Raw genomic sequence first — 115,343 nt, forward strand, 5'->3', positions numbered from 1 at the left:
TCCATCATGTCTTCCCTATCGCCATACCGTTGTAAAGCGGGTGCAAAGATAACGCATACTTTCCCAGATTTCCAAATCAAAACCTCAGGTTTTTTACAACAAACCACCTAACACCCTCATAACCCGATGGAAATTTTTAAAAAAAAATAAGGCTGAAACTTTTGAGATGGTTCCAACCTTAGCTTTCGTTTCTAACCGATTTTTTAACTACTTAAAATATGTCAATTCAAAAGTAGTATTCAATTTGGTTAAGCTCTTAAAACATTTGTTAAGGAATATTAAAAAAGCCCTCTCTTGCGAAAAGGCTTGCTGTATTTATAAGTCTTTCATTGATTTTTTTCTATCTCTTTCAACTTGCCATGGAAAATTATTTCCATGTGGAGCACCAAATTCCTTCGCAGTTAGTTCTTCCGGTTTTAACCTGTAAACTTCAACATTTTTCACTGCCGGGGAATTATAGGTAAATTTACGATCGGTATACTGTGCCATAAGTATATTTAGTGCATCAACTTTTTTATCGTAATCGGTAATGAACTCAATTTTACCTCGAGCAACAACACTTTTTCCTTTCATTCTATAACTACATGCAACATGAGCATCTTGTGCAGCAAGTTCTACCGGTGTGCAAAAAGTAACACAAACTTGTGGGTTTGCTTTCATTGCATCTATTAACTTACCAAAATCGGCGCCATGCATATAAATATAACCATCATGGTATCCAAAATTCATTGGTACAACATATGGCCTGTTTTCATTATCAATAACTCCAAGATTACAGATTTCACATGAACGAATAATTTCATCAATCTGTGTTTTGTCTTCTATAAATATTGTTCTCATCCTTTTATTATCAAGTATACTGTAAGCAGCACGGAAACCAATTACAGTTTGGTTAGTATTAGGTTTATAGTATTGTTCGATTTCCTAATTCTTTTGAAATAGCATTTTTTATCTGATCGAGTACCATTTTTTGTTGCATCAATTCCATCATTCGGTCAGCATTACCCGTTTGCTGGGCTTTTTGCATCTCATCCAGAACCTCCTTCATTAGGATTCTCACTTTTTTGCCCTTGTATTCGTTCACCATTTTAGGAACCAAATCCTTTAATTTTTCAACTATAGACTCTACAAAACTTCCATTCTTGGTCCAGATTTTACTTTCCTCGTAAGGTTCACTTAAAATATCGGCGGCAAGCTGACTAACTTTTTCATTGGTATGATCGCGAAAAAAAGTTTTTGCATTAAAATCTGCATGATTCATATTCGAACCATATTGATCAAATACCAACTGATATAATGGATTAATCGATTCCAGTTCATCCTTTTGAAGTTCAGATATAATAAATGTACCAACCAGAGTAATTACCTCTTCACCATTTTCGTTTTTATCTCGGAATAATACCTCGGTGCCAAAGTTCAGTAAAAAGCGAACCAATGCTCGCTCTTCCAAGTCACATTCGTTACCCGATCTTAAAAATCCTGAATTTTCAGCCATTTTCCTAGCTGGTTCTGGTTCATTAAAATCCGAACGTTGATTTTTTTTCCAGGCTTCCTCCTTACGCTTGTGAATGATTTTATTAATCTCTGTATATAAAACTCGTTCATCCACATTCAAAATGCCACTACATTCTCTCACGTAAACCGAACGCACAATGGCATCGGGAATAATGGCAATGGAACGAACAATATCTATAATCAGGTTTGCACGTTTTACCGGATCATCCTGAGCATCTTTTAAAAGAAGGTTCGTTTTAAAAACGATAAAGTCTGTTTCGTTTTGTTCGATATAGTTGGTAAGCTCAGTCGCTCCCATGGTTTTTGAGAAGGAATCCGGATCTTCACCTTCCGGCAGCAATAAAACTTTGGCATTTACCTCTTGTTCCAAAACCAAATCAATTCCTCGCAATGATGCCTTAATACCAGCAGGGTCGCCATCATATATAATGGTAACATTGTTTGAGAATCGTTTTATCAAACGAATTTGATCTGGAGTAAGTGCAGTACCAGAAGATGCAACAACATTTTCAATTCCCGCCTGATGAAAAGAAATTACATCGGTATATCCTTCTACCAAAAAGCACTTGTCGTTCTGAACAATTGATTTCTTTGCCTGAAAAATACCATACAGTACTCTACTTTTGTGATATACTTCGGATTCAGGAGAGTTCAGATACTTGGCAGTTTTCTTGTCATTTCGAAGTGTACGTCCTCCAAAGGCTAATACTCTTCCAGCAATACCATGAATTGGAAAAATCACTCTTCCTTTAAATCTATCAATTAAGCGATTCTCCTTATCAATACTTAAACCTGTTTTTACAAGATATTCCTTCTTGTATCCACTATCTATTGCTTGTTTCGAGAATGCTTCCCACTCTTCAAGGCAAAATCCTATCTGAAACTTTTTAATGATGTCGTCACGGAAACCACGTTCTCTTAAATAACTCATTCCAACAGCCATTCCCTGCGGATGCTGGTGCAAGTTGTGAGTAAAAGCTTTTTGAGCAAAAGAATTTACGATCATCATACTTTCCCTGTCGTTCTTTTGCTTCTCTTGTTCTGGCGATAATTCCTGTTCGATTACATCAATATTGTATTTTTTTGCCAGATATTTTAATGCACCCACATAATCAAGGTGCTCATGCTCCATGATAAAGTTTACTGAGTTTCCCCCTTTACCACATCCAAAACATTTATATATACCTTTTGCTGGAGATACTGTAAATGAGGGAGTTTTCTCATTATGAAAGGGACATAAACCCAAATAGTTTACACCTCTTCTTTTAAGAGTAACAAAATCCGAAACCACTTCAGATATCTCTGCAACATCAAAAATTCTTGATATAGTAGACTGATCAATCATACGAACAAAAATAGAAAACAAGATTGATAATCGCTCACCGTTTGAAAACTTTTAAATTTGAATAAAACAAACATACTATAATAAAGGATGCTAAGTTTTATAATCATATACTTTAGCATTCCTATTTTTTTTGATCGTACATTATAATACGTAACTTGAATTTTTAACAAATCGAAATAATGAAACAACTATTACTTACCACAATTTTAATCTGTCTTATAAGCTTTATTGGTAAATCACAGGAACATCTGCCTACTGCAAATGATTATTCTGCATTTGTAAAAACCAAAACACTAATTGTTTTAGATGATAATCCAATGAGTGAGTACAACTTTAGGATAAAAGATGTTATCAAAAATAATTGGACCATTACTGAATATGGATTCATTTCGAACAAAGAGTTTGAGAAAAAACGTTTCAACCCTAAGTATTCATTTATTATTAATAGCATCGTTACTTTTAATAAGGATAAAACCAAAGCCAGATACAACTTTCTAAGTCTGGTAATGGGCGGTAAGGAAAAAAGAATTGCCAACATGCCTGATTTATGCTCAGTTCCCTTATCGTACAAACATGTACACGAAGATGTTTATTCGTACAAACTGCCTTGTTTTATCAGGTTCATGCAAAATCATGTGAAATTGGTCAGTAAAAATCCTGAAATTATATCGGCCAACGTATTAAAATACTATAATAAAAATGCCTCCTTGCTTCAGGGCAAAACTCTTTATCTTATTAAAGTGGAATTACAAAAAGAGGTAAATAGTTTGGCAAAAATCCGTAAGGTTTATCCAGGCAAGGTGAAAATTGTAACTAAAGAAGAGGTTGAAAAGGCAATTAATTGTAAAAAAGAGAACATAGTGTTCCTGCACAAGGTGGGACCTGAAAGCTCAAAAACAAAAGCAAGATGTTTTAAGATTTTGGTTGGTGCCAGTGATTCAGATTTTTATTATTTTGACTATCACATGATTAAAAAGAAACAAAGCGATTCATTTTTAGAAAAAGATTTTAAACGAATAGCCCGATAAATCAATACTCATGAAAAAACTAGTTGTATTAAGCGGTGCAGGAATGAGTGCCGAAAGTGGCATCCGAACTTTTCGCGATATGGGAGGCTTGTGGAAAGAATACGATGTAATGGAAGTTGCCAGTCCTACCGCATGGAATAACAATCCCAATTTGGTTCATCAGTTTTACAATGAAAGAAGAAAGCAATTGTTTGAATGTGCCCCAAACCAAGGCCATCATCTCATAAAAAAGCTGGAAGAACATTTCGATGTTCACATTGTAACTCAAAATGTAGATGACCTGCATGAAAGAGCTGGTAGTTCAAAAATTTTGCATCTGCATGGCGAATTGAAAAAAGCTCGCAGTACAGTAGATTCGAGTCTGGTTTATGAACTTGACAATTGGGAACTTGGATTAGAGGATAAATGTGAGAAAGGATCACCACTTCGTCCGCACATTGTGTGGTTTGGCGAAAGTGTTCCAGCCATTTCTGAAGCTGCAGAAATAGTTTCCCAAGCTGATATCTTATTAATAATAGGAACTTCCTTAAATGTTTACCCTGCAGCTGGCTTAATTGATTATGCACCTGACAATACTCCAGTTTATATTATCGATCCAAATCAACCTGCCGTTCACACCAATCACAACATTACATTTATAACAGAAGCAGCGAGTGTAGGAATGAAAAAACTTTTCGAAACTCTCGAACTCAAGTAAGCTGAACACCTTCCTTATATAAAAACAAAAGCCGGAATATTGAATTCCGGCTTTCTTATATTATTAATGATTTAGATTAGTCATCTATAGAGTCTTCTTCAATCATTGAATCAACTTCTTCTCCATTAAAACCAGAGAAGTCTCTTGAAGCTTTCAGTAGATTTCCAGCATGTAAAGTAAGGTTCTTGGTTTCATTCAGGATCCCCAGGTAAAGAACTGAATTTCTAGTACCAACTTTTTCAGCTTTAATTCTCTTGATTTGCTCTTTTCTAAATTTGCGAATTGATTTCAGCAAATCTTTTTGCTTTTCAAGAGCTTTTTCAATTTCAGCAGCTTCGTAATTACTGTCTTTCAACAAACGGTTAATTGTTCTGAAGAAATCATCAAGTTTAGTTTGAATGATATTTAATTCATTCACCTGTTCCTTAATCAAAGTCTTGTGATTGTTATCAACGTAATCGAAAGCTGGACCAGCAATAAAGCTCATTGAATGTGCAATCTCACGCAAGTAATCAATCAACTGAACGTAAAAAGGACCTGTTGCGATACTATCTTCACTCAATTTCTTCATCATGGCAGGAACCTGATCTTTCATCTGTTTCGCTTCCTTATCCAACTTGCCTGCTTTCTTATTGCATTCTTTTAATTTAGAACGCTCTTCGAAAGCCAACCCGTTAATGATTTTGCCATATAGATTAGGAATCTTAACTGTGATACCTGAAACTGCGAAAGTCAACTGTTCAAAGATTCCACCTTTTATAATAATTGTATCATCTTCTTCTGTTGGTTGCTCTTTAGCCTGTGATTTCTTCTTGTGGAAGATATGAGATCGAACCACAAAAATTACAGCAAGAGTCAACAATCCAAAAATAGCAAATCCACCTAGCCAGTTGATTAAATTAGCAAAGATAAAGGCTGCGGTAAATGCACTAAATGCTGTAAAGAACCATCCACCAATTACTGTAAGTACACCAGTAATACGATATACTGCTGAATCTCTTCCCCAAGCTCTATCAGCTAATGAAGTACCCATTGCAACCATAAATGTCACATAAGTTGTAGACAATGGTAACTTTAGGGATGTACCTATCGAAATTAGAATACTTGCAACAGTAAGGTTTACCGATGCACGAATCATATCAAATGCTGGCTTATCCTTTGGATCTACTCCAGGAATAACTACTTCCTCAGGTTTATTAAATCTATTGGCAATACCTTGCTGAACAGTTGCAGGCATCATGCGCTTAAAGTTGCTATTCGCTGATAATGAACGACGAACCAATAAACGTGCAAAGAACGATGATCCAAACTTTTCGTCTCCCTCATTTTGGCTACTTAAGCCAATCTCCGTCTCGGTAACTGTTCTTGCTTTTTTAGATAACCATAGTGTTACGGTCATAATAATACCAGCAATTATCAACAGGTATGTTTCTGTCTGAACCTTCTGACTCAAAATACCCATTGTCATTCCATAAGGATCAGTACCTGGATTAGCTGCAAAAGCCTGGAAAGATTTGAAACCAGCCAATGGCACCCCAATAAAGTTTACAAGGTCGTTACCAGCAAAAGCCATTGCCAATGCAAATGTACCCACCAAAACAATCACCTTAAGAATGTTTAAACGAACAAACCAAACCAAAGCTTGTAATAATATAGTCCAACCAACAAATGAAACCGCTATAATGGTTAAGGTGTTAGACTTAATCCAAGCCAAAGTATCTTTGGTAATAAAAGAGGATCCTTTAGCACCTTTAATCAGGATAAAGTAAGTAATTGCAGTAATTGCAATACCCCCAAAAATGGCACCAAAATACTTGAATGTTTTCTCGTATCTATACGTGAAAACCAATCGTGTTACCCATTGTACCAATGAACCGGATAAAAAGGCAATAACAACACTCAACAAAATACCGGTTATAATGGCCAGTGCTTTGGCTGAATTAATGTAAGTTCCTAAATCAAGCAGAGTTTGATCGGCAGAGTTCATGATTTTAACTATGGCCACAGCAACAGCAGCTCCAAGCAACTCAAATACAATCGATACTGTAGTTGAAGTTGGAAGACCTACGGTATTGTAAAAATCCAACAGAATAATATCTGTTAGCATAACCGCAATAAAAATGATCATGATTTCTGCAAAGTAGAATTGGTCGGGGTGAAAAATCCCCTTACGAGCTACCTCCATCATACCACTCGAGAAAGTTGCTCCAACCAAAATCCCAAGGCTGGCAATAATCATGATGGCCCAACGTGGGGCAGCCTTAGAACCAAATGCAGAGTTTAGGAAATTAACGGCGTCATTACTCACGCCCACGATTAGATCGCTAATGGCAAGTGCAAATAGCACAACCACAATTAGTAAATAAAAGTTCTCCATGTTATTAAGTTCGTAAATTCGAAGCAAACATACTAACACATGGAGACTATTTTATTTCTATTTTGTTACGTTTGTGTTAATTTAACGTTAACACTTCTGCTGTTCAGACTTGTTTAATTTAACCAAAAAATCTGCTGTAGCAACATTCAAAGCCATTGGTACATTATTAATTACACAAGTTCTAATTAACGTTTGAATATCATGTTCGTGACCATGAGGTGTTTCGGCATCAATTAAAAATATTACTTCATCAACCTTTCCTTCAAGAATTTGAGCTGCCAATAAAATATCTCCTCCGTTTGGTCCGTGTCCAAAAGCTTCAACCTCAAGGTCAAGTACTGAGTTTAATATTTCAGAAGTATTAGTGGTCCCTATTAGCTTGTGCTTTTTCAATTCATCAAGGTGTCTTTTTACCCATGCAAGCATTACACTCTTCTTCTCGTTATGCGCTACTAAGGCAATTGTTTTTTTACTTTCCATCTCTAATCTCTTATAAATTTTGATCTTCTATTTTAAATATTCTATGTAATACAAGCGTATGTAATCAAAAAAAAACGTATTTGTTAAAAGAACTCTACCTATTCCATTAAGTTTTTTGTATTTTTCTGATTAGTACAACACCGATTTGTTTTTGATTGATACCATATCTTCTTAAATTTGATATGGCATATCAGTTATCGATCGGCATTATAATATAAATATTGAATTTTTAAACATTATAACAAATAAACAAAGTATTCTTCAAATCAGTAATAAAATTGTAAATTTGTTAATATTATATTAATGCTAGCAATATGAACTACCTATCTAAAATACTGTTATTGTCCGTTCTAATATGTGGAATTGGCTTAAGTTCTTGTAAGGAAGAGGCGAAAGAACCAGTAAAAAAAGAAACAACTAAAAAAGTTGCCAAAAAGAAAGAGGTTAAAAAACCTACACCAAAACCTGTTGAAAAGAAAAAATTGGAACCTGTTGTAGAAAAAGTTCCGAACAAATACTTTTTAATTGTTGCAAGTTTTGAAAACAAAACAAATGCCGAAAAACTTCAATCTCGTTTAAAGAAGGATGGTTATGTATCTAACATTCACAATGCAAAAAATGGATTTTTCAGAGTTTCATACAAAGCTTTTTCGGATAGAAAATTAGCATTTCAAGAATTGGCATCGGTTCGAGCAACAGAAGAACATAAAGACACCTGGCTATATATCAAACGATAATTTTTAGGACATGGCAAAACTAAGCTATCTATTCATTCCTCTTTTTCTTTTACTGGTATCCTGTAAAGATGAGAAAAAGGTTACTACTGTTAGTAAGGACAATGTTGTTGAACAAACAGCAAAAAGACAGGTTCCAGAGCTAACTCCACCACCTGAAAAGCCAGAACCTAAATTAAGTAGTGCTGAAATTGCCAAAAATAGAGAAATTTTCGACTATCATATTGTTGCAGCCAGCTACAATTATCAGAAACAGGCCGATGCTTTTAAAGACAGATTGTATCAAAAAGGTTATCCTTCCATTGTGTTAGAGAATAATGGAAAATTTAGGGTAGTTCTTCAATCATTTAATAACAAAGAATCGGCAATAAAAGAATTGAAACGCTTGAGAAAGCTGAATAAAAAACCTGATTTATGGCTGCTTCGTCAATAAAGCTGAAGAAGCATTACTGTTGAAAAGATAACAACAAAACCTAATATAAAACCTGCATATACCTGTAAAGGAGTGTGCAGGTTTAATTTTAATCGGGAGTATCCTAACAATCCTGCCAATAAAATCCCAGCAATAAAATATACTCTTAAGGAACCAGCATAAAGAATGGTAAAACTTAATACCATTCCAATAAATCCACCAATACCAGCCATATGAATGCTAATTTTCCACTTGGTAGAAATTAAAGCAATTACACCTATAGAAACAATTGCAGCCAATTGCAGGTGAGCAATAATTCTCGTAATTGGGAATTTCATTAAAAGATAAAATCCCAGTGCATAAAAAATAATAGTAAAGGCCAATGGCACCAATCTCTCTCTTCTTTCATTTAAACCATAATCCGAAACAAATTTTTGAGCCTTTAAAAGTGGAAGCACACTTATTGGAAGAAGTATGGTTGAAATTCCCACAATTAGATAAATAACACGAATTAATTGAGGTGGAGTAAAATCAAGAAAAGTACCTGAGTGAAATATTACAAAAATGGAGTACAAAGGCATTAACATCGGATGCGCTACTCTTGAAATTATTCTTGAAAGATTCATATTCTGTTCGGATTATACTATTTATTATCAGTCTTTAACCAACTAATCTTTTAACAAAAGAAAGGTGCAAAGATAATTGTCTTTGCACCAATTCGAATTATAATTAATTCTTTTTTACAATTCCTTTCTTAATCGAGCAACCGGAATATTCAATTGCTCACGATATTTCGCCACTGTTCTACGTGCAATCTTGTAGGACTTCTCCTTTAAAATGGCCGCCAACTTATCGTCGGTTAATGGCTTTTTCTTATCCTCATTGTCTACACATTCCTGAAGAATCTTCTTGATTTCACGAGTAGAAACTTCCTCTCCGGTATCGGTTTGCAAACCTTCGGAGAAGAAATATTTCAATGAGAAAATACCAAAATGCGTTTGAATGTATTTCGAATTCGACACACGAGAAATGGTTGAGATATCCAATCCTGTGATATCAGCAATGTCTTTCAGAATCATTGGTTTCAACTTTCTCTCATCTCCTTCCATGAAATACTCTCGCTGAAACTCAATAATTGCATTCATAGTTACCAACAGTGTATTCTGACGTTGCTTAATGGCATCGATAAACCATTTTGCAGAATCGAGCTTTTGTTTTACAAACATCACAGCATCTTTCTGCTCTTTGCTTTGATTCTTTTTATTGCCAGCATAATCCTGAATCATTTCAGAATAGGTACGACTAACATGCAACTCCGGAACATTTCGTGCATTTAGGCTTAATCGCAAATCACCATCTTCCTCTTCCAAAATAAAATCGGGAATAATGGTTGGCGATGCTTTCACCATTGGATTATTGAAAGCTCCTCCTGGTTTCGGATTCAATTTCAAAATCTCATCAATTGCACATTTAAAATCTTCATCGTTGGCACCAACGCGCTTCTGAATTTTATCGTAATGCTTCTTGGTAAATTCCTCGAAATGCTTTTTAAGAATAAGATAAGCCAACTTTACATCAGGGTTGTGTTTTCCCTTTCGGGATATTTGAAGCAATAAACACTCTTGCAAATCGCGAGCTCCAACTCCTGCAGGGTCGAAATCCTGAATAACACGCAGCAGCTCTACCAACTCTTCGAACGAAGTTTCGATTCCTGTTGAGAAAGCCAAGTCATCAACAATACTATCAATATCTCTTCTCAAGTAACCGTCTTCATCGATATTCCCAATCAGATATTCGGTTAACGCAGCTTTTTCAGGTTCCAATATTCTTAATCCCAACTGAGAAATCAACAATTCATGAAAAGTAGTTCCCCCCGAAAACGGAATTTCCTCATGCTTATCGTCTTTAGAATAATTTTGTGCCGATAATTTATAGGATGGAATATCCTCGTCGTTCATGTAATCCTCTAAAGTAAATTCTTCTTTATCGGTATCACGATCGTTTGTATCTTCTGTTTGGGCTGATTCTTGAAACTCTTCTACTTTTTCGCCTTCTTCAAGAACCGGATTTTCTTCCAATTCTTTCTTAATTCTCTCCTCAAGCTGCAAAGTTGGAAGTTCCAACAGCTTTATCACCTGTATTTGCTGTGGCGATAACTTTTGTAATAATTTTTGCTGTAAACTTTGCTTTAGCATTCTGTTTCGTGTTCTGGTTTAGTCGAAGCAAGATACATAATCTGCGCTGAACACACAAATATCAAGCCAAAACGAAAAAGTTAAAAAAGATTAAAGGGAAATAACAATCAGCTGTCGGTTGTCAGCATTTTGTATTATGATTAAGATGATCGTATATCATTTTAATGATGTATTAAAGTTTTGTATACATTATATATAGGCATACCATTTTTCGTCGCTGGAAACCAAAACTCTTATCTCTACTATGTTGTTGCGACAATTATTATTCTTGTATTTTTTCCCAGCTCTTCGTTCGCTTCTCTTACTATGGACTGGGCTACAAAGATGACGCACCGCTGGTGCTTGATTCATAAAACAAGACAATATCGTAATTGCTAATTCGTAATTATAAAAAAACCGCATCACAAAAGTGACACGGCTTGATATATTCTCTATCTCTTTATTGATACTCTCACATAGAGTGAGAACATCAAATTATTCGATATTTCTACTAAAATTCTGCATTCTTTGGAGTTCTTGGGAAAGGAATTACGTCGCGGATGTTACCCATACCAGTAACAAACAACATCATTCTTTCGAAACCAAGGCCGAAACCAGCATGAGTTGCAGATCCAAAACGACGAGTATCCAGGTACCAATCCATTTCTTCAGCAGGAACATTCATTTCCTTCATTCTGGTTGTTAATTTCTCAAGATCTTCCTCACGTTGCGATCCTCCAACAATTTCACCAATACCTGGGAATAAGATATCCATTGCAGCAACAGTTTTTCCATCGTCGTTCTGCTTCATGTAGAATGCCTTGATATCCTTAGGATAATCGATCAAGATAACTGGTTTCTGGAATTTCTTCTCAACCAAATATCTTTCGTGCTCCGATTGTAAATCAGCTCCCCAACCTTCAATCAAGTACTGGAATTTCTTCTTCTTGTTTGGTTTCGAGTTACGAAGAATATCGATAGCTTCGGTATAAGTCAAACGAACAAAGTCGTTCTCCAATACAAACTTCAATTTCTCGATCAACTCCATCTGACGATCTTCTGCTTTCAAACCTTTTTCTTCCTCTTGCAAGCGCTTGCTCAAGAACTGAAGGTCTTCCATACAGTTGTCCAAAGCATATTTAATCATATACTTCAAGAATTCTTCAGCCAAATCCATGTTATCAACGATATCATAGAATGCCATTTCAGGCTCAATCATCCAGAACTCAGCCAAGTGACGAGTTGTGTTTGAGTTTTCGGCGCGGAAAGTAGGACCAAAAGTGTAAATCTCACCCAAAGCCATAGCTCCCAACTCACCTTCCAGCTGACCAGAAACAGTAAGGTTGGTTTCTTTTCCGAAGAAATCTTCTTTATAGTTAATTGTTCCATCCTCGTTTAAAGGTGGATTTTTAGGATCTAAAGTTGATACTCTAAACATTTCACCAGCACCTTCGGCATCCGAACCTGTAATCAATGGTGTGTGCATGTAATAGAATCCTTTCTTGTTAAAGAACTCGTGAACAGCAAAAGCCATTGCGTGACGAATACGGAATACTGCACTAAATGTATTGGTACGGAAACGCAAGTGCGCCTTTTCTCTTAAGAACTCTAAAGAGTGTTTTTTAGGTTGTAGTGGATACTTTTCAGGATCGGCAACACCTAATACTTCGATATTTTTAGCAGCAATCTCAACAGATTGTCCACTACCTTGCGATTCAATAATTTCTCCATCAACCGAAATGGCTGCACCAGTTGTGATCTTTTTCAACAAATCCTCATTAAAATTAGGAACATCAACAACTACCTGAAGATTTTGAATAGTAGAACCATCATTTAAAGCCACGAAATTAATTTGCTTATTACCGCGCTTTGTTCTTACCCATCCTTTCACATTCACCGTACTGCCTGCTTCTGCAGAAGCCAACAGATCTTTGATCTTAATTCTTTTCTGTTCCATTTTAATTAATCCTTAATGAGATGAATACAGCTACAAGCCTCAAGCCTTAAGCTGCAAGTAATTCTCAAATTCAATTGAGAACAACCTAGTTAAATCATTCTATTTGTGAACGATAATGCATCAAAAAATCACTTTGCGCAAAATCGAACTACAAAAATATAAAAATTGATTGCAATACGGTTTACTATGTGCTAATTAATTGAAAAAAAGAGGAAATAGATTTATTATCTACCTCACAAACTCCACATGATAATATCTTCTAATATAAATTCAGAAACAAGAATTATGAATCAGGAAACATATAATTTCCATACCTACTATAAAGGGTTTGTTTGCATGAAATACCTTTCTTTTAAATAAAATAAGCCTACAAATGAAATAAAACTTATTTAGATTTTATAATTATGACCATGGTCATAATATGTTTTTACCATGATTATTATAATTTTTTACCATGGTGAAAATTTAATAACTTAAGGTAGTTTTAATTGAAACCTAAGTTCATTTTAAAATAAAGGTACTGTATGAGTGTTGAATACAAAGTTGTAAAGATAGTTCCTCCTGGTAAAAAGGAAGAAGATTGTAAACCTTATTATCCAAGAATTACCAAAAGAGTAAAAAGGGATTTAAGAGATTTGGCCGAGGACATTTCCCAAATATCAACCTTTAGTACCATAGATGTAATTGGAGTTTTGGAAGCATTTACGAGCTTAATACCAAATTACTTAAAAGATAATTGTTCTGTTGAATTAGGTGATTTGGGTACATTCTCATTGCATATTAATGCCGAAGGATCAGAATCTCCTGAGAAAGTTAGCCGCCATAATGTTAAAAGGGTAAAGATGGCATTCCGACCAAGTCCAAGAGTAAAGAAAGATTTGCAAACTACTACTTTCAAGAAGTTACCTACGAAAAAATAGCATATATCAACACATATATAATAAACCGTTTAGGAATCAAATAAATATTTTTTTCAAGATTTCTCAACACTTCGTAAATGATTGATTTTCTGAAACCTTAGCATTAGAATGATAAAATAAGATATTTGGGGTTTATGATTTTTTATCAAGATTATTAACTTTAGCGCTTGCATCAATCAAAGTAAATCAATGATTCAAAATAAGTTAGTCAATTCCATTCAGGAAACGATTCAGAAAAACTGGGAACATCCAGCTTTTACAAACTACCAAAAAGACACGATTACATTTCAGGAAGTAGCCCAGCGAATTCAATGGATGCACTTTCTGTTTAAAGAATTAGGAATAAAAAAAGGTGATAAAGTTGCAGTTATTGGTCGCAACCTAAACAACTGGGCAGTTACCTATTTGGGTGCCATTACTTATGGTGCGGTAATCGTTCCTATTCTACCTGATTTTAATTCAAGTGATATACACCATATTGTTACTCATTCAGAGTCGAAATTGCTTTTTGCCACCGAAAACATTTTCAATAAAATTGATGATGACAAAATGAAAAAGTTGATGGGGATCATTTCTCTTGGAGAATTTGAACCACTTTGCTCTTCATGCGATAAACTAAATAAGGCAGTAGAAAAGGCAAATAAAAAATCGAAGGAAATCGCGCTAAGCAAAGATCATTTGAACTTTGCTGATCCGAAAGAAGATGACATTGCCGTTCTTTCCTATACTTCAGGAACTTCTGGATTCTCGAAAGGTGTAATGTTGCCATTTAAAAGTTTATACTCAAACGTAAAAATTGGCTTTGATTATATTGATTTAAGACCACAAGATAAGGTAGTTTCATTTTTACCATTGGCTCATGTATTTGGTTGTTTATTCGAATTCTTAACCGAGTTCTGCTGTGGATGTCATGTGGTATTTTTATCGCGTGTTCCAACTCCACAGATCATTACCAAAGCTTTTCAGGATATACAGCCAAAGCTGATTTGTTTGGTTCCCCTGATTATGGAGAAAATCTACAAGAAAAGAATTCTGCCAGTATTGGAAAGCCGCAGGGTAAAGCTGATGCTTAAAATTCCATTGCTGGAAAAGAAAATCTATAAGAAAATAAGAAGCTCGTTGATTGAAACCTTTGGAGGTAAATTTATTGAGGTAATTATTGGCGGTGCTGCTTTAAATAAAGAAGTTGAAGATTTTTTGAAGAAAATAGAATTTCCATTTACCGTTGGATATGGAATGACAGAATGTGGTCCGCTAATTAGTTACAGTCCTACACAAAAGTTCCGATCTCATTCATGTGGTGAGGTGGTGGATCGCATGCAGGTGCGCATCGATTCGGAAGATCCGTATAAGGTGGTTGGCGAAATTCAGGTGAAAGGTGATAATGTAATGAAAGGTTATTACAAAAATCCTGAAGCTACTGCCGAAGCCATGACCGAAGATGGTTGGTTACGCACCGGTGATTTGGGCGTTGTGGATGCCGACGATACAATATATATACGTGGTAGAAGTAAAAACATGCTTTTAGGACCATCGGGCCAGAACATTTACCCTGAAGAAATTGAAGCGGCTTTAAATAATATGCCATTTGTTCAGGAATCGATAGTTACCGATGATAAAGATCACAAATTAATAGCTTTAATCTATCCGGATTACGAAGCTTGTGATGCCGAAGGATTAAATAAAGATGAAATTCAACAAGCTTTAGATAAAGACAGGCAGATTATTAACAAGTCTTTACCTGCTTACATGAAGGTTTCGAGAATCATCCTGTTCCCTGAAGAATTTAAGAAAACTCCTAAGCGAAATATTAAACGATATTTGTATACAAATTTGTATCGCGAATAATAAAGAAAGCCGGTCTGTTTAGATCGGCTTATTTTTTGAACAATCCTCTTTGTAATTTTGTGCGATGATTTAATTTGAATACCAAATCAACTACAGGCATTAAGAACAATTGTGTTTTTGTGTCATTATTTAAATAGTAAGTTTTGTATCCTGCCGATACAGAAAATCTACTGTCCCTATGCCAATGTATTTTCCCTTGACTCTCTATTGCATATTCTCCTCCAAAATCGATATTATAATAGTCGGCCGAAATTGAAAAGTTAAAATTCCTGTAAACATTTCCCACCAACTCTAATCCTGCAAAATATACTTTCTGATCATCGTAGTAAGAGCCCGATCGTTGATACAAGAAATAGTAATCCAACTTTGGAAAATTATCATCGCCAGCCTTCAATGAAAAATCGAAACCAACACGAGCTGTCAGTACCAAATCGGGTATGCGAATAAAACAATCTTCAGGTTGCGGGTTGAGTATTCGGCTCAATATCAATTCATTTCTAAATGTGAATATATGCGGAACATCGGCATTTTTTGGAATCTGATCCTTAAATCCTGAATTTTTTGCCCATTTTATTCCCAAAGTTGGATAATATAAGGTATGCTGACTCGATAAAATGGTATTCTTTCCCAGCCATTGGTGTTTGAATCCAATATTGGGTACCAATGGAAAAATTAACAATTCTGAATTCAATTCAGTCTTGGGATAATTACCATACCTGCTTTTTGCCAAAGCACTTAAATGTATTTCACCCATGGGAACAACCTTCGCACCTCTATCGGTCCATGCGCTATAATAATCAACTCTTTTTCCAGAAACGGGTGATTGAGCTTTTGATACAAATACGCAGCAAAAACATATTACTGACAAACAAATTAACTTTCTCATTGATTATAGCTTTAAATAGTAAGCGTAAAATTCTGCATTTTATTATAAAAAGAGAGTGAATTTTAGACAAATGTTAAAACCGTATCAAAAATACCATTTACCGATAAAAATGAAATGGTTACCTAATTATGGCTTCATATGCATTTTTCTTAGTCTATTTTTAGCTTACCAAATTAATCCGAAGTATTGAAATGCTGAATGTTAACAAAATTTAATAGTAACCACAGGAAACTTTAAGAACATTTTAAGTTTCCATAGTGTTATGTGATTATCTTTGTAAGATGAAAAACCAGAGAACAGATATAATAGAAGTTTGTTGGGAGTTGTTCTTTCAATTTGGAATTAAAAGTGTAAGCATGGATGATATTGCCAGTAAACTTGGCATCTCGAAAAAAACCATTTACCAGCACTTTAAAAACAAATCGGATTTGGTTGAGCAAGCTTTGGAATGGCAAATTAACCATCCGCGTTTTTCATTCCAATCTGAGGAAGTTAGTCATCTTAATGCCATAGATCAATATATCGCATTTTACAAGTTCGTGATTTCACAAATAGAGAATTCTTGTGATTCAATGAGGTACGATTTGCGTAAATACTATCCAAAATTGTGGCATAAATTTCATCGTACCAATCTAAGTAGATTTCAGACCGAATTGGCACAAAATTTAGAACAAGGGATTAAAGAAGACTTATTCAGGCCTGAAATTAATATTGAATGGATTAGCAAAACCATGGCTCGATTTTATTTAAACATGGCCGAAACAGATAATGTGATATTGGAAAAAGAAGATATATCCAATATAGAATTCCACAAAGAATTGGGTATTTACCATTTACATGGCGTTTGCACAAACAAAGGAATAGAATACTTTAAAAATAACTTTAAATAGATCAGAAATAATGAAAAACATCCTACTATCATTTGTAGTGATTTTTCTTGTGTTCAGTTATCCCACACAAGCTCAAACTGAAGACAAAATTAATTTCACTCTTGCCGAGGCACAGGAATATGCTTTGGAAAACTCATATTCGGTAAAGGGGACCGATTATGACCTACAGGTAGCCAGAAAAAAGGTATGGGAAACCATTGCCGATGGATTGCCACAAGTTGACTTTTCTATTGATTACAACAACAATTTGAAAATACCTAAATTTTTCCTGGAGCAAGAAGGAGAAAGTGTAGCTATTTCAATGGGATCTAAATATTCAAGTACAGCTGCAATTAGTGTAAACCAAAAGATTTTTGATGGGTCGTATATAATAGGTACAATGGCTGCTAGTGTTTACGTTCAACTTTCAAAAGACCAGAAGGAAAAAACTGAAATTGAAATTAAAGATGCAGTTGCACAAGCTTATTATACTGTTTTAGTTGCAGAAGACAATTACAAAACCGTAAAAGAGAATCTGTCCATAAATGAAAACTTACTGAATGAAACCAAAGCTTATTGGGAAAATGGTTTTCGCGAAGAACTGGATGTAGATCAGATCAAATTGAATCTGAATCGAAACAAAACTCAATTGTCAGATGCAAAAAGAGCAATTTCTACTTCATTAACTGTACTTAAATTTACTATGGGAATGGATATTGAAAAGAATATTGAGCTAAGCAATAGTCTTGAAAAGCTGGTGGATCCAATTCGATCAACAACCCCTGAAGTAAGCAGTTATGATTTTGCATCTCATATTGATTACAGAATTTTAGAGACTCAATTAAAATCTCAAAAATTATTGATCAGAAATGAACAAGCTCAGTACTTACCAACCATCTCTGCTTTTTACAATTATGGTAAGAATACCAGCACCGAATTCAGTAATGTGTTTAAATCAGAAGTTCCATGGTTTAAATCTTCGGTAATTGGATTAAAATTAAATATGCCAATTTTCTCTGCTGGTAAGCGAAGATCAAAAGTAAAACAGCAAAGAATCGAATACATGAAAATTGAAAATAATATGGCTGAAGCCGAGCAAAATCTAAAAAAAGATTTGAGCTTATCATTTTCGAATTTACTTAATGCACAGGAAACCTATGAAAATAACCTGGAAGCTGTAAACATCGCAAAAAGAATATACGACAAAACCATAATCAAATTTAACGAAGGGATTTCCACTAGTACGGAATTATCGGAAAATGAAAAGCAATACCTGGATGCACATTCGAATTACATTAATTCAACACTTGCATTGCTGAATACAAAAATTGCTTTTGATAAGGCTCTCGGAAAATTATAATTAAAAAACATCCTACAAAAACCATAAACAGATGAAAAAAATATTAATTGTTGCAATTATTCCTCTACTATTTGCTTGTTCTGCCAAGGATGCAGACAAGGAGTTGAGCAAGGAAGATCAATTGAAAAAATACAAATCGGAATTTGCTACTTTAAAAAAGAAAATCTCTGCTCTAGAAAAAGAAATTAGGAGCGAAAGCAATACCGATGAAGCAATAAGTGTAGCTGTTACAGAAATCACAAATTCTAAATTTGAACATTTTATCCAGGTAACCGGTAATGTTGAAGCTGACAAGAATATCACAATTACTCCTGAGGCCAATGGTAACATCATTTCTATTAATGTTGTTGAAGGACAAAAAGTAAGAAAGGGTGATGTAATTGGAAAATTAAATACTGCTCAAATTCAAAGAAGCATCGATGAAGTAAAAACAAATCTTGAACTTTCAAATATTCTTTTTGAAAGACAACAAAGACTTTGGAATCAGAAAATTGGATCGGAAGTTGAATACCTGCAGGCAAAAGCCAATAAAGAGGCTTTAGAAAGTAAACTTGAAGCATTGGTGGCTCAAAAAGACATGGCAATCATTACTGCTCCATTTAATGGTATTATCGATGAAATTCACCAAAAGAAAGGTGAGTTGGCAGGGCCAAGCATTCCTTTTGCACAATTGGTAAATATTGATCAGGTATACGTTGAAGCTGATATTGCTGAAACTTACCTGAACTACATTAAAGCTGGCGAGAAGGCCGAATTAGAATTTCCTGCTATCGACTTTCGCACCAGTGCATCGATTTATCGTACTTCAAATATTATTGATCCTGGAAACAGAAGTTTTAAAGTTCGTGTTAACCTGAACAATCCGGGTCATAAAATTAAGCCAAATCTAATTTCAGTTCTTAAAATTAAAGATTACGAAATTGACAATGCCATTGTAGTTCCATCAATAATTGTAAAGAAAGATTTTGAAGGCAGCTATTTGTACGTGGCTAAAAAAGAGGGTAAGAAATTGGTTGCTAACAAAACTTACATCAAAATCTCGAAAACCTACAACAACCTTTCTTTAATTGAATCAGGAGTTCAACTAGGTGATAAAATTATTACTGAAGGATATTCGCAAGTTGTAAACGGAACACTAATTAGCACTAAGTAATTCGCAAAAAATGGACAATATAAAAGATAATGCTTCTGCCGAACAAGTTCAGCGGGAGTTTAAACCCACATTTGGTGCGTTAAAGAATAAAAACTCCATTTTTATTCTGACTTTCATTCTGATTGCTTTTGGATGGTTCTCGTACCAAAGTATGCCAAGAGAGTATTTCCCTGAAGTTGTGATACCCAATATCATGATTTCAACTCCCTATCCGGGAAACTCTCCTATCGATATTGAAAATCTGGTAACCAGACCTATCGAGAAGGAATTAAAATCATTAAAGGGAGTTAAGAAATTAAGCTCGGCTTCCTACGAAGACATGAGTTTAATTGTGGTAGAGTTTAATACTGATATTCCGGTAAAACAAGCTCTCCAAGACACAAAAGACAAGGTTGACAAATCATTAAGTGAATTGCCTGATGATTTGGATACAGATCCAATTGTTGAAGATGTGGATTTTGCAGATTTTCCAATCCTAAATGTAAACCTTTCGGGTGATTTTGGCTTGGAAGATTTAAAAGAGTATGCAGAAGAGTTACAAGATAAATTTGAAGCGCTTCCTGAAGTTTCAGAGGCAGATATCAAAGGTATCGACGAAAGAGAAATTAAAATTAATGCCGATTTGCACAAAATGGAAGCAAACGGTGTTACTTTCCACGATATCGAATTGGCCATAGGAGATGAAAACGTAACGGTTAGTGCTGGTACATTAATTACTGATAATACAAGAAGAAGTATACGTACAAGTGCCGACTATACCAGCATGAAACAAATAGAAAACACAATTGTTAAAGTTTCTAATGGTAGAGTAGTTTATCTGAAAGATGTTGCTGAAGTTGAAGATGGTTATGAAGAACTTTCTTCCATTTCGAGACTAAATAACCAACCTGTAGTTTCTTTATCGATTACTAAAAAGTCTGGTGAAAACTTATTGGCTGCAACCGATGCCATTTACAAAATTATTGGCGAGGAAAAAGAAAATGGTTCACTTCCGAGGGGATTAATCGTAACCGTAACCGATGATACCTCTGAAGATGTTCGTGGTCAGGTTGCCGATTTGGAGAACTCTATCATTATGGGGATGCTGCTGGTAATAATCGTTCTTTATCTTTTCATGGGATTAAGAAATGCATTGTTCTCGGGTTTGGCAATTCCAATGTCAATGTTAATTTCCTTCATCATCCTAAACCAAATTGGTTACACGGTAAATCAAATGGTATTGTTCTCTTTGATTTTGGCATTGGGTATGCTTGTTGATAATGCCATTGTGGTAGTCGAAAATGTATACCGACTACACGAAGAAGGTTTATCGAAATTGGAAGCAACCAAAAAAGGTGTGAGTGAAATTGCTGGTCCTATTATTTCATCAACGGCAACCACTTTGGCAGCATTCTTCCCATTGCTTTTATGGGGTGGAATCATGGGTGAGTTTATGAAATACCTTCCAATTACATTGATTATTGTATTGGCCTCTTCATTGTTTGTTGCATTGATACTTAATCCAGTATTTACAGCAACTTTCGTAAAGATTGATGATGTGAACAAAAAAATGAATAAAAAGAAATTCATTCTTATTGGAAGTTCATTTCTTGTTGTATCTCTGCCTTTCTATATCATGAAGATATTTGGTGTATTGGAAAGCTTCCTAATTGCCAATCTCTTAATGCTTATTGGTATTATAGTCCTTTTCAACCTGCTTGCTTTAAAGCCATTTGCCCGCTGGTTTCAAACCAAATTACTTGTAATGCTTGAAAATAGATACGAAAAGACCTTACGATTTGCATTAAAAGGAATCAAACCACTTTTGTTCTTTGTAGGTACATTTATTCTGATGATCGCTTCTATTGCTTTCTATTTTAGCACGAAACCTTTATTTGTTTTCTTCCCGGATAATGATCCAAAATCTATTTATATAACTATGGAATTACCATTGGGAACAGATATTCACAAAACAAATGAGCTTACCAAACGTGTTGAGGTAATTGTGAATAAAACCATGGAACCATATGAGGATATTATCCGATCAAAATCAACCAATGTTGGTTCTGGTAAAGGTGGAATGTTTGAATCAAGTCGTGCAGCCAACAAATCATTAACAACAATTTCATTTGTTGAATTTAAAGATCGTGCTGGCATTAGCACTTCTGAAGTTATGAAAGAACTGACTGCAAATTTTGAAGGTTTTGTGGGTGCTAAAATTTTCGTTGAAAAAGATGATCAGGGACCTCCTGTTGGTTACCCAATAAATATTGAGGTTTCAGGAGATGACTTTGAAAATTTATTAATTCAGGCAAATCGCGTTAAACACTTGATTGATGATGATAGAATTCCAGGTGTTGAAGAGTTGAAGTTAGATTTAGATCAGGGTAAACCTGAAATGCTAATTAATATAGACCGAGATAAAGTTCGTCGTTTTGGTTTGTCAACAAATCAAGTTGCTCGGGCATTGCGTAATTCTCTTTACGGATTAGAGGTTTCTAAATTTAAAGATGGTGAAGATGAATATGATATAATGCTTCGATTAAATGACAAATACCGATATGATGTACCTTCATTAATGAATCAAAAAATTAGTGTAATGAGTCCTATCAGTAATAAAATGGTTCAGGTTCCTATTTCGGCCATAGCAGATTACTCTTACGGATCAACCTACGAAAGAATTAATCGGATTGAAAATACGCGTGTTGTTACCATTTACTCGAACGTAAAAGAAGGATTTAATGCTAATATCATTAATACAAGAGTAAGAGAATTGTTGGCTGATTTCGAAATGCCAAAAGGTTATTCTTATAAACTTACCGGAGAACAAGAAGAGCAAGAGGAAACTCAGGCATTCCTAACCCAGGCATTAATGATTGCTTTGGCCTTAATTACTTTAATTTTGGTTTCTCAGTTCAATTCTGCCATTAAGCCACTTATTATCATGATTACAGTACTATTTAGTACAATTGGTGTTTTCTTAGGATTGGGTATTTTCCAAATGCCATTTGTTATTTTGATGACAGGAATTGGTATCATTTCACTTGCGGGAATCGTTGTTAACAATGGTATTGTTCTGGTGGATTATATTGATTTACTAAGAAAGAGAAAGATTCTGGAATCCGATATGGCCGATAGAAAATATCTAAGTTCAGCCGAAGAGGTTGATTGTATTGCTCAAGCGGGTAAAACTCGTTTACGTCCAGTATTACTAACAGCCATTACTACTGTACTTGGTTTATTTCCACTTGCCGTTGGTATGAACTTCGATTTTTTCTCTCTATTGAGTGAATTCAATCCACATCTTTCATTTGGTAGTGATAGTACTGCCTTTTGGGGGCCAATGTCGTGGACGGTTATATTTGGATTAACCGTTGCAACTTTCCTAACGCTGATAATTGCACCTGTGATGTTTAGACTTTCTACACAAATTGAGCATCGCTTTTATAATTTTTTCTCAAAGAAATAAACATATACAACAATAATAGAAAAGCCGACAATTAGTCGGCTTTTTTATTATCCTAATGATCATGGTGTTTCTAAATGTATTTCATGTAAACAATATATGTTTGTTGAAAAAATATTTGTTTTATTTCATCTGCATTTACTATCTTCATGTATCTTAAATTATAATTGATAACATACTGATTTAGCTAATTTTATCCAATTATTTATTAAAAATTAAAATGATTTTTTCATCATTAAATATGACTTGTTTATCCACAAAAATCGATGGTAAATAAAATGAACCAAACTGATTTTGGGCAAAAACATAATAATTCGTAAATTTTTAAAAATGAGTTTGTTATTTCCAATCAACCAAATTAATCATATTCACTAAACCTTTAAACATGGAAATCATCTCGGTAATACTGCAAATCTTAATCTTAGCTGCCCTTGCTTTCATCATTTCCTTTTTAATTCAAGAAAAAAGAAATGCTGCTGCAAATTCAACTATTGAAGAAGCTGAATCAGAAGTGAAAGAATCAACCACAAACTCACTTCCTGCTTCTGATGAGAAGAGAGAAGAGTTTCTTCGAATCAATGCTTTTTTTATGAAGATTTTATGCGAAAAAAAGAGCAAGAGTAACTTTAAAAGGCTTCAGAAAGAATTTTTGGAGCTTGGAACGAGACTGTACTATTTAGCTTCGGAACTAACCATTCGGAAGTTTTTAGAATTTAAATCTCTAAGTTCTTTTGTTGAAGGAACAGTGCACGAACACAAGATTGCTTTGCTATGGTTTGCCGAGTTTAATGTTTTGCTCCGAAAAGATTTGGGATTGGAAACCTCTCCGGAACAGATAAAGGATTATCTAAACATCATTCTTACCTACTGGGACGAAGATGAATTGGAAAAACAAGAGTTGGATGATTTAAAAGATCAACTGGCTGATTCCATAGACAATTACTTTAGTGTGTTCAATGTAGGAACATCCTTAAACTAAAAAAAGTGCCTTTCGGCACTTTTTTTTATTGTATTTATTTTCTTTGATAACATCTTATCCAGTCAATCTCCATTTCTGCATTCAAATCATTTCTTGCTTCTTTTACTGCAAGACTAAAATTCAGATACATTGGATCTTGAGGAATTCCTGTTGTTTGAGTTTTTACAGGAACATCATTTATTTTCCACACCAATTCGTTTGCACTCCAATCAAGTGTATAAATAAAATATCCTTTATTCAAATCAATTCCCTTCACTTTGAATTCACTCTTCTGAGGAGAATTTTCACTTCCCCAAAAATTGGCATTCATAATTTTTCCTCCATTAAAGGTCTTAAAAATGTCAATATGTGGTAAGCTTTTGTCTGCAACCATCCAGAATGAATTCTGAACCTGACTAGGGTTTTTCACTTTAATCTTAGCTTCGAATCTTCCGAACTTTTGACGGAAAGAGTTACCCGTATTAATAATAGCTGAAGTATAGTCGAATTTTTTAGGAACAAATCCTAAATTAGGATTCCAAACCAATCCTTCTTTGGTTTCTTTTTTTGCCAATAGGAAAGCAGACGATCCTGAAATATTAACATTTTCACCATCAGTAAATGTATGCAAGTCCGAATCTAATGAATATCCTTTATCCATTAATTTGTCTCCCCAATAATAACGGGTAATCCACTTATTGGAATCTAAATTTCCAGCATCGAATTCTTCCGAGAAAGTTAATTCCCATTTCTTAATTTCTTCAAATGGATTTTTAGCTTTTAACTTGAAATGCTTTACAAATTTCTCTGATGATTTTAAGTTATTGTACTCTTGGAGTTTCTTATAATCCTCTGTTTTTTCGAATCGTTTTTTGTCCAAAAGAAATGCTTTCTCTTCTTTAAAATCTTCCGAACTTATTCTTTCCTCAAGCTGATAATATTTCTGCAAATCAGATGATTTATCCACCTCATTGTAGATTTTTAATGCTTTGGACCTTTTAAACTTAAAATACTCTTTTAATCTAGCTGAGCTTTTTAGTCTTTTGTATTCCGAAATTTCTTCAGCATTTTCCTTTTTATTCAGTTTTGATGATTTCATAAGCGCTTCCAATTCCTTAAAACGCGCCAAATCTTTTGATTCTGCAACCAAATTAAAAGTAGATAATTCCGAAGAATCTTTTAATCGAAAATAAGTTTTAAACTTTTTTGATCGCTGATACTTTTTAAAAGCTCTCTCATCCTGATACAGCTCACTCCTTTTAAAGGATTTGCTTTCTATCATTTTCTTATTTCTCTTGAATTCATCAGATAATACCAATAATTCAAGTTCATTAAACTGCTTTAATTCATCCGATTTTGAGAACTGTTCAAATTCTTCAAAATCACTTCTAAGCTCATCTCTTTTTTTCTCGATAGCAACAGTATTTGATGCCTTACGAAGTTTTGATGCTAAAAAAAAGCCCATATTTTTTTAATTCTTTAGGATAAAAACGAATGCCAATTTAAATAATATCGGTAAATAATCATAATCCGAATTAGTGTGAATAGAAGAATACCTTGTTTTTTACTGCTTTACAAAGTTGTAGGTAATTGTTCCAATTTGAGTTTGTGGACTTGTATTGCTCACATTGAATCTTGATCGATTGGTTGCATCCAAAGCAGCCTCAAACAAACAATCGTCTTGAACACTGCATTGATCTTTTACTATTTTAGATTCAACAACTCTTCCACTACGGCTAACACCGATTTTTACAACAATTTTACCTTCGCCCTCGCACTTAAAAACCGGAATGGGTAAATAAATCTTATGACGTCCCTCAAGACTATAATAAACACTACTTGGACCACTATACTCTATACTTTGTAGTGAATCCAAAACACGTTGTTTTTCTCTCTCTTCGGCTATGCTTAAACTATCTTTTTTAAATTCATTTAAACCATCATCGCCGCCCGACGTATCATCTGACCCATATTCATCCAAATTCTTCTTAATCTCATCAATCATATCCTCCACCTTTTGTTTAGGATCGGAATTTGATTTTTTAACGTCTTGGTTTACGGCAATTGATCGTAGAAGTTTGTCTACACTTTCGTTTATTTCAGAATTTTTTTCTTCGATCTCTTTTTTAATCTCTTCTTCTTTCTCTTCCAGAATTTGTTCAGCTATTTCTTGTGGTATATCAATCAAAATTTCAGCTTCAAGAAACTCTCTCTTAGTGTGAAGTTTAAAGGAAAACAGAAGTATTAAAAGAATCATGTGAAAGGCTAAAGTCCCCATCACACCATATTTATTTCTCTTTAAGAATCCCTGAAATTCAGATATCACATAAGGAACAAATTCTTTGATTTGCTCAACTAACATTTTACCTATTTCGGAGAATGACTTCATACTTTTAACTCAAAATTCTTAATGGTTCTGCAATATTAACGAATCTTATTCAAAATTATTAAGAATTATATCTGGTATCAAGTAGAATTAAACAGGAATGAACAAAAAAAAGCCGCCTAATAAAATTAAGCGACTTTCTAAAGAACTTTTATTATCTGAATTTACTAAAACTTCCGTTCTTTAATTAAATTGCCTTCAGCATTCCAGATGGACCATGTTCCGACTTTCTTTCCTTCGTAATACTCCATTTCATAGCGTTTTACGCCATTGTCGTCCCAAATGTACCACTTGCCGTGCTTTTTATTCTTTTTGTAGTTTGCTTCGGCAATTTTAACTGATTTATCATTCCAGGTAATCCAGATTCCATCCATTAAACCTTTTACGTAGGATCTGACTTCCTGAATTTTTTCGTTTTCGAAGTAAAGAGTAATTTTTCCATTTCTCTTTCCTTCTTCAATATTCATTTCGATTCTTTTTACACCACTCTCATAAAACTCTGTATATGTCCCGGTGTATAAATCTCCTTTTGTAGTGTAGTACAATCCCTCTATCTCTTCAATACTTTGAGAAAAAGAGAGATTCGCAATCAAGCAAAATAGTACGCCTAAGATTACTCCAAGTCTTTTTATCATTTACTCTTAATTAGTCCTTTTTAAGTACAAGGCGGATAACATTGTTTTTACCGCTTACGTTTACTTCTTTCATTTTATTATCTGTATATGAAATGTAGCTCGACAAAACATTATATTTTCCAGGAACTACATTATCAATTTTAAAGTTACCGTCAAAATCGGTGTACACAGTTTCTTTCGATCCTTCAAAACGGATAGCTACTCCAACCAATGCTTCACCAGTTTCGTTATCCAAAACTATACCTGAAAGACTAGTTATTTCAATCGCTGCCAATTCTACTGCTTCTATTTCTTTGTCACCATTAGGTGTAACTACGTTGATTGCCTGACTTTCTAGTCCAACAACAAGTAATGCGATAAAAAGGAAAACAAGTTTTTTCATTGTTTCTAATTTTTTGTTTTAGTGATAAATCCTCTAATTATTATTTAAATTTCTTTCTCAATAATGAACTTAATTTGTTTATCTTTAATTGAAATCGAATTTGATTTTTGATTCAATGATTAATTCACATTGAATAACACTACAAAAATAAACTGGCATTTTTTAGTCTTGATTATAAGAAGCTTATCAAAACCTTAAGTGTTAGTTAACTTTTTATTGAGATAATATTACAAAAGGATGATTTCTCAGTTAAATCGCAGGATATCTGGAGTATGGGATGATTTTATCAATCTGTTTTATCCCAATATTTGTCAGTCGTGTGGTAATGTTTTATTTAAAAATGAGCATGCCATTTGTAGTCGTTGCTTGTATCAAATTCCTAAAACGAATTTTCACCTACAGAAAAATAATCCTGTTTCAATTCTTTTCTGGGGAAGAGTAAAAATAGAATATGCAAGCTCTTACTTTACATTTGCCAAAGGAAGCAAGTTTCAAAAACTAATTCACAAACTGAAATATCATCACAGAACTGATATTGGTATTGAACTTGGAAAACAGCTTGCCCACCAATTAAAAGGTTCAAAGTTTTTTGATGACGTTGATCTGATTGTACCAGTTCCATTACATCCAAAAAAACAGAAAATTCGTGGATACAATCAAGCAGAGGTAATTGCCAATGGAATGAATGAAATTATGAAACTAGAAGTAAATGGTACGAACCTTTACCGTTCAGTTCATACCCAATCGCAAACCAGAAAATCCAAATTGGAGCGTTGGGAAAATGTTGATAATATATTTAAGCTTCATGAAACCACCCTGTTTGAGTACAAACATATTTTATTGATTGATGATGTAGTAACAACTGGTTCAACCCTGGAAGCCTGTGCACATGCAATTTTAGAAGCAAAAGGTAGCAAGGTAAGTATTGCTACCCTGGCATATGCTTAATACCGATTATCATTGAAATAACCATTTAATGCACTTTGTTTCTAAATGATTTGAATTTATATCAGCATTAATTCTTGATCTAAGGAATAGCTTAAATGGATTAATTTGCTGCGTCAACAAATTTATAACCAACTCCTTTTACCGTTTGAATGTAATCATCACCAATTTTCTCACGAAGTTTTCTAATGTGAACATCAATTGTTCTATCTCCAACAATAATTTTTTCGCCCCAAATTGATGAATAAATTTCATCTCTAGTGAAAACCTTTTGTGGACGAGATACCAACAAAATCAACAATTCAAATTCTTTACGTGGTAATGAGAATTCTTTTCCATTCTGGATAATTAAATATCTCTCACGATCGATAGAAATATTTCCAATCGTAATTAATCCATTACTTGCATTTCCTCCTTCATCGGAAACTCTTCCCGATCTTTTTAGTAATGCTTTTACTCGGCTGATAAAAACTTTTGGCTTTATTGGTTTGTTAATATAGTCATCAGCTCCAGCTTCGAATCCTGCAATTTGAGAATAATCTTCTCCTCTTGCTGTTAGGAAAGAAATCAATACATCGGAAAACTCTGGAAGCGACCTTATTTTTTCACATGTTTCTATTCCATCCATTTCTGGCATCATCACATCCAAAATAATTAAATGTGGATGCAGTTTTTTTGCTTTTTCAATTGCCTCTCTACCATCTCCGGCAGTTGATACTTGAAATCCTTCTTTTTTAAGATTATAACTTAAGAATTCCAGAATATCCGACTCATCGTCTACCAATAAAATTTTGTAGTTACTACTTTCCATTCGGTATTGGTTGTTTAGTTCTTATTATTTTGATTTATCAAGTGAAAAAGTAAAACTAGTACCTTCGCCATAAGTACTACTTACATTTATACTTTGATTGTGAGCATCAATAATATGCTTAACTATTGCTAGGCCTAGGCCCGATCCTCCCATATTTCGTGCTCTACTTTTATCTACTCGATAAAATCGTTCGAAAATACGAGGTAAATTATCCGATTCAATCCCGATACCATTGTCTCTTACTTCAATGAGCGCTTTATTATCCATACTCATCACTTCTATTGTAGTGGTACCTTTATCTTTTCCGTATTTTATCGAATTTACCATTAAATTGTTTAAAACCTGAAAGATTTCTTTCTTATCGGCGTAAACAAAATTTGGAGCATCAATACGATGCTTAAACTGTAACTTTATTCCATTTTTCTTGGCTCGCATCTCCTGCATCTCCAGCACTTCATTTATTAGGTCACTAATATTAAATCTTTCGTAAACAAGTTTAAGTTCTCCCGATTCCAATTTTGAGATGACCTCCAAATCTTTTACAATGGTGATCATCCTATTGATACTTTTTTCTGTTCTTTCGAGGTAATTCCTGTTAATGGATTTGTCTTCAAGCCCACCATCAAGTAATGTTAGTATATAACCTTGAATATTAAAAATTGGAGTTTTCAACTCGTGAGAAACATTGCCAATAAATTCTTTTCTAAATTTCTCTTGTTTCTTAAGCTGAGCTACCAATGATCCTCTTTGTTCACTCCATTCTCTAACTTCTTTTTCAGCTTCAGCAAGTACATCCGTACTCTTCACTTTATCACTTAAATCTTTATCAATTATTTGAGTATCATGAATGGTTTTATACAACATTCGAACTTTAGAATACAAAAATCGATTTACCAACATCTTACTTAGGTTGTAAATAATCCCTCCTGATATAATGGCAAATAATATGATATAAGCCGGTTCAATTGGTAACCACAAGCCAATAGCACAAAAAATAAGCACAAGAGCTCCGGCCAAAAGACTTACAAATACACTAACCTTTGTTGATGATATAATTTTCATCTGTTTATAATTTTCTTTCCGTTATCAGATGGAAGCCACAAAATCAAAATAATCATTGTCCTTTGTGTTTAATAATTATTTCAATCATGCTCGTTTCATTTCTTTTCTAAACTTACATGAAAATACAGATTTCCAAGTAATTTATTGTTATCAATTAAGCGTATAAATCACACTTTTTAATACGTAGCAAATATTTAAATAAAAGTAGGATATTTTCTGAAATAGAAGTTAACTTTACGTTAATCTTATTGTATCTCAGAAGCTTGATTCTTAATTTTATCTTAACATTTCTTCAATAATTCTGTCATAACAATTCAACAAATAGAGAATAGAAAAAATCTCAAAACACAATCCAATTTTTCACTAGGAATTATAAAATTGCCTTTGTGTAATATTTCCGTAACCTTTCCTTTACATGTTTGTAATTTACATCACTTTATAATTGACTTTCAGCTTATTTAAAAGGTAATTAAATAGAATAGTACGTCCGTTTTAACTTTCTTTTCACACTCTATTTACATTTGACAAATGTCTTTAACCTCCTATTAACAAAGCGAGCTTCTTTGATAATTTTTATTTAAAACCAGCTTATTATTCTGCTCATATATCATTCCTAACATCGCAATGTGATTTGAAAGTAAAAATCGTATTGACTTATTAAGGAAAAAATGACAAAACAAGTATTATTAGTTTTATTACTAACTCTTTCTTCATTTGGTTTATATGCGCAAAAGGGAAGCATTACAGGAAATGTGAAGGATGGAAAAACCGGTGAAGCATTAATTGGAGCTTCGGTTTTCGTTGATGGAACTACATTAGGAACAGTAACCGATTTTGATGGTAATTATACCATTCCTAATGTTCCTGTTGGAACAGTAACAGTAAAATGTTCTTTTATTTCTTACGAAACCTCTTCAAAAGAAAATATCACCGTAAGCGAGGGAAATTCGCAAAGTGTTGATTTTGTTTTGGGAGAATCAACCATTGCTCTTGAAGATGTAAAAGTAGTTGCCAAAGCAAACCGAGAATCGGAAGTAGTTCTTTTATTGGATCAGAAAAAATCTATCGGCATCAAACAATCAATCGGTGCTCAAGAATTGGCTGCGCAAGGAGTATCCGATGCAGCAGCTGCAGCCTCAAAAATTTCAGGTGTTACCAAAAACGAAGGAACTGGAGATGTATATGTAAGAGGATTGGGTGACAGATATCTTTCAACAACCATGAATGGATTACCAATTCCATCGGATGATGTTGACAAAAAGAATATCGATTTGAATTTATTCTCAACTGATATCATCAAAAATATCACAATCAACAAAACTGCTTCTGCAGACAAATATGCAGATCTGACTTCAGGTAATGTTGATATTGTATCGAAAACTTTAAGCGAAAAAATTAGCATTGGTCTATCGGCTAAAACAAACACCAATGTTTTAAAAAGTGGCGTTTTTGATAATTTCAGAGCAACTCAAAATAACAATGATGTTACTCTGGGTTTTTATGATCGTGCGTTTAATACGGTTGACGCAATTAGAAACCAAAGTTGGAACACCACCAAAAGAGATTTCCCACTTGGCTACGAGTTTTCTGTTTTAGCAGGAAAGAAAGTAAAGTTGTTCCAAAAAGATTTATCAATATTCGCTACTCTTTCTCATGAGAACGAATCAAAATACTCTGATGGTATCTTTAAAAAATATCGTTCGAATGTATTGGATGAATCATTTAACGATACAGAAGAATTCACTACTGAATACAGTTCAACGGGTTTATTAAACCTTGCCTATGATTTAAATGAAAATCATAACATCAATTTTAACTCCGTTTGGGTAAAAAAGACAAATGATGAGTTGTATGAGTCGGGACGTAATGGCGAAGGATATGTATTTGACCAGGATCCACAGGAAGATGGAGCTTTTGTAAGAGATCAGAATTTAAAAGAAACCACTTTATGGGTTAATCAATTGCTTGGCTCTCATAAATTGACTGAAAAAAATAAATTACAATGGGCTGCAGCTTACAATACAGTAAAGGCTGAGGAACCAAACAGAATTCGTAACGAGGTAAACATTTTGGATGAAAATACGGTACAGTTTGCTCACGTAGGTGATTTCCAACAAAGAAAATCTCAACAAAATATTGATGATAAAGAGATCAATGGATATGTAAAAAACGAGTACCAATTCCTTAATCAGGATGATCAAAAATTGAAACTTACCCTAGGTGGTGATTTTAGAAATAAAGAAAGAGATTTTAACTCTTTATCTATTGGAGTAAGGGCAAAAGGTGTTCAAGTAACTTCAATTGATAATTTGAATGAAGCATTGGTAAATGGAAATCTATATGCTGTTAATAGACTAATTATTAGAAATAGAAAACCTGACTTGTATAATGCAACACTTAATGTGTATGCAGGATATTTAAATACAGGATTCCAATACAAAAAATTATCGGGTAATGTTGGTGTACGTTACGAGCAAGATAAAATTGAAGTAGATTGGGATGTTGCCAATTACATAGATCGTGAAACAGGAATACCAAGAATTGGAAGTCTATCAAACGACTACAATTACGTTCTACCTTCGTTTAATTTAAAATATCAATTAACCGATAAGAGTGCATTGCGTTTGGCTGCAAGTAAAACCATTACACTTCCGGAATTTAAAGAGTTGGCTCCTTTCGAATATGTAACTCCAACCGGTAGAGTGATAGCAGGTAATCCTGATTTAAAGAATTCTGAAAACTACAATGTAGACTTAAAATGGGAAATGTTCCCAACTGCAAAACAATTGATATCAGCTTCTGCTTTTTACAAGCAAATCAATGATCCAATTAACCTTGCACAAACAAGAGGATCATCAGGAAACTTTAAATATGATAATACAGGTAAACAGGCCGACGTTTATGGTATCGAATTGGAAACCAGATTTGCTTTAATTAAAGCTGAAACTACCGAAATGCCAGAATTAAATGTGATTCTGAACGCTACAAAAATGTGGTTCGAACAAGATCTTTTGGAAGATTTCCAATACAATAACAAAACCAAAACCGATCTACAGGGAGCTTCGGACCTTATCTTAAACGGTACTTTAAGTTTCTCAAACAAAAAAGAAAAGGAATTTAAAGCCGCACTTACAGGAAACTATTCATCAGATAAGATTTATGCACTAGGTGCACCAGAAGACAAACAAAATTCTGCAACACTTTTCAACGAAGCAATCATTGAAAAAGGATTTATCACGGTTGACATGGTAGTAAGTAAAAAATTATCTGACCGATTCTCTCTTAAACTAACCGGTAAAAACCTGTTGAATCCGAAAATTGAACAATCGCAAGAAATTAAAAAGTTGGGATCCGGAGAGATTACCGACGAGATTGTAAAATCTTATAAAAAAGGCATAAGCATAAGCTTAGGTCTGAAAATTAACTTGAATAAGTAATTACTAAATAACTTTTTATATCCAAAATTGAAACAAAATGAAAAAGTTGACTATTAAAATCTTAGGTCTATTAATCTTGGCAATGCCAATTTTATCAAGTTGTTCTGACAGTGATGATCCGATTATTCCTGTTGATCCAGTATTGGAAGCATTGGCAAACGGTGAATTAGCAGGTAAACTACCAGAAAGTGTAACTTTAACTGCTGCTAGATATAACTTAACTGGTGCTTTCACTGTTCCTGAAGGAGTAACTTTAACTATCCCGGCAGGAACTCAAATTATTGCTGACGCTGCTGGTACCGAAGTGTTTATTGGAGTATTAATGGGTGGTAAAATTAATATCAACGGTACTTCTTCTAACCCTGTTATAATGTCATCTGAAAATGGTAACCCAGGTGATTGGGGTGGATTAACCATTTGTGGTAAAGCTACTACTACTGCAGGTGCTAACGCTGAAGCAGAAGTTGGTGGATTTATTTATGGTGGAAATAATGACGCTGATAATTCAGGTTCTATCAACTATTTAGTAATTAAAGGAACTGGTGCACAAATCAATCCTGAGTCGCAATACAATGGTGTTTCCTTCTATGCTGTTGGTTCTGCTACTACTGTAAAAAATGTTGCAGTAATTAATGGTTCTGATGATGGTGTTGAGTTCTTTGGTGGAACTGTTTCTGTTGAGAACTTGTTCTTGCAAAACAACGAAGATGATGCTATCGACTGGACTGAAGGTTGGAATGGAACCGTTAAGAATGCATACGTTGAGCATACTATCGAAGGTTTCTCAACAGTGGTTGAAGCTGACAAAGACAATAAAAATCCTAAAATTGAAAACTTAACTGCGGTTTCTACAGTTGGTGGTACTGCTTTACAGTTTAAAAAACAATCAGGTGCAACCATTACAGGTTTATCTTTAACTGGTTATACTACTATTCTTGATATGAAAGATGATGGTCCTCTTTCAAATGTAATTATTGAAGGTGTTGAAGCTGACGGACTAAAAAGTTATGCAGGTGCTGCTACTGTTGATGTTAGTGGATGGGATTGGACAGATGCTACTCCTGTTGATGGTGTAAATGCATTGGTAGATGGTGGTACTTTAAATGGTCTACTTTCATCTTCAGCTACACTTAATGCAGATACTGAATACAAACTTACAGGATCTTTCATTATTGGTGATGGTGCTACTTTAACCATTCCGGCAGGTACTAAAATTATTGCTGATGCGGCAGGAACAGAAGTTTATATTGCTGTTTTGATGGGTGGTAAAATCAACATTAACGGTACTACTGATAATCCAGTTGTGATTTCATCTGCTGATGCAAATCCTGGTGATTGGGGTGGATTAACCATTTGTGGTAAAGCTACTACAACTGCTGGCGAAAATGCTGAAGCAGAAGTTGGTGGTTTCATTTACGGTGGTACTACTGATAACGATAACTCAGGTACTATCAACTACCTTGTAATTAAAGGAACTGGTGCTCAAATTAACTCTGAGTCGCAATACAATGGTGTCTCTTTATACGCAGTAGGTTCTGAAACTACTATCGAAAATGTAGCTGTAATTAATGGTGCCGATGATGGTATCGAGTTCTTTGGCGGAACTGTTTCGGCTAGCAACCTTTACCTGGAAAACAACGAAGATGATTCAGTAGACTGGACTGAAGGATGGAACGGAAAAGTAACTAACGCTTACATTTCTCATACCATTGAAGGATTTTCAACTGTATTCGAAGGTGATAAAGTAAACAACAATCCACAATTCGAAAACATTACTGCTATCTCTACAGTTGGTGGTACAGCTCTTCAATTCAAAAAGCAATCAGGTGGATCAATCACAGGATTATACCTTGAAGGTTATGATGTTGATTTGGATATGAAAGATGAAGCTTCTGAAAACGAAAATGTAAACAATGTTCAAATTAACGGAGCTAATCCTGATGTAACATTGGTTTCAGGTTCTACTGAAAGAAAGTACACTTTAAATGCAGGTAAAGATGCTGCGAAAGTAGATATTTCCGCTTGGACTTGGAGAGAAGCTGGTTTGTAATCAGAATTCACAATAATATAAATGAAGCAGACTCAAATGGGTCTGCTTTTTTGATACAAAAAAATTGACTCAGTATAATTTAGTAGTAGGTAGTACTCAAAATTATGGTTAGTCAGTAATGAAAAGTATTTGTAATCTACTTGGTTTGTGCGGAATTTGTGGGCATTGGAAGGACAAGCTTCTTATCCGCAGAAAACATTTAGAGAGACGGGGAAGCTTCGAAGAATTGAGAAGATCACCCCGCCGAAGTTAATATTTTCAAGTAGAAGCAGTTTGGGCTTACACGCCCTAGATTTTTTGCTTACTTTTTGATCGATGCAAAAAGTAAGAGCCATGCGGCTTGAGCAAAGTTAAACGATAGAATTATTAATAATTTAGTAATTGACTTAATCACCCATTTATCCCAAATAAAATCTATTTATTTAACCATCTATTATTACACAAATTCCCCATTTTACTAATGCTCTAGCTCACAAATAGGGGGTTCGGACGAAATTCCGAGGGGTATATGTGTAACACATATAAGGCTCGGACGAAAATACACGCCCATTTTATAATTATAAAATCAGCTCGGATGAAAATCCGAAGGGGGTATGTGCAACACAAAGGGGCTTGGATGAAAATACACGCCCATTTTATAATTTTAAAATCGCCTCGGATAAAAATCCAAAGGGGGTATGTGTAACACACAGGGGGTGCGGACGAAAATACATGCCCATTTCATACTCTGAAAATGTGCTCGGACGAAAATCCAAAGGCATTGTTGAATCACAAAATATACATGGATAAAAATCCGAATACTATTTCACAATTTCCAGTTTTAGTTCTTTCCAATAATCCAATCCATCCTCCAAAGAACAAACCTTAATCTTAAATTTTTCAAATAGCATTTTGCCTGCAGCTATACTTCTCTCACCATATTTGCAGTAAAGTAAATAGGTCTTCCTCTCTCCCAACGAATCGATAATATGATACAATTTGTCTGATGATTCAGCTAATATGGCACCATCAATATGTCCCTTTTTAAAATCTTTTTTTAATCGAACATCAATTACTACGGCTTGCGGATTTAACTTGGCAACCCTTAAAAATTGCTTTGGACTTAATACCTGAACCGTATCAACTTGTGCAAATGCATTCTGATTTACAATTAGTGCAAAAAATACGATCAGTGCTATCTTCAAATATTTCATTTACTTGTTCGTTAATCTTCTTCTATATAAAAAAAATCCGACATGATATCATTGGAAATAAACACACCTTCGTCGCTTAATATTAAAGCATTATTCTCCTTACGAATGTGTTTTGATTGGATATATTTAGCTGCTTTTTTTTCACAATGTCGATACAAATCATCTCCAAATTGCTCTTTCACCAAACTCAAATCCAATCCCCAATAGGTTCGAAGCGAGGTAAGAATTAAATCATTAAATCGATCAAAGAAATTTAAATCTTCCTTCTCCGAAAATTCTCCTCCTTCTTGAACGGCTTTCATGTACTTATAATTGTGTGCAATGTTCCATTCTCTTTCGTTTAAGTTGTAAGAATGTGCCGAAGGTCCTATTCCAAGATATTGCTTTTGTTTCCAATAACTCGAATTGTGTTTTGATATGTATCCATCTCTACAAAAATTAGAGATCTCATAATGAGTAAAACCATTTTGGCGAGCCGAATCAATCAAATATTTAAACTGATTAAAACTCTCCTCTTCTTCTAATTCAACCAACTGACCTTTCTCCAATTTTTTTGAAAAAACCGTATTCGGATCAAACATTAAATGATAAGAAGAGATGTGCTGGATATCTAAATCATAAACCAAATCAAGATTCTCAACCCATTTCTCCATACTTAAGCCAGGTACTCCATAAATCTGGTCTACCGAGATATTATCAAAACCATAATCCTGTGCCCTTTTTATGGTATCGTAAGCTTCCTTGCCCGTATGTCGGCGGTTCATTAATATTAAATCTTCATCGTGGAATGATTGTATTCCAACACTTAATCGATTCACCGAAGATTTGCCAAGTTGCTCAAGGTATTTCTTTTTTAAATCATCAGGATTGGCTTCGAGAGTAATTTCAGCATCCGCATCAATGTTCCAGTATTTCGAACACTCATCAATTAGCATTTGTATTTGATCTGGTTGATATACCGAAGGTGTTCCCCCACCAAAATATATGGTTGAAACAGATTTTTGATCCAGATAATCCTTTCTTAATTCCAACTCCTTTTTAAAGCATTCCAGCATATCATTAGTAGATTGCAACGAAATACTTTTGTGAAAAGCACAATAGTGACAAAGCTGTTTGCAAAAAGGGATATGAAAATAAATTCCTGACATATTGAATTAAATTTCTTGCAAGGTAGAAGCAATTCTTTTATTTTCCATGTCTGATTTTAATTTATACCATTTAAATATCAAAGTGAGTTTTAAGTGAAATTTTAAATTGAAATGCCGATATATAATTAGTGAGGCATTTGGAGTAAAACGAACAAATGGCGCATACTAATTAATAATTGGTATAGACGAACTTCTGTGTATAATATCATATCTTAATGACACGAATTTTATTTTTATGCAACACTTTGTAATACTCTAACGTCTTTAATACAGAGAACAAAAAACATAAACCTATTGAGCTATGAAAGGATATAAAAAAATAATTTCACCGATTTTAATTTTATTAATTAGTGTTGCCACTGCTTTACCAACTTTTGCCGATGGTATTAGAGGAAATGGCAATGTAAAATCGGAACAAAGAGAAGTTGGCAATTTTGAAACCATTAAGGTGAACGGAGCTTTCACAATTTACTTATCGCAAGATGATGATTACAGCTTAAAAGTTGTTGCCGACGAAAATTTATTGGATGTTATTACCAGTAAAATGAAAGGTGATGTTTTGTACATTACTACTGAAAAGAGCATTTACAAATCAACAGAATTAAAACTTTATATTGGTTTTAAACATTTAAGCGAAATAAAAGCCAACGGTGCAATTTCTCTAAAATCCGATCAGGTTTTGAGATTCGACGAATTGGAAATTGAAATTAATGGAGCATCATCTGCCGATTTAGAATTAACTGCAAACTGTTTAAGTATCGACAATAGTGGTGCATCAACCATAAAACTTGCTGGTAAATCAGAAGAAATTGACATTGATATTTCTGGAGCTGGTAGTGTGAATGCAATTAATATGAAAGCACTAAAAGGAACCATTGATATTAGCGGTGTTGGTAGCGGAAAAGTTCATGTATTGGAAGAATTGAGAGTAAGTATCTCGGGAATTGGTTCAGTAAAATACAAAGGAGATCCTAAAGTTACCAGCGATATTTCATTCCTTGGAAGCTTGAAGAAATATTAGATCTAAGTATGATATCTATATAAATAAAAAAGCTCTGCATGTTTGCAGAGCTTTTTTATTTATTTGCATTGCAGAGGCGGCATTTAGCCGTCTTTACTTTAAAATTATCTTTTTTTATAACCGATAACAGCATTCGAAACCGAACGAGGTTCAGGTGGTAATGAAAAAATATTTCGTTCGTAATTCGAATTGTATGGCGATATATTTAAAGTTTCTCCATTTACAACCAATGTTGAACTTCCGCCTGGATCGAATCCCATGGCTTTAACAATATTGTACTTCTCCAAAATTTCAGCCATATCGAAATGTGTAGCTCCCACCGATTCTCGAATTCTACCATTAATGGTTAGTACATATAAATTACCTGTCTTATCAATTCCCACAGCAATTTTTGGACCTCTCATATCTGTAAAGTCCAATCGGGCGGCTTGTGTTTTTATAGAATTCTGTGTCTTCCATCCTTCCACTTTCATATCGATACATTGCTTTCCTTTATTTAGTAACATCGGACCTGCTTCAACAGCATGCAAAACATTCTCTAAACCGTTCAGCGTAATTTCAAGTTTGTCACCAACATTTGCAATTGCCGATTTCATCACCGATAATGGAATGCATAAAGTTAATCCAACAGGAATTTGTTTTACTTCCTTGGAATCGTAAATGATTTCTTTTACTGTATTTCCTGCCAATCGATATACAATACAATCTTTCGCTGGAATCATTTCTTCTTCGTACATTAAATCGAAGAAAGCGCATTTGTCTTCTTTAAATTCATTGTAATTTTTGGCATCAAATTGTAATTCGACATCATTTGTTTTTATTCTAATGCCCCTTTTACAATTTACTCTTTCAATATCTAGCTTACCAGATTTGTAGATTAACAATGCAGGCTTATTAAAGAGAGGCCCACTTAAGCACTTTCCGTTTGAGATTAATAATCCTAAAGGAGAACCAATATAGGATTCTGGTAAGCCCAATTTACCAACCAACTCTGGATTTAATATATAACCACCATTCCATGCAATTTTTGCTTGACACTTGTTAATTTCTTCAAACTCTTCTACAAAATTTGTTACCGTTTTTGTCTGCAATGAACTAACTGTGGTAAACTCCCAATTTTCATTATCATCTTGCACATTTGCCTTCGCTAAAATTCCATTCCATGGATATCCATCATCATAAATTCCTGTTACATTCGAGTATTCTACATCTGCTTTTTCCTGATCGGATTTTGATATATTTTCCAATATCAATTTTAATGGAGAACCCTTGGTTTGGGCATCTTTTTGTATCAATTGTAGCAATTCTTGCTCGCCTAACTTTTCACTTAATTCTTTAAATAAGTCTGAATGCAATAGTTCCGAAAAATCCTTAGCCGTTTGCACGGGAGTTGGGTAAGCTAAGGTTGAACGAACTCCTGCAGGAACAAATTGAATGTATCCTGTATTGTTAGGAATTCCCATAATATTTGCTGCCAATTCGGTTGTTACTTTACCAATATGAAATCTGTCCAGATTCAATATGTCTGTCATAAAAGCAGCATTTCTTCTGTTCGATATTAAGTAACCATTCTTATCCATTACTTTTCGTAATGTCAATAAAGCCTTCTCTCCCATTTGTGGAATATGAATTCCTACAGTTAAAGAATCAATCGACACTACTTGTAGAATTTTTTTATCGTACAAAAGTTTTAATTCCTGGTCGGAACCACACTCAATAAATTCACGAATATCGCTCGCGGTTGTCCAATTGGTTAAAGCTTCTTCTGGAGCAAATACATATACCTTTTCAATGTTTTTACCCTTTAACTTTTCCTTGCAAATCGGATCATGCATATCCATTCCCAATCGACTTTTAATGGAATTCAGAACAAAATATTCAAGCTCATATTTCACATACTTCCCGGGAAAATATGCCAATGGAATATTCTGTTTCATCTTCTTGAAAAGGAAACTTCTGTCATCAATAGAAATCATCGAAGAAGAGGTTAATTGAGAAAGAGCTAAATTTTTATCTATAAAAAACCTTGACGAACCACTCACCTTTCTTCCAATACCAGGAGGCAAATGTTTCGATTTAAGAAGATTTACCATACCCGATAATTCCTGATGTGTAAAATCATGAAACAGATAATAGTTTTTATTTCGATGTCGATAGGTAAAAGAATGGTCGTGTCTTATTGAAATCTCACCATTGCGAACAGCAAAAAGATTATCAATGGAGTTGTAAAAATTATGCACCTGTTCCAAACCTAAATTATCTGAATCCGGATGGTCTTCAATCTGTCGCTTTGCAAAATAAAAAGTGCCTCCCCTAATTTCTTGCTCTTCCATTCTAAACGAACTTGGATCAATTAACGACTTTAAATAAAGCATAAAACCTAATCTTCCATAGCCTGGTAAATAGTGTCTGTTTTCAGTATTAACAAGAGCTTTAACATCATCATTGGTAAACCTTACTTTTGATTTGTAAAACTTGTAAAGCTCTCCAACTTCGTTTAAGTTTTTCTGATTAGACTGTAATTGTAAATAAAGTTTTTTTACGATTTCTTCTATACCCGAATTTAAAGAATTGATGCTATATCTATTATCAATTACTTTTTTATTGTGACTCACACTTCGGTGATGAATGTGTGGAAAAAACACCTTCTCTATGGTTTCATTCACATGCGAATCAAGTATGCTTCTGCCAGTAAACTCAATAACTTTTAATCTTTCCTTCTCAGGCAGATGTTCACCAATAACTTCTGCATAAACATTTTCTGGTTGGTATCTTCTGCAGAATATAGGTACACCAGCTGCAGCAGCTTCTAAAATAGGTAAACCTCTCCCCTCTGTTTTCGATGGCAATAATATCAAAGAAGAAATACTGTATAATTCAGGAATACCAATAGGATGTTCAAAATGATTCTTAAATCTTTTTTTATCCATCTCACTAAACAAAAATCCCAAGTATACTCTTTTTCTAAATTCCGGATCAATACGTTCTAAAAGTTCTTGAAATCGTGTTAACAATTTTTGAAAATAAGGATATTGCCCTAAAGGAATTGGTCCGGTAATTAATATGGTAATTTTTAAATCTTCCGATTCTCTGATTTTTTCTTTTAAACTCTCAACTTGTAACATTTTACCAACAAGATCGAATCCCAATTCAATCCTTTTTCTTGAAATCACCCTGGTTGGTTGCAAAAAAATAATATTCTCAGACAAGAATTTATGCATCGCCTTTGTTTTGTATCCAATGTAAATGGGTTCGGGATTTTTCTTGCTCACCAATTTGTATTCCAATACATCTTTTACCGAATAGCTAACCAATGCTTTTTTGTGATACCGGCTTAGCATCTTCTCCATCTGGAAAAGAGATTCTATTCTTCTTCTCTTATCAATATTGTTGTATTCAGTAGAATCAACAGCCGTTCCAATTTCAGTAACATTTGCAGGATTGTGTCCTTTATAATGTATCAGGTATTCACTTTGCTTTTTGTTAATATTTACATTCATCCACGAACGCGATTCCCATGGATACAACACCTCCAGTTGTGAAAAAAATTCACCAAGATGTGAGTTCAGGAAGAAGAAATCACGAGGCCCTTTTTTCAATCCTTTTACCTCTTTGTTAATTTCAGAATTCCCTCCTTCCCAATAAAAATCATGATTATTATTAATTACAGGAATACCCATGTATTCAGAAACCAAAACTGTAGCCAAAGCAGCGGCTACATTTCCCGGATTTGAACACAAGTTTATAAGATATAACAAGCCAATATTATTATTATCTATATACGTAGCTAGCTTTTCACAAATGGAAAGAGTTTGATCCCAAAACTTTACAATCAAAGCATTGTATTCCTTACTTCCACGTTCCAATTTGGTAAAGTAGAAATCTTTGTATAGTGTCCAATCATCAAATCCCTGCATTTCTTCAATGGCAAAGGTTTTGGTTCTTGAATCCATAATCTTAGAAGCCTCTGGATAAAATTTACCAGCGATATAATGTATTTTAATATCATCGCCAAAATTGTACCGGAATGTTTTTGCATATTTCTCTACCTCTATACTAACACCATCAATAGAATAATAAAAGGTAGAAAAAGCAATCCCTTTTTTATTAATATTAGATTTAAACCTTTCAAAACTTTGATTAAACTCAACTACCGGAATTGATTTGTTTTCCTTAAAACGATCAATAAACAATCCTAAATCAAACCATGTTTTAATTTTTTCAGAACACAACATCTCCATCAATTCAGTAGCTTTCATAGTCATAATAGGCAGAATTCAGTTTAACAAAATTTCAAATAATATTCAAATTACGAAATTCTGGTAAATTGGTCAATAGCATATTGATTCAAACATATTTATACTATGAACTTGATAACTTAAAATAGCTTGCTAACTTTGAGCAACTATTATCGATATACATTAATTTATGAAGAGAAAATTGTTCTGGCGAAATATTATTTGGGCAATAATTATATTTATTTTGTGCTCTATTCCAGGCAACGATTTACCAAAAACATCTGCCATTCACATTCCACATTTCGACAAGATTGTTCACTTTGGAATGTTCTTTATTATGGGAATTTTTTTAATGGCTGAGCTAAGTTTTCAAACCAAGTTAAAAAAATCTCAAATAATTCTGATAACAGTATTTTTAGTTGCTGCTTATGGTGGTGCAATAGAATATTTACAGCAAAATTATTTTACAAATCGTAGTGGTGATTATATTGATTTAGCAGCAGATATTTTGGGAGGAATTGTTGCAATTTTACTTTATCCATGGATTAAAAAACAAAAGGACTTGCTGTTAAATCGCAAGCCCTTTAGTGAAATATCTTTTCTAAAGAAAATCTTATAGAGTTATATACTCATTCGTATTTTCCATTTCGGTAATTAATTGACCAATAGTTTTTCCTTTAAACAGATCATATATCTGTTTTCTGATGTGTCCAAACTGATTATGAACAGGACAAGCTGCTTGTGCTTTATCATCAGATTTACATGGACGAATTCCAATTAAACAATTTTCAAACATATCCAATCCATCAACAATCTCAACAATATTCATCAGGGTAATTTCACTTGGATCTTTACCCATTCCAAATCCACCGTGAGGTCCTTTTGTTGATGTTAGTAACTTTTGTCTTGCAAGACTTTGCAAAATTTTACCCAAAAATGGTGTTGGAATTTCCAGCTCCTCTGATATCTTCTTTATTCCTATTTTTTTGCCTTCTTTTGCATTTATCGACAAATAAATTACTGAGCGAATTGCATATTTACAAGTATTCGATAACATCTTTAATTTTTATTTTTACTCCACATTTATCTAACAATCAGGTCAAAGATAACAATAATTACAACTAATTAAGCATCTTTAATTCTTTAATTCCTTATTTATTATGATTCTTTTTATTATAAAAGCCCCATTTTACAAAGGAATCTTATCAATTCGCTTCTGGTGTCTGCCACCTTCAAATTCAGTATTTAGAAAGATTGTTGCAATTTCTTTTACCTCTTCAAATGAAATAAATCTAGCAGGAATACCACATATATTTGCATCATTATGCAATCTTGCTAAACCAGCAATTTCCGCAGTCCAACACAAAGCTGCACGAACTTTTTGGTGTTTGTTAGCTGTCATGGTAATACCATTTCCACTTCCACATAGAGTAAAGCCAAAATCAAACTCTCCTGCTTCAACTGCTGCAGCTAATGGATGAGCTGTGTCAGGATAATCCATACTTTCTTCAGAGTTAGTACCGAAATCTTTTACTTCATATCCCTCTGCTTTCAAAATTTCAGACAAATCATTTTTAAACTGAAATCCTGCATGATCAGCAGCCAATGCAATTCTTAGTTTTTTCATCTTATTAAAATTATTAAAGACAGTGTTGCCTTTATGTGGTTTTTGTTCAAGTTAATTTTGGAGTACAAAACTAAGTAAATTATATGAGTTGTTTTTAAAAAGACCAATTTTCCAATCCTAAAATCAGGCATTTTGTCTAAAACTGCATATTAAATGAATTGTTGAAACGCATCAATCTGAAATAAAACAGTTTAGCCAGACGCTTTCCACTTATGAACAGATTTGTTCACATTCAGTTAACATACTGTTGATTTTTCCTTATTAAAAATCCCAAAGTATTTTTTGGAACTAACAAAATTGAAATTGTATAGAAAAATATTTCCCAGGTACCAATTTTATTTTTTACCAGTGTTATCAAAGCTTTCAACCAGTTATCAACACTCTGTTAATATCTGCAGATAACTAAATTATCAAAAATCAGAGTTATCAACAAGAAGTTAATAAAGTATACATTTCACTATATTTCAGACTCTCTATATTAACAATTGGTGTTGATATCCTGTTATTAGACTATTTTCTAGCAGAAAAACAATAAAATTCATGCTCTCTTACCAACACTATTAACAGGATATAATAATCATCTTATTTTTTAGAAATTTTAAAAAAATTAATATTAATAATATGAGTGTTGATAATTGCGATAAGGGATAAAATCAAGATTGAAATTCAACAGTGAATTGTTGGGTGTGTTTACTTAATTATTTCAATGATTTTGTTATCTTGCAATCTATAGAAAATCCACACTGAAGAGAATGAGTTGGGAAGCTAAAAATTATTCGATACTTCTTGTTGAAGACAACAAATTGAATCAAACGGTAGTTAAATTTACTTTAAAGCGATATGGTTATTTAATCGATGTCGCTAATAATGGTTTGGAAGCTGTCGATATGTATAAAGAGGGAAATTATGATTTTATTCTAATGGATGTAATGATGCCAGAAATGGACGGATTAGAAGCTACAAAAATCATAAGAGAAATTGAAAATGGGCAGGAGCGCATTCCAATTATTGCTCTCACAGCCGATATAATGGTCGCTAACGAAGAAAAATGTATCGAGAATGGTATGGATGCACACTTGTCGAAACCCTTCGATGTGGACCATCTATTTAAGGTTTTAACAAATCTAGGTTTGTAATTCTCTATTCATGGTATCTTTCACAAATTTTTAACAAGCATTGTTTACTTTTGATTAAGGATTTCTACTGGAATTAAAGATTTTAAGATTATTTTTGTCGCATGGATGATAACCTGGACATACGAAGCCATAACTTTTCGGATAAAGAAAAAGAATTAGATAATAAACTAAGACCACTTCAGTTTTCAGATTTCCGTGGACAAAAGAAAATTGTTGAGAATCTAAATGTATTTGTTGCAGCTGCAAAAATGCGCGAGGAAGCATTAGATCATGTTTTACTTCATGGACCTCCCGGACTTGGAAAAACTACTTTATCAAATATTCTTGCCAACGAATTAGGAGTTGGATTAAAAGTTACTTCAGGACCAGTTCTTGATAAACCTGGTGATCTTGCAGGTTTGTTAACCAATTTGGAACCAAATGATGTTCTTTTTATCGATGAAATTCATAGATTAAGTCCTATTGTAGAGGAGTATTTATACTCTGCAATGGAGGATTTTAAAATTGATATCATGATTGATAAGGGGCCTGCAGCAAGATCAATTCAATTGGAGTTAAATCCTTTTACTTTAATTGGAGCAACAACTCGTTCTGGGTTGTTAACCTCACCTTTAAGAGCGCGATTTGGTATAAATTGTCATCTCGAATATTACGACCTGCCAATACTATCTAAAATAGTAGAACGTAGTGCAAGTATTCTTGATGTTGAAATTACTCATGAAGCAGCTGGAGAAATTGCATCAAGAAGTAGAGGAACACCTCGTATTGTAAATGCTCTTTTGCGTAGAGTAAGAGATTTTGCTCAAGTAAAAGGAAACGGATCCATTGATATAGAAATTACCAAATTTTCTCTTGAAGCTTTAAATATCGATAAGCATGGTTTGGATGAGATGGACAACAGGATTTTAAACACGCTAATTGATAAATTTAGTGGAGGACCAGTTGGAATATCTACCATTGCAACTGCAGTAGGCGAGGATAGTGGCACAATTGAGGAGGTATATGAACCATTTTTGATTAAAGAAGGATTCATTAAACGTACTCCGCGAGGAAGAGAAGTTACTCCTTTAGCTTATTCGCATCTTGGAAAAAACAATTTCAATGATCCAGAATTACTTTTCTAGAAATACTTTAATATGAAACGATTACTATCAATTCTTTATACGCTTGCAACGGTGTTAATTATTGTAGGCGCACTTTTTATTTTACAAGCTGAATCGTATGGAGTAGCCATTTTGGCTTCGGGTGTGGGCCTAAATATAGTTTACAGAATATTTAATTTGAATACTGAAAGAATAAGTCAATTAAAATTTTCTGAACTTTTAAAAGTATTAGGAATTATTTTAATGCTTGTAGCATGTATACTGATTTTTACAGATTATGATCAGAAGTATAACATGATGATTTTTGCAGTAGTACTCGATGTTATTATCAATTACAAAGAAATAACTCTTAAAACAAAATAGAAAAAGGAGCTTGTGACCAGCAAGCTCCTTTTAACATCCCTAGTAATTTTCCTAAATAGCAATATTCTTTCGAGTATTAGACGAAGAATATATTTCGTTAATATTTTGTTTCAATATAGCTTCAATTTTTTCTTTGAGTACAAGATTTGATTCTGAGAATTTAAATGGAATGGTAAAGTAGAATATTGAACCATTTCCCAAGTTTGAATCGATGTATAACTTGCCTCCAAGAAATTCAACCAATTCTTTGCTGATACTTAAGCCCAAACCAGCACCTGAATGTTCTCTGGTATATGAATTATCAACTTGGGTAAATTTCTTAAATATTTTTGCTTGTTGCTGATCACTTATTCCAGGTCCAGTATCTTTCACATAGAAAAGAATATTGTGTCTGTCCTGAATTGCACAACCAAAATCAATTTCTCCTGAGCTTGTAAATTTCAATGCATTATCAAGGAGATAACATAGTACTTTGGTTAGTTTTTTCTGATCAGTGAATATTTTATTATCACGTAAATCTTCGGTATAATTTAAAACCAAATTTTTACCGCTCATATTAATCTTTTGCCCGTAGGCCGAGTACAATGTAACCAGTAAATCATGTACTTCAATTTCTGATTCGTTGTATTCTAATGAACCGCTTTCTAATTGCGATAGTTCTAGGATTCTATTGAATAGATCCAGTAATTCTTTACTGCTCGATGACAGTATTTTTGTAAATTCATTTCGATCCTCTTTTGATAAAGTATCATCACGAAGAAGTTCTGATGCTCCTACAATCGCATTCATCGGCGTTCGAATTTCATGCGACATATTGGCTAAAAATGCATCCTTCAGCTTCTCGGTCTTTTCGAGCTGAGCTTGCGCTTCTGCTAATTGTCGTTGCAATTCTTTATATGTAGGACGTTTCTCCATTTAAATGAATTTGTCTTTAATTTCTTTACATTTCTTGATTATAGCCTACACTACAAGGCTCAACCAAATACATCTTTTAAAGATGCAATCATGAAAATATGGTATGGGAATTTTGTTAGACTAGAATGTCTTCATTTATCGACTTATCTTGGTAACCACCAAGTGTATTGTCTTGCTCCTGAATTGTTAATTCTTCAAAGGTATTCATATTGAATAAGATAAAAGAGTAGTAAATATAAAAAATACGATCTACTTATTCAAATTTTTCTTATACCAGGATATCTTCGTTAATACATTTGTCTTGGTATCCACCTTTAATGTTTTTTAAATCTTCAGTGTTTAATACTTCAAAATTTTTCATTGCTATTTTTATTTGGTCGTTAATAACTAGGAAAATACTTTTTGGAAAATTTGGATTACTATGGGTCGAGGTTGATTAAACAAGAATGTCTTCGTTAATACATTTGTCTTGGTAACCACCTTTAATGTTTTTTAGATCTTCGGTGTTTAATACTTCAAAATTTTTCATTGCTATTTTTATTTGGTCGTTAATAACTAGGAAAATACTTTTTTGGAAAATTTGGATTACTATGGGTCGAGGTTGATTAAACAAGAATGTCTTCGTTAATACATTTGTCTTGGTAACCACCTTTAATGTTTTTTAGATCTTCGGTGTTTAATACTTCAAAATTTTTCATTGCTATTTTTATTTGGTCGTTAATAACTAGGAAAATACTTTTTTGGAAAATTTGGATTACTATGGGTCGAGGTTGATTAAACAAGAATGTCTTCGTTAATACATTTGTCTTGGTAACCACCTTTAATGTTTTTTAAATCTTCAGTGTTTAATACTTCAAAATTTTTCATTGCTACGGGTTCTTTTTTTTAGTTTTTTAGGAAACATTTACACCCCTTTATTCCGGTTTTTTGAAAAAGGTAACCCTGAGATTGAAAGTTTTTTTAAAAAAAAGTGAAAAAAACTGTATATATTTAAATCCTTTTAGGAAAGATTGCGTACATAAGACATTGTTTCTAAGAAGATTAAGAAAAAACACTTGAGCGTGAAAAAAAATTTAAAAAAAATTCTACTTTTTTCTCTTTTACTTGTTTTGCTGGCAGGCGAAAACAAGAATTTAGCATTTACATCAATTTTTTCTGATGATCAGAAAACTGAAAATTTATCTCCAGATTCTGTTCTTGTTAGGCAGGTTAATCGGGCACTAGAATTTTACAAATCTCGAGAATATAATTATGCCGTACAGTCTTTTGAAAATGCTGTACAAACAATAGATAATGGGGGTGTTATCGATAAAAATATAGTTTATCGTACTTATGTCAATTTTGGTGTTATTAAAGGAAGGCTAGGAAAGAGAAGTGATGCATTAAAATATTATAGCTTAGCTGAAAAATTTATTGTCGATAATTATGGATATGAAGATTCTAAGCTTGTTCCAATCTATGTAAATACAGGAAATATATATAATGATTTACATGATTTATATAAAGCTCAAAGTTATTATGAAAAAGCACTATCAATCATAGGTGATAATAAGTCACGTTATCTTTCACAAATTAACAATAATCTTGGGAATAACTATTATAATAGGCATGAGTATAATAAGGCATTAGATTTTTTTAAAAAATCATTATTGATAAAAAAGGATATTAATGATAAAAATATATCATCTACTCTAAATGGGATTGCTAATTGTTATAAACAACTGAAAAAATATAAGGAAGCTGACTTATACTATCTGCAAAGTATTGATAATATTAAAAGTTTTGGTGATGAAAATCATTACAGATTAGGTACTCTATATCTAAATTACGGAATTCTTCAAAATGAAATTAAAAATAAGAATAGTGTTTTAAAATATTTTGATTTAGCCTATAATGTTTACTTGAGTAACTACGGAGCTAAACATCCAGATGTTGCCAATTGCTTAATGAATATGGGAGACTTTTATGGAGAACAAAAGCAAAATATTACTTCTCTAAAGTATTACCAAAAAGCCATTATTTCTGAATTGGATAACTTTTCGGATAGTACAATTTATGCTAATCCCGATCTAAACGAAATTGAACCGCAAATATTAATACTTAGTATTTTAAAAGGTAAGGCGAAGGGATTTTCAAATTTATACAAGGAAAATGAGAAAGTTAGTGACCTTGATTTTAGCTTGGATACCTATGATTTATGCCTAAATATTATTGATAAGATTAGAATTGGTTACCAGGATGAGCAAAGTAAGTTTGCTTTATCGCAGAACGAAAAAGATACCTATACCTTAGCAATTGAAATTGCGGTGCAATTGTATGAACTTACAAAGGATAAAAGCTATAAGGAGAGAGCTTTTAAATATGCAGAGCGATCGAAAGCAGCAAGTTTGATGTCTTCTTTGAATGATGTAAATGCCAAAAATGTAGGTGGAATTCCTGTTGAATTGCAGGAGGAGGAGCAACAATTGAGAAAAGATATTGCAAGCTATCGCGAAAAAATATACGAAGAACGTAAAAGGTTGAATTCAGATCGAAAAAAGATTTCGGAATGGCAAGGGAAATTGTTCGAATTGAATGAGAGTTATAATCAAATGGTACTTCGTTTCGAAAAAGATTATCCTAAGTACTACGATTTGAAATATAGGAATAATACTATTGAGATGTCGGAGCTTCAGTCCAGACTATCTTCCGATGAAATACTAATTGAATACTCTATTTCCGACTCCTCACTTTTTACTTTTATTGTCACTTCAGATTCATTTGAAATAACAAAACAAGAAATCAATTCAGATAGTTTAAATCACCATATCGAGGAGGTTAGGAATGCTTTAAAAACGAATGATTTTGCAGAAAATAGTTCCGAATTTTATCAGCGCTATACAAAATCAGCTTTTAATTTATACCAAACTTTTATTGGTCCGCATAGTAATGTAATTCAAAATAAGAAACTTGTTATTATACCAGATGGCAAGATGGCTTATGTGCCTTTTGGGGTTTTAATTAAGCAAGAAGCTAATCCTGATCGTATGAATTATCGGGACTTAGATTATCTAATTAAATCAAATACAATAACATACCAGAATTCTGCAACAATTGGTTTTTCAATTGAACCTGCCGGATTTAGTTTTACAACCAGTAAATCGGTATTGGCGTTTGCACCATCATACAATGGAATTGATGATTCAATTTTATATACCGAACGAGCATATAGAGATAAGTTGTATCCTTTGCCATATACCAAAGAGGAGGTTAATAATATTTCGCACGTAATGGAAGGTGATTTGTACTTGGATGATTTTGCCACCGAACAAAATTTTAAAGATCATGCAAGTGATTATGATGTTCTTCACCTGGCCATGCATACAATTATTGATGATGAGAACCCTATGTATTCTAAACTGGTTTTTACTCAAACAAGTGATACGGTTCAGGACGGATTATTGAATACGCACGAAATTTATAACATGAATTTTAACGCCAGAATGGTAGTTTTAAGTGCTTGTAATACAGGAGATGGTAAGCTTTTAAAGGGTGAAGGTGTTATGAGTTTGGCCAGAGGATTCTTTTATGCTGGTTGTCCTAGTATTATTATGACCTTATGGACGGTTGAAGATCAAACCGGATCTAATTTAATGACCAACTTTTATGGCTATCTTTCGCAAGGATTCGAGAAGGATGAAGCTCTTCGCCAGGCTAAGTTAAAATATCTGGAAACTGCGGATCCTCTCAAGTCACATCCTTATTTTTGGTCAGGATATGTTACCATGGGTGATGTTGAACCATTATATGATTTCGATATAATGAATAACTTGGTTTATTTTGGATTTGGTGGTGCTGTTTTGTTGTTACTAATCGTTTTTAGGAGAAGAATTAGAAGAAGAGTAGCATAAGAATTAAAAGGTATAATTTGAAAGCCTGAAACATTGTTTCAGGCTTTTTTACTTTTTGGGTAGCAAAGAGGTTTAAACTTGCTAAAATCTGTTATAATGATTTGTAATCTTTGTATCAAAGTTGATTGGTATTAAAAATGGTTTCTACATTTTACAGAGATAATTCTGTAAATAAAAGATGTTTGTACTCTATTAAGTAGTAAGAGTCTTTTAGTTGAGATGAAATATATAAGATTTATACCACTAGAATTTAATAATTTCTCTTTTAAAATTATAGGGTAAAAAATAATTCTATAAGTAGATCATGTATTATTTTCATAGAGTAGATATGTAGAAAAAAGGAAAGCCGCTCAATCTAATTGAACGGCTTTATATATGTGTTAATGAATGAGTGTAATCTATTCCAGCTTACTAAGAATTTCCTGAGCTTTTGCTTTATAGAAACTATTTCCTCGAGCAATTGTATTAAACTGCTTAATGGCTTTATCTCTTTCATTAGTCATTAAGTAGCAAAAACCTATGTACCATTCGGATTGTTCTATAAACAAGTTGTTTTTATGCTTTATTACTCTAGTAAAATTCTTATTTGCTTTATGATATTCATTAATTTCTAAATTAGAAATACCTGAATAAAAGTTACTCGTAATATTTGTACTATCCTTGTCTAATATTTGCCTAAATAGGGTTAAAGCCGTGTGATAATCCCTAGCTTCGTAACTCTTTAATGCTGTAACAAGCATATTATCTATATTAGCATCCGCCGAACGAGTATTTACTATCGCATATGGTTTGTAGTAATTACTGTATACTTTTTCATTGGAATAGGAGTTCTTGTTATTTACAAGAAACATTAAACTACCTAAACCAATAAACAATGCTAATGAAGCGGCAACAATATTCCATTTGGTTAGATATTTAAATTTGCGCTTCTCTTGTTCTTTAGGAGGTATTTCTATTGCATCTAGCTTGCTTCTTAGATCCATAATGTCATTTTCCATTATAGCCTCGTCAACCTCTTGGTGTAAATCCAGCTCCATTTGTAAGTCTGGATCATCCAGAAGGTCCTTTTCAAATTCCTTTAGCTGGTCGTCAGATAAACCACCATCTAGGAAATCTTCAATACGGTCAAAATTCATATCACTCATCATATACTTCTTTAAATTCATTATCACTTTTAATACTCTCTATCAGCATTTGTTTACACTGATGTTTCCTTTTCTTTGCATACTTCTCACTCTTATAGCCCATTATATCGGCAATTTCTTTTAGTGAGATTTTGTCTAAAGCAAGTTGAAGAACTTTCTTACAATCCGGGCCAAGTTTTTGAAAGTGTTTCTGATATAGTCGGTACCTCTCAGTTTGGTCATAAGTCTCAGAAGCTTCGTCTAATCGATTATCCAGAACTCCTTCCGAATTGATTTCATTGCTGTTCTTTTTCTTTTCAAGTTGCTTTAACCACAAAAGTCTGCAAATGGAATAGATGTATGTTTTAAAGTTACAACTAAGAACCAACGGTTCTTTTTTCATTTTACGATAGATTACAATAATAGCTTCTTGGAAAAGATCGCGTGCATCCTCCTCGTTCCCATTATTGTTCTCGATAAAATTGCGAATACTCGGAAAGAACTTTTTGTAGATGTAATTTAATACATCATTATTGCTCATACTTATTCCCTCAAGTATCGCTTCAGTAGTGTAATCCATATTTTCTATCCCTTTATTCCTTTTATGGCAAAAAGGTAACCCTCAAAAAGTGAAAAAAATTTAAAAAAATATCAACCTTACACGTAAGTAATTGAAAATCAAATGAGTGATAAATAAAAAAAACTGTTTTTTTTTCGTCTTTTTTTTATTTATTATCATAAACCAAAGCAATATACTACTTATATTCAAATTTGGTTACTGCTAAAGCTTATTTTTTTATGATGAAATTATAAAAAAGTGGTGTAAGCGTACTAAAAAAGGAAGTGAATGCCTCATTGTAAAAGTCTAGTAAAGCAATTATGCTTTAAATTTTATATCAAAATTAAAATATGCAGATTGTATTTGAGGAATCGGTTTTAATAATTCTGATTTTTGAGAATTGAAAAAGTAATCTATCCAACTAAAAAAATAAATGCAAAATTGAAAAAAGGTATATAACAAAAAAATCGGCTTTCATATGAAAACCGATTTTTGTGGGCGATATAAGATTCGAACTTATGACCCCTTGGGTGTAAACCAAGTGCTCTGAACCAACTGAGCTAATCGCCCCTGTTATTGGGAAATTTTGCTTTTTTGTGGGCGATATAGGATTCGAACCTATGACCCCTTGGGTGTAAACCAAGTGCTCTGAACCAACTGAGCTAATCGCCCTTGCCCTTAAAAGCGATGCAAATATAAGATGGAATATTTTTATCTGCAAGAATAATTTTCAAAAAAATGAAAAAAATATTTCTGAATGACCCTAATATTCGAGGAAAGCTTTAATTTTATCACTCGTAAAAAATTGATACTATGGATAATAATTTAGAGAAAGACTGGAATAGTTTGTTATATAAAATTTCTGAAGAATTTAATGTTGCTGCTGATTTAAATGGAACTTTGCTTTTAATTGGCATACAAGAACGAGGTTTAGGGTTTAAGGAAACTTATTCAAAAGAGGAAAAGTGGGATCACATCGATTTAGCAACATGTACACTGCTTATGAAATGGAATTACTATTCTATCAAAGGATATGATGAAGACAATTGGCCTATATTTGTAAAGAACAAACTGGTTCCACCCTTTTCAAAGGACAAAGAAAATCAATTGTTAAAATCATCGATTGTAGAATATTTTAAAGACAATGGATATTTGAACGATTAAATAACAAACCTATACACATTAAAATGAAGAAACTACTTTACCTGGCCTTAATACTTTCAATGGTATCTTGCCAACAAAAATTAGAATTAGGAAAGAGTAACAGAATTGTAGAAATTGAAACTGAGTATGGTGATATCAAAATTAAGCTATATGACGAAACACCACTGCATCGTGATAATTTCGTAAAACTTGCCCATGCAGATTATTTCGATGGTACATTGTTTCATAGAGTAATTGATGGATTCATGATACAAGGGGGAGATCCTGATTCAAAAGCAGCCAAACCTGGTGTTAGATTAGGAGAAGGCGGTCCGGGATATCAAATAGATGCTGAGTTCAATCCTGCTTTATTTCACAAGAGAGGAGTAATTGCAGCAGCTAGAGAGGGTGATGCAGTTAATCCACAGAAGAAATCATCTGGATCTCAATTTTATTTGGCACAAGGTAGAGTATATACTCAAGGAGGATTGGATACCTTGTTAATGAAATTGAATGATAGAGTTAAAAATCAAATCTTTGAAAAGGCTCAAAAAGATAAGGCTACTGAGATTATGAAATATCAATCGGAAGGTGACATGGATAAGGTTTCAGAATTGATTGATAAGATTCAAGTTGAAGTTGACTCTATTTTTGTGACTCAGCAAATTAAGTTTACGCAGGCTCAGATTGATGCTTATACAACAGTAGGCGGAATTCCTCACTTGGATGGTAATTATACTGTTTTTGGTGAAGTAATTGAAGGAATCGAGTTTATTGATAGTATTGCTAAAGTGAAAAAGGATCAATTTGATCGCCCATTAAAGGACGTATCTATGAAAATAAAAATCGTTCAATAAAAGAATAGAATGAATATGAGAGCTCCGAAATTATTTTCGGAGCTTTTTTTGTGATGAATTTTAATGATATCTATCTTAGTTCAGTTTTTTAAAAAGAATAACAATGAGAAAATTAACCATACTTCTGATTTTATTTTTATTTCAATTTTCTGCGAAGAATACTTTTGCCCAAGGAACCAATTCAATAATTCTAATTGAGACCAATTTGGGTAATATGAAGGTCATGCTTTACAAGGAAACACCCAAGCACAGACAAAATTTCTTACAATTGGTGGAGAATGATCATTTCGATGGCACTCTTTTTTATCGAGTAATAAAGGGATTTGTTGCTCAAGGAGGATCTCAGGATTCAAGAAATGCACCAGCAGGTAAAGCCATTGGATACGGAGATGCAAATAGAACCATACAATCTGAATTCATTGAACAGTTTTTTCATAAAAAAGGAGCGCTTGCTTCGCCACGACAGCCAGATAAGGTGAATATTTTTAAAGAATCGGATGTATCGCAGTTCTATATTGCACATGGAAGGGTATTTACCAATGAAGAATTGGATGTCATGGAAAAGGAGGTTAATGTTCCTCTAAGGAAAAGAATTGTGAAGAGATATTTGACTCCGAAAAAAAGAGAGATTTTGGATTCCTTAAAAAAGGCCAAAAAGGTAACAGAGTTTCGTGCAATTGCAAAAAAAATAAAAGAATCAATTGAGTTTGATTACGATGCATCAGCTGAAAAATTGGAGTTCACACCTGAACAAAGAAAAGCATATACCACAGTTGGTGGAGTACCACATTTAGACAATAATTATACAGTTTTTGGTGAGGTAATTAGTGGAATAGAGGTTTTGGATAAAATTGTAAAGCTTCAAACAGATTCCAACGATCGACCTTATACCGATGTAAAGATGAAAGTAAAAATCTTAAAGTATTAACCTGAGTTCGATTTAAAATATCAGACACAGAAAAGCATATTTATTAAAGTAAAGATTGGATGAAGATGATTTTTTCAAAGAATTTGCCTGCTTTTGGCATAAATTTCCTCAAATTATCTTGAAATATCCCGATATTCCTTCGAAAATTTGAGAAAATTTCTACTCAAAACCAGTGTAAACTGTGACAATATTTTAAATTGAACTCAGGTTATTAAATGCTTTTGGTATTTAGCCATTTGCTTTTAGCCAATGAGAAAAAAGTTTTTGTAACTTTGCCGACTGTTGCAATAAATAAAGAAGTTATATCATGCTTGACAAAATAAAAAACCTGCTTGATGAGTTGAATGGATTTTCAGCTACAACACTGGAAGAGGTAGAACAGTTCAGAATTAAACACCTTAGTAAAAAAGGTAGCATTGCTTCGTTGTTTGCCGATTTTAAAACTGTTCCAAACGAGGATAAAAAAGCTGTTGGACAAGCTCTAAACGAGCTTAAAACAGTAGCTATGGATAAAGTAAATGCTTTAAAGGAAAGTTTTACCGGTGCTGAATTTGGCAAGTCTGGTTTAGATTTGACTTTGTCTGGTGATCCTGTAAAGTTAGGTTCTCGACACCCACTTTCGTTGGTAAGAAATGAGATTACAGAAATCTTCGCTCGTTTAGGATTTACCATTTCTGAAGGTCCTGAAATTGAAGATGACTGGCACAACTTCTCGGCATTGAACTTCCCGGAAGAGCATCCAGCACGCGATATGCAGGACACTTTCTTTATCGAGAAAAGTCCGGATGTAATTTTAAGAACTCATACATCATCGGTACAGGTTCATGATTTGCAAGAAATGGAATTGCCAATTCGTTGTTTAACTCCAGGTAGAGTATTTCGTAACGAAGCAATTTCGGCTCGTGCACACTGTATTTTCCACCAAATTGAGGCTTTATATGTAGATGAGAAAGTTTCTTTTGCTGATTTGAAGCAAACACTTACTTATTTTGCAAAAGAGTTCTTCGGTGAGAAAACTGAAATTAGATTGCGTCCATCATATTTTCCATTTACTGAGCCATCAGCAGAGGTAGATGTTACTTGTTCGCTTTGTGGCGGAAAAGGATGTAATGTATGTAAAGGAACTGGTTGGCTTGAAATTTTAGGTTGCGGTATGGTTGATCCTAATGTATTGGAATTAAATGGTATCGATAGCAAGAAGTATTCAGGTTTTGCATTGGGAATGGGAATCGAGCGTATTACCATGTTGAAATATGGTATTAAAGATCTTCGCTTGTTCTTCGAGAACGATATCCGTTTCCTTGAGCAATTTACTGCAGCAGGATTCTAAGAAAATCACAATAGATTTAAAATATAAATGCCTTCCATTATGGAAGGCATTTTTTTATGAAGAGACGCACGGCCGTGCGTCTGTACATGTTTTATTCCTCGTGGTAAATAATCTCCGATGTAACAGGAATTACTTTTTTGTACAAAGCGCTAACACCACAATATTCTTCTTCTGATAGTTTTACAGCTCGCTCAACTTTAGCATGAGGAATATCCTTGCCGAAGAATTCATAAACGATATGCATGTTTTTGTAATAACTTGGTTGTTCTTCGGTCAATTCGCCTTCAACCGAAACTTTTATATCGCGAACTTCAACACGCATTTTTTTAAGAATCATGGCGATATCGATACCTGTACAACCCGCTAGTGCTGTTAACATTAATTTTTTAGGACTAACACCTGAGCCATCGCCACCTACTTGTTTGCTGGCATCTGTTATAAGTTCGTGTCCATCCATATCGGCTTTATAGGCAAGTCTACCTTGCCAACTCATTTCTACTTTGTGTTTCATTGTTTTTAAAATTACAAGCAATAAGTTTCAAGTAATAAACCTGCACTTATTTAACTCAGTGTATTTGATATTTTCTCCTACTAAAATTAGTAAGAATTTAATTCATATAAGTCTCGAATTGACTATTGGAGAAGTAAAACTTAAATTACTATATTTAAACCTGATTCTAACATTGGTGAAATTAGAATTACGAAATGATTAAAACATCAGTAAAAACTACTATTTGGTTATGTTTTTAAGATGTATGATAAAGCTATTTTATAACAAGTTTATTCAGTAAGCGTTGAAATGAAGCAAAATATTAATCTTCCAAACTGCAATCAGTTGGCTGAGAAGTTCAGTGTTAAGTTTCCTGATCTGGGTGTTGACGATCAAAATCTTTTATTTTGGGATGAAGATGTACAATTCTTTAAACGTGGAAGTGTAATCTATAAAGAAGGAGATTTTGCCAAAGGTTGCTTTTTTCTTTTTTCGGGTATTTTAAAAGTATTTAAGACCGGAATTGAAGGAAAAGAACAAATCATACGATTTGCAAAAGAAGGCGATTTAATTGGATTTAGATCGGTATTAAGTCACGAACGTTTTTGCACTTCCGCAAAGGTTATCGAAGATGCCGTTGTGTGTTTTATCCCATCAAATGTTCTTACCAAACTGATACAAGAGAACTCAAATTTTGCCTTGCAGTTAATGAAAGTTACCTGTGCCGAGTTGGGGGAGGCAAATAGTTATATTACCGATATCGCCCAGAAAACGGTTCGAGAGCGTTTAGCAGAGGTTTTGGCACAATTAGAAGATACCTTTGGATTAAATGAAGAAGGTACCTTAAAAATATCGCTTACGCGCGAGGAGTTGGCCAATATGGTTGGAACAGCTACCGAATCGGTAATTCGATTGTTGTCGGAGTTTAAATCGGATAAACTGATAGAACTAAACGGTAGAAAAATAAAGATATTAAATAGCGAATCGCTGCGAAAAACCGGCGGTTTGATTTAGAAAATATTATAAAATATGAGGAGCCCGTTCAATAATTTGAGCGGGTTTTTTGTTTCTGAAAGTTTCGAAAAGTGCAAGAGTTAAACAGTCGAATGGACAATTGTAGAATCCAGTTAATATGTTATTTCATCTTAAAAGTGCTTAGTACTTTTCCCACAGGTGCTTTACCGTTTCGCAAAATAATACAATAAAAACTATCGCGCATATTGCGAATGCTATATAACCATCGGTTTCGGGTATTCGGAATGATACAAACAGTGCCAAAATAAGACAAAGGATGGTTGCTGATAATAATAAGTAAGTTTTCATAAAAATAAATTCTTCTGGATAGCCCGTAAAAGTTAGGTGTTTCGATTATTGATAACAATATTTCAAATTAAGATTAACAAAATTTAACACTTGATTTTTGGTGTGGCTTGTAAAATAAATTAACTTAATTCTCGTTTTTAAAAGAATATTATAATAAAGCTAACCATTTTATTAACCCAAAAACCCCTTTAAAAATGACAAACAAAGAGTGTTACGATTCCCTATTGGAAATGTATGTTGCAATTCACAAGGATGCAATAAAATCACCTAATCTTCCTATTCAAACAGCCATAAGTGAAGCTCTAAAATTGCAAGAGAATGCCCTGCAGGACAAAGATCAATTGATTACTACCGATCTTGATGCTACACTTATTGATGATCTTGCACCACGTGCCTATGCATGTAAGCATGCACAAATAATGTGGGAAAAAGTATTTAAAGCAAAATCGGATGCTGAAGATTTGTGGAGAGAGAAGGCTCCTAAAGCTTACGATTTAAGAGATACGTTATTGCACTATTGTCGATATGTATACAGAAATGATAAGGATTTAAAAGATCGAATCGATCGTATTGCGGATGGCAGTGGTCATGATGATTTGGTGATGGATTTGGCCAATCTGGCCAACCTTGGCAAAGAAAATCCGGAACCTTTAACGGCCAATTCTATCGATCTTACTTTATTCGATCAGGCTGAAACCATGTCGAATGAATGTGGTGATCTGCTTGCAAAAGTTCATGGTGCCAGAACTGCTAGTGATGCCGATGCAAAAGAGATGAGAGATAGAGCTTATACCTACCTAAAACAAGCTGTGGATGCAGTTAGGGCAGCAGGTCGATTTGTATTCTGGAGAAACGAGAAGAGAATTGATTTGTATGGTAGCGAATATTTCCGTGAGCTACGTGAAAATAGCAGAAAGGAAAAGGAGGAAGAATTGGAGGCATAAGCTTCTGAAACCCTCGCGAAGAGCGGTCCCAGTAGGCTATGGATGGGTAATTTAGGCTATGGAGAGCATGAATTAGGCTATGATTTGCAAAAAGTAGGCTATGGACGAATAAAACTCCCGCAGGAAACCATCATTTAGGCTATGGAGCATCTGATTTGGGCTATGGGCGCTTAAATATCGCGCAGGACGACCTAATATTTGCGATGAACAGCCAAAAATATACAATATCCTTGTAGAGCCGTAGCATGCTACGGCTCTGCTAATTAAAACCCAAAACAATGAAAAAATTACTACTACCCATTTGTGTGTTATGCTGTTTTACGCTGCTATCGTGCAACACAAAAAAAACAAACCCTACAATTGAAACTAAATCAACTCCAGATACCTTACAATTGTCAGTTACCATGAATACTGATGATGTATGCAATTTTAATTTTGTTGGTGATTTTTATTTCGACCATCATATTCCTGTGGAGAGTGACTCTATTCTTCCAAGCGTTTGCAAAATTCACTATCCTTTAAAGTATAAAACTCAAATATTTGAATATTCGTGGATGCAGTTAAAACCTTTTCAATTTGAGAATCATTATTTTTTGGTAGATGATAAAGCCAATAAATTGGAGTTTACATTTAATGGTGGAAGTTTGAACTGGCCGAAGGAATCGGGAATGGTTGTTTTGGATGATATCTATGAAAGTTATTTGCCGATAAAAAAACAGTTGAATCTTGGGTCCTATTCGAGTAAACAATCTCTAATTAGGCAAATTGATAGTATCTACACTTCGAATAAGAACAAGTTTAAGGATGAGCATATCAAACTGCAGGTAAATCATATACATTATATCGACAAACTACAAAAGATAGATTCTTATAGTCCTATTGTAATTGATTTTATAGTGAATATGAAAGATGAACCTATTGCCTGTAAAATAACTGCAGATATTTTTAAAACCTACATCAAGTACCATATTGATAATATCAATTACCAGGAATTAGAAAGCAGATATTCACCGGTTTTTATTGACTTGTTTACCAAGGCTATGTATCATTATTTGCGCGATACTGAGAATAAAGGAGATAGTCAGAATGTTAAAGGATTAAATTGGTACAAACAAACTGCCTACTATCAAAATCACAGGGAAAAATTTGAGCCGGAAATTACACCTATTGATGTTACTGAATTTAAGAACAAGATCAAAAAAGTAAGTTTATTGGATGTAAACCAGAACAGCCTGATGTTGGAAGACATTGTAAAAAATAATCCGGCTGATTTTTATTTAATTGATTTTTGGGCTACCTGGTGTGGACCTTGCAAGTCTGGAATAAAAAAAATTGAAACACTGCCAATTCCGAATAATGTTAAGGTTATCAACTTGAGTTTGGATAAGGTTCAAAACATTGAAAAATGGAAAAGATTTGTAAGAGAAAACGGTCAAAAATTAAGTTATCTAATCAACAAAAAAGATCTAAACAATAAAGACTTTATCAAATACATTCGTGTAAAATCCATACCTCGTTATTTAATCATCGATAAACATATGAACTTGGTTGATGAAGAATTTTACCGACCACACGAGCCTAAGTTTATTTCTGATTTAATGAAGATAAGTGCTGGTGATAATCAGATGGTTAACCAATAAATTGTGCTGCAATCTAATGAAGCATTTAGTATTGATCTTATTGTGTTTGTTAGGCAATTACAGTTTGCATAGCCAAGTTTATAGCAAAAAAATCATCTATAAATACCAGATTGAAAATTCTTCGACTGAAGGAATAAAGAAGAAGCAAATCATGTATTTGGTATGTAATGGTAAAGCTTGGGTTTTCGATCCTCAAAAGCAATTTTCAGTTGGTTGGGTTGATGAAGAGAAGGATATATCCTCACCTAATAGTAGTACAGGAGTTATTGATAATGGAGACACCGTTTGGCTGCATCCGCCAAGGCATGATATCTATTTTGTACATGAATTTACTCCTTTTCCAGAGGTAAGACTTCCTTTAGAAGTAGGTAAACAGTGGACAACGGATTTTGGCTATGTTTGGTCTAGTAAAGAATTGAATATACCGGCAGGAGTTAAAGTAAAACCGCACTATACTGTAGAAGCAAAGTTTGAGGATTATTCTGATATTTTGTATCGAACTATTAACTGTTACAAAGTTATGGGAGAGATAAATAATCAATTTATAAATTCAAAGTGGATAGGAATTTTTAATGATGAGTTGGGATTTATAAGAATGGAATTTATCAACACCAACAAATCAATTACTAAAATGAACTTATTGGATTCTTTTGACTGGGATCAATGCAAGGAGAGATTTGGATTGTTTAGTTTATAGCAAGGTATTCATACATTTTTTTGTTTAGTGGTTTCCAACAATTTTCCTTATTTTTAGGCTTGATACTAAATCTAACTCCTACTTAGCTTGAAAAAACGATTTCCACACTTTCGACAGTTGGATGCCATGGATTGTGGCCCAACCTGTTTGCGCATGATTGCCAAGCACTATGGCAAAAATTACACTTTACAATCATTACGCGATAAATCGCACATTACCCGCGAAGGCGTTTCGATGTTGGGTATTGCCGATGCAGCTGAAAGTATTGGAATGCGTAGTATGGGCGTTCGTATTTCTTTCGATCAGTTGGCGAAGGAAGCTCCACTACCTGCAGTTTGTCACTGGGGACAAAACCACTTTGTGGTGGTGCATAAGGTTGAGGAGAAGCGCAACAAAACCATTGTGCATGTTGCTGATCCTGGTTCGGGCTTGCTAAAATTTACCAAAGAGGAGTTCATTAAACAATGGGCAAGTACGCAAAGCCAAGGAGAGCTGAAAGGTTTGTGCTTGTTGCTGGAACCAACACCTGATTTTTACAGCAAGAATGGCGAGGAAGTTTCTCAGAAGAAAAGCATAGGTTTTCTGCTAAAATACCTAAAACCTTATCGCAAATTCATGATTCAGCTGGTATTGGGGATGCTATTTGGCTCTTTACTACAGCTGATTTTTCCATTTCTTACCCAATCCATTGTCGATATTGGGATCAATACCCAAAACCTGAGTTTTATTTACCTGGTGTTGATAGCTCAGTTGGTATTGTTCATATCCAGAATGTCGGTGGAGTTTATTCGTTCCTGGATTTTACTGCACATTTCAACTCGAATAAATATTTCTTTGATATCCGATTTCCTAATCAAGTTGATGAAGTTGCCTATAGGCTTTTTCGATATTAAAATGATTGGGGATTTGTTGCAAAGAATTCAAGATCATACCCGAATTGAGAACTTCCTTACATCATCAACATTAAACGTGTTGTTCTCTATGGTGAACCTCTTGATTTTTGGTGTTGTATTGGCAGTTTATGATATGCAAATTTTCCTGGTTTTTGTTTTAGGGTCAGGACTGTATATCCTTTGGATAAACTTGTTTTTGAGGAAACGAAGAGAATTAGATGGAAAACGATTTGCTCAAATGTCCAACAATCAGAATTCATTGGTACAGTTAATTACTGGTATGCAAGAGATTAAGCTGAACAATTGTGAAAAGCAAAAACGTTGGGAGTGGGAACAAATTCAGGCTGAATTGTTCCAGGTTCGAACCAAAGGTTTGGCTTTAAATCAGTATCAGGTTACAGGATCGATATTCTTTAACGAAACCAAAAATATCGTTATTACCTTCTTGGCTGCAAAAGCTGTATTAGATGGAGGAATGACACTGGGTATGATGTTGGCGGTTCAATACATAATAGGTCAGCTGAATTCTCCAATAGATAATTTGGTTGAGGTTATTCATTCATGGCAGGATGCAAAAATCTCTTTAGAGCGTTTGGGTGAAATTCACCAAATGAAAGAGGAGGAGAGTGTAGATGAACAAACGCTTACCGAGATACCTGATGAGAAAATCATTGATATTGAAAATGTTTGTTTTCAGTATGAAGGTCCGCATTCAGAAATGGTTTTGAATGATGTAAACCTAAAAGTAGAAGAGGGAAAAACTACGGCAATTGTTGGAGCATCGGGTAGTGGAAAAACTACCTTAATTAAACTGATGTTGGGATTTTATCCAACTACTAAAGGAAGAATTTCGCTTGGAGGAACCACGTTGGAAAATTATAGCTCTGCGATGTGGCGCCAAAACTGTGGTGTAGTAATGCAAGATGGATTTATTTTCTCGGATACCATTGCCAAGAACATCGCGGTAGGCGTTGAGCATATCGATAAAAAGAGATTGTTGTATGCGGTTCAGGTGGCTTGTATCGACCAATTTATTGAAAATTTACCTTTGCGTTATAATACCAATATTGGAGCCAATGGGCATGGATTAAGCCAGGGACAAAAGCAAAGAATATTGATTGCAAGAGCGGTTTATAAAAACCCTGAATTTTTGTTCTTCGATGAAGCAACCAATGCATTGGATGCAAACAATGAGTTGGCCATTATGGATAATCTTGATGAATTTAATAAAGGCAGAACCGTTGTTGTTGTCGCGCATAGATTGAGTACGGTGAGAAATGCAGATAAAATCATTGTACTGGAGAAAGGTGAAATCGTAGAACAAGGTACGCACGAAGAACTTACTAGCTTGGAGGGTAAGTATTATCAGTTGGTTAAAAATCAGTTAGAACTTGGTAATTGATTTTTTTAGACGCTGATTTTATAAGATGATTATGATTTTTATGATATGGAATTGCACATGATTGAGAATTATAAATATACTGAGCTTACAGATAAGATTATTGAAGCATTTTATAAAGTTTATAATCAACTTGGAATTGGATTTCAAGAGAAAGTATATGAAAATGCCCTTTTGATAGAGTTAGATAAAAGGCTTTTGAACTTCGAGAAACAAAAAAATATCAAAGTTTATTATGAGGGGCAAATAATCGGTGATTTTTATGCTGATATTATTGTAAATAAATGTGTAATTATTGAGCTAAAAGCCGTAGAATCGATCCGTCTTGAGCATGAAGTTCAGTTGGTAAACTATTTAAGAGCAACTAATATAGAGGTAGGATTACTTTTAAATTTTGGGCACAAACCTCAAATAAAACGAAAGGTTTTTGCGAATGACAGAAAAGTAAATCTTAATGATCATATAAAATCATAAAAATCTGCGTCTAAAAAGAATCAAAAACATGGAGAAAGACCCGAATATAGAATTACGATCAGACGAAGTAAAAGAGATACTTGGAAGAGTTCCAAACTGGATTATTAGAAGCGGAACAACTTTGTTTTTTGTAGTGATTATTGCCATTGTTATTGGTAGTTATTTTTTCCGATATCCGGATATTATTGATTCAAGATTGGTATTAACTACACTAAATCCTCCTGCTGAATTGGTGGCGCGATCAAGTGGAAAAATACAGGAATTGTATGTAAAGGATAATGAGGAAGTTAAAGAGGGTAGCCTGCTGGCAATTATTGAAAATCCTGCTTTCAATGAGGATATCTTTGAATTAAAACAAAAGATGAAGACCTTTCAAGGACATTTAACAGGAGCGGAAAATGTGAATGCTGAAATTGTAGAGGGTACATTCAGACTAGGTGAGGTACAAACTTATTACAATACCTTTTTAAAGTCTTGTGTTGATTATCAACGGTTTTTTGAGTTAGAGTATTACGACCGAAAAATTGACTCTTACAAGAATCAGATAAGTAAATACAATATGTTTTACGATCGCCAATATCAGCAAAAGAAAATATTGGAGAGTGAATTGGCAATATCCAAGAAACAGTATGAGAGGGATTCTTCATTATTTGAAAGAGGAGTAATTGCACAACAAAACTTCCAGAATTCAAAGAAAAAGTATCTTGAGAGTTCGTATTCTTTTCATGGAGCAAGATCTGCATTGGCTTCAACCCAAATTAAAATTTCGGACGTAGAGCAACAGATTATCGACCTTGAATTAAAGAAGGAGAGAGAAAGAAAGGATCTTCAAAACTTCATGATTCAATCCTTCGATCAGTTAAAAGCACAAATTGATATCTGGGAGCAAAAATACCTCATTAAAACACCTATAGATGGTAAGGTAACTTTTAATAAGTTTTACAGTTCGAATCAGAATGTCAAAACTGGAGATAGGGTATTTACGGTACTTCCTAATGATTCAACAAAAATAGTTGCAAGAGTTGAATTAGGCATGCGAGATGCAGGTAAAGTAAAAGTTGGGCAAAGAGTGAATATAAAACTCGATAATTATCCTTATCTTGAATATGGGATGCTAGAAGGGACGATACAATCTATTTCAAAGGTGCCAGAAAATCAAAAATATACTCTCGATGTTAACTTGTCAAATGGTTTGGTTACGAATATCGGAACGGAATTACAGTTTGCTCAGGATAGTGAGGGTAAAGCGGAGATTATCACAGAAAATCTTCGATTACTACAACGAATTTTTAATCCAATACGAGCATTGTTAAAAGAGCGTTTGTAAGTTCCTGTCCCGTAAATTAGAATTGGTGATATGAAAGAACTTGCAGTTGGAATTGATATTGGTGGTACACATACTGTTTTTGGCTTGGTAGACAAGTTAGGCAATTGTCTGGCTCATAATAGGATGTATACCAGGGATTTCGATACATTTTCCGACTTTGTTTCTACTCTTTCAAGAAGAATTAAGTCTCTGGAAATACCAAATCAAACAAATTTTAAAGTAATTGGAATTGGTGTAGGTGCGCCTAATGCTGACTATAAGAAACAAACTATCGAAAATGCATCAAACCTTTCGTGGGAAGGGATTTTGCCACTAGGTAATTTACTTCGCGAGAATTTCGGTTTGCCAGTTAAAGTTACCAATGATGCAAATGCATCAGCAATGGCAGAGATGCTATATGGTGGTGCTGCGGGTATGAAAAACTTTATGGTTTTAACCCTTGGTACAGGTTTAGGTAGCGGAATTGTTGTTAATAGCGAAATTGTATATGGTCATTCAGGTTTTGCAGGTGAATTAGGACACATTATAGCTCGTCCTGAAGGCAGACAGTGCGGATGTGGAAGATATGGCTGTTTGGAGACATATGTTTCGGCTACGGGTATCAAAAGAACTGTAAGTAAGTTACTAGCCAAATATTCTTTTAAAAGTGAGTTAAGAGGAATACCTTTTAATCGCATGAGCGCAAAAAAACTTGCTGAAGCAGCTTATAGAGGTGATGAGATTGCGTTGGAATCATTCGAATATACCGGAAAAATACTTGGAATTGCATTGGCCAATGTTGTGGCAATTAATAATCCTGAGGCAATTTTTTTAGCTGGTGGATTATCAAAAGCTGGAGAATTGTTATTAAAGCCTACTCAACATCATATGGAAGAAAACTTACTTTCCGTTTATAAAGGAAAAACCATTCTGAAAATAACTTCAGTTAACGGAAATTCTGGGATTTTAGGATCTGCAGCTATGATATGGAATCTAATTTAATTATTTGTAGATTTGATTTTCATTCTATTAAAGCCTGACAATTATAGATGAGCCTGCGATTCATTAGCATTATTCTTATTTTATTAACGAGCAAATCTTATGCTCAAAAAAATGTAGATCCGTTTCCTACCCATAATCAAAGTCCATTAATTCATTTTTTTGGATTACCGAATCATCATGGAGGGAAGGTATTGTCTAAAAATGATTTTGCGTTTGGCAATTATCTCAATGTTGCAAACAATGCAACGTCTTCCCAACTGCTCACGGAAGCCATATATCTTGATGGTGAGATGTACCGTAATGATTTAGTTCTGAGATACGGAGTATTGGACAATTTACAAATAGAATTGAGTATACCTCTAGTAAGACATTCTACTGGAGTGATGGACCCGATAATAAGTGGATGGCATGATACGTTTGGTTTACCTGGTAAATCAAGAGAAATAATGACTAATTTTAACCTTACCTATTTGTATCGCGAGAATGAGGAGACTCATATTTTAATGAATGAGAGCAAATTGAAATTTGGTGATATTGCTTTGAAGTTGGATGTGCCTTTAATAAATAATAATTCGCATTTAGTATCTGTTGGAACTTTTTATAAGTTTTCAACAGGTGATAAAAAGCAGCTAATAGGAAGTGGTACCAATGATTTAGGTGTTCATTTATCAGGTAGAATTTTACCTAGGTTTGAAAAAAAATCATTTACTTGGTTTTATTCAGCAGGATATATGCATATTGGTTCTGGAGCTCTTTTGTCTGATATTCTCACCAGAAATATTGTTTTTGGAAGTGTTGGAAGTGCTTTTGATTTAAGCAAAAGTTGGGTTCCAAAGGTGCAGTTTGATTTCCATACTGGATTTTATAAAAAATCAGCTACCAAACAGTTGGGTAGAGAATCCATTCAATTCGTATTAGGAACTGATTATTTTATTTCGGACAATTTAAAATTATCATTCTCTTTTTCAGAGGATTTAATCGTAAATACTGCACCGGATTTTGTATTGCAATTTGGTGTTTCATATAAACTTTAACCCATTACAATTATGAGTATTATTGGAAATATTATTTGGATCATTTTTGGAGGCCTTTTTATCTTCTTTGAATATTTAATTGCCGGCCTTTTAATGTGCTTCACCATTGTCGGAATTCCTTTTGGAATTAAAATTATGCAATTATCCATTTTGGGCTTGGCACCTTTTGGACAGAAAGTTGAGTACAACGATCATGCTGGAGGATGCCTGAGCATTATTTTGAATGTGATTTGGATTTTTATTGGAGGCTTGTGGATCGCATTAACGCATTTGGTATTTGCTTTGATTTTTGCAATAACCATTATTGGAATTCCTTTCGCTGCTCAGCATGTAAAGTTAGCTGGTTTTGCTCTTACACCCTTTGGAAAAAGTATTCGATAGTTTAAAAACACAAAGTTTTATAAAAAGAAATATCCCGGCCGGAGAGGCGCGGGATAATCACAAAATACTTAAACAACAAACACTAACATAAACGTTCCTTAACGCGTATGGAGAGCAAATGTGAGAAAAATTTTTTGGATATGAAAATGATTCGGTCTTTATAATGTCAAAAATATCAAATACTTACACCGAAAACGTTTGTATGAACCTTATTTATTTTAAATTTAAATACTGAAAAGTCTTTTTTTCGATAAAAAAATGAAATTGCTCCACGTGGAACATTCTTTAAATCTTTTCTGATTCATTTTCAGTTGGTTTACAATAATGCTATAAATCGTATTTTCTAATATCTTTGCATTTTTAATCAAAATATTGCACAAAATTGAATCCTCTTAAGAAACTTGCTGGCGAAACAGCCATTTATGGCGTAAGCTCCATTGTTGGTCGATTTTTAAATTGGTTATTATTTCCAGTCTACACCTATATTTTTGCACCTGATGAGTATGGGATTGTGGCTAATTTAATGTCGTATGTGGCTTTATTTTTAGTGCTTCTTACCTATGGGATGGAAACCGGCTATTTCCGTTTTGCAAACAAGGAAGGCAAGGCAGAAATCACATTTACGACAGGATTCTTAAGTTTAAGTGCATCCACACTTGTTTTTTGGTTACTGATTTTTGTTTTTTTTAATCCATTGGCCGATTATTTAAAAATATCTGAACACAAAGAGTATATATTATTGTTGGCAGCAACATTGGGTTTAGATGCCATAACAGCCTTGCCGTTTGCTAAACTAAGACTACAGAATAGAGCTTTCCGCTATGCGGGACTTAAGCTGATAAATATATTCGTTAATGTAGGTATTAACTTGTTTTTCTTGGTTTTATGTCCTTGGATTCATGAAAAATTCCCGAATATTCCAATCGAATCCATATGGAATCCTAATATTGGTGTAGGCTATATATTTATCGCATATTGTGTAGCTTCTGTGATCAACTTTCTATTGTTATTGCCAGATCTTAAATCTGTAAAATTTAAAATGGACTCTAGCTTACTTAAGGAGATTTTAGCTTATTCCTGGCCAATATTAATTGTAAGTGTTTGTGGTCAGATCAATTTAAATTTGGATAAGATGTTAATGCCGAACCTGATTCCAGAAGCTATGGATCCAATGTATCAAACGGGGATTTATGGTGCGAATTACAAGTTGGCTGTTATCATGACCTTATTTATACAAGCATTCAGATATGCATTTGAACCTTTCTTTTTTGCACAGGCAAAGCAGGAAAATTCAAAGCAGGTTTATGCTGACGTGTTGAAGTATTTTACGCTATTCTGTTTATTGATTTTCTTAGGTGTAATGTTCTACATCGACATTGTAAAACTACTGATTAAATCGAATTATCATGAGGGCTTAAGCATTGTCCCTTATGTGCTTCTTGGGAATTTGTTCTTTGGTGTTTTCTTTTCTTTATCTCTTTGGTACAAGTTAAGCGATAAAACAAAATATGGAGCAATTATGGCTATTATTGGATCGGTAATTACCATCGTTCTAAATATTATTCTGGTTCCTAAAATTGGTTATCAGGGAGCTGCTTATGCTGTATTTATTTGCTTCGGTATAATGATGGTTGTTTCCTATTTATTGGGACAAAAACATTACCCAGTTCCATACGATATCAAAAGAATCCTTTTTTATTTCATTTTTGCAATGATACTTTTTGCAGTAGGTTCTCAAATAAGAATTGAAAATCAATGGCTTAAAATGCTTGCCAAGACACCACTATTATTGGCTTTTATTGCTCTTGTAATACAAAAAGAACAATTATGGGGAATGCTTAAAAAGCGCTCAAATTAAATAAAAACCCTACTTTCTTAAACATTAATTTATCTTTCATAAGAGAGATGAATAATGTATCTTAGCGAATCGATAAAATAGAGTGTAAAAACTTCAAAATAAAAGCACATGAAAGTAAAAATCGTTAATAAATCGAAACACGATTTACCTAAATACAGCACTGAATTATCAGCAGGTATGGATTTAAGAGCAAATCTTAGCGAGCCGGTTTTTCTTAAATCATTGGAAAGAAAATTGATTCCTACTGGTTTATTTGTTGAATTACCAGCTGGTTACGAAGCTCAAATTCGTCCAAGAAGTGGAATGGCATTAAAAGAGGGGATTTCAGTTTTGAATACACCAGGAACAATCGATGCGGATTATCGTGGCGAAATAGGTGTGATCCTGGTAAATTTATCCAATCAGGTTGTAGAAATTAACGATGGTGATAGAATCTGTCAAATGGTAATTGCAGTGCACGAAACGGTGCAATGGGAATCGGTTGAAGATCTAGAAGTATCGGAGCGTGGTGCTGGTGGATTTGGTCACACAGGAAAAGCTTAATCGTTAAAAAATATTAATTCGGATTGATTCTTAAGCCGAAATCTTAAATTTGATCCGAATTTTAGCTAATTTAAACATTACTACTACAAAGCAATGAAAATTATAGTACCTATGGCAGGAATGGGGAAGCGAATGCGTCCTCATACTTTAACAGTGCCAAAACCATTAATTCCTATTGCAGGAAAGCCTATTGTTCAACGATTAGTTGAAGAAATTGCAAAAGTTTCGAATGAGAGCATCGAAGAAATTGCTTTCATTATTGGAGATTTTGGCAAGGAAGTTGAGAATCAGTTATGCGAGATTGCGGAAAATATTGGCGCAAAGTCGAGCATTTATTACCAAAATGAAGCTTTGGGAACTGCACATGCAATTCATTGTGCTGCAGACTCTCTTTCAGGAAAAGTTGTTGTTGCTTTTGCTGATACATTGTTCAAAGCCGATTTTGTACTGGATGCCGAGGCAGACAGTGTGATTTGGGTACAGAAAGTGGAAGATCCATCGGCATTTGGAGTAGTTAAACTTGATGGTGAAAATAGAATTACCGATTTTGTTGAAAAACCTCAGGAGTTTGTTTCTGATTTAGCAATTATCGGAATCTATTACTTTAAAGATGGTGAAAACCTAAGAAGTGAATTACAGTACTTGTTGGATAACAAAGTGGTTGTGAATGGTGAATACCAGTTAACCGACGCGTTGGAAAACATGAAAAATAAAGGTTTGGTATTTAAACCAGGTCAAGTTATCGAGTGGATGGATTGTGGAAACAAGGATGCTACAGTTCATACTAATCAAAGAATTCTTGAATATCATAAAGATGATGAATTGGTATGTGATTCATCGAATATTGAGAATTCAATTGTTATTCCTCCATGTTACATTGGAGAAAATGTGGTAATAAAAAACTCTATTGTTGGGCCACACGTATCTGTGGGAGCAGGAACAGTAGTTAGTAATACAATGATTCGCAATACAATTGTTCAACGCAATTCGAACTTGGAGCATTTAAATCTTGAAAATTCTATGATTGGAAATCATGTAGACATTCAGGGTGATGTTGCTGAGTTAAATGTTGGCGACTTTGCGAGCTTTACAAAATAGATAAAGGATGAAGGCGGGAAGAAAATTGTTATTATCAATCTTGGTTGGAGGCTGTGTTTTATGCAGTATTCCTTCTCATGCAAAGAGTGTAAAATCTACCAAAAAGGATAAGCTTCAAAAAGAAGTAAAACTTACAGAACAGCAAAAGTTGGAGTTCGACTACGCTTTTGCCGAGGCTACCAAAGCCATTTTACTTGGTGAGGTAGAAAAAGGAATTTCTTTGTATGTTTCCTGCCTTAAAATAGACCCTTCGAGTGCTGTTGTACGATACGAGTTAGCAAACATCTATCTAAGTAAAGAAAATTACAACAGTGCTCTTGAATTGGCTCGTGGTGCGGTAGAACAGCAGCCTCGTAACCTTTGGTATCAGATTCAGTTGGCAAATATTTACCAAAAAAAAGGCATGATCGATCATGCTTGTAAGGTATATGATGAATTGATTGAAATGTATCCGGAAAGAAAAGATTTCTTTTACCTTCAAGCTGCTTTGTATGCTTCGGTTGAGAAGTTTGAAGAAGCAGTGAAGGTTTACGATCGCTTAGAAAAAAAAGAAGGAATTCAGGAAGGTGTTTCTCTTGAAAAAGAAAGACTTTACATTAAAATGGGAGATAAGAAATCGGCCTATGCAGAAGTGCAAAAGTTGATTAAGAAATATCCGTATCGTGCCGATTTTTATGGAATGTTAGCTGATTTATATTTGGCCGATAACGAAGAGGAAAAAGCCTTTAAACAGTATCAGGAAATTTTGAAAATTGATCCGAATAATGGTTTAGTTCATTTTTACCTGGCTGATTTTTACAGAAAAAAAAGTGAAATCGACAAGGCAAATGCTTCATTGGCAAAGGCTTTTGAGCAAGAAGAGGTACAGGCCGATCAGAAAATACAGTATTTAATTGCCATGCTAATGGCTCCTGATCAACCTGAATTGTCCGACGATTATTTGAAATCTTTACTTGACACTTTGGTAAAAGTGCACCCTGGACATGTTCGTGTTCATGCATTATATGCCGACTTTTTAAGAAAAAGAAAAGACAATGAAGGTGCTAAATACCATCTGGAAAAAGTATTGGAAGAGGAAAAATCCAATTATGTAGTTTGGGAAGAGTTATTGCTGATTTATAATGAACTATTGGATTTTGATGGGATGTTAAAAGTAAGTACTGAAGCATTAACATATTTTCCAAGTCAACCTCTGTTGTATGTATTTAAAGGAGTAGCAGCAGCTCAAAAGAACGATTATCATACTGCTATTAGTGCATTCGAAAAAGGGATGCTATATGTTGGCGATAATATAAGGTTGCGCATTCAGTTCAGAACTTATATGGGTGATGCTTATTACCAAAATGGTGATGCTAAAAAGGCATTTAAAGCTTACGATGAAGTTCTCTTGTATGAACCTGATAACGTGATCGTATTGAATAATTACAGTTATTACCTTTCGGTTCGTGGAGAACAGCTTGGAAAAGCAAAGAAGATGAGTTCAAAATGTATTGAATTGGAAGCAGAAAATGCGACTTATTTAGATACTCATGCATGGGTTTTATACCGATTGGGAGAATACAGTGAGGCAAAGGAAATCATGGAAAAGGCCTTGCAATTTGGAGGCAATGATTCAGCTGTACAAGTAGAACATTACGGCGATATTCTTTTCAGACTGGGAGAAGGTGAGAAAGCCATGGAAGAGTGGAAGAAAGCAATGGATTTGGGCGAAGGTTCGGAATACTTAGCAGAAAAAGTAAAAACAGGAACTATTCCTGAAGAAAAAGAAGATGAAGAATAAATTACATTCAAAAATATACCTGGGAGCCATGGTTTTAATCATGGCTTTTATTCAGTTTTCCTGTAAAACAACTTACGATCTTGGTGTAATAAAAGCTAAACCAATGTCGGATGCAAAGTTGTATAGAAATTTAATTGACAGTAGTTTACATTATAATACCTTATTCGTAAAGAAATACTCGGCCAATTATACTGTTGATGGTGTAAAAAAGAGCTTTAAAGGAGCAATTAAAATTCAGAAAGACAGTTTGATTTGGATTTCAATTACAGCTCCGGTTGGAGGTCTGGAAGTTGCTCGCTTAATGATTACTCAGGATTCTGTTAAGATGATTGACAGGATGAAAAAGAAATACTTTATAGATGACTATGATTTCTTTAAAGAAAAACTGAATGTAGACTTAAATTTTAAATCGCTTCAGGCAATTCTTACCAACTCAGTTTTTCAGGCAACAAATGGGGAAAAAGAAAAATCTTTTATTCGTAGTTTTAATGGACGAATTGTTGATAATATGTACGTTTTCACCTCTGAAAAATCAAGAAAAGTTGATCGTAAACTTCGTAAAGATAAGTTGAAAAGACTGTCTCGATTTGGATACCAAAGAGTTGATATTGATCCATCTTTAATGAGAATTACTGATGTTTTGGTTAAGGATTTTATTGATTTACGAGATGTAAGCGTAAAATACCGGGATTTTAAAATGTATGAAGATCGTAAATTTCCACAACGATTAAGTTTCGAGGTTGTTGATCCGAAACATTTATTATCTTGTAGTGTTAAATTTAATAAGATTACTTTCGATGATGAATTGAAATTTTCATTTAAAATTTCAAGTAAGTACGAAAGAATATATCCTTAAAATAGATTATGGGCGTTTCAAGAAAAAGATTCTTTAAATTTCCGCTGTGCATAATTATTCTACTGATAGTTTTATCTATAGAAGGATTTTCGCAGACAAGTATATCGACATTAAAAAAGCGAAAAGAACAGAACGAAAAAGACATCGCATACACAAATACGCTCATTAAAAGCACAGTAAAAAACAAGAAAGTAAGCTTGGGGCGATTGAATTTATTGAACCAAACAATTCGATCACGACAATCATTAATAAGTTCTATCGAGAATGAAATAAGCTACATCGGCAAACAGATTCTCCAAAAGAATAGAGAAATCTCGAAATTGGAAGATGAATTAGAGAAGCTAAAAAAACAATATGCCAAGGTTATTGTTTACGCTCACAAGCAAAAAAATTCCTACGAAAAATTAATGTTTTTGCTCTCTTCCAAGGATTTTAATCAAGCCTACAAACGATACAAATACCTGCAACAATTTTCGGAATACAGCAGAAAACAAGGAAAAACGATTGGAGTTAAAAAGGGTTCCTTATCGGCAAAAATTATAGAATTAAATAAAGTTAAGGCGGAAAAAGTTAGTCTTTTGGCACAAAAAACTGAAGAAAACAACAAGTTATCTGCCGAAAAATCGCAACAATCAGCCCTGGTTCAGAAGTTAAAAAAGCGCGAAAAACAACTTCGTGATGATTTGAGAAAACAAAAAAGATACGCCCAAAAACTACAAAAGGAAATTCAAAGAATTATAGAACGACAGGCTCGATTGGCCAAAAAATCGAGTAAATCTTCAGGAAAATATGCGATTACTCCAGAGGACAAAACACTTTCCATATCCTTTGATAAGAATAAAGGAAAATTGCCTTGGCCAACCAAAACCGGTTTTATTTCCGAAAAGTTTGGAGAGCATCCACACCCGGTTTTAAAGCATGTTACTGTTAGAAACGATGGTGTTAATATTACTACAGATGCTAAATCGGATTGTAGGTCGGTGTTTAAAGGTGAGGTTACTCACATTCTTTCCATGCCTGGTTTAAATAATGTTGTGATTATCCGCCATGGTGAATTTTTCTCGGTATATTCAAATTTGGCAAGTGTGAATGTAAAAAAGGGAGATGTAGTCCAATCAAAAGAAAAAATTGGTGTAGTTTACACTGATAATACACAAGACCAGACAGTATTAAAATTCCAATTGTGGAAGGGAAGTAGCAAATTAAATCCTGCACAGTGGTTGTATCGTAACTGATTGTATTGCGTAGAAGATAAGTAATGGAAAATAATCGGGATATTTTTATTGCGAAACTGGATCGTTTTATTCGCAAATACTACCAAAATTTACTATTACGTGGATTTCTGCTATGTATTGTATTGCTTTTAAGTTACTGTTTCCTAATTTCTTTTTCCGAATATTTTTTATACCTATCGGTAGCTGTTAGAACGACATTAATCTTTTTATTTTTTGTATTAATTATTGTTTTAGGATATCAGTTTCTAATTCGTCCAATTGTTGGATTATTAAAAATTGGAAAACGAATTTCGTATCGACAAGCAATTGATATTATTTCAACACATTTTCCAAATCTTCAGGACAAACTAATCAATACCCTTGAATTAACGGAGCAAGCCGAACAATTGAATCAAAATGAGAATTCTTTGCTCTTGGCCAGTATCCATCAAAGAATCGAATCGGTTAAAATTATTCCTTTCCGAAAAGCAGTTTCGTTTAAGGCAAATTATAAATATTTAAAGTACCTTTTTGCCATTGCAACTGTAATTGCTTTAGTACATTTTTTAATCCCTGATATGTATTCAAACAGTACGGAAAGACTTGTTAATTACCGTACAAAATACACGCCTCCTGCCGATTTTTCATTTGAGTTGGATCATTGGACTGGTAGAGCAGTTAAAGGCTCAAATTTTAGCTTAAAAGCTCACACCAAAGGGAAGTACATTCCAAGTGAAGTGTACTTGCTTACAGACAATTCGAGGTTTTTGATGAAAAAAGAAAATTCGATAGAATTTTCCTATTTATTTCGAAATATCAACACAGATATCAAATTTAGACTACAATCAGGAAATGTAATTTCTGAAGAATTTAAAATTGAAGTGATTTCGAAGCCAGGCATTAAAAATTTTTCTATTTCAATAAAATCTCCAGCCTATACAAATTTGCCTTTGCGGATTGAAAAAAACATCGGAGATGTCAGTGTACCAGAGGGTTCGGAATTGGAGTGGATGTTTGAAACTGACTTTTCAAGTGCAGGAGAATTAATTTTTTCTGATTCACTGAATCCTAGCCCGGTAATTTTAGATGGAAATAGACTTAAATTTTCACGAAAAATCAGGAAACCAAACTCATATAGAATTTATCTAAGTAATAATGAATTTAATAGAGAATCCTATGCAAAATACAATGTCGATGTAATTCCTGATTTGTATCCACAAATTAAAATTGCAAGTATGCAAGATTCTTTGATCGAATCGGGATATTATTTTCGTGGTCAGATAAAAGATGATTATGGATTTTCAAAATTGAGATTTGTATACGAAGCAGATAATTTATCTCCGGTTTACATTCCAATATCTTTGAATCGAAAATTAAGTGCACAGGAGTTTTTCTTCTCTTTCGATTTTGCATCTGAAAATTTTCAAGAGGGAAGCAACGTAAAATATTATTTCGAAGTTTTCGATAATGATGGTATTAATGGAGCAAAGAAAGTAAGTTCACAACAATTCAATTATTACATTCCTAATTCGAAACAACTTTATGATTTAAACTCTGCTGTCCAGGATAGCATTGGAAGTAAAATTAACCAGAGTATTCAATTAAGTGAATCCATTCAACAGGATATTTTGCGCATGCAAAAAAACACATTGGATGGATCGGCAGAGAAATGGCAGCAGGAACAATTGCTTAATGAGATAGGAAATAAGAAAAAGCAGTTAGATAATTTGTTGCAAGAGGTGATCCAGGAAAATCAGCGTAAAAATCGTTTGATGAACTCAGCCAGAATGGATGATCCACTTTTAATGGAAAAGCAAAAGCAAATAGAAGATTTGCTTGAAAAAATAATGGATCCCGAACTACAGAACTTGTTTGATGAGTTCAATAAATTAGCCGAAGATCTTAATTCTGAAGACATCAATAAGTTAGGAAATCAGCTAAAAATGTCGGTTGATGATTTTCAAAAACAATTGGATAGGAATCTGCAATTGCTTGAAAGATATGAGATTGAAGTTCGCGTTAAGCAATTGACAGATCGAATTAATAAATTGGCTGAACAGCAAGATATATCTGCGGATAAGAATCGACGAGATGCTGAAAAAATAAGGCAAGATCAGAAGTTGGGAGAGGAAAAGTGGAATGAATTAAAAGAAGATTTAAAAGATGTTCTTGATAAAAATTCCTCTATTCAGAAACCATATGATTTCGATGGAGATTTAAATGATCTTCAGGATGAAATTGATGAAATGATACAAGAATCAAATCAATTTTTTGAGAACAATAAATTTGGTAAAGGGGCAAAGAATATGAAAAATACCTCTTCCAAACAGAGGAGTTTTGCTCAAAAACTGAATGATAATATTGCCAATAGTACTTCAGCGCAAATGACTGCTGATATTGGAAATTTAATTCGATTGATGAATAATTTGATTGAATTTTCTTTTCAGCAAGAAGAGGTTTTAAAGAGCTTTAAAAGAATTGGATATTTAAATCCAAAGTATGTTAAAATGATTGAAAAACAAGGTGATCTAAAAGAAGAATATGCTCTTATACAAGATTCTTTAATCACCTTATCAACCAGGTCACCTCAGGTTGCCTCATTAATTGGTAATAGAATATTCAATATCGAAAACGAGTTGGAAAAAGTCATTACTGAAGCAAGTGAGAGAAGAAAAATACAAGCAGCTACAGCGCAACAAAAAGTTTTAACTGACGTTAATGAGTTAAGTGTATTTTTGTCGGAAGCCTTGAAACAGATGATGGAGCAAATGGCAAATGCTATGCCTGGAGATCAAATGGGAGATAAGAAAGGTGGACAACCATCTTTTTTAGATTTGAAATCTGATCAAAAATCGCTAAAAAAAATGCTGGAGGAATTAATTTCTGATATGAAAAAAGGAAAGTCGGGAAAAGAGTCCAAAGAGAAGTTGGGCAAATTTCTACAGCAACAAGAAATGTATCGTCAAAATTTGCAAGAAATGCTTCAAAATGGAGGTCTTGGAAACGAAAGTGAGAAAATCTTACGTGAAGTAACCAAAATGCTTGACCAAATGGAGTCGGACATTTCTAATTTTTCGATAAATTCGAATATGATTTTACGCCAAAATCGTATTTTTTCAAAATTATTAGAAGCTGAAAATGCCCATAGAGAAAAAGATTTTGATAAAAAACGAGAAAGTAATTCAGGAAATATTTTAAAATTGAGTAACCCTAGAGAAATATTTGAGTATAAAAGAGTACGAACAGATTTTGAAGGAGTATTCTATGACTCAAATGTAAAATTGTTCGACTATTATAATAAGTTGTACTTGGATTATATGATAAAACTTAATAATGACTAAATCTGATAACTTGTTGGTATTTCCATCTGAACTAGAAAACATAAGTAGGGTTGAAAGATTAATAGATGATATTTCATCTTCCTACAATTTAAGCTCTGAAATTTACGGTAAGATTTCAGTTGCCATTATTGAAGCTGTTAATAATGCCATTCTTCATGGTAATAGATTAGATGTCTCAAAAAACGTAAAAGTTGAGTACAACATCAATGAAGAAGCCATTCAGTTTATTGTTGAAGATGAAGGATCTGGCTTTGATTTTGAAAATATTCCTGATCCAACTTTACCTGAAAATATTGAAAAAACTCATGGTAGAGGTATTTTTCTTATGAATCATTTAGCTGATGATATTGAATTTTGCGAAAATGGCGCATTAGTTGATATGAAATTTAGATTTGCATAGATGTTGATTACATATAATTCGTGTGAAACAGAAATTCCCGCGATTGATCAAAAACGCATTAGCGATTGGGTCAGTCGCGTTGTCGTTAATAATGGCGGCGAAATAGGAGAGGTAAATTATTACTTTTGCTCCGATGATTACCTGTTGGAAATGAATCGTGAACACCTTAATCACGATTATTATACAGATATAATAACCTTCGATTACACCGTAGCTAATATTATCTCGGGAGATCTTTTTATAAGTGTTGATACAGTACGTGATAATGCGGAAGAGTACAAGTGTGAGTATTTAGACGAACTCCATCGTGTTATTATTCATGGTATACTGCATTTGTTAGGTATTGATGATAAAACTGATGAAGATCAGGCGATCATGACACAAAAGGAGGATGAATCATTAGCATTACTTTCCAAGATTATTTAAATTTGTGAAATTTTTTAATTTATTTTGCTGGATTACAAGATGTTAGAAAACGCTGCTGTTTTCTAGTGTTTTGATATTCAGTGGATTAGTTTAATTTGTTTATCTTTGTAGGTAAATAAGGAATAAAGAATACAAATATCTTATAATAGTATGTTGCCTAAATATGATGTAATAGTAGTAGGGGCTGGACATGCCGGATGTGAAGCAGCAACAGCTGCAGCTAATCTTGGTTCATCTGTTCTTTTAATAACAATGGACATGAACAAGATTGCCCAAATGTCTTGTAATCCGGCAATAGGTGGAATTGCGAAAGGTCAAATTGTTCGAGAACTTGACGCATTAGGCGGATATACCGGTATTGTTACAGATCGTTCTTCGATTCAATTTAGAATGTTGAATAGATCGAAAGGACCAGCAATGTGGAGTCCAAGAGCACAATGTGATAGAATGATTTTTTCAGCAGAATGGCGCAAAATTGTTGAAAATACTGACAATTTAGACATGTGGCAGGATGCTGTAGTTGGAATTATTGTTGAAGATGGTGTTGTAAAGGGTGTAAAAACCAAACTAGGAATTGATATACTTTCTGAAACTGTTGTATTGACCAATGGAACTTTTCTGAATGGATTAATGCATATTGGACGAAAGCAAGAAACAGGAGGCCGATCTGCAGAACCAGCATCATTTGGTATTAGTGAACAATTAAAGTCTTTTGGATTTGAAGTAGGAAGAATGAAAACTGGTACGCCAGCCCGATTAGACGGAAGAACCATTGATTTTTCTGTAATGAGAGAGCAGGGGGGTGAAGAAGGTTTTTATCAATTTTCTTACCTTAATAATCATGTAGAGAAAACGCTTCGCCAGAGACCTTGTTATATTACTTATACAAATCCTGAAGTTCATGATAATTTAAGGGAAGGGTTCGAAGATTCTCCAATGTATAATGGTACCATTCAAAGTACAGGTCCAAGATATTGTCCAAGTATTGAATCTAAACTTTCAACCTTTGCTGAAAAGAATGAACATTTGTTATTCTTGGAACCAGAAGGGGAGCATACGCATGAATATTATATTAATGGATTTTCATCAAGTTTACCTTGGGATGTTCAATTAAAAGCACTTCAAAAAGTTCCGGGATTGGAGAATGTAAAGATGTATCGTCCTGGGTATGCAATAGAGTATGATTACTTTGCTCCAACTCAATTGTTCCATACTTTAGAAACCAAAATTATCTCAAAACTGTATTTTGCAGGTCAAATTAATGGAACTACAGGATATGAAGAAGCCGGTGCTCAAGGAATGATGGCAGGTATTAATGCAGCTTTATCGGTTCAAGCTAAGCCAGAATTTACCCTTAAAAGGGATGAAGCTTACATTGGAGTTTTAATTGATGATTTGGTTACAAAAGGGGTAGATGAACCATATCGAATGTTTACATCTCGAGCAGAATATAGAATTTTACTTCGCCAAGATGATGCAGATGTCCGCTTAACTTCAAAAGCATTTGATTTAGGTTTGGCTGATCAGGAAAGAATGGATCTACTTGAAGAGAAGATTCTGTACAGAGACAAATTGTTTCAATTTTGTAAAGAGTTTAGTTGTAAACCAAAATTCTTAAATCCGGTATTGGAAAAATTAGGAACGAGTCCTCTGAAACAAGGAGTCAAATTATATGATATTATTTTGCGTCCTCAAGTAGGTATTCAAGATCTTATTGAAGATGTAACACCATTAAAAGAAATGGTAGATGAAATTCCAAATCGTAAAGATGAAATTATCGAAGCAGCTGAGGTTTTAATAAAGTATAGCGGATATATCGATAGAGAAAAACTAATAGCTGACAAGCTTACGCGTTTGGAAAATATCGATATAAAAGGTAGATTTGATTATATGACATTACAATCTTTATCTACCGAAGCCAGACAAAAATTGGATAAGATTCAGCCTCAAACAATAGGACAGGCATCACGTATTTCGGGTGTCTCACCAAGTGATATAAACGTTCTTTTGGTGCTTATGGGACGATAATGTTCCACGTGGAACCAAGGAGTATTTTTAAAAAGTTTACTCCTTAAAACGCCCGAAATCGATCTCCTTGTTGTAAACAAAGGGAAAGTTTCGGGCCTTTTTGTAAGTGTATTTATGCTCTTAAAATCTCTATCATGAAAGATCAAAAATTTAAAATATCGGGTAAAATTGTAGATGTAATTTCACGAGAAATAATTCAAGGTGAAATTGAAGTAGTTGATGGATACATTAAATCAATTGTTCCAAAACAAGATGTTCCCAATCGATATATTGTACCAGGATTGGTCGATTCTCATATGCACATCGAAAGCTCTTTGTTAATTCCAAGCCGATTTGCAGCCGAAGCGGTAAAGTGTGGAACCTTAGGCTTGGTTACCGATCCTCACGAAATTGCAAATGTATTGGGCGAAATAGGCGTAGACTTCATGATTAATGATGCAAAAAAGGTTCCTCTTGAAATTAAATTCGGAGTTCCTTCTTGTGTTCCGGCAACAAAACATGAAACCTCGGGTTTTGTTTTAGATAGTAATATTGTGGAAAGTTTGCTCAAAAGAGAAGAGGTAGTTTGCCTGGCAGAGGTGATGGATTTTGTAGGAGTTGTAGAGGAAGATCTTGAAGTGCTCAAAAAAATAGTAGCCTGTAAAAAGTTAGGAAAAAAGATAGATGGTCATGCACCAGGTTTAAAAGGTACAGATCTGAAAAAATATGTTGCTGCAGGAATTTCAGCGGATCATGAATGTTCAACCATTGAGGAAGCATTAGAGAAAATTGCTTTAGGTATGATGATTCAAATTAGAGAGGGGAGTGCTGCAAGAGATTTTGATTCGTTATGCTTTTTACTCGAATCGCATCCTGATAAGGTGATGTTGTGTACAGATGATCTTCATCCGGATGATATGGCGGAAAATGGTCATATCGATTACTTAATTAAGAAAGGGCTGAATAAGGGATATGATATTTTTAATTTACTTCGAGCTGCAAGTTACAATCCAATCCACCACTATGGTTTGGATTTAGGATTACTTCAAATTGGGGATTCCGCCGATTTCATTGTGGTGGATAACCTTGAACAATTCTCGGTAATGGAGGCATATCGAAAAGGGAAGTGCATATTAAAAAATGGCAATCCTTCTTTTGAGGTTCACAACGAAATTCTATTGAATAATTTTAGTCGTAAACCTATTAGTCTAACTGAAATTTCTGTCGCCCCTAAGAATGGTAAAATAAAAGTAATGGTTGCTAAGGATGGAGATTTAATCACAGATTCTATCTTATGTGATCCTAAAATAGAGAATTCAAATCTTGTTGCTGATGTAGAAAATGATCTTTTAAAAATGGTTGTCATGAGTAGGTATGACAATGGGAAACCAGTTGTAGGTTTCGTTAAAGGTTTTGGTTTTAAAAAAGGTGCCATTGCGGAAAGTATAGCTCATGACAGTCATAATATTATTGCCATTGGAACTAGTGATGAAGAGTTGATGTATGCCATAAATACCTTAATTGATTTAAAGGGGGGAATTGTTGCAGTTAGTAACAGTAAGAGTAAATTTGTGAAGCTTGAAGTGGCAGGCTTAATGTCTAATAAAACCGGGAGTAAACTTATACAAGAATACTCAGGATTGTCTGAATTTGCATCAGAATTGGGTTCCGATTTTGAATCGCCATTTATGACACTTGCTTTTATGTCACTTCTGGTTATTCCAAAATTGAAGTTATCCGATAAAGGTTTGTTTGATGTAGACCAATTTAAAGTGGTAGATTTATTTGCCAACGAATAGTAATTCTCTCTTTCTGATTCGATGATTAAAAACAAAAACATTGACCATTTAAAGTCGCTGATTTCAGCTTTACCTGAAGAACCAGGCGTGTATCAATTCTTCGATGAGAATAGTACCATTATATATGTAGGAAAAGCCAAGAGGTTAAAACGAAGAGTAGCCTCTTACTTTAACAAGGTTCATGATAATGCTAAAACCAATATCATGGTCCGAAAGATTTCTGAGATACGACATATTGTTGTGAACTCGGAAGAGGATGCATTGCTATTGGAGAATAACCTTATTAAAAAGCATCAACCAAGGTATAATGTATTATTGAAAGATGATAAATCTTTTCCCTGGATATGTATTAAGAAGGAGAATTTCCCACGTGTGTTTGTAACAAGAAACCTTGTAAAAGATGGATCGGAGTACTTTGGTCCATATACAAGTGTAAAGATGGTAAGAACGCTTATGGATATGATTCGATCTTTGTACAAGCTTCGAACATGTAATTTAAGTTTGAATTCGGAAGGGATTTTAAATGGAAAATTTAAGCTTTGTTTAGAATATCATATTGGTAATTGTAAGGCACCATGTGAAGGTAAAATCAACCAGGAAGAATACAACGAGACAATTCAAGCAATAAGGAATATACTCAAAGGAAATATTAGAATGGTTACGTCTCATCTTAAAGAAAAGATGACAGACTTAGTAGTGGAGTATAGGTTTGAAGAAGCACATTCTATTAAAGAAAAACTTGAACTCTTAGATAAATATCAAAGCAAATCTACTATAGTAAACCCATCAATTAATAATGTTGATGTCTATTCTATTTTAGAGGATGAAGAATCGGCCTACGTTAACTTCTTAAAAGTGGTAAATGGAGCAATTATTCAGGCACACACAATTGAGTTAAAAAAGAAAATAGAGGAGAGTAAAGAGGATTTATTACTTATGGCAATTACTGAAATTCGACAAAAGATATATAGCACAGCCAAGGAGATCTTGGTGCCTTTCGAAATAGATTTGCCTTATACTGGAGTAAAATGCTTGATTCCACAACGCGGTGACAAACGAAAATTACTGGACTTATCTTTACGAAATGTCAAATATTACCGTCTCGAGAAGTTAAAACAGGGTGAGAAATCAAGAAAGCAATCCAATTCGGATCGAATTATGGAAAGAATGAAAACCGATTTGAGATTGAAAGATCAACCGATTCACATTGAATGTTTCGATAATTCAAATATACAAGGAACAAATCCGGTTGCTTCCTGTGTTGTATTTCGAAATGGCAGACCGTATAAAAAGGATTATCGACACTTTAATATTAAAACCGTGGTTGGTGCAAATGATTTTGCCTCCATGGAAGAAATCATTTACCGTAGGTATAAGAGATTGTTAGACGAAAATCAGACATTACCTCAGCTAATAGTTATCGATGGAGGTAAAGGGCAGTTGGGCGCAGCTCTAAATAGTTTAGGCAAATTAGATTTAAGAGGTAAAATATCTGTCATTGGTATCGCGAAGAAATTAGAAGAGATTTATTTTCCAGGTGATCCTTATCCATTATACTTAGATAAGAATTCTGAAACATTAAAAATCATTCAATATTTAAGAAATGAATCGCATCGATTTGCAATAACTTTCCATAGACAAAAGCGCTCTAAAGCATTTATCGGTTCCGAATTGGATAAAATTGATGGAATCGGTCCAAAGACTGTTCAAAAGTTAATTCAAAGGTTTAAGTCTGTTGATAATGTGAAGAAGGCTACTTTAAATGAAATATCAGAAGAAATAGGAAGTTCAAAAGCCTTAAGTGTTTGGAAATATTTTAATTAGAATAATTCATTTAAATAGAATTATTGGCTGTAATTTACTCCTTTTCAGACATTTACAAGAATAAAAGCATTTAGAAAAACAATTGATATAACTCTTTAGAGCTTATTTTATTAAAGTATAAGTCTAAATACATATCGTTAAGTTTGTTGTAAATCAATGAATTAGTATGATTAGATCCTTTGATTTTTTCAAGAAATAGATTAAAATCTTCGTTTTTAATGCAATTGCCCGAAATATCGATCTCGGTAATGACACCTTTTTCGATCTGCATTTCGATTTCTAAAATTTTACCTGAAGGATAATTGCAAATTTTCTCGAACCTGTAATTTGGAGAATATCCAAAATTCCATTCCCAACTTTCGAATTTATCTGTTTTTAAATTTTCAATGGCATTAATGTCTTCATCTGAAAAAGTAAATTTATTTGAATTGGGATAAGTAAGGCCAAATTCACGAATGACTTTATCTGCAAAATCTGATATAGAAATGGGAGAGGATAGATATTCTGATATATTCGTTACACGACTTCTAATGGACCTAACGCCTCTATCTTTAAACTTCAATGGATTTACCTTTAATAGATGGTTTAAACGCTTTAAATCGCTTGAAAAAAGCATTGTGCCATGTTGTAAAACTTTGTTCTTGTACACATGGGATGCATTTCCCGAAAATTTTTTTCCATCAATGGTTAAATCACTTTTTCCTTCGAATTTTGCATTTACACCAAGTTTTTGCAATACTTGAATAATTGGCGAACTGTAGCCTTTAAAATCGACTAACTTTCCTTTTTCTCCTTTTTTGATCAGGCAATAGTTTAGATTACCAAAGTCATGATAAACGGTTCCTCCTCCTGATAAACGACGAACAACAGGAATATTTTCTTCATTTACACGATCAAGATTAATCTCTGCAAGTGTGTTCTGATGTTTTCCAACCACCAGAGAATCTTGATTAATGTATAGGAAAAAGAAATCTTCATCGTAGTTTTTAAGAAGATATTCTTCACAGGCAAGATTGTAATATGGATTGTTTGAATTGCTAATGAAATAATTCATGATTTTGATTTTGTTTTTCTAACACAAATATGATTAATATTTGTGAAATGTCTTAATTTAGACTCAGTTTTAATAAGTTATTTTTTTTGAACATGTCATCGATTTCATCAATCGATCTTAATTGGAGTAACTTATCTTTAAAAACGATTATAGTTTAAAATATCTTAAAAAAAATTTAGTTATGCGTGTTGTAATACAACGAGTAAGTAAAGCCTCTGTAACAGTTGAAAACGAAGTTGTTGGTAAAATTAATGAAGGTCTGATGATTTTGGTTGGAATTGAGAATGAAGACAAGAAGGAAGATGCTGATTGGTTGAGTAAAAAGATATGTAATCTCAGAATTTTTGATGATGAAGAGGGTGTAATGAACAAATCTTTACTTGATGTAAAAGGCAACATATTAACGGTTAGTCAATTTACATTGCATGCTAAGACCAAAAAAGGGAATAGGCCATCATACATAGCAGCTGCAAAACCTGATATTTCAGTCCCTTTATATGAGTACTTTGTGGAAAAATTAAAAAATGAATCTGGGGCAAATGTAGAGACAGGAAAATTTGGTGCCCATATGGAAGTTGCTTTGGTGAACGATGGACCAGTTACGATATTAATAGATACCAAAAACAAAGAATAGATGGATAACTTAACGATTAAAGAAGCCCAAAAAAGAGTGGATGACTGGATTAAGGAATATGGTGTTCGCTATTTTAATGAGCTTACCAATATGGCTATTCTTACCGAAGAAGTAGGCGAAGTTGCCAGAATCATATCGAGGAAATATGGAGAGCAATCGTTCAAAGAAAAGGACAAGGAAATCGATTTGGCTGATGAAATGGCAGATGTACTTTGGGTTTTGATCTGTTTAGCCAATCAAACTGGTGTTGATTTGAATAAAGCATTAATTAAAAACCTCGAGAAGAAAACCAATCGAGATGCGAATCGGCACAAGGAAAATACGAAACTTTCTACTGATTAATGAAATAAGATCAAAATCAGGCACAAAGAACTGTTTTTTTATTTAGTTTTGTAGCTTCACGAAGAGTACTGAAAAGTACGAAATGGAAAAATCAGCGAAAATATTCGCAACCGGTTAAAATTTAATTAATTACATTTTTGAAACGTCAAAAAATGAAGAAAAACATTTTAGAGATCTTGAAAACGTACAATTTAGAATTGAACGATCAAGAAGTAGCAAATCAAGTTAAAGAGATTATTGCTTCTGATTATGATTCATTGTACAGTGTAGAGAATTTAAAGAAGAACTTTTCGTTAATCGATCTTACAACTTTAAATTCTACCGATACACACGAAAGAGCCAAAAGTTTTGCTGATAATGTAAATAACTTCCGGAATGATTTTGACATGCCAAATGTTGCTGCCATCTGTGTATATCCATACCAGGTTCCAACATTAAATGAAAACTTAAAAGCAGAAGGAGTAAATATTGCTTCTGTGGCCGGTGTTTTCCCATCTTCTCAATCATACATTGAAGTTAAGGCATTAGAATGCAAAATGGCTGTTGAAAAAGGAGCAGACGAAATTGATATCGTTATTTCGATTGGAGCATTCCTTGCTGGTGATTATCAAACAGTATTCAATGAGATTGTAGCTCAAAAAGAAGCTTGTGGAAAAGGACACTTGAAAGTGATTCTAGAAACTGGCGAGTTAAAAACAGCAACGAATATTAGAACGGCTTCAATTTTAGCAATGGAAGCTGGTGCAGATTTCATTAAAACATCAACAGGTAAAGTTCCTGTTAATGCAACTTTAGAAGCTGCTCATATCATGACTCAGGCAATTGCGGAATATCATGAGAAAACTGGCAGAATGGTTGGATTTAAACCTGCAGGTGGAATTTCAACAGCAAAAGATGCCATTGAATTTTACTCAATTTCTAATAGAAATTTGGGAGAGAAGTGGTTGAACAATGAGTACTTAAGAATTGGTGCCTCAAGTTTAGCAAATAATCTTCTTACCGAGATTCATAAAATAGAAACAGGAGAAGAAAAGACAATCACATATTTTTAATATTGTGAATATAATTTTAAGAAAGGGTCGGAAAAATTTTCCGACTTTTTTCGTTAAATGCAAAAAAAATATTTAACTTCAGAAAAAATATTGATAATATAAATAACCCTGCTGTTAATTTTTAACTCGATGTACAAAGAATCTACAGAACATCTGCTATTAAGAATAAAAGAGCTTGAAGCTGAGTTAAAAGCTGTAAAACAATCGTTTGGAGCAAAATCTGGTTTGGTAAAACATTTATTAAGAAATGCAAAAAGCCAAACGCAAGAGTATTTGTCTGTAATTGATTCGGACTTTACCCTTATAGAAGTAAACAAAAATCGTTTAAGTCAACTAGGTAAAAAAAGGAATGAAATTATAGGAGATAAGTGCTACAAAGTATTTTACGATTTAGATAAAGAGTGTAGGGAGTGTATTGTTAATGAGGTTATTAGTTCAAGAAGCGCAAATCGTTTTTTAAAATCATACGAATTTAATAATGCCATTAAGTTTGAGGAGAAAACGGTTAGCCCAATTCTAAATGAAGAGGGATTTGTTGAGCGTTTGGTTATCGAAAGTAAGGATATTAGTGGTTATTATCAACTAGTAGATAAAGTAGGGCAAAGAGAAGAGTTTTTTAAAAACATTTTCGAATCAGCTGGAGATGCATTTTTAATTCATGATTCCCATGGTAATATTTTGGATTTCGGCTCCAAATTGCCAATTTTATTGGGTTATAGCCAGGAGGAGTTTAAAAGATTATCCTTAATTGATATTGATGATCCACGTTATTCTATGAAAATTGACAGCCGTCAGGAGCATATGAAGGATAAGGATCATTTATTATTTGAAACTGAATTAATTTGTAAAACAAGAGAAAGAATTCCTGTTGAAGTAAGTGCAACCTTGATTCCTTTGCAAGGGCAGAGGTTATTTTTCGTTTCTCTACGTAATTTAGAAAAGAGGAGAAAAGCAGAAGAAGATTTGAAAATAAGTGAAAAGCGATTTAGAACTTTAGTGGAGAATGCACCGGATCTTATAATGCGATTCGATAAAAACTACAAGCATTTGTTTGTTAATTCTGCAACAAAAACTCTTTTGAATATTGATCCTGAAGAATTTATAGGAAAAACACACGAAGAACTTGGTTTTCCAGAACACATGTGTAAGTTTTGGGAAGAAGAAATGAACAAAGTTTTTCAAAGTTCGAAGTTAAAAGCTGTCGAGTTTTCAATTCAGATCGATGGGGAAGATAAATATTTTGATTGGCAGTTAATTCCTGAGTTTGATGAAAAAGGTCAAACAGAAACGATTTTGGCCGTTGCCAGAGACATTACCGCTCGTAAATTGAATGAAAAAGCACTGGAAGAGGCAGTGAAAACAAAAGATAAGTTCTTTTCAATTATCGCGCATGATTTGAAAAACCCTTTTAATGCGATGTTACCTATCGTACACATTTTAAAGGAGAATCATATTGATATGCAAAGGGAACAGCTTTCTGAAATGATCGAACTAATTGATTCTTCGGTAAAGCAGGAATACAATCTTTTGAAAAACCTTTTGGAATGGTCAAGAGCACAAACAGGTGCAATCAAATTAAAACCTGAGAGCATTCAGCTGCGAGATCTCCTTGATTCAAATCTACTGCTTCATAGGGCAGTAGCTGAGGGTAAAAATATTTCCATTGAAGTGGATGGTGTTCAAGCTAATGTTTTGTCGGATAAGTATATGCTTGAAACCGTTATCCGCAATCTGATTTCGAATGCGTTAAAGTTTACCGAAATAGACGGTAATGTAAAGATTCAAATTACTGAGAATAAGGACCAGGTAATTTGTAGTGTTCAGGATAATGGAATAGGAATTAGTCCTGAAAATCAGCAAAAACTATTCAGAATTGACACCAATTATACCCGATTGGGAACAAAAGATGAATCAGGAACAGGATTAGGACTAATACTTTGTAAAGAGTTTATAGAAAAAAATGGTGGAAACATTACAGTAAAAAGTGAGGTAGCTGTAGGGAGCAAGTTCACTTTTAGTTTGCCTAAAGCTACCTAATTATGCAGTTCTTGAGATGGTGTATTCAACCAGTTCCTGCAATGATGTATTGGCTTCGGATTCAGAAAAATCAGATAGAATTTCTAAGGATTTCTGTTTATATTCCAGCATTTTATCTCGAGTATAGTCGATACCACCTTTTTCCTTTACAAACTGAATTAACTCATTAACTTTTTCAGTATCTTTGTTATGTTTTTTAATGATTTTAAGAGCCCATTTGCGTTCCTTATCAGAAACATTTCTGAGTACATATATCAATGGGAGAGTGAGTTTCTTTTCTTTGATATCATTACCTGTTGGTTTCCCAATATTGCCTTGCTTTTCGTAATCGAACAAATCATCCTTCATTTGGAAGGCAACTCCTAGGTATTCACCAAATTTCTTTAGTTTTTCTTGCTGATCTTTAGTAGCGCCAACCGATAAAGCACCCAGTTGAGTACACGAGGCTATTAAGCTTGCAGTTTTCTTGTAAATGATATCAAAGTAAACATCTTCAGTAATGTCTAGCTTACGCGATTTTTCAAGCTGTAAAAGTTCACCTTCACTCATTTCTCTAACAGCATCCGAAACAACTTGTAGCTGATCATATTCCTTATTCTCCAGTGCAACTAGCAATCCTTTTGAAAGCAAGAAATCACCAACTAAAACCGCAGCTTTTGATTTCCAAAGTGCATTAATAGAGAAAAAACCTCTTCTTTCGTAAGCTTCGTCAACAACATCATCATGAATAAGTGTAGCAGTATGTAGTAATTGAGTTAAAGCAGCGGCAACGTAAGTCGATTCTTGAATATCACCAAGCAACTTGGCACTAAGAAAGGTAAGTATAGGTCTTACTTCCTTACCTTTACGTTTAATAATATAATTATTGATAATATCCAGTAAGCGAACTTTGCTTTTCATCGATTCCTTAAAGTAAGAATCAAACTGTTTCATTTCCTTTTCAATAGGAGCTTTTATAATACTAATACTGCTTTTTTTCAAACTCATAGAAACCAAAGTTAATAATTTAAACTTCTCATGGAAGTCTTGCTGGATCTAAATTTTCAGATACAAATATCTCGTTTTTATTAAGACTACAAATAAATTATATACAAAACGAGAAATTTAAATATTTCAATATGATTGTAGCACTCATTCACGAATATATTTATATATTTGCATTTGATAATTTACGTGATTAATCTTAGTGTATGAAAATTAAAGAATTAGAACCTGAAAAACTGGAGCAGGCGGCTAATATGCTAAAAGCAATCGCCCATCCAATGAGAATTGCAATTTTGGGTTATCTGGAAGATGGTAAGAAGCTGACGGTGACTGAAATTCATGAATTACTAAAAATAGAACAATCTACAACTTCTCATCATTTGGGAATTTTAAAAGATAAAGGTGTTCTTTCATCAAAACGAGAGGGAAAAAACACTTATTATTTCTTAAAGCACTGTAGTTTGAGTAATATTGTTGATTGTATCAGCAATTGCACACATGGATAAGACTTAAAACCGGATAAAACCGGTTTTTTTATTATATAAACAATGACAAAGATTAGATTAACAAAAGAGTTCCGATTTGAAATGGCACATGCCTTATGGAACTACGATGGATTGTGTAAAAACATTCATGGTCATTCTTACATTTTATTTGTTACGGTAATTGGAGAACCCATTACCGATAAGACAAATCCTAAATTGGGAATGGTAATGGATTTTGGAGAATTGAAGGGAATAGTATCAGAGGAAGTTGTTGATCAGTTGGATCATGCATTGGTTCTTAGTAAGGATACTCCGAATATCGATCAATTAAATATCCCACAGATGTTCGATCGATTTTTTGTAATGGATTATCAACCAACCTGTGAAAATATGATTGCGGATTTTGCAGAAAGAATTAAAGCAAGACTACCAAAGGGAGTTGAGCTTCATTCATTGAAACTGCACGAAACGGCAACTTCATTTGCAGAGTGGTATGCTTCCGACAATCAATAAGGTTTAAAAATATAGGATGAGCCCGAATTAGATATTCGGGCTTTTTTATTGCTCCTAATTTTCAATCCATCCTGTAATTATTCATTAATAATTACTCATTGATAATTGCGATAGCAGTATTATCTTGTATTTTTGTTTGGATACATTAAATACATACAATTTTTATGCACTCATCAGCTAGCAATTCTGGCAAAAAGCTATTTTTATTAGATGCTTTTGCCTTGATATACAGATCGTATTACGCATTTATAAAAAACCCAAGATTTACTTCAACAGGCATTAATTCTTCTGCCATGTTGGGATTTACCAATACCTTACTCGAAGTATTGGAAAAAGAGAAACCATCGCATATTGCGGTTGTTTTTGATCCTGTGGGACCAACTTTCCGTCACGAGATGTTCAAAGAGTACAAAGCGCAGCGTCCGCCAATGCCTGAGGATCTTCGTAAATCAATCCCTTACATCAAAAGCATTATTCAAGGTTTTAATATTCCTGAATTGGATGTGGAAGGTTTTGAAGCAGACGACGTTATTGGAACTTTGGCTAAGAAAGCTGAAAAGGAAGGGTTTTCGGTTTACATGATGACTCCCGATAAGGATTATGCACAGTTGGTGAGTGAAAACATTTTCATGTACAAACCTAAACGATCGGGAAAAGAAGTAGAAGTATGGGGATTGCCTGAAGTTCAAGAAAACTTTGGAGTAGAAACTGCAGATCAGATTATCGATTATTTGGGGTTAATGGGTGATTCGGCAGATAATATTCCTGGTTGTCCTGGTATTGGACCAAAGACTGCACAAAAATTGATTGGATTGTATAAATCAATAGATGGACTCTATGAGAATACCGATCAGTTAAAAGGAAAGCAGAAAGAAAAAATTGTAGCTTCAGAAGAGCAGGTTCGATTTTCGAGAGAGTTGGCAACAATTGCATTGAATGCTCCTATAGATTTCGATGAAGAGAAATTTAAGTTGATAGATTTCGACGAAGCCAAATTGAGAGCCATTTTTAAAGAATTGGAATTTTTTACGCTTGCTGAAAGAGTGTTTAAAAATCAAACTGAACTTTTCGACTCTCAGAATGAGAAATCTACGGACAGTGATTCGACAGAAGAAAAAGAAATCATTCTCAGAGACATAAATACTTTGAATTCTAAGTTTTTTATGCTTGATAACGAGCAGGTAAGGGCTGATTTAAAGGCAGAATTGTGCGTTCAAAAAGAGTTTGTTTTTAGAACAATTTTGTCTGATTCCGATCCAAACACTTCAAAATTGAGAGGCATGTGCTTCTCTTTTAAGAGCGACAAGTCTTTTTTTGTTCCATTTCCGGAAAATTTGGAAGAAGCAAAAAAAATTGCTCAAGAATTCAAATATATTTTTGAAGATGAGAAAATCATCAAAATTGGTCACGATTGCAAAAAAGACATTTTAGCACTTCGTTGGTTGGGCTGTGAAGTAAAAGCTCCAATTTTTGATACGATGATTGCACATTACCTGATTCAACCAGAATTGAAGCATGAATTCTCTTTTGTGGCAAATTCTGTTTTGAATTACAATGTAATTCAGGAAGAGGTGAAGGGGAAAGGCAAAAAAGCTCAACTGAGTTTGATGATGGAACCTGAACCAGTCAAACATGATCGGTATTGCGAAGAAGTTGTACTGGGTTTAGAGCTTAAATCGGAGCTTGAAAAGCAAATGGAGGACAATGGCCTAATCAAGTTGTTTAATGAGGTAGAAATGCCTCTAATGAGCATTTTGGCCGACATGGAATTCAATGGTGTATCGCTTGACGTTCCAACTTTAAATGATTACGCCAAAGTACTGAACGAAGAGGTAAATGGGATAGAGGCTGAAATCAAAGAAATGGCAGGTGTTGAATTCAATGTAGCATCGCCAAAACAGTTGGGAGAGGTCTTGTTCGAAAAAATGGAATTGGATAGCAAAGCCAAGAAAACCAAGTCAGGACAGTACTCAACTTCTGAAGCTGTACTAGCCAAACTTAAAGGCAAGCATGAAATCATTCAAAAGATTTTGGATTTCAGATCGCTGAAAAAGTTGATTTCGACCTATGTGGAAGCTTTGCCAACCTATATTAACCAGGCATCAGGAAAAATTCATACATCATTCAATCAGGCAGAAGCCGCAACGGGTCGATTGAGTTCTACCAATCCAAACCTGCAGAACATTCCTATTCGAACAGAGCAGGGAAGGTATATCCGTAAGGCATTTGTTCCTTCAACGGATGAGCACATATTCCTTTCTGCCGATTACTCGCAGGTAGAATTGCGTTTGATGGCACATATGAGCAAGGATCAGAACATGATTGATGCCTTTAATCATGCTGCAGATTTCCACCAGGCAACAGCCGCAAAAATTTACAAGCTCCCAATTGAGGAGGTTAGCAAAGACATGCGATCTCGTGCGAAAACCGCTAATTTTGGTATCATATACGGTATTTCAGCATGGGGATTGGCCGAACGCCTGGATATCTCAAGAAAAGAGGGAAAAGAGCTTAAAGACGGATACTTTGAATCTTATCCTGAGGTAAAAGCCTTTATGGATGCCAGTATCGAAAAAGCCCGCGAGGATGAATATGTGGAGACTTTGATGGGACGTAGAAGATACTTGAAGGATATCAATTCGAGCAATGCGATTGTACGCGGAGTGGCCGAAAGAAATGCCATTAATGCGCCAATTCAAGGCTCTGCAGCCGATGTTATCAAAATTGCAATGATCAACATCGACAAACGCATGAAAAAGGAGGGAATGCAATCAAAAATGATCATTCAGGTACATGATGAATTGAACTTTGATTGTGTGAAATCTGAATTGGAACAAATGAAGGTAATCCTTCGCGAAGAAATGGAGAATGCAGTGCAGCTTTCGGTACCTCTTACCGTTGATATGGGGGTAGGAGAGAACTGGTTGCAAGCACACTAAATCATCAGTTATAAAATATTACAAATGCCGAATGGAGATTGAATTCTTTGTTCGGCGTTTTTTTGATCTTAATGGTAAATGATAATGTAATAATTGGTATATTTATGTTATGAAAAAATCCGTAATATATACTTTAACTGATAACTTTGAATCTCAAGCGCATTCAACTTCAGAAGGAGTTGAATTTTGGATGGCTAGAGATTTGCAACACCTTTTAGGTTATTCAAAATGGGATAATTTCCAGGGAGTTATTTTAAAAGCAAAAACAGCATGTGAGCTTTCAGAGCAAAAAATTGAAGACCATTTTGCTGACGTCGGGAAAATGGTCGTAATTGGTTCAGGAGCGGAAAAGAAAATCTCCGACATTATGCTTACAAGATATGCTTGTTATTTAGTAGCACAAAATGGAGATCCTAGAAAAGAACAAATAGCATTTGCTCAACGTTATTTTGCTGTTCAGACCAGAAAAGCTGAATTAATAGAGCAAAAAATGCTTGAACACGAAAGAGTTCAAGCCAGAAATAAACTCAAAGAGACAGAAAAAGAATTGTCTCAAGTTATTTTTGAACAAACAGGAGGGAATCAAAATTTTGCTATTATCAGGAGTAAAGGGGATGCCGCTTTATTTGGAAGAACTACTCAACAAATGAAGGAGAAGTGGGAAATTAAAAATAAACCTTTAGCTGATTTTATGCCAACCATTTTATTAAAAGCTAAGGATTTTGCTACTGAGATTACCATTTTTAATGCAAAGGAAAATGAAATGAGTTCTGAGCGTCAGATTTCAAATGAGCATATAACCAACAATGAAACTGTAAGAAAAACATTGATATCCCGTGGAATTCAGCCTGAAAACTTAGATCCAGAAGAGGATATAAATAAGATTGATAGAAGACTTAAAAGCGATGAAAAGAAGAGTTTAAAAAATCCTAAAAAATTAAAATAGAATAACAATTGCTAAAAATTTGCACTAAAAAAATTAACGTAATCCTTCGTGAAGAAATGGAGAATGCAGTGCAGATTTCGGTACCATTTACCGTTGATATGGGGGTAGGAGAGAACTGGTTGCAAGCGCACTAAATCATCAGTTATAAAATATTACAAATGCCGAAAGGAGATGAAGTTCTTTGTTCGGCATTTTTTATATATAATTAAATAGAATCCTCTGTAGTCCTGTATTTACCGATCGGAGTTAATAAAATAGCGTCTGAGTAGTCATTAGACCCATTTGAGTAAGGTAGATACCCTTTTGAGTAGGCCAAATACCCATCAGAGTTAACAATTACCCCTTCTGAGTAGCGAAAATACCCATCGGAGTAACCAGGTAAGCCGTCTGAGTTACTGAAACACCCTTCTGAGTTACAAATATTGGCGTCTGAGTTAACTCAAATCAGTAAAAATGCTACTCAGAGAGGAATGTAATTAACTCAATTGCTAAATTTTCTTACTCAAAAGACAATATAAAAAACTCATTTGGTCATATTGCATACTCAATGGGTTCAAATGGCAACAAGAGGGTAGTGCTATTACAAATGAATATCCATATCGGTAGGAGTGTTGTTAAAGAAAAAGCTCATTCCTTCCGCAGAAAGAATGAGCTTTTTTATATCAATTTTATTTAAGCTTCAGGCAAATAACTTAATCCTTTTGCCCTATTCCTTTTTACTTGTTTATTGCATGCAATCCAATGCTGCCATCTAAAATACCTACGTATTCGTTATTGCTTTCAAGAACCTCGATGGCACGAAGTAAAGTTTTGTCATCGCGCAAGCTGAATTCTATGCCTCCTTTTTGGTAGTGATATCTCTTCACGATTTCGTGAGCCAGAAGCTCTTTTAATTCATCTTTGAAGCGTTGTATGTCGCGATCTAAATTAGGTGCTAATTTAGCCTCTAATGCATCAAATTCATCAGTCGAAATATCAAAGTTCTTCTCTTCTTTGGCCGATTTCTTCAATGCTTTTAAGATCTCAGTACTTTCTGATTTGTAAGTGAAATCTTTACTTTCCTTCACAAATTCAACAAACTCATTAAAAAGATCATCGCTTACTTTAAATTCTTTAGCAGATTCAATGCTTTCCGTTTTGTTTGCATAAAGGGTAGCAAAATCAAAGAACATAAAATCACGTATCATATTTAAACTTAAAATACTGTAGGTGTCAGCATCTACTTTTATATCAGGAAGAATACCTCCGCCATCATATACCGAACGACCATTTTTAGTATGATATTCCGTTATCAAGGAATCAGCAACTTTACCAACGCTGCCATCTTCGTTTCTGTTGCTGTAATCCAAAGCCTGAATACATCTTCCACTAGGGATGTAATACTTGGCTGTAGTTACCTTTAATTTGGTATTGTAAGTAAGATTTCGGGTAGTTTGAACCAATCCCTTACCAAATGTTCTATTACCTAGTACAACGCCTCTATCAAGGTCCTGAATCGCGCCAGAAACAATTTCCGAAGCCGAAGCCGATCCTCTGTTTACCAGTACCGCGATAGGAATCTCAGAATCAAGTGGCGACTTTGTTGCTTTGTAGCTTTTGTCCCACTTAGAAACTTTCCCTTTGGTACTAACAATATCTTCACCTTTATTCACAAAAAGGTTGGTAATTTCAATTGCCTGATCCAACAAACCTCCTGGGTTTCCTCTTAAGTCTAATACAATCGATTTGGCATTTTGCACCTTTAATTCTTTCAATGCATTTTTCACTTCACCTGCCGATTTGTTAGTGAATTGGTTAAGGTGAATGTATCCTATTGAGTCGGTAATCATGCCATAGTAAGGAACCGATTTAAGCTGAATTTTTTCACGAACCAACTTTTTATCCATGGTTTTCTTTACACCAGGGCGTTTGATTTTAATGGTAAGCGGAACGTTAGGTTGGCCTTTTAACAAGTTGCTCACATCATCGGTGCTTTTATCTTTGGTTGATGTCCCATTGATCTCAAGCATCACATCACCCGCTTTTAAACCCGCTTTATAGGCAGGAAAACCTTCGTAAGGTTCTGCAATAATAACTTCATCTTTGTGTTTACTGATTAAAGCTCCAATTCCAGCATACTCACCAGTTGTCATCAATTTAAAATCTTCAATATCTGATTCTGATATATAGGTGGTATATGGATCGAGAGTTTTTAGCATGGCATCCATACTCTTTTTTACCAAGTCACCCGGATCAATTTCATCTACGTAAAACAAGTTCAATTCTCTGAACATGGTGTAGTAAATATTCAGGTTTTTACTGATTTCAAAATTTCTCTCATCCCTGCTGAACCCGAAAAATGCCGCACTACAAAACAGTAGAATAGCCAGCATCCAAATGGCTCCTCTTTTTCCTCGAAGCTTCATATATTTCTTTTTTAATTGATATTTTTAATTAACCCTTGCGGAGATTTCCCTATCAAACACTAATCACTTAGCAGTATAATTTTATTAGTAGGTAATAACAAATATAGGCAATCCCGACGGAAATCTAACACCTTTAACATTTCTTAACCCTATTGCATTGAATTACAATGAATGTGCCAGAATAAACTCTAACAAGCTTACGATAAATTTACTAAATTGTTTTTTTGAACTTAAATGACCATTAATCTGTTATCTATTGCCTTTTATTAAGGCACAGGATCATGACCATGTCCACCCCAGGGATGACAGGATAAAATTCTCTTGATAGCAAGATAAGATCCTTTAAATGGGCCGTGTTTTTTTAAAGCTTGAATGGCGTAGGAAGAACAGGTAGGAGTATACCTACAAGCAGAAGGAGTAAGGGGAGAAATAAAATACTGATAGAACTTAATCGGCAGAATCATGATGAACAGAGCTGCCTGTTTCAGTAGGTTTAGAATGTTTTTCATATTCTCTAGGAATTCGTTGCATTGCCTTTTTTAATTGCTCTTCCATATCCTTTGTTTCCATGATTTTTTTAGGAAGATATACAATCATAAAAGCAATTTGAACTTCTTTTTTCTCTAGCTCTTCGTAAAGCTTGTGTTTATTTAAACGGTAAATTTCCCGAATTCGTCTCTTTAAAAGATTTCTCTTAGGTGCTTGCTTAAAGTTTCTTTTAGAGACAGTTATGGCAACTTGTGCTGGATATTCGGAATGAAGATCAGCAGCTTTCCAAACCACTCGAAAAGGATAACAGGTAAATCCGTTCCCTTCGGAAAATAGTTTGCCTATAAGAATCTTGTGAGTGAGTCTTTCAGCTTTTTCAAAAGTAAAACGTGTTTTACGTGTCATGCTATTCAGGATTATACTACAAAAATCGACAAAAAAAGGGGAAAACAAATTCCCCTTCTTTTTTTTATGTGGCTATAGACTATTTGTCTTTATTGTCTTTGTTATATTTCTTGATGAATTGATCCAAAGCCATAGTCATAGATGGAGCTTGTGGCATTGGAGCCTGAATATCAAGTCTTAACTTCGCATCGTTAACTGCTTTTGAAGTAGCAGGTCCGAATGCAGCAATAATTGTATTGTTTTGCTCAAACTCCGGGAAGTTTTGTAACAAAGAAGCAATACCTGATGGGCTATAGAAAGCCAAGATGTCGTAATTAACATCCGCTAAATCAGATAAATCGCTACTTACAGTACGATACAAAATTGCTTTCGTATACTTGATTTTGTTTTTATCAAGTAAAGCAGGGATTGATTGTTTATGAATATCTGAAAGTGGAATCAGGAATTTTTCTGATTTGTGCTTCACGATAATATCCATTAACTCTTCAAAACGTTTTTCTCCAAAGAAGATTTTTCGTTTTCTGTAAACGATGTACTTCTGAAGATAGAATGCAGTTGATTCAGAAATACAGAAATATTTCATATCATCAGGAACTGTAATTCTTAATTCCTCACAAACTCTGAAAAAATGGTCAATAGCCGTTCTACTAGTAAAAATAACAGCTGTGTGATCTAAAATATTGATTCTTTCCTGTCTAAATTCTTTGGTTGAAACACCTTCAACTTGGATGAAAGGACGAAAATCAATTTTCAAATTGTATTTTTCTGCCAAATCAAAATACGGTGACTTTTCGGTTTGGGGCTTGGGTTGTGATACCAGTATAGTCTTGATTCTCAAAACACTAGAGTTTAGTTCAACAATTCTTTACACCGCCTTATACCAATGATATTAACAGTTTGTAAATCACAAGTAAGGGCAAAATTTCCAAGGCACAAAGGTACAAAATCATATAAAATATTGAAACATGTTTGCGAAATAATATTTTAATCCCTCGAAATAGTCGAAATAAATAAAATATTAGAGCAATAACTAAACCTGTATTTAGTAGTAGATATGCAGCAAAATCAGCTATGAAAGGTACGCTAAGGGTAATTGGCAAAAGAAAAATTCCAAGATTTTTATTGTAGATAAAAACGTTGTGCAGGTATTCTTTTCCCTCTTTTACACCATCAAAAATGTATGCCAATGTCCTTATCACGACAAATTTTCCGAAGTAAATTATCAGAAAAGTAGCTAATGTATAAAGGAAGGTTAGCAAGCTTGTTCTGATACCAGAATCGGAATACCAATAGTTGTAATATAGTACTGTAAAAAATGAGGCATTGATAAAAAACAATCCATTCAAGAAAATACTTCCTCGAAGGTTTCTCATATTTTTCTCCAGAAATAAATTGCTTGAAACTTGGTAATTGATAATTGCATCAATCAGGCGCTGAAGATATTTACCGAATGAAAACCGAATAATTGCCATTAGAATCACCACAAAAAGGCTAACACCTACCATCCAATCACTTTGAGAGCTTTCAATTAGCTTTCCTTCTTTGACTAATGGTCTTTCAATACTATCAGTAAGGATTGAATCTCGAAGTGAGATAGGATTTAGATGAATTGAGTCTGTTATGGTACTATCAGCAATAATTTTGACTGTCTGATCAGTTGTATCTTTCCCATTATTTAAGCTATCTAGCTTAAAATTGACTTGAAAAGAAGAATCTTGAAATGCCGTTTTATGAACGGGAGAGACTGATGAGTTGATGAAAGCCATTATAATTCGTGTACCATTACCACTAATTAATTACAAAGATAATTTTATTTTATTGAGCTCTTGCATGAAGCAAAAAGAAAGCCCGTAAATTTCTTACGGGCTTTGGGTTTTAAATTTCTTCGTATCCTATTAAGCGTTTTATTCTAAGCTTTTCTTTTTCATTAGCATTTAGCTTTTTGTCGCTCTTTAAAACTTGTCTTTCCCATGAACCATACATCGGATTAGGCAGCACAATAAATTTTGCTCCGAAAAGATTTTTCATGCGATCAACTTTTCCGAAACCATAATTTTCTGACCTGTCTTCTAAAATTTCATCAAAATCTCCAATGTTATCACCAGCAAGAATCAGAATATCATGCGTTTCGCTCACCTTATTTCTTCTTACAGTTTTTACACTAGTATTGGTTTTTAGCAGAATGTGTGCTTTATCTGCAAAAGGAAAACCTAGCTCTTTAAGGTTTTGTAATGTTTTGTTTGTAGCAGAAGTATCTCTGTTAGAAATGTAAAAAGTTTCAACCCCTTTCGATTCAGCATATTTTAAAAACTCCAATGCTCCTGGCGTTGCCTGAGCCTTTGCCATATCGGTCCACTCTTTCCATGCTGTTGATGAATAAGATTTTCCTGTTCTAATGGAGTTGGTTTCGAATGGACTATTGTCCAGAACTGTTTCGTCAATATCAACCACAACGGCTTTGGCTTTTTTTCCAGAATAAGTAGCCAATTGTTTGTCTAAAGATAGTTTGGCAGCATTAAATGCCTGATAGTATAAAGCTCTGCATTCTGATGCTCTCTGATACCATAGAGTAGCCATTACCAAATGTTCATTTGGGTTTTGTGTATCCTTATTGTTTGCAGGATTTTGCTGACAAGCAAACAGGCCGGAAGCGATTAGAATCGCAAAAAATATTTTTCTCATGTGAGTTTGTGTTATAATTTTAAACTTTCACCTTCTTTTTGATGATCGGATTTACACGGAAAGGAAAAATAAATGGTTTAAATTCGAAGATAATAAAAAAATAGCTGTAACATTTCAAATATGTTGTGCGTCCTAGATATGAAACTGGCCTAAATGAACACTGTAGAGTACAATAAAAGCGTAGACAAGTATGCCGATGGCATGTTTCGCTTTATCCTCAAAAATATTAAAGATGAGGATAAAGCACGTGATATCGTACAAGACAGTTTCGAGAAATTGTGGCGTAATATTGAGAATGTAAATTATCAGAAAGTAAAGTCATATCTTTTTACTACGGCTTATCATACCATGATCGATTTGATAAGAAAAGAGAAAAGAAAAGAAGATTTTGAGAATGTTGATGTAAAAGAATATTCACATTCGGAACAGTATAGCGATTTAAAAGAGGTTTTAAATATTGCATTGGAGAAGCTTTCAGATATTCAAAGATCTGTAATACTATTGAGGGATTATGAAGGATATTCCTATGCAGAAATAGCAAAGATTACCGATTTAAATGAATCGCAGGTGAAAGTTTACATTTACAGGGCCAGGAAAAATTTGAAAAGTTTCATTGGTAGTATAGAAACATTGGTGTAGAAAGATTGATGATGAGAAGAATAGACAGACACAATTACGAAGAATTCTTTCTTGATTATTTGGAAGGAAACATGAACGATTCAGAGAAGAAAAATCTGGAAAGTTTCCTTGCGCTTAATCCTGATTTAAGAGAGGAGTTGGACGAAATGTGCCTGGTAGAGTTGGAGGAGGAGGACATTATTTTTGACAAATCATCATTGAAACAGATTCCTTTTGAAACAGATTTTGAGGATTTTTGTGTAGCCAAACTGGAAGGTGATTTAGAGCAAGAAGAAGAGATCGCTTTCACGAAATATTTGAATGAGAATCTTATTGGCAAAGCTCAATACCAATTGTTTGAGAGAACAAAGCTTAAAGCTGATAATGATATCATTTATCCCGATAAGGAAGAACTGAAGAGAAAGGAACGTAAGATCATTCCTTACTGGATGATTTCCGGAGTGGGTATTGCAGCATCGGTATTGCTTCTTTTTTCAGTTTGGAATACTTCCATTTCTGATAAAAACGCAATGCAAGATTCAGCTAAAAAAGTTGCTTATAATGATTCTGTAAAAAAGGTCGTGATTACACCAACAAAAGATTCCAATAGATTGGAAAAATTGGCAGGAATTAATTCAGAACCAAAAACAACAAAGCAAGAAGTAGTAAAATCAGGAATTGAGAAAGTTGAAAATGTGATTGCAAAGAACCAACCAATAGAAAAAAGAACAGATAGGATTGTTACTAAACAAGCAATTACAGAGAATCCAATAGATACGAAGCAAGCCGCTTCTCAAAAAGTGAGTTTACCTGAAGTCATTAAAACAGCTGAGCTTGAACTTTTAGCCAATGTTGAAGTGGTTGACCAGAAAATTGAGGTTTCAAATCAGGAAAAAGAAATGAATGAGCTTCCTGTTAATACTGGTTTGGCTAATCTTGGCATGTCTTGGAAGTCAAGCGTAAAAGCGAAACGAAAAAACAATTCATTGCTTTATGCGGTTGCAAAAATGGGAGTTGACAAGATAGGAGAGATTGCCGGAAAGAAAGTACAATTAGATAAACAATACGATTCGGAAACAGAAAAAACACGTTTAAACTTCAATACCAAAGGTTTAGGCTTTTCTACTTCAATAAAATAAAAATTACCTGTAACTAATGGGCTGTTGATTCGTCTTACCCATAGAATTACCTAAAAACATTGTTATGAAGAAATTACTTGTAATGTATTTCGCACTTGCAATTGGGTGCAGTGCTTATGCTCAAAATACAATTGATACATTAAAAACGGATACGCTTAAGAAGAAAAAAATCTTAATAGAAGATAGTTGGTCTAATAAAAAGAAAAAAGCCAAAACCAAGCAAACTTTTCAGAAGTTTGAGCACCAGGATACCATGAAGGTAGAGTTTATGAACAGAGATGTTGTAAAAGCAGTTGAAACCGAAGGTGGCGCCAAGATTAAGGTAGGTAAGATTGGAAAATTTGCTTATCAGGAAGGCCGTGATACAACTAAAATTAGGATTGGTGGAAAGCAGATTAACATTATTGATGGTTGGCACGGAACTAGGATTAAGATTGAGAAAGTACATCCTTGGGATCCGGATCAGGATAAATTCTTTATGGAAAAAGAACCTGAATTTAGAGGACACTGGGCAGGATTTGAAATGGGGATAAATGGTTTTGCAAATGAAGATTACATAGGTTATTCCTATGATTTTATGGAATTGGATATGGCGAAATCCATTGCCGTTAACCTAAACTTTTTACAGTACGATATCAGTTTGCAAAAAGAAAGAAATACAATTGGCTTGGTAACAGGTTTAGGTTTAGAGTGGAACAACTACAGGTTTGATAATGATATTACTTTGCAAAAGGTAAATGGAGTGATACAACCTTTAGATTTATCTGTTTCGCATCCTGATTGGGATATTAAAAAGACAAAACTAACAACGCTTTACCTTACGATTCCATTGTTAATGGAATTCCAAATTCCTGTAAAGTATAAGAAGAGAAGAATTCATATGTCGGCTGGTGTTGTGGGAGGTTTAAGACTTGGTTCGCACACCAAAATCAAGCATGGAGGCGATAAGGATAAAGATCATGATGATTTTAAGTTGAAAACATTGAGATATGCAGCACATGCTCGTATTGGTTATCGTTCTTTAAACTTTTTTGCAACTTATGGTTTAACCGAATTATTTGAAAGTGGTAAAGGTCCCGACTTAACACCGTTTACAGTAGGAATTACCTTGGTTAGCTTTTAAAGTTAAAACTCTCATTTTGACAAAGGGCCAGATTTTATTGAAGTCTGGCCCTTTTGTTGTTATGGGGTGTGCCATTTTGACTAATGTTGATATTTTTAGCATAAAATAGTATATTAGAGGCATGAAAAGACTCCCCCTATATATATTAGTAATGTTATGTTTTCCTCTGTATGGTTTTGAAAGTTTCGAAACTCAAGTTAGTTTGGATAGCCTACAAAAGAGATATGGTTCTTCGGCAGGTCAAAATAAATTGAATGCCCTACTGGACCTTAGTAAATTTTATTGGAACATCGATCCTGAACAAGCAATAGAAAAATCTAAACATGCGCTAGGAACAGCGCAATCGCTTGAGAGTACCCCTGAAATTATAAAAGCGATGTTTTATGTTGGGACTGCATACTACTACGATAACCAACTAGATTATTCACTAGATTATCTTCTTCAAGCACACCATCATGCCGAGCAAAATAATTTTAAGAAAGAAATAGCTGATATCAGCAAGCAATTGGCAACGGTCTATTATGAAACCAACCGTTTAAATAAATCATATTCTTACACCATTCAAGCTTTCAATATTTACGAAATATTTGGTGATGAAGGAGGAATTGCTGCTTGTGAAAACTTGTTGGGTTTGTATTATAAGGGGATTGGTGTATTTGATGAAGCTCAAAAACATTTTGAAATAGCACTTGAAATTGGTAAAAAATTATCCCGAGAAAAAATAATACGATCTGTTTTAAATGATTTAGGATCAATGTATGCCGAAATTGGTGAAACAGATAAAGCCATAGGAATTTACCAAGATGCATTGCAATACCATAAATCAAGTGGAAACAGCTTTAAAAGTGGGGCATTTGAGTTAGATTTATCTCAGTTATACATTAAAAATGGAGAGTTGACCAATGCAAAAAAACATTTGGATAGAGGATACGCTATTGCGGTAAATCTTAAATCCAAAAGGTTATATCGTGATTATTACAGAATCCTGGCCAATTATCATATCCAAAGTGGCAAACAAAAAGAATCTGTACTGGCTTTTCAGAAGTTACAGCAATATCAGGATTCTATTGCAGATGATAAATTAAGCAATAAGATTGAAGAATTGGATTCGCGTCATGCAATTAGTATCAAGAATCAGGAAAATCAGGTCTTGAGGGATGAAAATCAGGAACAGCAATTAAAAATTACTCGCCAGTATATTGTTGGTTTATTGATTTTAATGGTTTTCATTTCGGTAATTTTTATCTTGATTATCAGGTATAGAAATAATCTGAAAGACAACGAACTATTGCATCTGAAGAACAGCTTGGTTCACCAGCATCAAGAGGAATTGATTGAAGCCATGAAGCGAATCAAGGTAAGTGAAGATAAGCTTCGCGTTGCCAATGATACCAAGGATAAAATGTTTTCGTTAATTGCACACGATTTAAGAGGTGCAATTGGCAATATCAGTAATGGGTTGAGAATGTACCTTGGGGAGGAAGATTTAGACCTTTCAGAGGAAGATAAGGAGGAGTTTTTGCAAGCTCTGTTTCATTCTTCAGATAATGCCTATGAACTTCTGGAAAACCTTTTGTATTGGGCAAAAAATCAAACTTCAACACTTTCGGCTAACAAACAAATGGTTGATGCCTGTTCGATCATCAATTCCAATATTGGTCTATTGAGTGATTTGGCTAAAATTAAATCCATTAATTTGTTTACTTCAGAGAACCCAAATATTGAGGTGTTTGTTGATTGGAACATGATTAATACCGTGTTGAGGAATCTTATTTCCAATGCCATTAAGTTTACCAATAAAGGAGGTAGTGTGGAGATTAAATCGGAAATAGGAGAACACTTTGTGAAGATCTCGGTAATTGATGATGGTATTGGAATGCTACCTGATCAGGTGGATAACATCTATGATGGAAAAACCACTGACGGAACGGCAGCTGAGAAAGGAACCGGTTTAGGGTTGACACTTTGTCGTGACTTCTTGACTAAAAATCATGGTAAAATGATTGTTAGCAGTGAAGTAGATAAGGGAAGTACTTTTGCTTTTATTATTCCACGTCGCCCAATGAATCATGAAAAATATTTGGAATTAGTAGAAAAAGAGCCTCTTCTTTTCTTGATTAATAGTTAAATTTAGAGCTGAAATACACATAAGCTTAAACTAAATTTACATACACATGAGATTATTACTGATTAGTAATTCTACGAATCCAGGGGAAGAGTACTTGGATTATCCGAAACACAATATCAAAGAGTTTTTAGGAGAGAAACCAGTAAAAGCACTATTTATTCCTTATGCAGGTGTAACTGTATCTTTCGATGATTACGAAGCCAAAGTAAAAGAAAGATTCAACGAAGTGGGGCACGATATCATATCGATTCACCATTTCGAAAATCCGATTCAGGCAGTTGAAGAAGCAGAGGCAATTGTTGTGGGTGGTGGAAGTACTTGGAACCTGCTTCACTTGATTCACAAATACAACCTAACCGAACCAATTCGCAATAAGGTAATCAACGAAAAGGCTCCGTACATTGGTTGGAGTGCAGGATCGAATTTAACTTGTCCTACCATCAAAACAACCAACGATATGCCGATTATCGACCCTATGGGATTCGATGCGTTAAACCTGATTCCTTTCCAGATTAATCCACACTATTTGGATAAAAATCCAGAAGGACATGGAGGAGAAACTCGCGAAGATCGTATCAACGAATTCATGGTATTGAATCCTGATGTATACATTGCCGGATTGAGAGAAGCAACCATGTTTTTGGTAGAGGATAACAACATCAAATTAATTGGAGACAGACAATGTAGAATCTTTAAGAACGCTATAGAAGCTTACGAACTAAGTGCAAATGACGATTTTAATTTCTTGTTGAAGTAGGATCATCACAATAATACATAAGAAGCGATTAGGGAGACTTAATCGCTTTTTTTGTTTTGAATTTCTACCTTTGTGGCCGAATTAAAAGTTTAAACAAACACTTACTCATGGACTTACTTTCATCGGCTTATTTTGTTCTATTTCTTATTGTTGCTATCGGATTTATTGTTGGAAACATTAAAATCAAAGGAATTTCTTTGGATGTTTCAGCAGTTATTTTTGTTGCCTTGGTTTTTGGGCACTTTGGTGTAAGCATACCTAAGGATATCCAAAATATTGGACTTACCCTGTTCATTTTTACCATAGGAATTCAGGCCGGACCAGGTTTTTTCGAATCCTTTAAAAAGAATGGGAGAGAGCTAATCGTTTTGGCTTTTATTTTGGTTGGTAGTGCCTCTTTAGTTACCGTTGTACTTGCCTTGATTTTTAAAATCGATACCGATATTGCCATAGGATTGTTAACAGGATCACTAACCAGCACACCCGGACTTGCAGCAGCTATCGAATCTACCCAATCAGCAATGGCATCTATTGGTTATGGTATTGCTTATCCTTTTGGAGTTATTGGGGTAATTTTGTTTGTGAGAATGTATCCGAAACTGTTTAAAGTGGATATAGAAAAAGAAGCACAAAAGCTGGAAGATGAGGCTCAGCAGAACTTTCCTGAACTATTCAACAAGAATTTTGTAGTTGAGAACGAAAATATTGTTGGCAGAAGCATTGCCGAGCTTAAAATTCGATCGATGACCCAAGCCAATATTTCAAGAATCATGCACAATGGAGAAAGCATTGTTCCTACACCAAATACCATTTTAGAAACTGGCGATATTGTGAAACTTATTGGTACCGAACAGGCCTTGGAGAGAGCCAAAATGATTATTGGAGAAGAGACCGGGGAGAAGATCCCTTTAAGCCGCGATTATGTGGTGGAATCGGTACTGGTAACCAACAAGCAAGTAGTGAATAAAACCATAGGGCAGCTAAACGTTTTGGCCAATTACAATGCTCGTATTACCCGTATCCGCAGAGCGGGAATTGATATGGTAGCCAGTTCAAAATCGGAAATCCGTTTTGGCGATAAACTGGTTGTAGCCTGTGGAACCGCTAATATCAACAACGTGCGTCACTTGTTTGGGAACGATAGCAAGAAGCTATCTGATACCGATTTCTTTCCAATTGCCACAGGAATTGTACTGGGTGTGTTGGTAGGGAAGTTAAAAATTTCCTTTACGGATGAGTTTACCTTTAGCCTTGGACTAACAGGTGGTGTGCTTATGGTAGCCTTGGTGCTAAGTAGAATTGGTAAAACCGGACCTATTCTTTGGACTATGTCTGGATCGGCAAACCAATTGCTCCGTCAGCTTGGATTACTCATGTTTTTGGCCGTAGTGGGAACCAGTGCGGGAGCTCATTTGGTAAAAACTTTCCAGGAATCGGGATTGGCTCTATTTGCAATAGGTATTGCAATTACCTTGTTGCCAATGATACTTACGACCCTAATTGGCCATTTTGTGCTAAAAATGAACATTCTCAATTTACTGGGAGCTTTAACAGGCAGTATGACCAGTACTCCTGGATTAGCTGCAGTTGATGGAATGTCCGATTCCAGCGCACAATCTATAGCCTATGCAACGGTTTATCCCATCGCCATGGTGTTTTTAATTGTTTGTGTACAGATACTGAGTATGCTGTAAAGTTGGGTTCTAGACCAGAAAATACATCAACAAGACAAAAAGCATTATTAGCAAGACAAGGTGGAAGATTTTCCAAGACATGGAAGAAGCGCTGAAAGACCAAGGTAAAGTGCTCCAAGACACATCAAAACTTCTTCCAAGACAAGAGTGAACTGCTCCAAGACATGCAGTCGGAGCCTCCAAGACAGGTTTTTCTCGTTCCAAGACCAAAGAGTAGGATTTTCTACTGTCTTTTTCGTAGTACTTACTGTATGGTAGCTATGAGATTCGGGAATCAATCTATTCATTCGTGGGTGTATCACTTCAAGGGATGCTCTCTCAGTAGAGAAAAAGCTAAAAAAACTGTAGCATGGTTTAAATTGATACCCTCACTGTAGTGAGAGCATCAATTATAAATGTTTTTTAAAAGTCCATTTCCACAACAATCGGGCAGTGATCGGAATGCACAACATCGGCTAGGATAGAGGCATCTTTAAGCTTTTCTTCCAGGCTTTCACTTACCATGTGGTAGTCGATTCTCCAGCCCAGGTTCTTACCTCTGGAACCAGCGCGGTAGCTCCACCAACTATATTTATCTGGCGATTGATCGAATACACGGAAGGAATCAATAAAACCACTTTCCAGAAATTGGCTTACCCATTCTCTTTCCTCAGGTAAAAAGCCCGAAACTCCTTTTTTCTTTTCAGGTCTACTGATATCAATGGCTTTGTGACAGATGTTAAAGTCGCCACCAATTACAAGATTTGGTCTTTCCTTTTTCAGTTCGTTGATGTATTCCTGGAAATAGGCCAGCCATTCCATTTTATAGTCCTGTCTTGGCCCTCCTGTAGTTCCCGATGGATGATAGGTGCTAAATACCGATATATCGCCAAAATCGGCTCTTATGGCCCTTCCTTCAATGTCGTATTTGTCGTTATTTATTCCAGTAACAATGGTATCTGGCTTTTCCTTGCTCAAAATGCCAACCCCGCTGTATCCCTTTTTCTCGGCAGAAAACCAGTAACAGTGGTATCCCAACTCTTCAAACAAGTGAGATTCGATTTGCTCTGGCTGTGCCTTGGTTTCCTGAATCAGTAAAATATCAGGATTTTCCTGTTTTAGCCATCCAATCAAGTCTTTTCCCAATGCAGCTCTAATGCCATTTACATTGTAGCTAATTATTTTCTTCATGTATCTGGTGTGTGTTTATTTTAACGAATAAATCAAAATGCAATTTAGTAAAGATAAGTGCCATATTCGCACTTTGACAAATAACAAATCCTCTAAAATGCTCTCTTTTCCTTAAAATCAACTATTTTTGTACAAAAATAGATAGACATTGAAAGAAGGACTGGTTATAAAATCGACAGGAAGTTGGTATACTGTTAAAACCAACGATGGAGAAATTCACAATTGCCGTATCAAAGGGCGATTTAGAATGGAGGGAATTAGAACCACCAATCCAATTGCGGTGGGCGACAGAGTAAATTTTGAGGAAGATAAGGAGTCGAAAGTGATTGTAAGTATTCATGATCGAAAGAATTATATCATTCGTAAGTCGTCGAACCTATCGAAGCACAGTCAGATTATTGCTTCCAATGTTGATCAGGCATTCTTGATTGTAACCGTAAACTATCCTTTAACCACTACAACTTTTATTGATCGATTCTTGGCTGCCGCCGAAGCATATCGCATTCCGGTTCGCTTAATCTTTAATAAAATTGATCGATATCGACCAAATGATATGGACAGACTGGATGAGTTGAAGGGAATTTATGAGAAAATAGGATACAAGTGTTACGAAATCTCTGCAAAGAACGGAACTCATCTTGATATCATTAAAGATGCTCTAAAGGATAATATCAATCTTCTTTCCGGACATTCTGGTGTAGGCAAATCAACATTGATCAATGCCATTCAACCAGGTTTAGATTTGAAAACCGGAGAAATTTCAGAAGCTCACTCACAAGGAAAGCATACGACTACTTTTTCTGAGATGTTTGGCTTGGATTTTGGTGGGTATATTATCGACACTCCAGGAATTAGAGGGTTTGGTACTATCGATATGGAGAAGGAAGAGATGTCGCACTTTTTCCCAGAAATATTCGAAACTTCAAATGATTGTCAATTCAACAATTGTAGTCACATTCACGAACCCAAATGTGCCGTAAAAGCTGCTGTTGAAGCAGGCGAAATAAGTATTACTCGTTACGAAAGTTACCTGGGTATGGTAATGGAGGATGAGGATAGCAAATACAGAATTTAATTACAGTATAGATCACTGTTAAAACACAGAACTCAGCACGTATTTTTTACGTGCTTTTTTGATCAGGTAATAGCTGAAAAGAACAAAAAAAATGGCAAAAGTACTTAGCCCGGAAGAATTCCTGGAATTGGGAAAATCACTTCCAATGATTGATGTAAGAACACCAGCAGAATTTGAAGAAGGACACATTCCTGATGCTTTAAATATTCCCATTTTTACGAATGAAGAAAGAGTTTTGGTTGGTACCAAATACAAAAGAGCTAGTAAGGATTCTGCCGTACTTTTAGGCCTTGAGTTGGTTGGGCCCAAGTTGGCCAAGTTTGTGAAAATGGCAAAGAAGTTTGCACCGCAAAAAGAAATAATGGTGCACTGCTGGCGAGGAGGAATGCGTAGTGGAAGTATGGCATGGTTGTTCGAAACAGCAGGATTTAAGGTTTATTTACTAAAAGGAGGCTATAAGGCATATCGAGGATACATTCGCAAGCAATTTGCTGAAAAATCGGAATTGGTGGTTTTGGGTGGCATGACAGGCAGTGGAAAAACGGAAGTTTTACACGAAATGCAAAAGCAAGGTGCACAGGTTCTGGATTTGGAAGGAGTAGCTCATCACAAAGGCTCTGTTTTTGGTGCTTTAGGGCAAACTGATCAACCAAGTAATGAGAATTTTGAGAATGAATTGGCTAAAGTGTGGTTGGATTTAGATCCGAACAAACCTATTTGGGTTGAAGATGAGAGCAAATCAATAGGTTCTGTATGGATTAATGATGCTTTATTTGACCGCATGAGACAAACTGATGTGGTCAAAATTTTAATTCCAAAATCGGAAAGAATAAAAAGACTTGTAGAGGAATATGCTTGTTTCAACTCTGAAATTCTGGCTCACATGATCTCTAAAATTGGGAAAAGATTGGGAGGCCTAAATGTAAAACTAGCATATGAAAGTCTAGAGAAAGGTGATTATGCGACAGTTGCAGATATTACATTAAGCTACTACGATAAAGCCTATAGGCATGGTTTATCGAAAAGAGAAGGCCAAACCATTCATTATTTGGAGCTGGAAAAAGACAATCCGGCAGAAAATGCTCAGAAGGTAATGGAGTTCTATAATTCTCTTAAAAAGTAGTTTATTCAATTACACAGGTAATTGTAATGTCTATTACTTTACCAACCAAAACACCGCTTCGAGGACCCACTTTAAAATCGAGGCGGTTTATTTGTAGTTTGCCTGTAAATATTTGGCGAGAGTAGTTAAAAATGACTTCCACCTCCTTGCTTTCGCCATGCATTGTTAGTATTCCCGTAAGTTTATAACTCATTCCATTACGGGATACACCTGTTGATTTGAAGCAAATTTCAGGGTAACTGGCAACATCTAAGTACTTTTCTCCCTTTACCACTTGATCTCTCTTCTTCATTCTGGTATTAAATGTTGTTGCATCTATACATACATCAAAAGAGGCTGTGGAAATGTTTTTGGGATCGAACTTTACACTTCCTTTCAT

General features: G+C 34.2%; 100 protein-coding genes and 2 tRNA genes (1 of these 102 running past the window's edge). 63 read left to right on the plus strand and 39 right to left on the minus strand.

What is annotated here, in order from left to right; translation table 11 throughout:
* Positions 1-315 precede the first annotated feature (315 nt).
* Positions 316-840 (minus strand): pyridoxamine 5'-phosphate oxidase family protein, encoded by a 525-nt coding sequence (locus BXY64_RS00055; RefSeq protein ID WP_120237968.1) that lies wholly within the window; start codon positions 838-840, stop codon positions 316-318.
* 64 nt (positions 841-904) lie between these two features.
* Positions 905-2,860 (minus strand): DNA primase, encoded by a 1,956-nt coding sequence (gene dnaG, locus BXY64_RS00060; protein ID WP_120237969.1) that lies wholly within the window; start codon positions 2,858-2,860, stop codon positions 905-907.
* 179 nt (positions 2,861-3,039) lie between these two features.
* Between dnaG and BXY64_RS00065 the strand changes: the two genes are divergently transcribed.
* Together BXY64_RS00065 and BXY64_RS00070 are read left to right on the plus strand one after the other, a co-directional pair.
* Positions 3,040-3,888, plus strand: coding sequence for a hypothetical protein (locus BXY64_RS00065; protein WP_120237970.1), 849 nt, complete (start codon positions 3,040-3,042; stop codon positions 3,886-3,888).
* A 10-nt stretch (positions 3,889-3,898) separates the two neighbouring features.
* Complete coding sequence (locus BXY64_RS00070) at positions 3,899-4,585, plus strand: SIR2 family NAD-dependent protein deacylase (protein WP_120237971.1); 687 nt, start codon at positions 3,899-3,901, stop codon at positions 4,583-4,585.
* Positions 4,586-4,661: 76 nt separating this feature from the next.
* On the opposite strand, the gene BXY64_RS00075 is transcribed toward BXY64_RS00070, so the two are convergent.
* Together BXY64_RS00075 and BXY64_RS00080 are read right to left on the minus strand one after the other, a co-directional pair.
* The gene (locus BXY64_RS00075) at positions 4,662-6,962 is read right to left on the minus strand and encodes an inorganic phosphate transporter (protein WP_120237972.1); all 2,301 of its coding nucleotides are present in this window, start codon (positions 6,960-6,962) and stop codon (positions 4,662-4,664) included.
* 87 nt (positions 6,963-7,049) lie between these two features.
* A complete protein-coding gene (locus tag BXY64_RS00080) occupies positions 7,050-7,442 on the minus strand; it encodes a methylglyoxal synthase (RefSeq protein ID WP_120237973.1) in 393 nt (130 codons plus the stop codon).
* 314 nt (positions 7,443-7,756) lie between these two features.
* Here BXY64_RS00080 and BXY64_RS00085 point away from each other — a divergent pair, with 314 nt between their 5' ends.
* A complete protein-coding gene (locus BXY64_RS00085; RefSeq protein ID WP_120237974.1) occupies positions 7,757-8,179 on the plus strand; it encodes an SPOR domain-containing protein in 423 nt (140 codons plus the stop codon).
* 10 nt (positions 8,180-8,189) lie between these two features.
* Positions 8,190-8,609, plus strand: a complete 420-nt coding sequence (locus BXY64_RS00090; RefSeq protein ID WP_120237975.1) for an SPOR domain-containing protein — start codon at positions 8,190-8,192, stop codon at positions 8,607-8,609.
* Here the strand turns inward: BXY64_RS00090 and BXY64_RS00095 are convergent.
* The 3 genes from BXY64_RS00095 to asnS form a co-directional block, all read right to left on the minus strand.
* Entirely contained in the window at positions 8,603-9,214 is a 612-nt protein-coding gene (locus BXY64_RS00095; protein WP_147375835.1) for a phosphatase PAP2 family protein, read from the minus strand. The genes BXY64_RS00090 and BXY64_RS00095 overlap by 7 nt on opposite strands.
* 114 nt (positions 9,215-9,328) lie before the next feature.
* Positions 9,329-10,783 (minus strand): RNA polymerase factor sigma-54, encoded by a 1,455-nt coding sequence (gene rpoN, locus BXY64_RS00100; RefSeq protein ID WP_120237977.1) that lies wholly within the window; start codon positions 10,781-10,783, stop codon positions 9,329-9,331.
* Positions 10,784-11,273: 490 nt separating this feature from the next.
* Positions 11,274-12,719: an asparagine--tRNA ligase gene (gene asnS / locus BXY64_RS00105; protein WP_120237978.1), complete on the minus strand. Its 1,446-nt coding sequence runs from the start codon at positions 12,717-12,719 to the stop codon at positions 11,274-11,276.
* 524 nt (positions 12,720-13,243) lie between these two features.
* Here asnS and BXY64_RS00110 point away from each other — a divergent pair.
* Positions 13,244-13,639: an HU family DNA-binding protein gene (locus BXY64_RS00110; RefSeq protein WP_120237979.1), complete on the plus strand. Its 396-nt coding sequence runs from the start codon at positions 13,244-13,246 to the stop codon at positions 13,637-13,639.
* A gap of 189 nt (positions 13,640-13,828) precedes the next feature.
* Positions 13,829-15,487, plus strand: a complete 1,659-nt coding sequence (locus BXY64_RS00115) for an AMP-binding protein (RefSeq protein ID WP_120237980.1) — start codon at positions 13,829-13,831, stop codon at positions 15,485-15,487.
* Positions 15,488-15,515: 28 nt separating this feature from the next.
* Here the strand turns inward: BXY64_RS00115 and BXY64_RS00120 are convergent, their stop codons facing one another.
* The gene (locus BXY64_RS00120) at positions 15,516-16,373 is read right to left on the minus strand and encodes a hypothetical protein (protein WP_120237981.1); all 858 of its coding nucleotides are present in this window, start codon (positions 16,371-16,373) and stop codon (positions 15,516-15,518) included.
* A gap of 281 nt (positions 16,374-16,654) precedes the next feature.
* On the opposite strand from BXY64_RS00120, the gene BXY64_RS00125 reads away from it, so the two are divergent.
* The 5 genes from BXY64_RS00125 to BXY64_RS00145 all read left to right on the plus strand — a co-directional run bounded on the left by BXY64_RS00125 (position 16,655) and on the right by BXY64_RS00145 (position 24,179).
* Entirely contained in the window at positions 16,655-17,263 is a 609-nt protein-coding gene (locus BXY64_RS00125) for a TetR/AcrR family transcriptional regulator (RefSeq protein WP_120237982.1), read from the plus strand.
* Positions 17,264-17,273: 10 nt separating this feature from the next.
* Complete coding sequence (locus tag BXY64_RS00130) at positions 17,274-18,602, plus strand: TolC family protein (protein ID WP_120237983.1); 1,329 nt, start codon at positions 17,274-17,276, stop codon at positions 18,600-18,602.
* Between the two features lie 31 nt (positions 18,603-18,633).
* Positions 18,634-19,755, plus strand: a complete 1,122-nt coding sequence (locus BXY64_RS00135) for an efflux RND transporter periplasmic adaptor subunit (RefSeq protein WP_120237984.1) — start codon at positions 18,634-18,636, stop codon at positions 19,753-19,755.
* Positions 19,756-19,765: 10 nt separating this feature from the next.
* Positions 19,766-23,203, plus strand: a complete 3,438-nt coding sequence (locus BXY64_RS00140) for an efflux RND transporter permease subunit (protein WP_120237985.1) — start codon at positions 19,766-19,768, stop codon at positions 23,201-23,203.
* Positions 23,204-23,585: 382 nt separating this feature from the next.
* Positions 23,586-24,179, plus strand: coding sequence for a hypothetical protein (locus BXY64_RS00145; protein WP_120237986.1), 594 nt, complete (start codon positions 23,586-23,588; stop codon positions 24,177-24,179).
* A gap of 34 nt (positions 24,180-24,213) precedes the next feature.
* Here BXY64_RS00145 and BXY64_RS00150 read toward each other — a convergent pair whose 3' ends face one another.
* The 4 genes from BXY64_RS00150 to BXY64_RS00165 form a co-directional block, all read right to left on the minus strand.
* Positions 24,214-25,623, minus strand: a complete 1,410-nt coding sequence (locus tag BXY64_RS00150) for a glycoside hydrolase family 16 protein (protein ID WP_120237987.1) — start codon at positions 25,621-25,623, stop codon at positions 24,214-24,216.
* Between the two features lie 99 nt (positions 25,624-25,722).
* The gene (locus BXY64_RS00155) at positions 25,723-26,547 is read right to left on the minus strand and encodes an energy transducer TonB (protein ID WP_120237988.1); all 825 of its coding nucleotides are present in this window, start codon (positions 26,545-26,547) and stop codon (positions 25,723-25,725) included.
* A gap of 164 nt (positions 26,548-26,711) precedes the next feature.
* Positions 26,712-27,179 carry a toxin-antitoxin system YwqK family antitoxin gene (locus BXY64_RS00160; protein WP_120237989.1) on the minus strand — a complete coding sequence of 156 codons (468 nt, stop codon included), beginning with the start codon at positions 27,177-27,179 and terminating at the stop codon, positions 26,712-26,714.
* 10 nt (positions 27,180-27,189) lie between these two features.
* On the minus strand, positions 27,190-27,561 hold the full coding sequence (locus tag BXY64_RS00165; protein WP_120237990.1) for a carboxypeptidase-like regulatory domain-containing protein: 372 nt from the start codon (positions 27,559-27,561) through the stop codon (positions 27,190-27,192).
* A 237-nt stretch (positions 27,562-27,798) separates the two neighbouring features.
* Between BXY64_RS00165 and BXY64_RS00170 the strand changes: the two genes are divergently transcribed.
* Positions 27,799-28,509, plus strand: coding sequence for a ComF family protein (locus BXY64_RS00170; protein ID WP_120237991.1), 711 nt, complete (start codon positions 27,799-27,801; stop codon positions 28,507-28,509).
* Between the two features lie 100 nt (positions 28,510-28,609).
* Here BXY64_RS00170 and BXY64_RS00175 read toward each other — a convergent pair whose 3' ends face one another.
* On the minus strand, positions 28,610-29,317 hold the full coding sequence (locus BXY64_RS00175; RefSeq protein WP_120237992.1) for a response regulator transcription factor: 708 nt from the start codon (positions 29,315-29,317) through the stop codon (positions 28,610-28,612).
* A gap of 24 nt (positions 29,318-29,341) precedes the next feature.
* Positions 29,342-30,379, minus strand: a complete 1,038-nt coding sequence (locus BXY64_RS00180) for a sensor histidine kinase (protein WP_120237993.1) — start codon at positions 30,377-30,379, stop codon at positions 29,342-29,344.
* Between the two features lie 668 nt (positions 30,380-31,047).
* Here BXY64_RS00180 and BXY64_RS00185 point away from each other — a divergent pair.
* Entirely contained in the window at positions 31,048-33,816 is a 2,769-nt protein-coding gene (locus tag BXY64_RS00185; RefSeq protein ID WP_120237994.1) for a TonB-dependent receptor, read from the plus strand.
* A gap of 37 nt (positions 33,817-33,853) precedes the next feature.
* Positions 33,854-35,866, plus strand: coding sequence for a hypothetical protein (locus BXY64_RS00190; RefSeq protein ID WP_120237995.1), 2,013 nt, complete (start codon positions 33,854-33,856; stop codon positions 35,864-35,866).
* 800 nt (positions 35,867-36,666) lie between these two features.
* On the opposite strand, the gene BXY64_RS00195 is transcribed toward BXY64_RS00190, so the two are convergent.
* Together BXY64_RS00195 and hemW are read right to left on the minus strand one after the other, a co-directional pair.
* Positions 36,667-37,059 (minus strand): rhodanese-like domain-containing protein, encoded by a 393-nt coding sequence (locus BXY64_RS00195; protein ID WP_120237996.1) that lies wholly within the window; start codon positions 37,057-37,059, stop codon positions 36,667-36,669.
* 11 nt (positions 37,060-37,070) lie between these two features.
* Positions 37,071-38,207: a radical SAM family heme chaperone HemW gene (hemW, locus tag BXY64_RS00200; protein WP_120237997.1), complete on the minus strand. Its 1,137-nt coding sequence runs from the start codon at positions 38,205-38,207 to the stop codon at positions 37,071-37,073.
* Between the two features lie 301 nt (positions 38,208-38,508).
* Here hemW and BXY64_RS00205 point away from each other — a divergent pair, with 301 nt between their 5' ends.
* Complete coding sequence (locus tag BXY64_RS00205) at positions 38,509-39,228, plus strand: head GIN domain-containing protein (RefSeq protein ID WP_120237998.1); 720 nt, start codon at positions 38,509-38,511, stop codon at positions 39,226-39,228.
* A gap of 104 nt (positions 39,229-39,332) precedes the next feature.
* On the opposite strand, the gene BXY64_RS00210 is transcribed toward BXY64_RS00205, so the two are convergent.
* Positions 39,333-43,493 (minus strand): phosphodiester glycosidase family protein, encoded by a 4,161-nt coding sequence (locus BXY64_RS00210; RefSeq protein ID WP_120237999.1) that lies wholly within the window; start codon positions 43,491-43,493, stop codon positions 39,333-39,335.
* A gap of 163 nt (positions 43,494-43,656) precedes the next feature.
* Between BXY64_RS00210 and BXY64_RS00215 the strand changes: the two genes are divergently transcribed.
* A complete protein-coding gene (locus tag BXY64_RS00215; protein WP_120238000.1) occupies positions 43,657-44,085 on the plus strand; it encodes a VanZ family protein in 429 nt (142 codons plus the stop codon).
* Here BXY64_RS00215 and BXY64_RS00220 read toward each other — a convergent pair.
* The gene (locus tag BXY64_RS00220) at positions 44,080-44,523 is read right to left on the minus strand and encodes an RrF2 family transcriptional regulator (protein ID WP_120238001.1); all 444 of its coding nucleotides are present in this window, start codon (positions 44,521-44,523) and stop codon (positions 44,080-44,082) included. The two genes, BXY64_RS00215 and BXY64_RS00220, sit on opposite strands and share 6 nt — an antisense overlap.
* Positions 44,524-44,655: 132 nt before the next feature.
* Complete coding sequence (locus BXY64_RS00225; protein WP_120238002.1) at positions 44,656-45,093, minus strand: RpiB/LacA/LacB family sugar-phosphate isomerase; 438 nt, start codon at positions 45,091-45,093, stop codon at positions 44,656-44,658.
* 752 nt (positions 45,094-45,845) lie between these two features.
* Between BXY64_RS00225 and BXY64_RS00230 the strand changes: the two genes are divergently transcribed.
* The 3 genes from BXY64_RS00230 (at position 45,846) to BXY64_RS00240 (ending at position 47,695) form a co-directional block, all read left to right on the plus strand.
* Positions 45,846-46,229, plus strand: a complete 384-nt coding sequence (locus BXY64_RS00230; RefSeq protein WP_120238003.1) for a response regulator — start codon at positions 45,846-45,848, stop codon at positions 46,227-46,229.
* Positions 46,230-46,330: 101 nt separating this feature from the next.
* Positions 46,331-47,353 carry a Holliday junction branch migration DNA helicase RuvB gene (gene ruvB, locus BXY64_RS00235; protein WP_120238004.1) on the plus strand — a complete coding sequence of 341 codons (1,023 nt, stop codon included), beginning with the start codon at positions 46,331-46,333 and terminating at the stop codon, positions 47,351-47,353.
* Between the two features lie 12 nt (positions 47,354-47,365).
* Positions 47,366-47,695, plus strand: coding sequence for a hypothetical protein (locus BXY64_RS00240; RefSeq protein ID WP_120238005.1), 330 nt, complete (start codon positions 47,366-47,368; stop codon positions 47,693-47,695).
* A gap of 51 nt (positions 47,696-47,746) precedes the next feature.
* Here the strand turns inward: BXY64_RS00240 and BXY64_RS00245 are convergent, their stop codons facing one another.
* From BXY64_RS00245 to BXY64_RS21650, 5 genes are all read right to left on the minus strand, one after another.
* Positions 47,747-48,610, minus strand: coding sequence for a sensor histidine kinase (locus tag BXY64_RS00245; RefSeq protein WP_120238006.1), 864 nt, complete (start codon positions 48,608-48,610; stop codon positions 47,747-47,749).
* A 268-nt stretch (positions 48,611-48,878) separates the two neighbouring features.
* On the minus strand, positions 48,879-48,971 hold the full coding sequence (locus tag BXY64_RS00250; protein WP_110362312.1) for a bacteriocin class II family protein: 93 nt from the start codon (positions 48,969-48,971) through the stop codon (positions 48,879-48,881).
* A 75-nt stretch (positions 48,972-49,046) separates the two neighbouring features.
* The gene (locus tag BXY64_RS00255; protein WP_110362312.1) at positions 49,047-49,139 is read right to left on the minus strand and encodes a bacteriocin class II family protein; all 93 of its coding nucleotides are present in this window, start codon (positions 49,137-49,139) and stop codon (positions 49,047-49,049) included.
* A gap of 76 nt (positions 49,140-49,215) precedes the next feature.
* Positions 49,216-49,308, minus strand: a complete 93-nt coding sequence (locus BXY64_RS00260; protein ID WP_110362312.1) for a bacteriocin class II family protein — start codon at positions 49,306-49,308, stop codon at positions 49,216-49,218.
* Between the two features lie 76 nt (positions 49,309-49,384).
* Positions 49,385-49,477, minus strand: coding sequence for a bacteriocin class II family protein (locus tag BXY64_RS21650; protein WP_110362312.1), 93 nt, complete (start codon positions 49,475-49,477; stop codon positions 49,385-49,387).
* 194 nt (positions 49,478-49,671) lie between these two features.
* Here BXY64_RS21650 and BXY64_RS00270 point away from each other — a divergent pair, with 194 nt between their 5' ends.
* On the plus strand, positions 49,672-52,500 hold the full coding sequence (locus BXY64_RS00270; RefSeq protein WP_147375836.1) for a CHAT domain-containing protein: 2,829 nt from the start codon (positions 49,672-49,674) through the stop codon (positions 52,498-52,500).
* 398 nt (positions 52,501-52,898) lie between these two features.
* Here BXY64_RS00270 and BXY64_RS00275 read toward each other — a convergent pair whose 3' ends face one another.
* The 4 genes from BXY64_RS00275 to BXY64_RS00290 form a co-directional block, all read right to left on the minus strand.
* Positions 52,899-53,666, minus strand: a complete 768-nt coding sequence (locus BXY64_RS00275; RefSeq protein ID WP_120238008.1) for a hypothetical protein — start codon at positions 53,664-53,666, stop codon at positions 52,899-52,901.
* Positions 53,638-54,204: an RNA polymerase sigma factor gene (locus BXY64_RS00280; RefSeq protein WP_054721661.1), complete on the minus strand. Its 567-nt coding sequence runs from the start codon at positions 54,202-54,204 to the stop codon at positions 53,638-53,640. Before BXY64_RS00280 ends, BXY64_RS00275 begins: the two co-directional genes overlap by 29 nt.
* 474 nt (positions 54,205-54,678) lie before the next feature.
* Positions 54,679-54,753 (minus strand) — tRNA-Val (locus tag BXY64_RS00285).
* 27 nt (positions 54,754-54,780) lie between these two features.
* Positions 54,781-54,855: transfer RNA gene (locus tag BXY64_RS00290), tRNA-Val, on the minus strand.
* Between the two features lie 141 nt (positions 54,856-54,996).
* On the opposite strand from BXY64_RS00290, the gene BXY64_RS00295 reads away from it, so the two are divergent.
* The 4 genes from BXY64_RS00295 to pheS all read left to right on the plus strand — a co-directional run bounded on the left by BXY64_RS00295 (position 54,997) and on the right by pheS (position 58,441).
* Positions 54,997-55,347, plus strand: a complete 351-nt coding sequence (locus tag BXY64_RS00295; RefSeq protein WP_120238009.1) for a hypothetical protein — start codon at positions 54,997-54,999, stop codon at positions 55,345-55,347.
* Between the two features lie 23 nt (positions 55,348-55,370).
* A complete protein-coding gene (locus tag BXY64_RS00300) occupies positions 55,371-56,183 on the plus strand; it encodes a peptidylprolyl isomerase (protein ID WP_120238010.1) in 813 nt (270 codons plus the stop codon).
* A gap of 103 nt (positions 56,184-56,286) precedes the next feature.
* On the plus strand, positions 56,287-57,111 hold the full coding sequence (locus BXY64_RS00305; RefSeq protein WP_120238011.1) for a peptidylprolyl isomerase: 825 nt from the start codon (positions 56,287-56,289) through the stop codon (positions 57,109-57,111).
* 307 nt (positions 57,112-57,418) lie between these two features.
* Entirely contained in the window at positions 57,419-58,441 is a 1,023-nt protein-coding gene (gene pheS / locus BXY64_RS00310; protein ID WP_120238012.1) for a phenylalanine--tRNA ligase subunit alpha, read from the plus strand.
* A 91-nt stretch (positions 58,442-58,532) separates the two neighbouring features.
* Here the strand turns inward: pheS and BXY64_RS00315 are convergent, their stop codons facing one another.
* Complete coding sequence (locus tag BXY64_RS00315; RefSeq protein WP_120238013.1) at positions 58,533-58,952, minus strand: OsmC family protein; 420 nt, start codon at positions 58,950-58,952, stop codon at positions 58,533-58,535.
* 288 nt (positions 58,953-59,240) lie between these two features.
* On the opposite strand from BXY64_RS00315, the gene BXY64_RS00320 reads away from it, so the two are divergent.
* The 22 genes from BXY64_RS00320 (at position 59,241) to uvrC (ending at position 87,170) form a co-directional block, all read left to right on the plus strand.
* A complete protein-coding gene (locus tag BXY64_RS00320; protein ID WP_120238014.1) occupies positions 59,241-59,945 on the plus strand; it encodes a Crp/Fnr family transcriptional regulator in 705 nt (234 codons plus the stop codon).
* Between the two features lie 503 nt (positions 59,946-60,448).
* Positions 60,449-61,198: a hypothetical protein gene (locus tag BXY64_RS00325; RefSeq protein WP_120238015.1), complete on the plus strand. Its 750-nt coding sequence runs from the start codon at positions 60,449-60,451 to the stop codon at positions 61,196-61,198.
* A 278-nt stretch (positions 61,199-61,476) separates the two neighbouring features.
* Complete coding sequence (locus BXY64_RS00330; protein ID WP_120238016.1) at positions 61,477-62,838, plus strand: TlpA family protein disulfide reductase; 1,362 nt, start codon at positions 61,477-61,479, stop codon at positions 62,836-62,838.
* 16 nt (positions 62,839-62,854) lie between these two features.
* Positions 62,855-63,535, plus strand: coding sequence for a hypothetical protein (locus BXY64_RS00335; RefSeq protein WP_120238017.1), 681 nt, complete (start codon positions 62,855-62,857; stop codon positions 63,533-63,535).
* A gap of 87 nt (positions 63,536-63,622) precedes the next feature.
* Entirely contained in the window at positions 63,623-65,830 is a 2,208-nt protein-coding gene (locus BXY64_RS00340; RefSeq protein WP_120238018.1) for a peptidase domain-containing ABC transporter, read from the plus strand.
* 57 nt (positions 65,831-65,887) lie between these two features.
* Positions 65,888-66,301, plus strand: coding sequence for a GxxExxY protein (locus tag BXY64_RS00345; protein ID WP_120239709.1), 414 nt, complete (start codon positions 65,888-65,890; stop codon positions 66,299-66,301).
* Positions 66,302-66,329: 28 nt separating this feature from the next.
* Positions 66,330-67,628 (plus strand): HlyD family secretion protein, encoded by a 1,299-nt coding sequence (locus tag BXY64_RS00350; RefSeq protein WP_120238019.1) that lies wholly within the window; start codon positions 66,330-66,332, stop codon positions 67,626-67,628.
* A 30-nt stretch (positions 67,629-67,658) separates the two neighbouring features.
* Positions 67,659-68,609, plus strand: a complete 951-nt coding sequence (locus BXY64_RS00355; protein WP_120238020.1) for an ROK family protein — start codon at positions 67,659-67,661, stop codon at positions 68,607-68,609.
* A gap of 47 nt (positions 68,610-68,656) precedes the next feature.
* On the plus strand, positions 68,657-69,643 hold the full coding sequence (locus BXY64_RS00360; protein ID WP_120238021.1) for a DUF3187 family protein: 987 nt from the start codon (positions 68,657-68,659) through the stop codon (positions 69,641-69,643).
* A gap of 12 nt (positions 69,644-69,655) precedes the next feature.
* On the plus strand, positions 69,656-70,024 hold the full coding sequence (locus BXY64_RS00365; protein WP_110362342.1) for a YccF domain-containing protein: 369 nt from the start codon (positions 69,656-69,658) through the stop codon (positions 70,022-70,024).
* A 382-nt stretch (positions 70,025-70,406) separates the two neighbouring features.
* Positions 70,407-71,882 carry an oligosaccharide flippase family protein gene (locus BXY64_RS00370; protein ID WP_120238022.1) on the plus strand — a complete coding sequence of 492 codons (1,476 nt, stop codon included), beginning with the start codon at positions 70,407-70,409 and terminating at the stop codon, positions 71,880-71,882.
* Between the two features lie 108 nt (positions 71,883-71,990).
* Positions 71,991-72,425 (plus strand): dUTP diphosphatase, encoded by a 435-nt coding sequence (dut, locus tag BXY64_RS00375; protein ID WP_120238023.1) that lies wholly within the window; start codon positions 71,991-71,993, stop codon positions 72,423-72,425.
* A gap of 93 nt (positions 72,426-72,518) precedes the next feature.
* Positions 72,519-73,523, plus strand: coding sequence for a sugar phosphate nucleotidyltransferase (locus BXY64_RS00380; RefSeq protein ID WP_120238024.1), 1,005 nt, complete (start codon positions 72,519-72,521; stop codon positions 73,521-73,523).
* A 7-nt stretch (positions 73,524-73,530) separates the two neighbouring features.
* Positions 73,531-75,303 (plus strand): tetratricopeptide repeat protein, encoded by a 1,773-nt coding sequence (locus BXY64_RS00385; RefSeq protein WP_120238025.1) that lies wholly within the window; start codon positions 73,531-73,533, stop codon positions 75,301-75,303.
* On the plus strand, positions 75,293-76,159 hold the full coding sequence (locus BXY64_RS00390) for a DUF4292 domain-containing protein (protein WP_120238026.1): 867 nt from the start codon (positions 75,293-75,295) through the stop codon (positions 76,157-76,159). The genes BXY64_RS00385 and BXY64_RS00390 overlap by 11 nt, the downstream gene beginning before the upstream one ends.
* A gap of 8 nt (positions 76,160-76,167) precedes the next feature.
* A complete protein-coding gene (locus BXY64_RS00395; protein WP_120238027.1) occupies positions 76,168-77,394 on the plus strand; it encodes a murein hydrolase activator EnvC family protein in 1,227 nt (408 codons plus the stop codon).
* A 23-nt stretch (positions 77,395-77,417) separates the two neighbouring features.
* Positions 77,418-80,714, plus strand: coding sequence for a DUF4175 family protein (locus BXY64_RS00400; protein WP_120238028.1), 3,297 nt, complete (start codon positions 77,418-77,420; stop codon positions 80,712-80,714).
* Positions 80,707-81,114: an ATP-binding protein gene (locus BXY64_RS00405; protein ID WP_245996561.1), complete on the plus strand. Its 408-nt coding sequence runs from the start codon at positions 80,707-80,709 to the stop codon at positions 81,112-81,114. The genes BXY64_RS00400 and BXY64_RS00405 overlap by 8 nt, the downstream gene beginning before the upstream one ends.
* Complete coding sequence (gene ybeY / locus BXY64_RS00410) at positions 81,115-81,540, plus strand: rRNA maturation RNase YbeY (RefSeq protein ID WP_120238029.1); 426 nt, start codon at positions 81,115-81,117, stop codon at positions 81,538-81,540.
* Between the two features lie 150 nt (positions 81,541-81,690).
* A complete protein-coding gene (gene mnmG, locus BXY64_RS00415; RefSeq protein WP_120238030.1) occupies positions 81,691-83,568 on the plus strand; it encodes a tRNA uridine-5-carboxymethylaminomethyl(34) synthesis enzyme MnmG in 1,878 nt (625 codons plus the stop codon).
* Positions 83,569-83,702: 134 nt separating this feature from the next.
* Positions 83,703-85,346 carry an adenine deaminase gene (gene ade, locus BXY64_RS00420; RefSeq protein ID WP_120238031.1) on the plus strand — a complete coding sequence of 548 codons (1,644 nt, stop codon included), beginning with the start codon at positions 83,703-83,705 and terminating at the stop codon, positions 85,344-85,346.
* A 21-nt stretch (positions 85,347-85,367) separates the two neighbouring features.
* A complete protein-coding gene (gene uvrC / locus BXY64_RS00425) occupies positions 85,368-87,170 on the plus strand; it encodes an excinuclease ABC subunit UvrC (protein ID WP_120238032.1) in 1,803 nt (600 codons plus the stop codon).
* A gap of 70 nt (positions 87,171-87,240) precedes the next feature.
* Here uvrC and BXY64_RS00430 read toward each other — a convergent pair whose 3' ends face one another.
* Positions 87,241-88,224 (minus strand): lipoate--protein ligase, encoded by a 984-nt coding sequence (locus BXY64_RS00430; RefSeq protein ID WP_120238033.1) that lies wholly within the window; start codon positions 88,222-88,224, stop codon positions 87,241-87,243.
* A gap of 181 nt (positions 88,225-88,405) precedes the next feature.
* Between BXY64_RS00430 and dtd the strand changes: the two genes are divergently transcribed.
* From dtd to BXY64_RS00450, 4 genes are all read left to right on the plus strand, one after another.
* Positions 88,406-88,858 carry a D-aminoacyl-tRNA deacylase gene (gene dtd, locus BXY64_RS00435; protein ID WP_120238034.1) on the plus strand — a complete coding sequence of 151 codons (453 nt, stop codon included), beginning with the start codon at positions 88,406-88,408 and terminating at the stop codon, positions 88,856-88,858.
* Complete coding sequence (locus tag BXY64_RS00440) at positions 88,859-89,200, plus strand: nucleotide pyrophosphohydrolase (protein WP_120238035.1); 342 nt, start codon at positions 88,859-88,861, stop codon at positions 89,198-89,200.
* A gap of 152 nt (positions 89,201-89,352) precedes the next feature.
* A complete protein-coding gene (deoC, locus tag BXY64_RS00445; protein ID WP_120238036.1) occupies positions 89,353-90,252 on the plus strand; it encodes a deoxyribose-phosphate aldolase in 900 nt (299 codons plus the stop codon).
* Positions 90,253-90,381: 129 nt separating this feature from the next.
* Entirely contained in the window at positions 90,382-92,289 is a 1,908-nt protein-coding gene (locus BXY64_RS00450) for a PAS domain-containing protein (RefSeq protein ID WP_120238037.1), read from the plus strand.
* On the opposite strand, the gene BXY64_RS00455 is transcribed toward BXY64_RS00450, so the two are convergent.
* Positions 92,290-93,276 carry a polyprenyl synthetase family protein gene (locus BXY64_RS00455; protein WP_120238038.1) on the minus strand — a complete coding sequence of 329 codons (987 nt, stop codon included), beginning with the start codon at positions 93,274-93,276 and terminating at the stop codon, positions 92,290-92,292.
* A 203-nt stretch (positions 93,277-93,479) separates the two neighbouring features.
* Here BXY64_RS00455 and BXY64_RS00460 point away from each other — a divergent pair, with 203 nt between their 5' ends.
* The 5 genes from BXY64_RS00460 (at position 93,480) to BXY64_RS21580 (ending at position 98,290) form a co-directional block, all read left to right on the plus strand.
* Entirely contained in the window at positions 93,480-93,779 is a 300-nt protein-coding gene (locus tag BXY64_RS00460; protein WP_120238039.1) for an ArsR/SmtB family transcription factor, read from the plus strand.
* 42 nt (positions 93,780-93,821) lie between these two features.
* Positions 93,822-94,271, plus strand: coding sequence for a 6-pyruvoyl trahydropterin synthase family protein (locus tag BXY64_RS00465; RefSeq protein WP_120238040.1), 450 nt, complete (start codon positions 93,822-93,824; stop codon positions 94,269-94,271).
* Positions 94,272-94,435: 164 nt separating this feature from the next.
* Positions 94,436-97,210: a DNA polymerase I gene (polA, locus tag BXY64_RS00470; protein ID WP_120238041.1), complete on the plus strand. Its 2,775-nt coding sequence runs from the start codon at positions 94,436-94,438 to the stop codon at positions 97,208-97,210.
* Positions 97,211-97,319: 109 nt separating this feature from the next.
* The gene (gene dinD, locus BXY64_RS00475; protein WP_120238042.1) at positions 97,320-98,156 is read left to right on the plus strand and encodes a DNA damage-inducible protein D; all 837 of its coding nucleotides are present in this window, start codon (positions 97,320-97,322) and stop codon (positions 98,154-98,156) included.
* Between the two features lie 8 nt (positions 98,157-98,164).
* The gene (locus tag BXY64_RS21580; RefSeq protein WP_262706493.1) at positions 98,165-98,290 is read left to right on the plus strand and encodes a hypothetical protein; all 126 of its coding nucleotides are present in this window, start codon (positions 98,165-98,167) and stop codon (positions 98,288-98,290) included.
* Positions 98,291-98,872: 582 nt separating this feature from the next.
* Here the strand turns inward: BXY64_RS21580 and BXY64_RS00480 are convergent.
* The 6 genes from BXY64_RS00480 to BXY64_RS00505 all read right to left on the minus strand — a co-directional run bounded on the left by BXY64_RS00480 (position 98,873) and on the right by BXY64_RS00505 (position 104,137).
* Positions 98,873-100,561 (minus strand): S41 family peptidase, encoded by a 1,689-nt coding sequence (locus BXY64_RS00480; protein WP_120238043.1) that lies wholly within the window; start codon positions 100,559-100,561, stop codon positions 98,873-98,875.
* Between the two features lie 266 nt (positions 100,562-100,827).
* Entirely contained in the window at positions 100,828-101,025 is a 198-nt protein-coding gene (gene yidD, locus BXY64_RS00485) for a membrane protein insertion efficiency factor YidD (RefSeq protein ID WP_245625798.1), read from the minus strand.
* Positions 101,009-101,455, minus strand: coding sequence for a ribonuclease P protein component (locus BXY64_RS00490; protein WP_120238045.1), 447 nt, complete (start codon positions 101,453-101,455; stop codon positions 101,009-101,011). The genes yidD and BXY64_RS00490 overlap by 17 nt, the downstream gene beginning before the upstream one ends.
* Before the next feature lie 79 nt (positions 101,456-101,534).
* On the minus strand, positions 101,535-102,293 hold the full coding sequence (locus BXY64_RS00495) for a uroporphyrinogen-III synthase (RefSeq protein ID WP_120238046.1): 759 nt from the start codon (positions 102,291-102,293) through the stop codon (positions 101,535-101,537).
* Positions 102,294-102,330: 37 nt separating this feature from the next.
* Complete coding sequence (locus BXY64_RS00500; protein WP_120238047.1) at positions 102,331-103,221, minus strand: DUF4271 domain-containing protein; 891 nt, start codon at positions 103,219-103,221, stop codon at positions 102,331-102,333.
* 109 nt (positions 103,222-103,330) lie between these two features.
* Entirely contained in the window at positions 103,331-104,137 is an 807-nt protein-coding gene (locus tag BXY64_RS00505; RefSeq protein WP_120238048.1) for a 5'-nucleotidase, lipoprotein e(P4) family, read from the minus strand.
* Positions 104,138-104,290: 153 nt separating this feature from the next.
* Between BXY64_RS00505 and BXY64_RS00510 the strand changes: the two genes are divergently transcribed.
* The 6 genes from BXY64_RS00510 (at position 104,291) to BXY64_RS00535 (ending at position 111,596) form a co-directional block, all read left to right on the plus strand.
* Entirely contained in the window at positions 104,291-104,776 is a 486-nt protein-coding gene (locus BXY64_RS00510) for an RNA polymerase sigma factor (protein WP_120238049.1), read from the plus strand.
* 11 nt (positions 104,777-104,787) lie between these two features.
* The gene (locus BXY64_RS00515) at positions 104,788-105,894 is read left to right on the plus strand and encodes a hypothetical protein (protein ID WP_120238050.1); all 1,107 of its coding nucleotides are present in this window, start codon (positions 104,788-104,790) and stop codon (positions 105,892-105,894) included.
* A gap of 64 nt (positions 105,895-105,958) precedes the next feature.
* Entirely contained in the window at positions 105,959-107,017 is a 1,059-nt protein-coding gene (locus tag BXY64_RS00520; RefSeq protein ID WP_120238051.1) for an outer membrane beta-barrel protein, read from the plus strand.
* A 151-nt stretch (positions 107,018-107,168) separates the two neighbouring features.
* Positions 107,169-109,145, plus strand: a complete 1,977-nt coding sequence (locus BXY64_RS00525) for a tetratricopeptide repeat-containing sensor histidine kinase (RefSeq protein WP_170150539.1) — start codon at positions 107,169-107,171, stop codon at positions 109,143-109,145.
* Between the two features lie 46 nt (positions 109,146-109,191).
* Positions 109,192-109,902, plus strand: coding sequence for a dipeptidase PepE (gene pepE, locus BXY64_RS00530; protein WP_120238053.1), 711 nt, complete (start codon positions 109,192-109,194; stop codon positions 109,900-109,902).
* 107 nt (positions 109,903-110,009) lie between these two features.
* Positions 110,010-111,596 carry an aspartate:alanine exchanger family transporter gene (locus BXY64_RS00535; protein WP_120238054.1) on the plus strand — a complete coding sequence of 529 codons (1,587 nt, stop codon included), beginning with the start codon at positions 110,010-110,012 and terminating at the stop codon, positions 111,594-111,596.
* Positions 111,597-111,998: 402 nt separating this feature from the next.
* Here BXY64_RS00535 and BXY64_RS00540 read toward each other — a convergent pair whose 3' ends face one another.
* A complete protein-coding gene (locus BXY64_RS00540; protein ID WP_120238055.1) occupies positions 111,999-112,766 on the minus strand; it encodes an exodeoxyribonuclease III in 768 nt (255 codons plus the stop codon).
* Positions 112,767-112,914: 148 nt separating this feature from the next.
* Between BXY64_RS00540 and rsgA the strand changes: the two genes are divergently transcribed.
* Positions 112,915-113,841, plus strand: coding sequence for a ribosome small subunit-dependent GTPase A (rsgA, locus tag BXY64_RS00545; RefSeq protein WP_120238056.1), 927 nt, complete (start codon positions 112,915-112,917; stop codon positions 113,839-113,841).
* A 91-nt stretch (positions 113,842-113,932) separates the two neighbouring features.
* Positions 113,933-114,964: a tRNA 2-selenouridine(34) synthase MnmH gene (gene mnmH / locus BXY64_RS00550; protein WP_120238057.1), complete on the plus strand. Its 1,032-nt coding sequence runs from the start codon at positions 113,933-113,935 to the stop codon at positions 114,962-114,964.
* Position 114,965: 1 nt separating this feature from the next.
* Here the strand turns inward: mnmH and BXY64_RS00555 are convergent, their stop codons facing one another.
* Positions 114,966-115,343, minus strand: the 3' portion of a protein-coding gene (locus BXY64_RS00555; RefSeq protein WP_120238058.1) for a YceI family protein. The gene runs 147 nt beyond the window's last position; only the last 378 of its 525 coding nucleotides appear in the window; the start codon falls outside the window, past its right edge; it ends in the stop codon at positions 114,966-114,968.

The sequence above is a fragment of the Marinifilum flexuosum genome, assembly GCF_003610555.1.
GTDB lineage: Bacteria > Bacteroidota > Bacteroidia > Bacteroidales > Marinifilaceae > Marinifilum > Marinifilum flexuosum.

Bases quoted from the DNA above. Each gene is read 5' to 3' on its own strand.
- BXY64_RS00055 (WP_120237968.1), bottom strand. From the start codon at position 840: ATGAGAACAATATTTATAGAAGACAAAACACAGATTGATGAAATTATT.
- dnaG (WP_120237969.1), bottom strand. From the start codon at position 2,860: ATGATTGATCAGTCTACTATATCAAGAATTTTTGATGTTGCAGAGATA.
- BXY64_RS00065 (WP_120237970.1), top strand. From the start codon at position 3,040: ATGAAACAACTATTACTTACCACAATTTTAATCTGTCTTATAAGCTTT.
- BXY64_RS00070 (WP_120237971.1), top strand. From the start codon at position 3,899: ATGAAAAAACTAGTTGTATTAAGCGGTGCAGGAATGAGTGCCGAAAGT.
- BXY64_RS00075 (WP_120237972.1), bottom strand. From the start codon at position 6,962: ATGGAGAACTTTTATTTACTAATTGTGGTTGTGCTATTTGCACTTGCC.
- BXY64_RS00080 (WP_120237973.1), bottom strand. From the start codon at position 7,442: ATGGAAAGTAAAAAAACAATTGCCTTAGTAGCGCATAACGAGAAGAAG.
- BXY64_RS00085 (WP_120237974.1), top strand. From the start codon at position 7,757: ATGAACTACCTATCTAAAATACTGTTATTGTCCGTTCTAATATGTGGA.
- BXY64_RS00090 (WP_120237975.1), top strand. From the start codon at position 8,190: ATGGCAAAACTAAGCTATCTATTCATTCCTCTTTTTCTTTTACTGGTA.
- BXY64_RS00095 (WP_147375835.1), bottom strand. From the start codon at position 9,214: ATGAATCTTTCAAGAATAATTTCAAGAGTAGCGCATCCGATGTTAATG.
- rpoN (WP_120237977.1), bottom strand. From the start codon at position 10,783: ATGCTAAAGCAAAGTTTACAGCAAAAATTATTACAAAAGTTATCGCCA.
- asnS (WP_120237978.1), bottom strand. From the start codon at position 12,719: ATGGAACAGAAAAGAATTAAGATCAAAGATCTGTTGGCTTCTGCAGAA.
- BXY64_RS00110 (WP_120237979.1), top strand. From the start codon at position 13,244: ATGAGTGTTGAATACAAAGTTGTAAAGATAGTTCCTCCTGGTAAAAAG.
- BXY64_RS00115 (WP_120237980.1), top strand. From the start codon at position 13,829: ATGATTCAAAATAAGTTAGTCAATTCCATTCAGGAAACGATTCAGAAA.
- BXY64_RS00120 (WP_120237981.1), bottom strand. From the start codon at position 16,373: ATGAGAAAGTTAATTTGTTTGTCAGTAATATGTTTTTGCTGCGTATTT.
- BXY64_RS00125 (WP_120237982.1), top strand. From the start codon at position 16,655: ATGAAAAACCAGAGAACAGATATAATAGAAGTTTGTTGGGAGTTGTTC.
- BXY64_RS00130 (WP_120237983.1), top strand. From the start codon at position 17,274: ATGAAAAACATCCTACTATCATTTGTAGTGATTTTTCTTGTGTTCAGT.
- BXY64_RS00135 (WP_120237984.1), top strand. From the start codon at position 18,634: ATGAAAAAAATATTAATTGTTGCAATTATTCCTCTACTATTTGCTTGT.
- BXY64_RS00140 (WP_120237985.1), top strand. From the start codon at position 19,766: ATGGACAATATAAAAGATAATGCTTCTGCCGAACAAGTTCAGCGGGAG.
- BXY64_RS00145 (WP_120237986.1), top strand. From the start codon at position 23,586: ATGGAAATCATCTCGGTAATACTGCAAATCTTAATCTTAGCTGCCCTT.
- BXY64_RS00150 (WP_120237987.1), bottom strand. From the start codon at position 25,623: ATGGGCTTTTTTTTAGCATCAAAACTTCGTAAGGCATCAAATACTGTT.
- BXY64_RS00155 (WP_120237988.1), bottom strand. From the start codon at position 26,547: ATGAAGTCATTCTCCGAAATAGGTAAAATGTTAGTTGAGCAAATCAAA.
- BXY64_RS00160 (WP_120237989.1), bottom strand. From the start codon at position 27,179: ATGATAAAAAGACTTGGAGTAATCTTAGGCGTACTATTTTGCTTGATT.
- BXY64_RS00165 (WP_120237990.1), bottom strand. From the start codon at position 27,561: ATGAAAAAACTTGTTTTCCTTTTTATCGCATTACTTGTTGTTGGACTA.
- BXY64_RS00170 (WP_120237991.1), top strand. From the start codon at position 27,799: ATGATTTCTCAGTTAAATCGCAGGATATCTGGAGTATGGGATGATTTT.
- BXY64_RS00175 (WP_120237992.1), bottom strand. From the start codon at position 29,317: ATGGAAAGTAGTAACTACAAAATTTTATTGGTAGACGATGAGTCGGAT.
- BXY64_RS00180 (WP_120237993.1), bottom strand. From the start codon at position 30,379: ATGAAAATTATATCATCAACAAAGGTTAGTGTATTTGTAAGTCTTTTG.
- BXY64_RS00185 (WP_120237994.1), top strand. From the start codon at position 31,048: ATGACAAAACAAGTATTATTAGTTTTATTACTAACTCTTTCTTCATTT.
- BXY64_RS00190 (WP_120237995.1), top strand. From the start codon at position 33,854: ATGAAAAAGTTGACTATTAAAATCTTAGGTCTATTAATCTTGGCAATG.
- BXY64_RS00195 (WP_120237996.1), bottom strand. From the start codon at position 37,059: ATGAAATATTTGAAGATAGCACTGATCGTATTTTTTGCACTAATTGTA.
- hemW (WP_120237997.1), bottom strand. From the start codon at position 38,207: ATGTCAGGAATTTATTTTCATATCCCTTTTTGCAAACAGCTTTGTCAC.
- BXY64_RS00205 (WP_120237998.1), top strand. From the start codon at position 38,509: ATGAAAGGATATAAAAAAATAATTTCACCGATTTTAATTTTATTAATT.
- BXY64_RS00210 (WP_120237999.1), bottom strand. From the start codon at position 43,493: ATGACTATGAAAGCTACTGAATTGATGGAGATGTTGTGTTCTGAAAAA.
- BXY64_RS00215 (WP_120238000.1), top strand. From the start codon at position 43,657: ATGAAGAGAAAATTGTTCTGGCGAAATATTATTTGGGCAATAATTATA.
- BXY64_RS00220 (WP_120238001.1), bottom strand. From the start codon at position 44,523: ATGTTATCGAATACTTGTAAATATGCAATTCGCTCAGTAATTTATTTG.
- BXY64_RS00225 (WP_120238002.1), bottom strand. From the start codon at position 45,093: ATGAAAAAACTAAGAATTGCATTGGCTGCTGATCATGCAGGATTTCAG.
- BXY64_RS00230 (WP_120238003.1), top strand. From the start codon at position 45,846: ATGAGTTGGGAAGCTAAAAATTATTCGATACTTCTTGTTGAAGACAAC.
- ruvB (WP_120238004.1), top strand. From the start codon at position 46,331: ATGGATGATAACCTGGACATACGAAGCCATAACTTTTCGGATAAAGAA.
- BXY64_RS00240 (WP_120238005.1), top strand. From the start codon at position 47,366: ATGAAACGATTACTATCAATTCTTTATACGCTTGCAACGGTGTTAATT.
- BXY64_RS00245 (WP_120238006.1), bottom strand. From the start codon at position 48,610: ATGGAGAAACGTCCTACATATAAAGAATTGCAACGACAATTAGCAGAA.
- BXY64_RS00250 (WP_110362312.1), bottom strand. From the start codon at position 48,971: ATGAAAAATTTTGAAGTATTAAACACTGAAGATTTAAAAAACATTAAA.
- BXY64_RS00255 (WP_110362312.1), bottom strand. From the start codon at position 49,139: ATGAAAAATTTTGAAGTATTAAACACCGAAGATCTAAAAAACATTAAA.
- BXY64_RS00260 (WP_110362312.1), bottom strand. From the start codon at position 49,308: ATGAAAAATTTTGAAGTATTAAACACCGAAGATCTAAAAAACATTAAA.
- BXY64_RS21650 (WP_110362312.1), bottom strand. From the start codon at position 49,477: ATGAAAAATTTTGAAGTATTAAACACTGAAGATTTAAAAAACATTAAA.
- BXY64_RS00275 (WP_120238008.1), bottom strand. From the start codon at position 53,666: ATGAATTTAAAGAAGTATATGATGAGTGATATGAATTTTGACCGTATT.
- BXY64_RS00280 (WP_054721661.1), bottom strand. From the start codon at position 54,204: ATGGATTACACTACTGAAGCGATACTTGAGGGAATAAGTATGAGCAAT.
- BXY64_RS00295 (WP_120238009.1), top strand. From the start codon at position 54,997: ATGGATAATAATTTAGAGAAAGACTGGAATAGTTTGTTATATAAAATT.
- BXY64_RS00300 (WP_120238010.1), top strand. From the start codon at position 55,371: ATGAAGAAACTACTTTACCTGGCCTTAATACTTTCAATGGTATCTTGC.
- BXY64_RS00305 (WP_120238011.1), top strand. From the start codon at position 56,287: ATGAGAAAATTAACCATACTTCTGATTTTATTTTTATTTCAATTTTCT.
- pheS (WP_120238012.1), top strand. From the start codon at position 57,419: ATGCTTGACAAAATAAAAAACCTGCTTGATGAGTTGAATGGATTTTCA.
- BXY64_RS00315 (WP_120238013.1), bottom strand. From the start codon at position 58,952: ATGAAACACAAAGTAGAAATGAGTTGGCAAGGTAGACTTGCCTATAAA.
- BXY64_RS00320 (WP_120238014.1), top strand. From the start codon at position 59,241: ATGAAGCAAAATATTAATCTTCCAAACTGCAATCAGTTGGCTGAGAAG.
- BXY64_RS00325 (WP_120238015.1), top strand. From the start codon at position 60,449: ATGACAAACAAAGAGTGTTACGATTCCCTATTGGAAATGTATGTTGCA.
- BXY64_RS00330 (WP_120238016.1), top strand. From the start codon at position 61,477: ATGAAAAAATTACTACTACCCATTTGTGTGTTATGCTGTTTTACGCTG.
- BXY64_RS00335 (WP_120238017.1), top strand. From the start codon at position 62,855: ATGAAGCATTTAGTATTGATCTTATTGTGTTTGTTAGGCAATTACAGT.
- BXY64_RS00345 (WP_120239709.1), top strand. From the start codon at position 65,888: ATGATTGAGAATTATAAATATACTGAGCTTACAGATAAGATTATTGAA.
- BXY64_RS00350 (WP_120238019.1), top strand. From the start codon at position 66,330: ATGGAGAAAGACCCGAATATAGAATTACGATCAGACGAAGTAAAAGAG.
- BXY64_RS00355 (WP_120238020.1), top strand. From the start codon at position 67,659: ATGAAAGAACTTGCAGTTGGAATTGATATTGGTGGTACACATACTGTT.
- BXY64_RS00360 (WP_120238021.1), top strand. From the start codon at position 68,657: ATGAGCCTGCGATTCATTAGCATTATTCTTATTTTATTAACGAGCAAA.
- BXY64_RS00365 (WP_110362342.1), top strand. From the start codon at position 69,656: ATGAGTATTATTGGAAATATTATTTGGATCATTTTTGGAGGCCTTTTT.
- dut (WP_120238023.1), top strand. From the start codon at position 71,991: ATGAAAGTAAAAATCGTTAATAAATCGAAACACGATTTACCTAAATAC.
- BXY64_RS00380 (WP_120238024.1), top strand. From the start codon at position 72,519: ATGAAAATTATAGTACCTATGGCAGGAATGGGGAAGCGAATGCGTCCT.
- BXY64_RS00385 (WP_120238025.1), top strand. From the start codon at position 73,531: ATGAAGGCGGGAAGAAAATTGTTATTATCAATCTTGGTTGGAGGCTGT.
- BXY64_RS00390 (WP_120238026.1), top strand. From the start codon at position 75,293: ATGAAGAATAAATTACATTCAAAAATATACCTGGGAGCCATGGTTTTA.
- BXY64_RS00395 (WP_120238027.1), top strand. From the start codon at position 76,168: ATGGGCGTTTCAAGAAAAAGATTCTTTAAATTTCCGCTGTGCATAATT.
- BXY64_RS00400 (WP_120238028.1), top strand. From the start codon at position 77,418: ATGGAAAATAATCGGGATATTTTTATTGCGAAACTGGATCGTTTTATT.
- BXY64_RS00405 (WP_245996561.1), top strand. From the start codon at position 80,707: ATGACTAAATCTGATAACTTGTTGGTATTTCCATCTGAACTAGAAAAC.
- ybeY (WP_120238029.1), top strand. From the start codon at position 81,115: ATGTTGATTACATATAATTCGTGTGAAACAGAAATTCCCGCGATTGAT.
- mnmG (WP_120238030.1), top strand. From the start codon at position 81,691: ATGTTGCCTAAATATGATGTAATAGTAGTAGGGGCTGGACATGCCGGA.
- ade (WP_120238031.1), top strand. From the start codon at position 83,703: ATGAAAGATCAAAAATTTAAAATATCGGGTAAAATTGTAGATGTAATT.
- uvrC (WP_120238032.1), top strand. From the start codon at position 85,368: ATGATTAAAAACAAAAACATTGACCATTTAAAGTCGCTGATTTCAGCT.
- BXY64_RS00430 (WP_120238033.1), bottom strand. From the start codon at position 88,224: ATGAATTATTTCATTAGCAATTCAAACAATCCATATTACAATCTTGCC.
- dtd (WP_120238034.1), top strand. From the start codon at position 88,406: ATGCGTGTTGTAATACAACGAGTAAGTAAAGCCTCTGTAACAGTTGAA.
- BXY64_RS00440 (WP_120238035.1), top strand. From the start codon at position 88,859: ATGGATAACTTAACGATTAAAGAAGCCCAAAAAAGAGTGGATGACTGG.
- deoC (WP_120238036.1), top strand. From the start codon at position 89,353: ATGAAGAAAAACATTTTAGAGATCTTGAAAACGTACAATTTAGAATTG.
- BXY64_RS00450 (WP_120238037.1), top strand. From the start codon at position 90,382: ATGTACAAAGAATCTACAGAACATCTGCTATTAAGAATAAAAGAGCTT.
- BXY64_RS00455 (WP_120238038.1), bottom strand. From the start codon at position 93,276: ATGAGTTTGAAAAAAAGCAGTATTAGTATTATAAAAGCTCCTATTGAA.
- BXY64_RS00460 (WP_120238039.1), top strand. From the start codon at position 93,480: ATGAAAATTAAAGAATTAGAACCTGAAAAACTGGAGCAGGCGGCTAAT.
- BXY64_RS00465 (WP_120238040.1), top strand. From the start codon at position 93,822: ATGACAAAGATTAGATTAACAAAAGAGTTCCGATTTGAAATGGCACAT.
- polA (WP_120238041.1), top strand. From the start codon at position 94,436: ATGCACTCATCAGCTAGCAATTCTGGCAAAAAGCTATTTTTATTAGAT.
- dinD (WP_120238042.1), top strand. From the start codon at position 97,320: ATGAAAAAATCCGTAATATATACTTTAACTGATAACTTTGAATCTCAA.
- BXY64_RS00480 (WP_120238043.1), bottom strand. From the start codon at position 100,561: ATGAAGCTTCGAGGAAAAAGAGGAGCCATTTGGATGCTGGCTATTCTA.
- yidD (WP_245625798.1), bottom strand. From the start codon at position 101,025: ATGATTCTGCCGATTAAGTTCTATCAGTATTTTATTTCTCCCCTTACT.
- BXY64_RS00490 (WP_120238045.1), bottom strand. From the start codon at position 101,455: ATGACACGTAAAACACGTTTTACTTTTGAAAAAGCTGAAAGACTCACT.
- BXY64_RS00500 (WP_120238047.1), bottom strand. From the start codon at position 103,221: ATGGCTTTCATCAACTCATCAGTCTCTCCCGTTCATAAAACGGCATTT.
- BXY64_RS00505 (WP_120238048.1), bottom strand. From the start codon at position 104,137: ATGAGAAAAATATTTTTTGCGATTCTAATCGCTTCCGGCCTGTTTGCT.
- BXY64_RS00510 (WP_120238049.1), top strand. From the start codon at position 104,291: ATGAACACTGTAGAGTACAATAAAAGCGTAGACAAGTATGCCGATGGC.
- BXY64_RS00515 (WP_120238050.1), top strand. From the start codon at position 104,788: ATGAGAAGAATAGACAGACACAATTACGAAGAATTCTTTCTTGATTAT.
- BXY64_RS00520 (WP_120238051.1), top strand. From the start codon at position 105,959: ATGAAGAAATTACTTGTAATGTATTTCGCACTTGCAATTGGGTGCAGT.
- BXY64_RS00525 (WP_170150539.1), top strand. From the start codon at position 107,169: ATGTTATGTTTTCCTCTGTATGGTTTTGAAAGTTTCGAAACTCAAGTT.
- pepE (WP_120238053.1), top strand. From the start codon at position 109,192: ATGAGATTATTACTGATTAGTAATTCTACGAATCCAGGGGAAGAGTAC.
- BXY64_RS00535 (WP_120238054.1), top strand. From the start codon at position 110,010: ATGGACTTACTTTCATCGGCTTATTTTGTTCTATTTCTTATTGTTGCT.
- BXY64_RS00540 (WP_120238055.1), bottom strand. From the start codon at position 112,766: ATGAAGAAAATAATTAGCTACAATGTAAATGGCATTAGAGCTGCATTG.
- mnmH (WP_120238057.1), top strand. From the start codon at position 113,933: ATGGCAAAAGTACTTAGCCCGGAAGAATTCCTGGAATTGGGAAAATCA.